The 114,416-nt window shown below is 69.0% G+C and carries 100 protein-coding genes, 1 tRNA gene, 5 pseudogenes and 1 riboswitch (2 of these 107 running past the window's edge); of the genes and pseudogenes, 42 read left to right on the top strand and 64 right to left on the bottom strand.

Translation table 11 applies throughout. The annotated features are described in order from the left end of the window. Positions 1–989: the 5' portion of a steroid 3-ketoacyl-CoA thiolase gene (locus tag OH735_RS33755; RefSeq protein WP_406385440.1), read on the bottom strand. Its footprint begins 172 nt before the window's first position; only the first 989 of its 1,161 coding nucleotides appear in the window; it begins with the start codon at positions 987–989; its stop codon lies off the left edge, out of view. Positions 990–1,213: 224 nt separating this feature from the next. Then, a complete protein-coding gene (locus OH735_RS33750; RefSeq protein ID WP_406385439.1) occupies positions 1,214–1,960 on the bottom strand; it encodes an SDR family NAD(P)-dependent oxidoreductase in 747 nt (248 codons plus the stop codon). Between the two features lie 215 nt (positions 1,961–2,175). On the opposite strand from OH735_RS33750, the gene OH735_RS33745 reads away from it, so the two are divergent. Then, complete coding sequence (locus OH735_RS33745; RefSeq protein WP_406385438.1) at positions 2,176–3,333, top strand: Rieske 2Fe-2S domain-containing protein; 1,158 nt, start codon at positions 2,176–2,178, stop codon at positions 3,331–3,333. Next, a complete protein-coding gene (locus OH735_RS33740) occupies positions 3,333–3,602 on the top strand; it encodes a ferredoxin (RefSeq protein WP_406385437.1) in 270 nt (89 codons plus the stop codon). Before OH735_RS33745 ends, OH735_RS33740 begins: the two co-directional genes overlap by 1 nt. A gap of 99 nt (positions 3,603–3,701) precedes the next feature. On the opposite strand, the gene OH735_RS33735 is transcribed toward OH735_RS33740, so the two are convergent. The 9 genes from OH735_RS33735 to OH735_RS33695 all read right to left on the bottom strand — a co-directional run bounded on the left by OH735_RS33735 (position 3,702) and on the right by OH735_RS33695 (position 12,273). Beyond that, the gene (locus OH735_RS33735) at positions 3,702–4,193 is read right to left on the bottom strand and encodes an FAD-binding protein (protein WP_406385436.1); all 492 of its coding nucleotides are present in this window, start codon (positions 4,191–4,193) and stop codon (positions 3,702–3,704) included. Then, the gene (locus tag OH735_RS33730; RefSeq protein WP_406385435.1) at positions 4,190–4,435 is read right to left on the bottom strand and encodes a hypothetical protein; all 246 of its coding nucleotides are present in this window, start codon (positions 4,433–4,435) and stop codon (positions 4,190–4,192) included. Before OH735_RS33730 ends, OH735_RS33735 begins: the two co-directional genes overlap by 4 nt. Positions 4,436–4,458: 23 nt before the next feature. Further along, positions 4,459–5,388: a VOC family protein gene (locus tag OH735_RS33725; RefSeq protein ID WP_406385434.1), complete on the bottom strand. Its 930-nt coding sequence runs from the start codon at positions 5,386–5,388 to the stop codon at positions 4,459–4,461. Positions 5,389–5,463: 75 nt separating this feature from the next. Beyond that, positions 5,464–6,648, bottom strand: a complete 1,185-nt coding sequence (locus OH735_RS33720; protein WP_406385433.1) for an acyl-CoA dehydrogenase family protein — start codon at positions 6,646–6,648, stop codon at positions 5,464–5,466. Between the two features lie 8 nt (positions 6,649–6,656). Further along, positions 6,657–7,691, bottom strand: a complete 1,035-nt coding sequence (gene dmpG / locus OH735_RS33715; RefSeq protein WP_406385432.1) for a 4-hydroxy-2-oxovalerate aldolase — start codon at positions 7,689–7,691, stop codon at positions 6,657–6,659. 22 nt (positions 7,692–7,713) lie between these two features. Next, positions 7,714–8,664 (bottom strand): acetaldehyde dehydrogenase (acetylating), encoded by a 951-nt coding sequence (locus OH735_RS33710; protein WP_406385431.1) that lies wholly within the window; start codon positions 8,662–8,664, stop codon positions 7,714–7,716. Beyond that, on the bottom strand, positions 8,661–9,695 hold the full coding sequence (locus OH735_RS33705) for a 2Fe-2S iron-sulfur cluster-binding protein (protein WP_406385430.1): 1,035 nt from the start codon (positions 9,693–9,695) through the stop codon (positions 8,661–8,663). The genes OH735_RS33710 and OH735_RS33705 overlap by 4 nt, the downstream gene beginning before the upstream one ends. Continuing rightward, entirely contained in the window at positions 9,692–11,383 is a 1,692-nt protein-coding gene (locus OH735_RS33700; protein WP_406385429.1) for an FAD-binding protein, read from the bottom strand. Before OH735_RS33700 ends, OH735_RS33705 begins: the two co-directional genes overlap by 4 nt. Then, positions 11,380–12,273 (bottom strand): alpha/beta fold hydrolase, encoded by an 894-nt coding sequence (locus OH735_RS33695; protein WP_406385428.1) that lies wholly within the window; start codon positions 12,271–12,273, stop codon positions 11,380–11,382. The genes OH735_RS33700 and OH735_RS33695 overlap by 4 nt, the downstream gene beginning before the upstream one ends. A gap of 223 nt (positions 12,274–12,496) precedes the next feature. Here OH735_RS33695 and OH735_RS33690 point away from each other — a divergent pair, with 223 nt between their 5' ends. Then, complete coding sequence (locus tag OH735_RS33690) at positions 12,497–13,060, top strand: flavin reductase family protein (protein WP_406385427.1); 564 nt, start codon at positions 12,497–12,499, stop codon at positions 13,058–13,060. A gap of 41 nt (positions 13,061–13,101) precedes the next feature. Here the strand turns inward: OH735_RS33690 and OH735_RS33685 are convergent, their stop codons facing one another. Both OH735_RS33685 and OH735_RS33680 read right to left on the bottom strand, forming a co-directional pair. Next, entirely contained in the window at positions 13,102–14,541 is a 1,440-nt protein-coding gene (locus OH735_RS33685) for an NF041680 family putative transposase (RefSeq protein ID WP_406385426.1), read from the bottom strand. 233 nt (positions 14,542–14,774) lie between these two features. After that, positions 14,775–15,665: an IclR family transcriptional regulator gene (locus tag OH735_RS33680; protein ID WP_406385425.1), complete on the bottom strand. Its 891-nt coding sequence runs from the start codon at positions 15,663–15,665 to the stop codon at positions 14,775–14,777. A 173-nt stretch (positions 15,666–15,838) separates the two neighbouring features. Here OH735_RS33680 and OH735_RS33675 point away from each other — a divergent pair. Beyond that, positions 15,839–17,572: pseudogene (locus tag OH735_RS33675) on the top strand (tyrosine-type recombinase/integrase); the annotation flags it as partial. 463 nt (positions 17,573–18,035) lie between these two features. On the opposite strand, the gene def reads toward OH735_RS33675, so the two are convergent. After that, on the bottom strand, positions 18,036–18,695 hold the full coding sequence (gene def / locus OH735_RS33670) for a peptide deformylase (RefSeq protein WP_406379322.1): 660 nt from the start codon (positions 18,693–18,695) through the stop codon (positions 18,036–18,038). A gap of 107 nt (positions 18,696–18,802) precedes the next feature. Here def and OH735_RS33665 point away from each other — a divergent pair, with 107 nt between their 5' ends. Next, entirely contained in the window at positions 18,803–19,366 is a 564-nt protein-coding gene (locus tag OH735_RS33665) for a helix-turn-helix domain-containing protein (protein WP_406379324.1), read from the top strand. Here OH735_RS33665 and OH735_RS33660 read toward each other — a convergent pair. Then, positions 19,335–21,749, bottom strand: coding sequence for a tyrosine-type recombinase/integrase (locus tag OH735_RS33660; RefSeq protein ID WP_406379326.1), 2,415 nt, complete (start codon positions 21,747–21,749; stop codon positions 19,335–19,337). The two genes, OH735_RS33665 and OH735_RS33660, sit on opposite strands and share 32 nt — an antisense overlap. Continuing rightward, positions 21,746–23,002, bottom strand: a complete 1,257-nt coding sequence (locus tag OH735_RS33655) for a tyrosine-type recombinase/integrase (RefSeq protein WP_406379328.1) — start codon at positions 23,000–23,002, stop codon at positions 21,746–21,748. The genes OH735_RS33660 and OH735_RS33655 overlap by 4 nt, the downstream gene beginning before the upstream one ends. Before the next feature lie 181 nt (positions 23,003–23,183). Between OH735_RS33655 and OH735_RS33650 the strand changes: the two genes are divergently transcribed. The 4 genes from OH735_RS33650 to OH735_RS33635 all read left to right on the top strand — a co-directional run bounded on the left by OH735_RS33650 (position 23,184) and on the right by OH735_RS33635 (position 26,824). Next, a complete protein-coding gene (locus OH735_RS33650) occupies positions 23,184–23,396 on the top strand; it encodes a hypothetical protein (RefSeq protein ID WP_406385424.1) in 213 nt (70 codons plus the stop codon). Between the two features lie 85 nt (positions 23,397–23,481). Continuing rightward, positions 23,482–24,111, top strand: a complete 630-nt coding sequence (locus tag OH735_RS33645; RefSeq protein ID WP_406385423.1) for a DinB family protein — start codon at positions 23,482–23,484, stop codon at positions 24,109–24,111. Between the two features lie 668 nt (positions 24,112–24,779). Next, the gene (locus tag OH735_RS33640) at positions 24,780–25,283 is read left to right on the top strand and encodes a tyrosine-type recombinase/integrase (RefSeq protein WP_406385422.1); all 504 of its coding nucleotides are present in this window, start codon (positions 24,780–24,782) and stop codon (positions 25,281–25,283) included. 326 nt (positions 25,284–25,609) lie between these two features. Then, positions 25,610–26,824 carry a tyrosine-type recombinase/integrase gene (locus OH735_RS33635; RefSeq protein ID WP_406385421.1) on the top strand — a complete coding sequence of 405 codons (1,215 nt, stop codon included), beginning with the start codon at positions 25,610–25,612 and terminating at the stop codon, positions 26,822–26,824. A 305-nt stretch (positions 26,825–27,129) separates the two neighbouring features. Here OH735_RS33635 and OH735_RS33630 read toward each other — a convergent pair. Continuing rightward, positions 27,130–27,697, bottom strand: a pseudogene (locus tag OH735_RS33630) (transposase); the annotation flags it as partial. Positions 27,698–27,982: 285 nt separating this feature from the next. Between OH735_RS33630 and OH735_RS33625 the strand changes: the two are divergent. Continuing rightward, the gene (locus OH735_RS33625) at positions 27,983–29,470 is read left to right on the top strand and encodes an IS4 family transposase (RefSeq protein ID WP_406385420.1); all 1,488 of its coding nucleotides are present in this window, start codon (positions 27,983–27,985) and stop codon (positions 29,468–29,470) included. Between the two features lie 96 nt (positions 29,471–29,566). Here OH735_RS33625 and OH735_RS33620 read toward each other — a convergent pair whose 3' ends face one another. Together OH735_RS33620 and OH735_RS33615 are read right to left on the bottom strand one after the other, a co-directional pair. Continuing rightward, positions 29,567–29,722 (bottom strand): hypothetical protein, encoded by a 156-nt coding sequence (locus tag OH735_RS33620; RefSeq protein ID WP_406385419.1) that lies wholly within the window; start codon positions 29,720–29,722, stop codon positions 29,567–29,569. A 187-nt stretch (positions 29,723–29,909) separates the two neighbouring features. Beyond that, positions 29,910–30,551 (bottom strand): hypothetical protein, encoded by a 642-nt coding sequence (locus OH735_RS33615; RefSeq protein ID WP_406385418.1) that lies wholly within the window; start codon positions 30,549–30,551, stop codon positions 29,910–29,912. Between the two features lie 333 nt (positions 30,552–30,884). Between OH735_RS33615 and OH735_RS33610 the strand changes: the two genes are divergently transcribed. The 4 genes from OH735_RS33610 (at position 30,885) to OH735_RS33595 (ending at position 34,019) form a co-directional block, all read left to right on the top strand. Further along, positions 30,885–31,466, top strand: a complete 582-nt coding sequence (locus OH735_RS33610) for a hypothetical protein (protein WP_406385417.1) — start codon at positions 30,885–30,887, stop codon at positions 31,464–31,466. Between the two features lie 128 nt (positions 31,467–31,594). Continuing rightward, the gene (locus OH735_RS33605; protein WP_406385416.1) at positions 31,595–31,720 is read left to right on the top strand and encodes a hypothetical protein; all 126 of its coding nucleotides are present in this window, start codon (positions 31,595–31,597) and stop codon (positions 31,718–31,720) included. Between the two features lie 664 nt (positions 31,721–32,384). Continuing rightward, complete coding sequence (locus OH735_RS33600) at positions 32,385–32,615, top strand: hypothetical protein (protein ID WP_406385415.1); 231 nt, start codon at positions 32,385–32,387, stop codon at positions 32,613–32,615. A gap of 69 nt (positions 32,616–32,684) precedes the next feature. After that, positions 32,685–34,019, top strand: coding sequence for a VanZ family protein (locus OH735_RS33595; protein ID WP_406385414.1), 1,335 nt, complete (start codon positions 32,685–32,687; stop codon positions 34,017–34,019). Between the two features lie 229 nt (positions 34,020–34,248). On the opposite strand, the gene OH735_RS33590 is transcribed toward OH735_RS33595, so the two are convergent. The 3 genes from OH735_RS33590 to OH735_RS33580 form a co-directional block, all read right to left on the bottom strand. Further along, positions 34,249–34,818 (bottom strand): transposase, encoded by a 570-nt coding sequence (locus OH735_RS33590; RefSeq protein WP_406385413.1) that lies wholly within the window; start codon positions 34,816–34,818, stop codon positions 34,249–34,251. Between the two features lie 53 nt (positions 34,819–34,871). Further along, positions 34,872–35,129: a hypothetical protein gene (locus tag OH735_RS33585; RefSeq protein WP_406385412.1), complete on the bottom strand. Its 258-nt coding sequence runs from the start codon at positions 35,127–35,129 to the stop codon at positions 34,872–34,874. Positions 35,130–35,374: 245 nt separating this feature from the next. Further along, positions 35,375–36,289, bottom strand: a complete 915-nt coding sequence (locus OH735_RS33580; protein ID WP_406385411.1) for a reverse transcriptase domain-containing protein — start codon at positions 36,287–36,289, stop codon at positions 35,375–35,377. A 1,392-nt stretch (positions 36,290–37,681) separates the two neighbouring features. Here OH735_RS33580 and ctaD point away from each other — a divergent pair. Continuing rightward, positions 37,682–39,325, top strand: a complete 1,644-nt coding sequence (gene ctaD / locus OH735_RS33575) for a cytochrome c oxidase subunit I (RefSeq protein ID WP_406386858.1) — start codon at positions 37,682–37,684, stop codon at positions 39,323–39,325. After that, the gene (locus OH735_RS33570; RefSeq protein ID WP_406385410.1) at positions 39,322–39,711 is read left to right on the top strand and encodes a cytochrome c oxidase subunit 4; all 390 of its coding nucleotides are present in this window, start codon (positions 39,322–39,324) and stop codon (positions 39,709–39,711) included. The genes ctaD and OH735_RS33570 overlap by 4 nt, the downstream gene beginning before the upstream one ends. Before the next feature lie 67 nt (positions 39,712–39,778). On the opposite strand, the gene OH735_RS33565 is transcribed toward OH735_RS33570, so the two are convergent. Next, entirely contained in the window at positions 39,779–41,419 is a 1,641-nt protein-coding gene (locus OH735_RS33565) for a cytochrome bc complex cytochrome b subunit (RefSeq protein ID WP_406385409.1), read from the bottom strand. 656 nt (positions 41,420–42,075) lie between these two features. On the opposite strand from OH735_RS33565, the pseudogene OH735_RS33560 reads away from it, so the two are divergent. The 3 genes and pseudogenes from OH735_RS33560 to OH735_RS33550 all read left to right on the top strand — a co-directional run. Next, a pseudogene (locus tag OH735_RS33560) lies at positions 42,076–44,679 on the top strand (protein kinase domain-containing protein); the annotation flags it as partial. Positions 44,680–44,851: 172 nt separating this feature from the next. Beyond that, complete coding sequence (locus OH735_RS33555; RefSeq protein ID WP_406385408.1) at positions 44,852–45,190, top strand: hypothetical protein; 339 nt, start codon at positions 44,852–44,854, stop codon at positions 45,188–45,190. 221 nt (positions 45,191–45,411) lie between these two features. Then, positions 45,412–45,792, top strand: a complete 381-nt coding sequence (locus OH735_RS33550) for a hypothetical protein (protein ID WP_406385407.1) — start codon at positions 45,412–45,414, stop codon at positions 45,790–45,792. 46 nt (positions 45,793–45,838) lie between these two features. Here the strand turns inward: OH735_RS33550 and OH735_RS33545 are convergent, their stop codons facing one another. Both OH735_RS33545 and OH735_RS33540 read right to left on the bottom strand, forming a co-directional pair. Next, positions 45,839–46,030, bottom strand: coding sequence for a DUF397 domain-containing protein (locus tag OH735_RS33545; RefSeq protein ID WP_254585222.1), 192 nt, complete (start codon positions 46,028–46,030; stop codon positions 45,839–45,841). Beyond that, positions 46,027–46,908, bottom strand: coding sequence for a Scr1 family TA system antitoxin-like transcriptional regulator (locus tag OH735_RS33540; RefSeq protein ID WP_406385406.1), 882 nt, complete (start codon positions 46,906–46,908; stop codon positions 46,027–46,029). The genes OH735_RS33545 and OH735_RS33540 overlap by 4 nt, the downstream gene beginning before the upstream one ends. A 172-nt stretch (positions 46,909–47,080) precedes the next feature. On the opposite strand from OH735_RS33540, the gene OH735_RS33535 reads away from it, so the two are divergent. After that, positions 47,081–47,533 carry an ATP-binding protein gene (locus OH735_RS33535; protein WP_406385405.1) on the top strand — a complete coding sequence of 151 codons (453 nt, stop codon included), beginning with the start codon at positions 47,081–47,083 and terminating at the stop codon, positions 47,531–47,533. 228 nt (positions 47,534–47,761) lie between these two features. Here OH735_RS33535 and OH735_RS33530 read toward each other — a convergent pair whose 3' ends face one another. Next, on the bottom strand, positions 47,762–48,403 hold the full coding sequence (locus OH735_RS33530) for a DUF6461 domain-containing protein (protein ID WP_406385404.1): 642 nt from the start codon (positions 48,401–48,403) through the stop codon (positions 47,762–47,764). A gap of 24 nt (positions 48,404–48,427) precedes the next feature. Here OH735_RS33530 and OH735_RS33525 point away from each other — a divergent pair, with 24 nt between their 5' ends. Continuing rightward, positions 48,428–49,183, top strand: a complete 756-nt coding sequence (locus OH735_RS33525) for an EcsC family protein (RefSeq protein WP_406385403.1) — start codon at positions 48,428–48,430, stop codon at positions 49,181–49,183. 346 nt (positions 49,184–49,529) lie between these two features. On the opposite strand, the gene OH735_RS33520 is transcribed toward OH735_RS33525, so the two are convergent. Next, complete coding sequence (locus OH735_RS33520; protein WP_406385402.1) at positions 49,530–51,728, bottom strand: S8 family serine peptidase; 2,199 nt, start codon at positions 51,726–51,728, stop codon at positions 49,530–49,532. A gap of 580 nt (positions 51,729–52,308) precedes the next feature. Between OH735_RS33520 and OH735_RS33515 the strand changes: the two genes are divergently transcribed. The 3 genes and pseudogenes from OH735_RS33515 to OH735_RS33505 all read left to right on the top strand — a co-directional run. Then, entirely contained in the window at positions 52,309–54,126 is a 1,818-nt protein-coding gene (locus OH735_RS33515) for an AAA family ATPase (RefSeq protein ID WP_406385401.1), read from the top strand. Beyond that, a complete protein-coding gene (locus OH735_RS33510) occupies positions 54,123–55,376 on the top strand; it encodes an McrC family protein (protein WP_406385400.1) in 1,254 nt (417 codons plus the stop codon). The genes OH735_RS33515 and OH735_RS33510 overlap by 4 nt, the downstream gene beginning before the upstream one ends. Before the next feature lie 30 nt (positions 55,377–55,406). Next, a pseudogene (locus OH735_RS33505) lies at positions 55,407–55,847 on the top strand (DNA helicase UvrD); the annotation flags it as partial. 95 nt (positions 55,848–55,942) lie between these two features. On the opposite strand, the gene OH735_RS33500 reads toward OH735_RS33505, so the two are convergent. The 4 genes from OH735_RS33500 to OH735_RS33485 form a co-directional block, all read right to left on the bottom strand. Further along, positions 55,943–57,598, bottom strand: a complete 1,656-nt coding sequence (locus tag OH735_RS33500) for a class I SAM-dependent DNA methyltransferase (protein WP_406385399.1) — start codon at positions 57,596–57,598, stop codon at positions 55,943–55,945. Between the two features lie 182 nt (positions 57,599–57,780). Next, entirely contained in the window at positions 57,781–58,686 is a 906-nt protein-coding gene (locus OH735_RS33495; RefSeq protein ID WP_406386856.1) for an endonuclease/exonuclease/phosphatase family protein, read from the bottom strand. A gap of 714 nt (positions 58,687–59,400) precedes the next feature. Further along, positions 59,401–60,684, bottom strand: a complete 1,284-nt coding sequence (locus tag OH735_RS33490) for a phosphatase PAP2 family protein (RefSeq protein ID WP_406385398.1) — start codon at positions 60,682–60,684, stop codon at positions 59,401–59,403. A 129-nt stretch (positions 60,685–60,813) separates the two neighbouring features. Further along, positions 60,814–61,062, bottom strand: coding sequence for a hypothetical protein (locus tag OH735_RS33485; protein WP_406385397.1), 249 nt, complete (start codon positions 61,060–61,062; stop codon positions 60,814–60,816). 845 nt (positions 61,063–61,907) lie between these two features. Between OH735_RS33485 and OH735_RS33480 the strand changes: the two genes are divergently transcribed. Together OH735_RS33480 and OH735_RS33475 are read left to right on the top strand one after the other, a co-directional pair. Further along, on the top strand, positions 61,908–62,084 hold the full coding sequence (locus OH735_RS33480) for a hypothetical protein (protein WP_406385396.1): 177 nt from the start codon (positions 61,908–61,910) through the stop codon (positions 62,082–62,084). Continuing rightward, complete coding sequence (locus OH735_RS33475) at positions 62,084–62,689, top strand: tyrosine-type recombinase/integrase (protein WP_406385395.1); 606 nt, start codon at positions 62,084–62,086, stop codon at positions 62,687–62,689. Before OH735_RS33480 ends, OH735_RS33475 begins: the two co-directional genes overlap by 1 nt. Before the next feature lie 88 nt (positions 62,690–62,777). Here the strand turns inward: OH735_RS33475 and OH735_RS33470 are convergent. Further along, positions 62,778–62,851 (bottom strand) — tRNA-Pro (locus OH735_RS33470). Positions 62,852–62,979: 128 nt separating this feature from the next. On the opposite strand from OH735_RS33470, the gene OH735_RS33465 reads away from it, so the two are divergent. The 4 genes from OH735_RS33465 to OH735_RS33450 all read left to right on the top strand — a co-directional run bounded on the left by OH735_RS33465 (position 62,980) and on the right by OH735_RS33450 (position 69,252). After that, positions 62,980–63,681, top strand: a complete 702-nt coding sequence (locus OH735_RS33465; RefSeq protein WP_406385394.1) for a transketolase — start codon at positions 62,980–62,982, stop codon at positions 63,679–63,681. A 36-nt stretch (positions 63,682–63,717) separates the two neighbouring features. After that, positions 63,718–64,620, top strand: a complete 903-nt coding sequence (locus tag OH735_RS33460) for a transketolase family protein (protein ID WP_406385393.1) — start codon at positions 63,718–63,720, stop codon at positions 64,618–64,620. Positions 64,621–64,894: 274 nt separating this feature from the next. Then, the gene (locus tag OH735_RS33455; protein WP_406385392.1) at positions 64,895–68,386 is read left to right on the top strand and encodes a ThuA domain-containing protein; all 3,492 of its coding nucleotides are present in this window, start codon (positions 64,895–64,897) and stop codon (positions 68,384–68,386) included. A 14-nt stretch (positions 68,387–68,400) separates the two neighbouring features. After that, positions 68,401–69,252: a sugar phosphate isomerase/epimerase family protein gene (locus tag OH735_RS33450; protein ID WP_406385391.1), complete on the top strand. Its 852-nt coding sequence runs from the start codon at positions 68,401–68,403 to the stop codon at positions 69,250–69,252. An 80-nt stretch (positions 69,253–69,332) separates the two neighbouring features. Here OH735_RS33450 and OH735_RS33445 read toward each other — a convergent pair whose 3' ends face one another. From OH735_RS33445 to OH735_RS33435, 3 genes are read right to left on the bottom strand one after another with little or no spacing between them, the layout of a single operon-like run. Continuing rightward, positions 69,333–70,163: an ABC transporter ATP-binding protein gene (locus OH735_RS33445; protein ID WP_406385390.1), complete on the bottom strand. Its 831-nt coding sequence runs from the start codon at positions 70,161–70,163 to the stop codon at positions 69,333–69,335. Beyond that, positions 70,160–71,179 (bottom strand): ABC transporter substrate-binding protein, encoded by a 1,020-nt coding sequence (locus OH735_RS33440; protein ID WP_406385389.1) that lies wholly within the window; start codon positions 71,177–71,179, stop codon positions 70,160–70,162. The genes OH735_RS33445 and OH735_RS33440 overlap by 4 nt, the downstream gene beginning before the upstream one ends. Before the next feature lie 48 nt (positions 71,180–71,227). Continuing rightward, positions 71,228–72,091: an ABC transporter permease gene (locus tag OH735_RS33435; protein WP_406385388.1), complete on the bottom strand. Its 864-nt coding sequence runs from the start codon at positions 72,089–72,091 to the stop codon at positions 71,228–71,230. A 260-nt stretch (positions 72,092–72,351) separates the two neighbouring features. Here OH735_RS33435 and OH735_RS33430 point away from each other — a divergent pair, with 260 nt between their 5' ends. Both OH735_RS33430 and OH735_RS33425 read left to right on the top strand, forming a co-directional pair. Continuing rightward, positions 72,352–73,374: a LacI family DNA-binding transcriptional regulator gene (locus tag OH735_RS33430; protein ID WP_406385387.1), complete on the top strand. Its 1,023-nt coding sequence runs from the start codon at positions 72,352–72,354 to the stop codon at positions 73,372–73,374. Between the two features lie 110 nt (positions 73,375–73,484). Continuing rightward, the gene (locus tag OH735_RS33425; protein ID WP_406385386.1) at positions 73,485–73,916 is read left to right on the top strand and encodes a hypothetical protein; all 432 of its coding nucleotides are present in this window, start codon (positions 73,485–73,487) and stop codon (positions 73,914–73,916) included. A gap of 6 nt (positions 73,917–73,922) precedes the next feature. On the opposite strand, the gene OH735_RS33420 is transcribed toward OH735_RS33425, so the two are convergent. The 7 genes from OH735_RS33420 to OH735_RS33390 form a co-directional block, all read right to left on the bottom strand. Continuing rightward, positions 73,923–74,510, bottom strand: a complete 588-nt coding sequence (locus OH735_RS33420) for a GAF domain-containing protein (protein ID WP_406385385.1) — start codon at positions 74,508–74,510, stop codon at positions 73,923–73,925. Continuing rightward, positions 74,507–75,067, bottom strand: a complete 561-nt coding sequence (locus OH735_RS33415; protein ID WP_406385384.1) for a GTP-binding protein — start codon at positions 75,065–75,067, stop codon at positions 74,507–74,509. The genes OH735_RS33420 and OH735_RS33415 overlap by 4 nt, the downstream gene beginning before the upstream one ends. 436 nt (positions 75,068–75,503) lie before the next feature. After that, on the bottom strand, positions 75,504–75,875 hold the full coding sequence (locus OH735_RS33410; protein WP_406385383.1) for a DUF742 domain-containing protein: 372 nt from the start codon (positions 75,873–75,875) through the stop codon (positions 75,504–75,506). Positions 75,876–75,877: 2 nt separating this feature from the next. Further along, positions 75,878–76,312 carry a roadblock/LC7 domain-containing protein gene (locus OH735_RS33405; RefSeq protein WP_406385382.1) on the bottom strand — a complete coding sequence of 145 codons (435 nt, stop codon included), beginning with the start codon at positions 76,310–76,312 and terminating at the stop codon, positions 75,878–75,880. A 7-nt stretch (positions 76,313–76,319) separates the two neighbouring features. Further along, positions 76,320–78,302, bottom strand: a complete 1,983-nt coding sequence (locus tag OH735_RS33400; RefSeq protein WP_406385381.1) for an ATP-binding protein — start codon at positions 78,300–78,302, stop codon at positions 76,320–76,322. A gap of 431 nt (positions 78,303–78,733) precedes the next feature. Continuing rightward, entirely contained in the window at positions 78,734–79,981 is a 1,248-nt protein-coding gene (locus OH735_RS33395) for an MBL fold metallo-hydrolase (protein WP_406385380.1), read from the bottom strand. 100 nt (positions 79,982–80,081) lie between these two features. Continuing rightward, on the bottom strand, positions 80,082–80,522 hold the full coding sequence (locus OH735_RS33390) for a PPOX class F420-dependent oxidoreductase (protein ID WP_406385379.1): 441 nt from the start codon (positions 80,520–80,522) through the stop codon (positions 80,082–80,084). Between the two features lie 161 nt (positions 80,523–80,683). Here OH735_RS33390 and OH735_RS33385 point away from each other — a divergent pair, with 161 nt between their 5' ends. The 3 genes from OH735_RS33385 to OH735_RS33375 all read left to right on the top strand — a co-directional run bounded on the left by OH735_RS33385 (position 80,684) and on the right by OH735_RS33375 (position 82,417). Further along, a complete protein-coding gene (locus tag OH735_RS33385) occupies positions 80,684–81,247 on the top strand; it encodes a carboxymuconolactone decarboxylase family protein (protein WP_406385378.1) in 564 nt (187 codons plus the stop codon). 159 nt (positions 81,248–81,406) lie between these two features. Beyond that, the gene (locus OH735_RS33380; protein ID WP_406385377.1) at positions 81,407–81,613 is read left to right on the top strand and encodes a hypothetical protein; all 207 of its coding nucleotides are present in this window, start codon (positions 81,407–81,409) and stop codon (positions 81,611–81,613) included. 192 nt (positions 81,614–81,805) lie between these two features. Then, positions 81,806–82,417, top strand: coding sequence for a TetR/AcrR family transcriptional regulator (locus OH735_RS33375; RefSeq protein ID WP_406385376.1), 612 nt, complete (start codon positions 81,806–81,808; stop codon positions 82,415–82,417). A gap of 6 nt (positions 82,418–82,423) precedes the next feature. Here OH735_RS33375 and OH735_RS33370 read toward each other — a convergent pair whose 3' ends face one another. Together OH735_RS33370 and OH735_RS33365 are read right to left on the bottom strand one after the other, a co-directional pair. Then, complete coding sequence (locus OH735_RS33370) at positions 82,424–83,425, bottom strand: DUF6745 domain-containing protein (protein ID WP_406385375.1); 1,002 nt, start codon at positions 83,423–83,425, stop codon at positions 82,424–82,426. A gap of 110 nt (positions 83,426–83,535) precedes the next feature. Next, the gene (locus tag OH735_RS33365) at positions 83,536–83,862 is read right to left on the bottom strand and encodes a hypothetical protein (RefSeq protein WP_266904720.1); all 327 of its coding nucleotides are present in this window, start codon (positions 83,860–83,862) and stop codon (positions 83,536–83,538) included. 226 nt (positions 83,863–84,088) lie between these two features. On the opposite strand from OH735_RS33365, the gene OH735_RS33360 reads away from it, so the two are divergent. Genes OH735_RS33360 through OH735_RS33335 form a run of 6 tightly spaced genes read left to right on the top strand, consistent with a single transcriptional unit; the run spans position 84,089 to position 90,259 of the window. After that, positions 84,089–85,045 carry an STM4015 family protein gene (locus OH735_RS33360; protein ID WP_406385374.1) on the top strand — a complete coding sequence of 319 codons (957 nt, stop codon included), beginning with the start codon at positions 84,089–84,091 and terminating at the stop codon, positions 85,043–85,045. Between the two features lie 6 nt (positions 85,046–85,051). Beyond that, complete coding sequence (locus tag OH735_RS33355) at positions 85,052–86,023, top strand: STM4015 family protein (RefSeq protein WP_406385373.1); 972 nt, start codon at positions 85,052–85,054, stop codon at positions 86,021–86,023. Then, positions 86,004–87,158, top strand: a complete 1,155-nt coding sequence (locus OH735_RS33350) for an STM4014 family protein (protein ID WP_406385372.1) — start codon at positions 86,004–86,006, stop codon at positions 87,156–87,158. The genes OH735_RS33355 and OH735_RS33350 overlap by 20 nt, the downstream gene beginning before the upstream one ends. Before the next feature lie 37 nt (positions 87,159–87,195). After that, complete coding sequence (locus OH735_RS33345) at positions 87,196–88,011, top strand: STM4013/SEN3800 family hydrolase (RefSeq protein ID WP_406386855.1); 816 nt, start codon at positions 87,196–87,198, stop codon at positions 88,009–88,011. Beyond that, positions 88,008–89,372 carry an STM4012 family radical SAM protein gene (locus tag OH735_RS33340; protein ID WP_406385371.1) on the top strand — a complete coding sequence of 455 codons (1,365 nt, stop codon included), beginning with the start codon at positions 88,008–88,010 and terminating at the stop codon, positions 89,370–89,372. The genes OH735_RS33345 and OH735_RS33340 overlap by 4 nt, the downstream gene beginning before the upstream one ends. 8 nt (positions 89,373–89,380) lie before the next feature. Continuing rightward, on the top strand, positions 89,381–90,259 hold the full coding sequence (locus OH735_RS33335) for an STM4011 family radical SAM protein (RefSeq protein WP_406385370.1): 879 nt from the start codon (positions 89,381–89,383) through the stop codon (positions 90,257–90,259). Positions 90,260–90,363: 104 nt separating this feature from the next. On the opposite strand, the gene OH735_RS33330 is transcribed toward OH735_RS33335, so the two are convergent. The 3 genes and pseudogenes from OH735_RS33330 to OH735_RS33320 form a co-directional block, all read right to left on the bottom strand. Next, complete coding sequence (locus OH735_RS33330; protein ID WP_406385369.1) at positions 90,364–91,209, bottom strand: SGNH/GDSL hydrolase family protein; 846 nt, start codon at positions 91,207–91,209, stop codon at positions 90,364–90,366. A 189-nt stretch (positions 91,210–91,398) separates the two neighbouring features. After that, a complete protein-coding gene (locus OH735_RS33325) occupies positions 91,399–92,328 on the bottom strand; it encodes a peptidoglycan DD-metalloendopeptidase family protein (RefSeq protein ID WP_406385368.1) in 930 nt (309 codons plus the stop codon). A gap of 5 nt (positions 92,329–92,333) precedes the next feature. Beyond that, positions 92,334–92,488, bottom strand: a riboswitch (cyclic di-AMP (ydaO/yuaA leader). Between the two features lie 293 nt (positions 92,489–92,781). Continuing rightward, positions 92,782–94,882 (bottom strand): annotated as a pseudogene (locus OH735_RS33320) (alpha-galactosidase). Between the two features lie 226 nt (positions 94,883–95,108). Here OH735_RS33320 and OH735_RS33315 point away from each other — a divergent pair. Further along, positions 95,109–95,921, top strand: coding sequence for a tyrosine-protein phosphatase (locus OH735_RS33315; RefSeq protein WP_406385367.1), 813 nt, complete (start codon positions 95,109–95,111; stop codon positions 95,919–95,921). A 23-nt stretch (positions 95,922–95,944) separates the two neighbouring features. Here OH735_RS33315 and OH735_RS33310 read toward each other — a convergent pair whose 3' ends face one another. The 17 genes from OH735_RS33310 to OH735_RS33230 form a co-directional block, all read right to left on the bottom strand. Beyond that, a complete protein-coding gene (locus tag OH735_RS33310) occupies positions 95,945–96,112 on the bottom strand; it encodes a DUF6126 family protein (protein ID WP_406385366.1) in 168 nt (55 codons plus the stop codon). A 31-nt stretch (positions 96,113–96,143) separates the two neighbouring features. Beyond that, entirely contained in the window at positions 96,144–96,752 is a 609-nt protein-coding gene (locus tag OH735_RS33305; RefSeq protein ID WP_406385365.1) for a helix-turn-helix domain-containing protein, read from the bottom strand. Positions 96,753–96,818: 66 nt separating this feature from the next. Further along, positions 96,819–98,216: an aspartate aminotransferase family protein gene (locus OH735_RS33300; RefSeq protein WP_406385364.1), complete on the bottom strand. Its 1,398-nt coding sequence runs from the start codon at positions 98,214–98,216 to the stop codon at positions 96,819–96,821. After that, the gene (dxs, locus tag OH735_RS33295) at positions 98,213–100,114 is read right to left on the bottom strand and encodes a 1-deoxy-D-xylulose-5-phosphate synthase (RefSeq protein ID WP_406385363.1); all 1,902 of its coding nucleotides are present in this window, start codon (positions 100,112–100,114) and stop codon (positions 98,213–98,215) included. The genes OH735_RS33300 and dxs overlap by 4 nt, the downstream gene beginning before the upstream one ends. A 25-nt stretch (positions 100,115–100,139) precedes the next feature. Then, positions 100,140–101,306, bottom strand: coding sequence for a flavodoxin-dependent (E)-4-hydroxy-3-methylbut-2-enyl-diphosphate synthase (gene ispG / locus OH735_RS33290; RefSeq protein WP_406385362.1), 1,167 nt, complete (start codon positions 101,304–101,306; stop codon positions 100,140–100,142). A gap of 4 nt (positions 101,307–101,310) precedes the next feature. Beyond that, a complete protein-coding gene (gene hpnH / locus OH735_RS33285) occupies positions 101,311–102,330 on the bottom strand; it encodes an adenosyl-hopene transferase HpnH (RefSeq protein WP_406385361.1) in 1,020 nt (339 codons plus the stop codon). Between the two features lie 5 nt (positions 102,331–102,335). After that, on the bottom strand, positions 102,336–102,995 hold the full coding sequence (locus OH735_RS33280) for a 1-hydroxy-2-methyl-2-butenyl 4-diphosphate reductase (protein ID WP_406385360.1): 660 nt from the start codon (positions 102,993–102,995) through the stop codon (positions 102,336–102,338). Further along, the gene (shc, locus tag OH735_RS33275; protein ID WP_406385359.1) at positions 102,995–104,995 is read right to left on the bottom strand and encodes a squalene--hopene cyclase; all 2,001 of its coding nucleotides are present in this window, start codon (positions 104,993–104,995) and stop codon (positions 102,995–102,997) included. The genes OH735_RS33280 and shc overlap by 1 nt, the downstream gene beginning before the upstream one ends. A gap of 107 nt (positions 104,996–105,102) precedes the next feature. Beyond that, positions 105,103–106,203 carry a polyprenyl synthetase family protein gene (locus OH735_RS33270; protein ID WP_406385358.1) on the bottom strand — a complete coding sequence of 367 codons (1,101 nt, stop codon included), beginning with the start codon at positions 106,201–106,203 and terminating at the stop codon, positions 105,103–105,105. Then, the gene (gene hpnE, locus OH735_RS33265) at positions 106,200–107,588 is read right to left on the bottom strand and encodes a hydroxysqualene dehydroxylase HpnE (RefSeq protein ID WP_406385357.1); all 1,389 of its coding nucleotides are present in this window, start codon (positions 107,586–107,588) and stop codon (positions 106,200–106,202) included. The genes OH735_RS33270 and hpnE overlap by 4 nt, the downstream gene beginning before the upstream one ends. Before the next feature lie 118 nt (positions 107,589–107,706). Beyond that, positions 107,707–108,627, bottom strand: coding sequence for a presqualene diphosphate synthase HpnD (gene hpnD / locus OH735_RS33260; protein ID WP_406385356.1), 921 nt, complete (start codon positions 108,625–108,627; stop codon positions 107,707–107,709). Positions 108,628–108,656: 29 nt separating this feature from the next. Beyond that, a complete protein-coding gene (gene hpnC, locus OH735_RS33255; protein WP_406385355.1) occupies positions 108,657–109,577 on the bottom strand; it encodes a squalene synthase HpnC in 921 nt (306 codons plus the stop codon). 446 nt (positions 109,578–110,023) lie between these two features. Next, positions 110,024–110,809: an ABC transporter ATP-binding protein gene (locus tag OH735_RS33250; protein WP_406385354.1), complete on the bottom strand. Its 786-nt coding sequence runs from the start codon at positions 110,807–110,809 to the stop codon at positions 110,024–110,026. Then, on the bottom strand, positions 110,802–111,731 hold the full coding sequence (locus OH735_RS33245; protein WP_406385353.1) for an ABC transporter permease: 930 nt from the start codon (positions 111,729–111,731) through the stop codon (positions 110,802–110,804). Before OH735_RS33245 ends, OH735_RS33250 begins: the two co-directional genes overlap by 8 nt. Positions 111,732–111,835: 104 nt before the next feature. Further along, on the bottom strand, positions 111,836–112,708 hold the full coding sequence (locus tag OH735_RS33240) for a glycosyltransferase family 2 protein (RefSeq protein ID WP_406386854.1): 873 nt from the start codon (positions 112,706–112,708) through the stop codon (positions 111,836–111,838). Positions 112,709–112,716: 8 nt separating this feature from the next. Further along, positions 112,717–113,496, bottom strand: coding sequence for a CDP-alcohol phosphatidyltransferase family protein (locus OH735_RS33235; protein ID WP_406385352.1), 780 nt, complete (start codon positions 113,494–113,496; stop codon positions 112,717–112,719). After that, positions 113,474–114,416 carry the 3' portion of an iron-containing alcohol dehydrogenase family protein gene (locus OH735_RS33230; protein ID WP_406385351.1) on the bottom strand. The gene runs 119 nt beyond the window's last position, so the window shows 943 of its 1,062 coding nt (coding positions 120–1,062); the start codon falls outside the window, past its right edge; it ends in the stop codon at positions 113,474–113,476. Before OH735_RS33230 ends, OH735_RS33235 begins: the two co-directional genes overlap by 23 nt.

Genomic DNA, 114,416 nt, shown 5'->3' with positions numbered 1-114,416 from the left:
TTGTCCATGTCGGCACGGTGGACCTGCGCCCACGACAGCACGACGGAGGCGAATGCCTCGTTGATCTCGACCGCGTCGATGTCGGCCAGTGTCATGCCGGCCTTGCGCAGCACGTGGTCGGTCGCCTCGATGGGCCCGTCGAGGTGGTAGTAGGGGTCGGAGCCGACCATGCCGGAGGCGACGATACGGGCCCGCGGGCGCAGTCCCAGGCGGTCGGCGCGCTCGGCGCTCGTCAGGAGTACGGCGGCGGCGCCGTCGCTGATCTGGGAGGAGTTGCCGGCGGTGTGGATGCCGTCGGGCAGCACCGTCTTCAGCTGGGCGAGCCCCTCGGCCGTGGTGTCCCGCAGGCCCTCGTCGCGGGTCACGGCGGCGGTCTTCCCGGTCGGGCCCTCGGGGCCGGACACCGGTGCCTCGACCTCGATGATCTGCCGGTCGAAGCGGCCTTCCGCCCACGCGCGGGCGGCGTTGCGCTGGGAGGCGAGTGCGAGGGCGTCCACGTCGGCCCGTGTGATGCCGCGTTTGCGTGCGATCCGCTCGGCGGCGGTGAACTGGTCCGGCATGTCCAGTGCGAAGTCCTCCGGCACCGGCAGGCCGGTGCCGGGGGTGAGCGCCTGTCCGAGGAAGACCCGGCTCATCGACTCGACGCCGCAGCCGATCCCGACGTCGATCGCACCGGAGGCGATCAGCCCGGCGATCAGGTGCACGGCCTGCTGGGACGAGCCGCAGGCACAGTCGATGGTGGTGCAGGCGGTGGCGTGCGGCAGTCCGGTGTGCAGCCAGGCGTTGCGGGTGACGTTGTTGGACTGCTCGCCGGCCTGGGTGACGCAGCCTCCGATCACCTGGTCCACCGCGTCCGGGGCGATTCCGGCGCGCTCCAGCAGGCCCTTCTGGGCCAGCCCCAGCAGCTCGGCCGGGTGCAGCCCCGACAGCGCTCCGCGGCGCCGCCCGACCGGTGTGCGCGCGGCTTCGACGATGACGGCCTCGGGCATGGTTCTCCGTAGGGTGTGAGGCGGCCCTTGGCGGGCCGGGTCGGTTGGCGGACGGCTGGGGCCTTTCGGTCGCGGCGCCTGCCGCGGCCTCGGGGAGGCTCGCGGGGTTCAGCACCGCACCCAAAAACTAGAATTCGTTCTTGTGCGGTGCAAGACCCAGTCCCACTGAATGGCTGCCCCACTCAATGGCTCCGCGCCGCCGGCCGGCCGGGACGGGCGGCCCCTCAGATGTGTGAGCCTCCGTCGACCCTGATCTCCGCTCCCGTGAGGTAACTCCCGTCCCGCGAGGCCGCGAAGGCGATGACGCCGGCGATCTGCTCCGGGTCGGCGGCGCCCAGCAGCGACCGGATCCGCCCGTAGTAACCGGCGTCCAGTTCCGGCGGCAGGACGTGCGGCCCCACCAGCGGCGTGGCGACCGTGCCGGGTGAGACGGGCACGACGCGGATGCCGCGGTGCACCACCTCGGCGGCCAGGGACAAGGAGAACGCCAGCACCGCGCCCTTCGACGCCGAGTAGGCGCTCATGTACGGGTTCCCGTGCGCGGCCGACGACGAGGCCACGTTGACGATGACGCCCGTCCGGTCGGGCAGATGCCGCAGCGCCTCCCGGCAGAACAGGGCCGTTCCGACGGCGTTGACGGAGAACAGCCGCTGCATGTCGGCGACGGTCAGCCGGTCGATGGGGGTCGTCCGGTGGATGCCCGCCACGTTGATCAGGGCATCGATGCCGCCGAGCTCCTCGGCGGCCGCCCGTACGGCGTCCACGACGGCGCTCTCCTCGGAGATGTCGGCGACATGGGTCACGATCCGCCCGGGCCCAGCGGCCGCCTCGGCGGTCTCCCGCAGGCCCTCGCCCGAGAGGTCGACGGCGAACACGGCCGCCCCCTCGGCCACCAGGCGGATCGCCGTGGCCCGGCCGATACCGGACCCCGCTCCGGTGAGGAGGACATCGACACCTTCGAAACGCTTCATGACGGCCCTTCTTTCGGACGACCCGCAGGCAGGGCGGCGGACGATACCCGGCCCCGGTGACCGGCGTCGGCACCGTCCCGCTGACCGGAACCGCCGTTCACCGGGGACCCGGCGTGTGGCATTCCGGTCAGTGGGACTGCCCAGGTGGGCCGGCAACGCCCCGTCCTACCGTCCGAACACTGGAGACCCTGCGTCCTTGAGGGGATGGGAACAACGTGACCGCAGTCGAGTCAGAACACGACGGAGTCCGCGCCATCGAGGCAGCGGCCGCACCGGCCCGGTTTGCCCGTGGATGGCACTGCCTGGGGCTGTCGGAGAAATTCAAGGACGGCAAGCCCCATTCGGTCCAGACCTTCGGCCAGAAGCTCGTGGTGTTCCGCGGCAGCGACGGCGAGCTCAGTGTCCTCGACGCCTACTGCCGCCACATGGGAGGCGACCTCTCCCAGGGCACCGTCAAGGGCAACGAGGTGGCCTGCCCCTTCCACGACTGGCGCTGGGGCGGGGACGGCCGCTGCAAGCAGATCCCGTACGCCCGGCGCGTGCCGCTCCGGGCCCGTACGGCGGCCTGGCCGACCCTGGACCAGGACGGGATGCTCTTCGTCTGGAACGACCCCGAGGGGAACCCGCCTCCGGCGGACGTCACGATCCCCCGTATCGAGGGGGCGACGAGCGACTCGTGGACCGACTGGATCTGGTACGAGACCGTCGTGGACGCCAATTGCCGCGAAGTCGTCGACAACGTCGTGGACATGGCGCACTTCTTCTATGTGCACTACTCGTTCCCGACGTTCTTCAAGAACGTCTTCGAGGGTCACACCGCCACCCAGTTCATGCGGGGCACGGGCCGCCCGGACGCGCGCCCGCAGGCGCAGAACGGCCAGCCGAAAACGACCGGCAGCACATCGGTGGCGTCCTACCACGGCCCGTCGTTCATGATCGACGACCTCACCTACCACTACGACACGGGCGATGTGCAGTCCGTCCTGATCAACTGTCACTACCCGGTGAGCGCCGACCGCTTCGTCCTGCAGTACGGCATCATCGTCAAGCGCTCGGACAGCCTGGAGGGCACGGAAGCCGACAAGCTGGCCACGAACATGGCCGATTTCATCAAGCTGGGCTTCGAACAGGACATCGCGATCTGGAAGAACAAGACCCGCATCGACAACCCGCTGCTGTGCGAGGAGGACGGGCCGGTCTACCAACTGCGCCGCTGGTACGAGCAGTTCTACGTCGATGTCGCCGACGTCAAGCCGGAGATGGTGGACCGCTTCGAGTTCGAGCTCGACACCACCCGTCCCGTCGAGGCCTGGCAGAAGGAGGTCGAGGCCAACCTCGCCCGCAAGGCCGCGGCCGAGAGCCGGCCCGTCTGATGCCGCGCGAGGACAACCGGCTGACCGACGGCGCGCCCATGCTGCCGCTGTCCTGCCCGCGGTGCGGCAACCAGGTCCGGGTGCGCAAGAGCAGCTGGCAGCAGACGAGCGTGCAGTGGGACGCGCAGGCCATGCTGGGCTGCCCGGAGCGGCAGGCCGGCGGCCCCGGCGAGGGACCGAACGGCGGCGCGTTCGAAGGCTGCCGTTCGCTCGGTGACACGATCCGGGAGGCCGCGCTGAGCGGTGCGATCACCGTGCTCCAGGAGTGAGGGAACGGGTCGCTGCGGTACGACGGTGAAGGGCCGGCCCTCCCGCTCATGTGAGCGGGAGGGCCCGGCCCTTCACCGTCGTACCGTCGTACCGGAGAATTATCCGCGGGCCGCGGCCACCCCGGCCCTGCGGCCGAAGAACGTGCCGTCACCCAGCGACGTACCGCTGATGTATCCCTCGCCATGGATGCCGGACGCCGCCCGGCCGGCCGCGAACAGCCCGGGAACGGCGGTGCCGGAGACGTCCAGCACCGCACCGTCGACGGTCGTGCGTAGCCCGCCGAGGGTGAATCCGGCGACACCCGTCCCGGCGCCCGTGTTCCCGCTCTCCCCGGGGTTGAAGCCGAGGCGGGGGTCGATCGCCGCGAAGGGCCCCTGCAGCGGCCGCAGCCACCGGGCGTCCTTGTGGAAGTACGAGTCCTGGCCCTCCTCGGCGTACCTGTTGTACGTGCCCACCGTCGACTCCAGCGCACCCGCCGGCATCCCGAGCTCCTCCTCCAGCTCGGCCAGGGTCTCCCCGACGAACTGCGGGAGCACACCCCAGCGTTCCGCCTCGGGCACGGACTCGTAGCCCTCCTCGTCGACGATCACCCAGTACGGGCCCGGCTGGCCGGCGTGCCGCCGCCGAGGTAGAGCTCGCCGCCGGACAGGGCCGAGGAGCCGCCCGGCCCGCCGGCCCGTTCCAGTACCAGGACCTCGGCGCCGGCCGAGGCCGCTTCGAAGGCCGCGGCCGCGCCCGCGCAGCCGAAGCCGAAGCCGAGTACGTCGGTCTCGGCGTCGTACCGGGAGACGGACGAGGCGGGGACCTGCGTCACCGGCCGGGAGGCGCTCACCGGCCCGCCTGGCCGGGATGCGCTCACCGGCCCGCCTCGGGCGGGGTGAAGGCCGCGAGCGGCTCCGAACCGGACCAGTCGTGGCCCCAGTAGCTGTCCGCGGTGATCTCCTCGGCGGTGTAGTACGTCTCGTCGACGAGCATGCCCTCGCAGCCGTACTCGATGTCCCAGCCGCCGGGCGCGCGCACGTAGAAGGAGACCATCTTGTCGTTGGTGTGCCGGCCCAGGGTGGAGGAGATCGAGAAGCCGAGCCGCCCGACGCTGTCGAGCGCGCGGCCCACCGCGTCCAGGCTGTCGACCTCGGCCATGAGGTGGACCAGGCCCGGTTCCTGCCCGTGCGGCGCGGGGCAGATGGCCAGACTGTGGTGCCGCTGGTTGACGCCCATGAAGCGCACGCGGCGAGGTTGGGTGTCGGGATCCGTGCCGGCGAGCCTGATCGCTCCGCGCGGCAGGAAACCGAGGACCTCGGTGTAGAAGGAGACGGTCTCCTCCATGCAGGTCGTGGGCAGGACGACATGGCCCATGCCCTGGCCGCCGGTGACGAAGTTCTGGGCGAAGCCGGTGCGCACGGGGCTGTGGTCGAGGATCGGGGCGAAGAAGACCTCGGCGGGGACGCCGGCGGGGTCGTCGAAGGTGATGCCCGCTTCCACCCCGCGTTCGTCGGCCTCCTTCTGCGTCAGCTCCTTGACCGCTCTGCCCGACGCCTCGACGGCTCGCCCGACCGCCCGCAGGGCGAACTGGTCGCGCACCTCCCACCCGACGGCCAGCACCCGGTCGGTGTCACCGGGCAGGACGGCCAGTCGTGCCCGGCGCTCGTCCATCCGCAGGTAGAGACCGTCGGGATCCGGCCCGGACCCTTCGGCGAAACCGAGGCCGTCGACGGTGAGTTCGCGCCAGCGTTCGATGTCGCGCGTCTGGACCCTGAGATAGCCAAGCCCTCGTATCTGCGTCATGTGTTCCTCCCTCATCTGTCGGTCTTTCGGTCTGCCGGTCCTTCGTCGGACGGGCGCTGGTGCCGTGACGGGTCGTCAGATCATCGAGCGCATCGGCCCGTGCGGCGGCTCGATGTCGAGCTGCGTCAGCGCGGCGGCGTGGAAGACCGAACCGGGCACGTGGATGGCGTGGGCGAGGCCGGTGTGGGCATCGCGCCAGAAGCGCTGGATCGGGTTGTCCATCCGCATGGCGTTCCCGCCGGAGCGCGCGACGATCTCGTCGACGGCCCGCACCGCGCGCCACGCCGCCCGGGCCTGGGTACGCCGGCCCACGGCCCTGCGGTCGAAGGTGACCTCCCGGCCGGCCGCCACCATGTCGTGGAGCTGCGAGATGTTGTCCAGCAGCGCCGAGCGCGAGGCCGCGATCTCCGCCGCCGCCTCGCTGACGGCGTAGAGGACGTACGGGTCGTCCTTGACGGCCGTGCCGGTGATCTGGACGCGGTGGCGCTGATAGGCCATGTGGTGGGCCAGCGCCCCCTCGCAGATGCCGATGACGGCCGCGGTGATGCCGAGGGGGAAGGCGGCGGAGAACGGCAGGCGGTAGGTGGGGTTGGTCAGCCCGGCCTCCTTCGCCAGGGTGCCGTCGACCACCTTGGAGTACTCGATGACCCGGTACTCGGGGACGAACGCGTCCTTGACGACGATGTCCTTGCTGCCGGTGCCGCGCAGGCCGACCACGTCCCACGAGTCCTCGACGATCTCGTAGTCCGAGCGCGGCAGGACGACGTGCACCGACCGCGGGGGGTTCAGCCTGTTGCCGTCCTTGTCGGCCAGGAACGCGCCGAGGAAGAGCCAGTCGCAGTGGTCGGTGCCGGAGGAGAACTGCCAGTGGCCGTTGAAGACGTAGCCGCCGTCCACGGGGCGGAGCACGCCCATCGGCGCGTAGGGGGAGCCGATCCAGGTGTCGTTGTCCTCGCCCCACACCTCCGCCTGGACCCGGGGGTCGGCCATCGCCATTTCCCAGGGGTGGACGCCGACGACCCCGGCGACCCAGCCGGTCGCGCCGTCGCAGGCGGCGATCCGCATGATGGTCTCGGCGAACTCGCGTGGGTGCAGTTCCAGGCCGTCGTACGTCTTCGGCTGGAGCATCCGGATCGCACCGGTCTCCCGCAGCACCTTGGCCGTCTGGTCGTCCAGTCGGCCGAGCGACTCGTTCGCCGGTCCCAGCGCGCGGATCTCCTCCGCGCGCTCGGTGATCGCTTCAAGTACCGGATTGGGCATGGCTGTTCTCACTTCCGTGCGGAGGTGTTCTCGGCGAGGGCGACGGCAATCTCGATGAGCTGGTCCTCCTGGCCTCCGACGAGGTTGCGGCGGCCGGCCTCCAGGAGGATCTCGGCGCCGGACACGCCGTACTTCGCGGCCTGGCGGTCGGCGTGCTTGAGGAAGCTGGAGTAGACCCCGGCGTACCCCATGGTCAGCGACATCCGGTCGAGGAGGCACTCGCCGTCCATGACCGGCCGTACGACGTCCTCGGCGGCGTCGATGATCTTCCGGGTGTCGATGCCGGTACGGATGCCGAGCTTCTCCGCGACCGCGGCGAAGGCCTCGACCGGGGTGTTGCCCGCACCCGCGCCGAACCGGCGGGTCGAGCCGTCGATCTGCTGTGCGCCGGCCCGCACGGCGAGCACGGAGTTGGCGACGCCGAGTCCCAGGTTCTCGTGGCCGTGGAAGCCGACCTGCGCGTCGTCGCCGAGTTCGGCGACGAGCGCCGCGATCCGGTCGCTGGTCTGCTCCATGACCAGCGCTCCGGCGGAGTCGACGACGTAGACGCAACTACAGCCGGCGTCGGCCATGATCCGGGCCTGCCGGGCGAGCACCTCCGGGGACTGGCTGTGCGACATCATCAGGAAGCCGACGGTCTCCAGGCCCAGATCGCGGGCCAGCCCGAAGTGCTGGACCGCGATGTCGGCCTCGGTGCAGTGGGTGGCGATCCGGCAGACGGCGGCACCGTTGTCGGCCGCCTCACGGATGTCGTCCTGGACGCCGAGACCGGGCAGCATCAGGAAGGCGATCTTCGCCCGGCGCGCGGTCTGCACGGCCGCCTTGATCAGCTCCTGCTCCGGCGTGTGGCTGAAGCCGTAGTTGAACGACGAGCCGCCGAGGCCGTCGCCGTGGGTCACCTCGATGACCGGGACCCCTGCCTCGTCGAGCGCCCCGACGATCGACCGGACGTGCTCGATGGTGAACTGGTGCTGTTTGGCGTGCGATCCGTCTCTCAGGGACGAGTCGGTGACGCGGATGTCGAGGTCGGCGCTGTAGGGCATGGCTGGTGAACTCCTTGGGTGCTCAGGATCCGGCGCGCTGGGAGACGATCCGCCGGGCGAAGCCCTCACCGACCTCGGTGGCCGCGGCGGTCATGATGTCGAGGTTCCCGGAGTAGGGCGGCAGGAAGTCCCCCGCGCCCTCCACTTCGAGGAACACCGCGACGCGGGCGAGGCCGCCGCTCACCTCGGTCGGCTCGTCGAACTGCGGCTCGGCGCGCAGCCGGTAGCCGGGTACGTACGACGCGACCTGGGCGACGATCTCGTGGATCGACGCGGTGATCGCGGCGCCGTCGGCGTCGGCCGATATGGAACAGAAGACCGTGTCCCGCATCAGCATGGGCGGTTCGGCCGGGTTGAGGATGATGATGGCCTTGCCCTTGGCCGCGCCGCCGATGGTCTCGATGCCCCGGCTGGTGGTGATCGTGAACTCGTCGATGTTGGCCCGGGTCCCCGGGCCGGCGGACGGCGAGGCGACGCTGGCCACGATCTCCGCGTAGGCCACCTCGGTGACCCGGGAGACGGCGTGGACCACGGGGATGGTGGCCTGTCCCCCGCAGGTGATCAGGCTGACGTTGGGCGCGTCCAGGTGCTCGCCCAGGTTGACGGCCGGGACGACGGCGGGGCCCAGCGCGGCGGGCGTCAGATCGACGGCCTGGATGCCGAGTTCGGCGTATTTGGGGGCGTTCGCCTTGTGCACGTACGCCGAGGTGGCCTCGAAGACCAGGTCCGGGCGCTCGTCCTGGGCGAGCAGCCGGTCCACGCCCTCGGCACTGGCGATCAGGCCCTCCTCGGCCGCGCGCTTGAGGCCGGGGCTCTGCGGGTCGATCCCGATCATCCAGCGTGGCTCTATCACTGCGGACCGGAGCAGCTTGTACATCAGGTCGGTTCCGATGTTTCCGGAGCCGACGATCGCGGCGGTCGCCTTGGTCACTGTTCGAACCTCATCCGAATCGAGGGGTTTGGGGGCGATCATCCGTCGTAGGTGACCTTGATGCGTTCACTGACCGGGAGCGCCTGGCAGGAGAGGATGAGTCCGTCGGCGAGGTCCTGCTCGTCGAGGACCTCGTTGCGCTCCATGACCACCTCGCCCTCGGTAACCACACAGGCGCACGCGCTGCAGCTGCCCTCCCGGCAGGAGAACGGCGCGTCCAGTCCTGCCGCGAGGAGCACGTCGAGCAGCTTGCTGCCCTGGGGCCAGGGCACGGTCGTGGTCCGTGCGTCGAGCTCGACCTCTACGGTGCCGGACGGGCCCGTGGGGTCGGCGACGGTCTGCGGGGCGGCGAACGGGTCGTTCGTCAGGGAGGTGAACCGTTCGACGTGCACGCGCCCCGGCGGCACACCGAGGTCGGTGAGCGTCGTGGCGGCGAGGTCCATGAAGGGACCCGGGCCGCAGATGAACGCCTGGCGTCCGGTGTACGGCTCGGCCAGCGCCCGCAGACCGGGGCCCGCGGGCAGGCCCTGGACGGACTCCAGCCAGTGGACGACGGTCAGCCGGTCGCCGTACTCCCTTGCCAGGGTGGCGAGTTCGTCGCGGAAGATGACGGAGTTCTCGTCGCGGTTGGCGTAGATCAGGGTGACTGATCCGCTCCCGCCGTGCAGGCAGGAGGTGAGGATCGACATCACCGGCGTGATCCCGCTGCCCGCGGCGAGGAGCAGGAAGTCCTCGTCCAGCGAGTCCGGGGTGAAGGTGCCCGCGGGGCGCAGCACTTCGAGGGTGTCGCCTTCGACGACGTTGTCGCAGATCCAGTTGGAGCCGTATCCGTTCACCGTGCGTTTGACGGTGACCTTCAGCTTCTCGTCGCGCAGCGGGGAGCTGCACAGCGAGTAGCAGCGGGCGGCCCCGCCCTCGCGGTCGGAGGGCACCTTGACGGTGAGGAACTGGCCGGGCTTGTAGCGGAACTTGTCCTGCGTCCCGTCCGCGGGTTCCAGGACGAGCGAGTGGGCGTCGGACGTCTCGCGGATGACTTCGACGACGCGGACGGTGAGCGGGCGGGGCAGTGTCACGATGCTCTCCCGGTCGTCTCGCCGGCGGCGTGCCGGGCGGCGACGTAGCCGAAGACGATGGACGGGCCGATGGTGGCGCCCGGTCCGGCGTACTCGCCTCCCATCACCGGCGCGGAGGTGTTGCCGGTCGCGTAGAGGCCGCTGATGAGCGAACCGTCCTCCCTCAGGACCCGGCTGTGTTCGTCGCAGACCAGCCCGCCCTTCGTCCCGAGGTCACCGACCTCGATGCGCACGGCGTAGAAGGGCGCCTTGACGATCTCGTCCAGGTTGGGGTTCTTCAGGGTCGGGTCGCCGTAGTAGCGGTCGTAGGCGCTGTCGCCCCGGCCGAACTCGGTGTCCTTGCCGGTGCGCGCGAAGCCGTTGAACCGTTCGACGGTCGCGGTGAGTTCCTCGGGGGGAACGCCGATGGCGACGGCGAGTTCGGCGATGCTGTCCGCCCGGTGTGCCAGGCCGCTCTCGTAGAAGTCCTTGGGGAACGGCATTCCGGGCAGGATCTGCGCGAACGGGTAGCGGGCGCGGGCCTTGGCGTCCATCACGAACCAGGCCGGGACGTGGCCGCCCGCCAACTGGTCGTGGACGAAGTTCACGTACGGGGAGGACTCGTTGGTGAAGCGGCTGCCGTGGGAGTCGACGATCACCGACGGCGGGATGCACCGCTCGGACACCAGGGGGATCGTGGCGCCGGCCGGGTGGCGCACCGAAGGCATCCACCACGCGTCGTCCATGAAGTCCAGCGCGGCGCCGAGCTCCAGCCCGGCGACGATGCCGTCGCCGACGTTCTCCCGCGCGCCGGCGCTGTGGATCTCCCGGCCGCCGGCGGGCAGGTACTTCTCGCGCATCTCCTGGTTGTGGTCGAAGCCACCGGTCGCGAACAGCACACCGCGCCGCGCCCCGATGCGCACCTGCTTGCCGTCGCGCTGCGCGACGATCCCGGTCACCGTGCCGTCGTCGCCGACGACCAGGCCGGTCATCGGGGTCCGCAGCCACACGGGGACCCCGGCGTCCTTCAGGGCCATCCTGAGCCGTGCCACCAGCGCGCGACCGCCGGTGGCCATGTGCCGGCGGCGGACCACGTTGGACGAGACCCGCCAGGCGGCGACGACGGACGCCCAGCGTCCGCGCCAGGTCCGCCTGACCATCGCGAGGTCGCGGTAGTCCTTGGCGGTGATCCACAGACCGAGCGGGCCCTTCATGTTGTTGGGCCGCTGGTGCCGCTCGTCCTCGCCGAGCTTGCGGGTGTCGAAGGGGAGCGCCTCGATGGAGCGGCCCATCGGCCGGCCGCCGTCGTACTCGGGGTGGTAGTCGGCGTATCCCTTGACCCAGAAGAACCGCATCCACCGGCTCTTGCCGAGCAGTTCCATGGCGGCCGGGCCCTGGTCGACGTAGGTGTCGAGGCGGGCGGCCGGGACGCGGCCCTCGGTGAGGCGGTCCAGGTACTGCCGGATCGACGCACGGCTGTCGTTGTGGCCCTTGGCGCGCAGCGTGGGGTTGTTGGGGATCCAGATGCCGCCGCCGGAGATGCCGGTCGTACCGCCGTACATCTTCCCCTTCTCGATCACGACGGTGGACAGGCCGCTGTCCACGGCGGTCAGCGCGGCCGCCATGCCGCCACCGCCGCTGCCGACGACGACGAAGTCGAACTCGTGGTCCCAGGACGTGTCCGCGCCCGCTTTCGCACCGGCGCTCATGCCGCGTCCTTACGGGTCAGGAAGGCGAGCACGGCACTCTCCCAGGCCGCCTTCTGTTCGATCATCACCCAGTGCCCGCAGTTGGGGAACACGTGCAGTTCGACGTCGGGAATGGTCCGCATCGGCACGATGGACATGTCGACCGGGCTGACCCGGTCGTCCCGGCCCCAGGTGATCAGGGTCTTGGCCCGCAGCCCGTGGAGCATCGCCCAGAGCGGGGCCTCCTCGGACCTCGCCGCGGCGGCGGTGGCGGCGAACGCGGCCTTCCCGTACATCCTGCGCGCGGCGGCGAGTGTGTCCGGCTCGGTGGCCTGGGCCCACCGCTCCTCGATCAGTTCCTCGGTGACCATGGCCGGGTCGTACACCATGGAGTACAGCCACTGGACCAGACGTTCACGCGTCGGGTTCTCGGTGAACTCCATCAGCAGGTTGATGCCCTCGCCGGGGCCGGGGCTGTAGAGGTTCCGGCCCATGCCGCCGATCGTCACCAGGCGGCGTACGCGGTCGGGGTTGTCCAACGCGAACCGGGTGCCGACGAAGCCGCCCATGGAGTTGCCGATCACGTCGACCTGGTGGAGCCCGAGGCCGTCGAGGAACCGGCCGACGGCATCGGTGGCGGTGGCCATGGGGTTCCCGTCGGCCGGGTCGCTGACCCCGAACCCGGGGAACTCCAGGACCAGGCAGCGGAAGTGCTCGGAGAACCGGGCCAGATTGCCGCGGAAGTTGCGCCAGCCCGTGACGCCGGGGCCCGAGCCGTGCAACATCAGCAGAGGCGGACCGTCCCCGGCCTCGTGGTAGCGCAGAACGCCGTGATCAGTTGTGAGTTCCCGCAATGTGGAGTCGTGGCTCAGCCCCATCATCATCCCTGCCTTCGACGTCCCTGTGGTCAACGGTTCCTGGAACGTAGCCAGGGCCCCCACAGGGGCGCCTCACTCATCCCGATCAGCGGGACGCGGGTGTTCCGGGCAGCCGGAGCGGTACGGGCCGGCCCTGTGGCCTGTCGTGTTCCACTCATCGGGAGCGCGCGCTCCGGTGCCCGACGCGACGGTCCTACCTTCGGGACGTGCCCCGCCAGGAGCACGTCACAGACCCGGCCCCGTCGAGGTGAATCCGATGTCAGCAGAGTCCTTGACCGCACCCACGACAGGTGAGGTCACGGCGCCCACTCCTCAGGAGATGCGGCGCACCATGGGAGCGTTCGCGACGGGTGTCACCGTCGTCACAGGGATGGACCGGTCGGATCCGGTCGGGTTCGCGTGCCAGTCCTTCGCATCCGTTTCGCTGGAACCGCCCCTCGTCCTGTTCTGCGCCGACCACAAGGGGCGCGCCTGGCCGAGGATCAGGGAGTCGGGCCGGTTCTGCGTCAACGTCCTCGCCGAGGACCAGACCGATGTCTGCGGCCGCTTCGGCTCCAGCAGGGGAAGCAAGTACGACGGGCTGGGCTGGGACCTCTCGCGCTGGGGGACCCCGTCCCTGCGCGGCGTGCTGATGAGGGTCCATGCCGAGGTGTACGACGTGCACGTCGCCGGTGACCACGATGTGGTGATCGGGCGGGTCCTGGAACTGGAGACGATGCCCGAACAACGGCCGATGCTCTTCTTCCGCGGGCGGTTCGGCGTCGAGGACCAGCCGGTCACCATGCCCGACCCCTGGGGCTGGGGCGACCACTGGGGCTGAGAGGCTCTCGGAGGTCATCCGACAGCCTCTGAGCTTTCCGTTTAACCTGCGGCGGTTCGATGTGCGGTGAGGCTCTCGGCGCGTTTCACGGTCTTGCCGACGTCGTGATGGGGTGCGACCTTGCGGTTCTTCGATCCGGAGGGACGCCCGGGGCCGGGTCGGGAGGGTTGCGGAACACTGGCGGGGCGGGTCGTGGTCGCGCGGATGTTGCGGAACCCTCGCCGGACTCGGGCGGGAGTGAGGCGGCGGGGTGGGGCCGGTCGCTCCCAGGGCCTTCGGAGGTCCTCGGCGAGCGCGCGGGCGAGGTGGATCTGGGTGTAGGCGGCGATGATCAGCCAGGTCCACAGGTCGGCGGTCTCGGGGCTGCGGACCTTCGGCCTGGTCCAGCCGAGCGTTTGCTTCATGAGCCGGAAGGTGTGTTCAAGATCGAATCTGCGGAGGAAGGTCCGCCAGATCCGGTCCAGGTGGGCACCGTCGACGCCGGGGGCCGAGGACCACAGCCAGACGGGCTTGGGGTCGCGGTCGCCGGGCAGGTACTCGACCTTCAGGCGGATCAACGTGCCGTGAACGAGGGGGAGTTCACCGTCGTGGTCGAGCCAGGGGCCACGGTGGGTGAGGCGGGGATGCATCCGGTTCCAGGCGGTGGCCTCGGTCTTCCCGTAACGGGTGGTGTCGGTCGTGGTGGTGGTCTCCGGCTCGTGCCAGCTGTCGGGCTTCTTCAGGGTGAAGACCCCGCCGTGCTTGCGGGGCTGTCCGCCCCGTGGACCGGAGCGGCGCTCGCCGGCGTCGCGGAGCATGACGCGGTCCGAGCGCAGGCGCCCGGCCACCTCAACGGGTAGGTCGGCCAGGACATGGGCGAGGCGGGTGACGTCGTAGCCGGAGTCCATGACGATCAGGATGTGCGGATCGCCGGGCTTCCAGTGCCCGGCGCGGACCAGCCGCTCCACGACTTCACGGAGCTGGGCGGCGGTGACCGCGGTCGCGTCGTCGGCCGGTCCGAGCCGGACGGCGTCCAGGACCCGCGTCCACGAGGTGCGGCCCGGCTCCAGGGCGGCGACAAAGGAGTAGGGCCAGCCCGGGATGCGCTGATCCGCACTGCGGCCACGCCCGTAGACGTGGCAGAACAGCCGGTCAGGGCTGGTAGGGGCGTCGGGGCGCAGCCAATTGGAGACGTCCACGGCCAGCGCGATACGCCCCTCCGATGTACGCGGGATCGGCAGGCTGTCCAGGACGCGGCGCAGACGGCGTGGCTCCAGCCAGCCGGAGTTCAGCGCGTCGTACATCGCGCCGTGCCCGCGCCGGTGCTCGGCCGCGAGCGTCAGCTCGACCAGCGACTTCACCGGGCCGTCCGCGCACAGCACCGCGTCGGTCAGCTCGAAGAGCGCGTCCGCGCGGGTGTAGAGGCAGTCGTAGAACTCGATCCGGAAACGGGACAACACGGACAACGGCTCGACGTCGGAGACCTGAACCGGAAGACTCATCACAGCGGCCGTTCTCTCGCGCTCTGTTACTCGACATCTCAAAGCGTGAGGGGCGGCCGCCCCTGCTGTCACGGAAACATCGCATTTCAGCAGGCCACTGCGTCAGCGAGGTTAAACGCCAAGCTGAGGCTGAGGTCCGGTCGTCGAACTGCCGGGCGTCGCACGGCGGACCGCGGTTCGGCGACAGGCCCTGGGCTCCAGGGCCTGTCCGGCTGCGCTCCCCCGGACACGCTCTACAGCCAGCCGCCGCTCTGGCCGGCGACGAGCAGCCGGTCCATGGCCTGCGGAGACCACGTCTGCTCCGGGAAGGCGGGCGCGCGGTGTCCCCGGCCAGGGGTCTCCAGGCAGGGGAACAGTTCCAGCGAGACCTGTCGCGCGGCGTCGACCACCAACGGGGCCACCTTCTCCAGCGGGGTCTGCGCGTCGCCGATCAGCGAGATGGCGGCCACGGGCCCCTCGGGGCCACGGATCGCCGCCGCGGCGCAGGCGATGCCGGGGAAGCACTCGCCCCGCTCGAACGCCAGGCCGCGACGCTGCCGGATCCGGTTGAGCTCCTGGTGCAGGGTGTCCAGGTCGGCGATCGTGCGGTGGGTCAGCCGGGCGATGGCGCCACCCACCCGGGCCTCGACCTCCTCCGGTTCGAGCCAGGCCAGCATCGCCTTGCCCAGTGCCGTCGAGTGGGCCGGCGCACGCCCGCCGACCCGCGAGGGGACCGACGCGGCGAACCGGCCGCCGGCCTTGTCGAGGTAGTGGACGTCGGCGCCGTCGAGCACGGCGAGGTGGACGACCAGCCCGGTGCGGATCTGCACGCTGTGCAGTCTGGGCGCGGCGGCTTCACGGATCTCACTGTTCGTGCCGTCGCCCCCGCCTAGCCCGAGTGCCCGCCGCCCGAGGCCGTAGCCGAACCCTGTGTGCTCGAGCCACTGGAGCCGTACGAGCTGGTCGAGGATCCGGTGGGCCGTGGAACGCGGGAGATGCGTGCTGCGGGCCACGTCCTCCAGGGACAGCCGAGTGGTGCGGCATTCGAATGCGTCCATGATCAACGTCATGCGTTCGACCATCGACGGCGGGAGCTCCCGGCGAGCGGGTATGTCCACGGCAGCAGCGACATCGACAACCGTCATGGCGAACCCTCCAGGTAAACTGAAATGAATTCTTGTTTTCCGGAATGTAACAGCGGTACGAGGTGTGGGGAACCCTCGTACACCTGGAGATCCGCGCCGCGCTGATCGAGCTCCTCGCTCGGGCTCTGCTGGTGCAGCCGACCACTCAGCAGCAGTCCCGGCAGGACCGCGCGATGGGCCGCGTCCTGGACTGGCTCGGCCAGTTCCCCGGGGAGGACTGGCAGGAGCGCTGGCTGCTGAGCGGCTCCGACATCGCCGGGAAGCAGTGGGGTCCGCCGGGGCTGACCCAATCCCAACGATGCCGGCTCACCGCCGGGCTCGGCGCACTGATCGTCCTCCGCGCGGTTCGACCGTGCGACGCCTGGTTGTGCGGCAGCCGCCTGCTCGGTGTCTACGACGCCTACCGGCGCCACAACCAGGCAGAGGCGTTCGCCCGGCTGGAGCGGCAGGCCGAGGGACGGGGTGGCTGCGACGAGCACAGTGCCGAGGCACTCAACCTGCTCACGCGCATGGCCATCGTCACCGGAAAGAACCTGCGTGAACTGGACGTCGAGGACTTCGAGCAGTACACGGCAGCTCGCCGGGCCTCCGGACGCACGGTGGCCTCCCTGCCGATCGCCTACGAGATTCTGCATGCCGTCGGCGGCCTGAAGGACGCACCGCCTACCCTGCGGCAGGCCCGCGCACCGGGTCAGCTCACTCCCGCCGAGCTGGTCGATCGTTACCGGATCGCCGACCGCGAGATCCGCAACGTCCTGGTGCACTATGTCGCCGAGCGGGCAGCGGTCCTCGACTACGGCTCCTTGGTCAACCAGGCCCATATGCTCGCCGGGCTTTTCTGGGCTGACCTGGAACGACACCATCCCGGGATCTCCTCCCTCCACCTGCCCGACGGCGTCGCCCAGGAGTGGAAGCAGCGGGCCCGCCTTCTGCCCGACGGACGCCCCCGCCGCAACAGCCACAACGTGCTGCTGGCTGTCCGCTCTTTCTACCTGGACCTGTTGCAGTGGTCGCTGGAGGAACCGGCCCGCTGGTCCCGCTGGGCGGCACCTTGCCCGATCAGCGAAGCAGATGTCCGCGGCTACCTGAAGGAGACCCGGCACCGCCAGGCCCGGATGCAGCAGCGCACCCGCACCTTGATCCCGGTGGTCCCGCGGCTCGTCGCCGCCGCCGAGGACCGGTTGCGACAGGCCGAGTTCGTCCTGGCCGCCGCCCGGGAGAGCGAGCCCGGCCAGGAGTTCACTGCCGGCGGCCAGCGGTACCGCCGCACCGGCCGGGTGACCAGCCGCTGGCGTCCGACCGCCGTGTTCGTCACCCCGTTCGCCGGGCCGGCCACACGCTTCGACGCCGAGTGCGAGGAGTCCAACGCGTTCTGGACCTGGGCCGTGATCGAGGTGCTGCGGCGGACCGGAGCCCGCATCGAGGAACTGCTGGAACTCACCCATGTGAGCCTTCGGCAATACCGGGCGCCCACCGGCGAGCTGATCCCGTTGTTGCAGATCAGCCCCTCCAAGACCGACCAGGAACGAGTCATCCCCGCCGACCCGGACCTGGTTGCCGTCCTCGCTCGCATCATCCGCCGGATCAAAGACCCTGACGGGAAGGTCCCGTTGCTGAGTCGCTACGACGGCTACGAACGCACCTTCGGCCCGCTACTGCCGCACCTGTTCCAGCGCGTCTCCCAGCACCGTTTGCAGGTGATCTCCCCGAACCGGGTACGGGAGTTGCTCGCGGACCTCGCGGAACGGGCCGACATCGTCGACGTCGACGGCACACGGCTGCGATTCACCCCGCACGACTTCCGGAGGATCTTTTCAACCGAGACCGTCAACGGCGGGCTGCCGATCCACATCGCCGCCAAAGTGCTCGGCCATCTCGATCTCAACACCACTCAGGGATACGTCGCTGTCTATCCCGAGGAGGTCATCCGCCACTACCGACACTTCGTCGACCAGCGCCGAACCACACGTCCCAGCGAAGAGTACCGGGAGCCGACCGCCGCCGAATGGGATGACTTCCGAGACCACTTCAGCCTGCGCAAGGTCGCTCTGGGCACTTGCGACAGGCCCTATGGCACCCCCTGCCAGCACGAGCATGCGTGCTTATCCGAACTAACCCAGCATGAAGACGGGTTGGGGTTCCAGGCCGCGCCCACCACAGAACGTAGTGGTGGACAAGTTGGACGACCGGGCCCTGCCGGGCGTGTCGCGAGTCGAGGAGGATCACCCCTCTTACTTGGCCTGCGCCCCTGCGAGACCCTGGCAAACAGGAAGACGTGGAGGAAGAGCGGACATAGCTCAACGCTCGCTGGAGTAGGCGGGCTCGGCGGTTCGTCAGTCGGCGGCATCACTGAATATGTGGGGAACGGTGTTACTTGCCCAGTTTCTTGGCCAGGGCGGCACGCCGGGCGAACATCTCGTCCTTGGACGCAGCCATCTCGCGGAGGGCTGCCTTTCGTTCCCGCTGGGCAAGCCGGTCCAGATACAGGTGACCATGAAGGTGGTCTGTCTCGTGCTGCAGGCACCGGGCGAAGTACCCTCTGCCCTCGATCACGAGCGGCTTGCCGTTCTTGTCACGGCCTCGCACGACAGCACGGTCGAGGCGGGGCACCACCCGGTAGGGGCCGGGAACGGACAGACAGCCTTCGGGTTCTTCGACCAGCCTGCGCTGCTCGGTCGGCACCTCGTCCAGGACGGGGTTGGCGATGTGCCCGACGTGACGCACCCCCCACTCGTCCGTGATGTCCCACATGAACAACTGCAGGTCCACGTCGACTTGGTTGGCGGCAAGCCCCGCGCCCTCCGCCACCTGGTTCGTAGCGAACATGTCGTCCACCAGCTGCGACAGCTCCGGCGTACCGAACTGCGTGACCTCCCGGCACCGCTGCCGCAGAATCTCTTCCCCGACGACGGTGATGCGGCGCACCGAACCCCGTTCGACCTCCGGCGCGAGCCGCGGATAGGAATCGACGGGTTCACCCAGCACGCGCACCCGGTGGTCCTGCGAGGTGTCACCGAACCCAACAGCCATGAAATATCAACGCCTTCCGCACATGCCTCAGTCGGCCAGGGCTGAGGCCCCGGCCGGCCCGCGGCCCAGCTTGACCGAATGCTTTGCAAAGTAGCACCCTTTGCAAAATGAGCGATGAAAACCGTCAAGCCGCGTCCACGGACCCACTGCCGCATCGCGCCCGGCAGCAACTTCCCGACCATCCCGTGCGCGTCGCCTTGCTGGACCTGCTCGCCGAGGTCGGCACAGCCACGTCGACCCAGGCCGCCGCCCGCCTTGGCCACAGTTCCGGCCTCTGCTCCTTTCATCTGCGCCAACTCGCCCGGCACGGCCTCATTGAAGAAGCGCCACACAACGGCGGCCGGGCACGGCCGTGGCAGCTGCGCTGGGCGTCCTCAGATCAGTCCGACCGGGAAGCGCCGGAAGAGTTCGCCGCGCTCGCGCGTGGACTGGAAGATGAGAGCTATCAACATTGGCTGGCTCACCGAGAGCAGGCGCCGAGCGAGTGGCAGCACGACGAGTCCTTCAGCGCCGTGGTCCACCTCACTCCAGCGGAAATGGCCGAACTCGCCACGTCCATCCGCTGCCTACTGGCCGACTATCGCGAACGGGACCAACGACCCGCCGCGCGCCCGGCAGGCACCGTGGCCGTAGCTGCGGTCACCCGGCTGTTCCCCCTCCTTGGTCGGTGAGCCTGCCGGCAGCCGTGCGGATGTCGGGCATGCCGAGGTGAACGGTGGACGGTTGCGCTGCGCGGTCGCGCATGGCCTCCAGCTTCTGCGCGGCAGCGGCCAGGGTGGTCTCGATCGCGGCGACCTCACCGAGCCAGCCCTGGTCTTTGGCCTCCTGGAGCCGGTCGATGAGGTTGCCGTGGATCTCCTGGAGGCGAGGCATCTGGGCCGGGTCCACGAGAAGTAGGGGACACCTGACACAGGCGTTTTCATGCTGGCAGGGGGTCGCGTAGTCGCGGCCGCAGGTTCCCAGAGCGACCTTGCGGAGTTCGAAGTGCGAGAGGAACTCAGCCCATTCGGTGGCGGTGAGCTCGCGGTACTCCTCGCTGGGCCGCTCGGTTCTGCGGCGGGCGATGAATGCCCGGTGGTGGGAAATCACATCTTCCGGGTAGATCGCGGCATAGCCCATGGTCGTGTCCAGAGCGGCGTGGCCGCAGATCTTCGCGGCGATGTGCGGGGGCAGTCCGGAGCGGATGGCGTCGGTCACGAAGATCCTTCTGAAGTCGTGGGGGCGCCATTCGAGCGGGTCGCCTGCCACGGTGATCTGGGCGGACTGCGAGGTGGCGACCAGGCACTCGCGGATGTAGCTGCGGGTGAGCGGTCGGTCCTCGGTGCCGTACCGGCGTTGGAACAGGAACGGCATGGGCGGGCTCCAGGTCTGCTCGAACACGTCGTATGCCGACACCAAAGGAAGGGCGACGTTCCCAGCCCGGACCCGGAAGATGACCGCGGTCAGTACCTCCGCCAGTTCCGGGGAGACCAGCAGCAGGCGTTCCGCATCGGTCTTGGACGGGGCGACCTGCAGCATCGGCACCACCTCGCCGGTGGTGGGCAGGGCGTAGGCGATGAAGCTGTGGTGGGTGAGCTCCAGCATCTCCTCGATCCGGATACCGGTGTGCCGCAGCACCTCCACCGTTGCCCAGGACCAGAAAGCCGCCTCTTCCTCGTGCGTCAGGTTCCGCCGCCTGTCGGTGGCCACCTCTGTGACGTAGACGCGGCCGGCCTGCCCGGACCGGCAGCGTTCGAACTCCTCCCCGGCAATGAGGAACCGTCCACCGGCCGGTGTCGCGCGAGCTGCGGTGATGCGGGCCTCGGCGTCCTTGCGCTGCTGGTCGACGACGCGAAGCAGGGCAGGCAGCAACGGCAGCTGGGTCCTGGTCCGTTGGTCCATCCGGGACTTCACCCGGGACCTGGACTTCTTCGTCGCGCACTCGCTCGCCTTGATTGGACACGGCGCCACCCAGGGCGCCCACCGAGCCGGATCGTCGGCGGCCCAGCGGGCGATGTCCTGGTAGAACGCCCGGATGAACACCAGCTCGCTGCGGAAGTTCACCCGCGGACGCACCGGGTGGCCCTTATCGTCACGAATGTGGGCCAGACGTTCTTTCCACGCCTGCGCGACCTCAGGTGCCAGTCGCAGCGAGTCGATGCCCGGATGGTGGATCTCCAGGTCGCGCCAGAACAACCGGCACAGGTTGCGGGCGATGGAACGCAGCGAGACGTGGTCGAGCTCGGGAGCCCGCTCGGTGAAGTACTCGACCAGCAGATCACGGACGGCCCGGCACTCGATGCCGTACCCGTCGACGATCTGCTCGACGCTGCGACGGCCCTCGATCCGAAGCACCCGCAGCCGCGGTGGTGCACTGACCGGGAGCACGCCGGTCTCCTTGAGTAGGGCGTAGAACAGCGGCCGGCCCGCGCTGCCGCGGAAGTGGTGTTCCTCCAGCGCGGCTGTCAGCTCGATGCAGTCGCCGACGGTGATGTCGCTGACCAGTCCGCCCTTGCGGATCACGATCCAGGTGAGCTTGTTCAGGGCATCGGACCTGGCTGCGGCTGTCGCGTGTTGAGCCAGTTGGTCGAGCCGCTGGAAGACGTCGGGGTCGCTGGCGGCCCGGGTCTCGGTGAGCATCACTGTCAGGCGTTGCCGCAGCAGCCACAGGTAGCTGGGGCGGATCGCCTGCCCGGCGACCAGGAGCGCCAGCCCCGTGGCCAGTTCATCGCGCAGGTGGCGTTTGGTTGCGCCGCGTCCCTTCAGGGGCAAATCGGTCCACTCGAAGCCGGCGGTGTCCGCTCCGCTGGCCATCCAGCGGTCCTGCCAGGTCTCTCCCGGCTGACCTTCGAGCCAGTCCAGCGCCTTACTCAGGCCCCGCCGCCGTGTCTTGTCACGGGTGAGGCCCGCACTGGGGTCGGTGAACAATCCCAGCAGCCGTTTGGCCAGGCTCTCCCGGCTCTGACGGGTCTGCCACCAGCTCGCTTCGCACACTCGTGGTTCCCACTCCAGAGGCTTGTCCTCCTCCGGCGACTCGACGGGCGTGGGGACAGCGGCCTGCGCGATCGGATTCACCGGCGAGTCCCGTGGGCAGTCGATGTGCCGAACAGTGCTGCCAGCACTTCGGGGCGGTAGCCGGGCGCCGGCGGGGCCGGCGGCTTGGCCAGCTCGGTGCGCTGCCGTTCATGGTGGGCCAGGACGTGAGCGACGACCTCGTCGGGAGTGGGAGCGATATAAATCTCCGTGGTGGTGATGTGGGCATGCCCCAGGACCCATTGCACGTCGGCGAGGGTCAGATTCGGATCGCGGACCATCCTCTTGGCCGCGCTGTGCCTCAGGTCGTGCAGAGTCCAGTTCGCGCCGAGCAGCTGGTTGGCGCGGGTGAAGACCATCCGGGCCGCGTCGTACTCCAGCGGACGAAAGGGCCGACGAAGCGTCCACCACAACGGCTCCGACGGGCCCTTGGGAACCATGCTGCGGAGTTCCTGCTGGTAGAGCCGCAACCACACGAACGCGTCCGCAGAGGCAGGAAGGTGCTGGAGGGTCTGGCTGCCCTTGCGGACCACGCCGATCGTCTGGCCCTCGGGCGCGACCAGGCCCTGCTCGACGCCGAGCAGCTCAGAGGCGCGAGCGCCGGTGGAGATGTAGAACGCGACCAGGGCCCTGTCCCGGTTGCACTTCAACGCGGCGAACAGGTCATTGAATGCCTGGTCAGGAATGATCCGCGGGGTTGGCTTGGGTTCCTTGGGCTGATACGTCCCCCGGCGGGCGGGGCGCCGGAACGGCTGCATCGGATTGTGGTGGGCATTCGGGCTCCCCTCCTCAGCTGCCCCGCCCTGGGGAAACGGGTTGATCAGCGGTCGGCCGTGCGTCTCACGGTGGTACTCGTAGAACGACCGGATCACCGCGCGAGCGTGCCGCCTGGTCCGAGCGGCATAGTTCTCGCCAGGCGCGGCCTTCCCCGTAATCGGGTTCACCGAGCCCGGCGCGGGCGCATCGGGACGGCGCTGCCGCGGCGGTTTCTTCGTGGTCTTCAGCCACAGTGTGAAGTCACGGGCCTCGACCCGGCTCGCGAGATACCAGGGCACCTCCACCGCGCGTAAGAACCGGACCCACGCCAACAGCTCGTACGCGTAGGACCGCAACGACGCCGGACTCGCATCGTCGGCGAGCATGTGATGCAGAAACTCACTGACCGCTGCCACCTCGGTGCCATCGGCGTCCACGAGCCGGAACGGCCGCAGCGGGTCACCGCTCTTCTCGACACGGCCGACCCGCGCCACCGTCAACGCCGCCACATCCCGGACCGTCCTGCTGTGCTCTGGCATCCATACCTCCACGGGGCGTACGTGCTCGACGACACGCGATCAGACCAGATCCGCCCCGACACGCGCAGTTACAACGAGCTCCAGCAGCAGCTACAACCACCTTGCGGTCACTATGCGTTGACCTCAGCACGAGCCCAGGACGCGTCCAACCTAGTTCGGTCAACGGGACGTCCGCTGCCCGATGCTCCGCCTCGACCTTGCCCAGGTCCCTCGACTGCTGGAGATCGAGGGCAACACTCGCGAACGGCTCGAAGAGGCCCATCGGATGCAGTGGCTGGGCGAGGTCGCCGCCCTGAAGGAGAGCTTGCGGCACATCTCCGAGAAGAAGAAGCAGGCCGACCGCCTGCGCTGGCATGCCGAACACGGGGAGGGAGGAACCGGTGCTCTCAGCTGACAGCTGATATCAGGACGCACTTGCCACTCTGAGAGTGCCGGTCACACGTTGAGCCCACCAGCGGCGCGTGACAGGCTCTTGCACCATGATCGATGATTTCGCGAAAGAGTACCTGCACAGCGATCTGCGAGAGATACGCGAGACGATGCTCTGGAAGCTCGACGGGCTCGGCGAGTACGACATCCGCCGGCCCCTGACCTCGACGGGCACCAACCTTCTCGGCCTGGTCAAGCACCTGGCGATGTTGGAGGCCAGGTACTTCGGCGAAGTCTTCGACCGACCGTTCCCCGAGCCTCTGCCCCGGTGGGACGATGCCGGGGAGTGCGGCGCCGACATGTGGGCGACCGAGCACGAGACGCGCGAGGAGATCACCGACCGATACCGTCGCGTCTGGGAGCACGCAGACGCGACGATCACCGCCCTCGCCATCGACGCCCCCGGCTACGTGCCCTGGTGGCCCCGCCCCAACGTGAAGCTGTTCAACATTCTGGTCCACATGCTCACCGAGACCAGCCGGCACGCAGGACACGCCGACATCCTGCGCGAACAGGTCGACGGCTCGACGGGTACAACAGTCCAATACGCGACTCCGCGGCACGACGCGGCTTTCTGGGAAGCCCAGCGCGCGAAGATCGAGCAAGCCGCCAAAGCAGCCGTCACCGAACTCGGCCAGGAACGTCAGCCCTTCACGAAACAGCGAGCTCAACCTCGGTAGTGCAGAGAAGCGTGTTCTCCACGTCCGGGCAGGAAGCCTTCATGCAGGGGCACGTGGACGCCTTCCGGATCCTGGGCGGTTATGTGGGTGACAACTCTTCCGCGATCTCGTGTTCCCGGTCAGGATGGTCGCTCCCGTCGAGGAGCTCGGATGACCTGGCAGCCGGAGTTGGTACGACGTGTCGATGCTGCGGGGAACCCCGCGGCATCGCTGGGCCATGCCCTGGTCGACGACTACCTGGAGTTCGTGGCGGCACGTTGCTGGCCGAACACCCTGCTGGCCACCGCCTACGACCTCAAGGTCTTCTTCTCGGCGGTGCCCAAGGAACCGACCGAGGTCGTCACCTCGGATATCTTCGCGTTCATCACCGCGCAGAAGAAGCCGCGGCGGGGGCCGAAGGTCGTCCGCCTGGAGGATGGTGAAGCGGGGCTCTCGGCCCGGACCATCAAGCGTCGGCTCGCCAGTATCTCCGGGCAGTTCTGCTACCTGATGACCCGCGATGACCTGGCCGTCGAGCGCAACCCGGTGCCGACCGGGCTGGCCACCCGCCGACGCAGCGGCCACCGCGGGGCACCGTTGCTGCGCACGCCCCGCACCTTCCCGCGGGTGCTTGGCCCGGGCGAGGTCGAGGCGGTGCTCGGCGCGCTGAACACCGCGCGCGACGGGCCATGGTGCTTGCAATGCTGCTGGGCGGGCTGCGCCGCTGCGAAGTGCTCGGCCTGCGTCTGGGCGACCTCTCGCCCGGTGAGCGTCGGGTGTTCATCAGCGAGGGCAAGGGCGGTCATCAGCGCCTCATACCGGTCTCCGGGCAGTTCTTCACCGCCGTCGGCGACTATCTGGACCGCGAACGTCCTGTCGTCGACCACGACCGGTTGTTCGTCGTGCTGCGCGGCCCGACCCGCGGCCGGCCACTGTCTGCAGACGGTCTGGACGAGATCCTCGGCGGCGCCCGGAAGCGGACCGGGCTGCCCCGGCTGACCTGCCATCAGCTCCGCCATACCTGCCTGACCCGGCTGCGGGAGTCGGGCATGGCCCTGGAAGCGGTCCAGGCTCAGGCTGGCCACCGCTCCATCGAATCGACCCGGATCTACATCCACCTGGCGAACAGCTGGCTCGTCGAGCAGTACCTGACGGCGAGTGCCGCCATCGACGCCGACACGGCAGACGCCTGATGCGCCGGGCCCGCGCCGCGGCCTTGCCGATCGTGCGCCCGGACCTTGTCGAGTACTACCTCGCCCACCGGGCTGGGCAAGGCATGAACACCGACCACAAGGTCCGCTGAGGAGCTCGCGCCCTGCTCGCCGCAGTGCCCGACCTGGAAAGTTTTTGCCGCCTCCCGCTGGAGCACCAGCTCGCGTTCAACCACGAGACCCACCGATTTATCAGCTGGCTCGCGGTCACCGGACGCATGCAGCCGGGCGCGGACTACCTGGTCGCCCGCCGGCCACGGTTGGGCATCGTGCTGGCCCGGACAGACCCGGAACTGCACCTACGGTTCATGGAGACCGCCCGGACCCTCGGCTTCCGCGACGCGCTGGCCATGTCCCAGTTCAACCTGCTGGGGCACTTCGTGGCGCTGTTCGGTCGGCAACCGCACGAGCTGCAGCAGGCAGACCGGGACGAGGGACGCAGCCTGCTCCTGGAGGCGGCCCGTCGCATTCCCAACCGCGGCGTCAAGGCTCTGTCGACCTCTCTGTTCAATCTTGAGGCGACGCTGTTTCACTGCGGATTGTCCGACGAGCTTCCGCGCCGCCGGCACCCGGACCGGGCCGACATCCGCGCCGCAGAGTGGTCACGCGTCGCGATTGAGATGGCCGCCACGATGCAGCACTACCTGCAGCAAGACAGGACGCTGCTGCCGGGCACCGTGAAGAACGCTGAGTTGACGCTTCGGGAATTCGCTCTGCTGGTGGCTGCCGAGGACACCACCGTGACCTGCGCCGCCGACCTGAAGCGGCGACACGTCGAACGCTACCGACAGTGGCTGCTGCAGTGGCCAGCCGCCCGCGGCGGGCCACTGCACCGGCACACCGTCCGCGACAGGCTCAGCAAACTCCGCGGATTCTTCCGCCGCCTGGACGAGTGGAACGCCGAAGACCGCCCTGACCGCCAGCTGGTGTTCGACAGCGACTTCCCGATCGCGGACGAGCCGCTGCCGCGCTTTCTCGACGACGCTGCGGCCGCCAAATTGCTGGCAGCCGCCCGACGCGATCCCGATCCGTTCGCAAGGCTGGCGATCGAGATCCTTGCCCGCACCGGGATGCGCCGCAGCGAGATGCTGGGTCTCACCATCGACGCGGTGGTGCAGATCGGCTCCGCCTACTGGCTCCGCGTCCCGGTCGGCAAGATGCACACCGACCGATACGTTCCCTTGCACCCACAGCTCAAGACACTTCTGGACGAGTGGCTGTTGCACCGGCCCGAGGGCCTGCGCTCGAACCTGCTGTTCACCGACCACGGCCGCCCGGTCAACGCCTCCCGCACGGCAGGCCACGCCTGCCGCGATCACGCAGGACACCCAGCACCGTTTCGGCGCTCTGCATTTCGCATACCTCCCAGACCCGGGATGTCCGATCACCTGTGCCCCTTCGCCCTGTGGACGGCGTTACCGTCCGCCCCGGCAGGCCGTGACCCCTGCGACTACTACGGGCACTCCGTCGCCCTAGGACTCGCGTCCCGTAGGCGATCCCATGTTCGTCTCCGACGTACGTAACAGCATGATGTAGGCGCCCCACTCATCTCCTTGAACGCTCTGACTGAGCGTCGTGTCGCCGTCCGGAAGGTGCAGCAGCCACACCATCAAGCCACCGCAGACGACGAACCCGGCTTTGGACACCGTGCCGGGAGAGTCTTCGTTGCCTCCACTGGAGATTGGGATTCAGGCAGTTCAGCTTTCGCCTTGTCACGCGGGCCCCCTGACGCGCCGCCCGTAGCGTCCCGGCACGGCCGCCAGTTTCCTGACATGCTCTTGTCCCGTCACCGTTTCCGGATCGGGTAAGTCATCAGGCCCAGGAACCTCCTTCCAAGTTCCTCCCGACTTCGCCGGGGATACGTCGAAGCTCCTCATGGCGCACTGGTGGCCGTAGGTCTTCTTCCAGGTCGGGGCGGCATCCTGCTTGTCGGAGTGCGCGATCACCAGCACCCCGTCCAGGTCGACGGTCACCGCCTGGTCCGCGTCTGGGGCCTTCCGGCCCGCCAACTTCCATACTTTGTCGCGGGTGTCGGCCCGAGCAGCGCGGATCGCTCGAAGGGCGGTGTCGCCGCAGGAGGCGAGGGTGTCGATCAGGCGGGAGACCGTCGGGTCGGAGGCGACCGGCCCGAACACGGCCGGCTCCGCCCGGAGCATGCCCACGTCGGCCAGGCAGTCCCCGCCCATCGCAACCGCCAGGGCAAGGTCCAAAACGACCTTCCCCGGATCGTGGACGGCCCGCGGCTTCCGCCACGGAGCAAGCGCGACGGATATCGCCTGGTCAAGACCCGTTCGGCGGGCCGTCTCCACCAGCAGGACCGAACCGGCCTGCGAGACCACCTGTCGACCGTCCCCCTGGACACGGACACGCGGGTACGACGAGATAGGCTCTCTCACCTGGAAAGTGCTCCTCTCCTTGCAACCAACAGGACCCTCAGCAAGTCCCATCGTTGCAGGTCAAGACAATGCCGGTGAGTTAACGCGTCGGTGCAGGTCAGGCACTTGATGGTGCGGGGTTTGGGTGGGAATATCCCCTGGTGACGTTGCGTAATCCGTCACTTCTGGTGATGTGTCGGCGGAGGCCGGGACACGGCAACGGAGTTCCCGGTAGGACAGAAGATCGACCAAGATCCGACTGTCCGCGAGGGAACTCCGTTGGGTACTCAGTGTGCCATCGTCCGCATGCCGTCTGCCATCACCGAGGGCAGCCAGGCCCCGTTGAACAGGCTGGCGGCCCCCACGGACCGGCGCTTTGGCGAGCACGTCCGTCTCGGCGTGCTGACCGAGGAAATCAGCCCCGAACTGGTTGACGAGGTCGTGGAGTTGACCGGCTGCGGCGAGCGTCGCCGCCGGTTGTTGCCGACCCGGGCGGTGGTCTACTTCGTCCTGGCGTTGTGCCTGTTCAGCAGCTCCGACAGTGCCGGGCCGCCGGGATACCGGTCGGTCCTGCGCACGTTGACGCAGAAGCTGCGGCATCTGCCGGGCCTGCGTGTGCAGCGCTTGCCCACCAGTTCGGCCCTGACACGGGCCCGGCAGCGGCTGGGCGACAAGCCGCTGCAGGCGCTGTTCGAGCGGCGGTGCGGCACGCTGGCCACGACCGTCACTCCGGGCGCGTTCGCCTTCGGGCTGCGGCTGGTCGCCTGGGACGGCACCGCGCTGGACGTCCCCGACACCCCGGCAAACGCCGCCGAGTTCGGCTTCACCGGCAAGGGCGGAGTCAACCAGAGCGGACACCCGCAGGTCCGCCTGATGGCACTGACCGAATGCGGCACCCACGCCCTGGTCGACGCGGCCTTCGACGCCGTGGCCAGGTTCAGCGAGCACAAGCTCGCCCGCCGGCTGCTGGCCTCCCTGCGACCGGACATGCTGCTGCTGGCCGACCGCAACTTCGCCGGACACCAGCTGTGGGGCCTGGCCCGCTCCACCGGCGCCCACCTGGCCTGGCGGATCAAGAAGAACCTGGTCTTCGTGCCGCTGCGGGTACTGTCCGACGGGTCCTACCTGTCCATCATGCGCACGCCCGCCGAGAACATCCGCCACGGTCAGGCCCGCGCAGCCGGACGCACCCTGCCCGAGCCTGCCCAGGGACACCTGGTGCGGATCATCGAGTACACCGTGACCATCCGCCCGCAGGCCGGCCCACCCCGCACCGAGACGTTCCGGCTGGTCACCAGCCTGCTGGACCACCGCCTCGCCCCGGCCCACCAACTGGCGACGGCATATCACCAGCGGTGGGAGATCGAAAACGGATTCGCGGAACTGAAGAACCGCCTGCGCGGCGCCGGATTCATCCTGCGCTCCAAGGCGCCCGAGCTGATCTACCAGGAGATCTACGCCCTCCTCACCGTCCACCAGGCACTGTGCGCACTGCAGACGCGCACGGCAGAACACGGCGGGACCGATCCTGACCGGATCTCCTTCACCGTCACAGTGCAACTCGCCCGGCTGGCCGTCGCCGCCCAGGCCGCAGCCGACGTCACCACACTGGCCGCCGCCCGCCGCGAGGTCACCACAGAGCTCCTGGCCGCCCTCCTCCCGCCCCGACGCAACCGGCAGTGCCAACGCATCAAAAAGCCGTCCAAGAACACCTTCGAGGTCAGAAAGCGGGACCAGCCCCGCACTCCCAGTAACATCCGCTACACACTCAAAGTCACCAAGCACCCCACCTGACCTGCACCAACGCGTTAACTCACCGGCATTGCTGGCCAGAAGCACTTTTCGCTCACCTGACCGCCTGTCGGACGGCCGCTTCATGAAAGCGCGAGGTTAGGGCTCCTCGGCCAGTAGGTACGCCGGCACGAACACGATGCCCACCACGGGGAAGCCGGGGCCGAAGCTGTACACGATGCCTTCCCGTCCCTCGTCGGTGTTGACCTCCACCAGGTGCAACGGGCCTGCCGCAGACTCGTCATGATCAGACATGCGCCCACGGTAGAGGCCCCGCCCTACGATGACCGGCAGATGGGACGGGGCGCGATGACGTAGGCGACCGGCCGCGGCCTACCGGCTCACGCCCTGTCCCATGTGAGTTAGCCGGTCCGCACACACAGACACAATGGACCCCAGGACCAACAGGCAAGGATCTCCGGGTGCCAGGAATACGCAGGGATCACGCGTCGTCAGGGGTGGTGCTTTCGGACTGCGGCCTCATCGCCTGGAATCCCGCCACACGTTCGTCCGATGCGATCTTGCGTCGTTGTGTCTCCGCCTCAAGAGTATCCTTACGTCGCTGAGTGGTGGCCTCGATCTGCGCCTTGGCCACAGTTGCAGCAGCGGTCACGGAAGCTGCCAATGCACCGCTCGCGACGATCTCACTGAACAACTCGGATTCGGACTGGCGCCGGAGGGCCTGGTCGGCGTCCTCGATCGAAGACCGGCGCGCTCTGTCCCGGCGGCGGGCCTGCTCGGCGTCCTCGTCCGAAGTGCGGCGCCGCTGACGACGCTCGCTCCTATCTCCCTCAACTGCCGGAGTCTCATTGAGTGCTTCGGATACCTGGGGAGGAAGTTTCAGCGCGTCAGCGAACTTGCGGGCGATCTCCGCACCTCGTCCGCCCCGCTCGATCAGAGTGTTCAGGCACACTTGTGCGGTGATCAAGTCATAGGTCTCGACTCTTTCTGCTGCCGCTTCCAACCCACGCTTCACGCACTCGCGTTCGACGCCGTCGGGGAGAGCACCGGCCTCGGCCAACGCTAGCGGCAGCTCACGGGCCATGGCGCGTGCCCTCTCGGTGGGGGAGTACTCATCAGTCATGGGGCCAGTTTGCCCCGAACTCGCCCAGTAGAAAGCTGTTCTGAAGAAGGATGCCTGGCTTCGGTCAAGAGCATCGCGAGCGCCTGACTCCACTTCGGCGCAACCTGTCCCAGGACCGAGGTACAGCCCCCGCCGCCGCCGGCCGTGGACACTTGCCACCAGTGCCGGGATCTCCAGACGTGCCTGGTCGTGGAAGGGCCGGACGTGCTGCAGTCCGGGCTCACCGGCACAGTCACCAGCGGTGACATCGCTCGCCGCTACCTGTCCCACCTCATCGACCACGGTCCCGAGCCCTGACCTGTATGGTGCCTCGCCCCTGCCAGGAGGCACCCCGTGGACGTCATCGGCATCGCTGCCGTGCTGAACCGCCCCATGCGGGACCGGAACATCACCTTCACCGACCCGGGCCCCTTCCTCGTCGAGGCCTGCGCCCCGGTCGTCGACTCCATGGGCGTCGGCGGTGGCGTCGTCGACCGGCTCCGGGAGCTCGGCGAACCGGTCCTCGCCTACACGGGAGCAGCGAAGAGCGAGATGCGGACTCGCGACGGCGAATGGGGCTTCAACAACACCCGCTCCGCCGCGTACTGGCGGACGCGGGAGCTCCTCGACCCGGCGTTCAATCCGGAACTGATGCTCCCGCCGGATGACCTGTTGCTCGCCGACCTGACCGCGCCGACCTGGAAGGTGACGACTGGGGTACCGCCGAAGATCCAGATCGAGCCGAAGGACGACCTGATCGCACGCCTCGGCCGCTCCCCAGACCGGGGCGACGCCGTCGTGATGGGTTTGTACGCCGAGTGGCTCGCTTCGACGACCGTGCAGAACCCGGCGAAGGCCAGCACCGGCAGCCAGGCGGCGGCGAACCGGTACGGGCGGACGATCGGCGGAGGGCCGTCCTCCACGCGGGGGAGGTAGGGTCCCCGCGCCGGTCACCGACCGCCCCAGCACCACCTACAGGCCCTCCTCCGCGTGGTCAGAATCGTCACTCTGAAGGGGGTCTGTACGGTCTTCGGTGTAACTCCCGATCACGGAAGTAGCACCTGATGAGCGATGTGACTGCATCGGTTGAGACGGTTGAAGAGGTCCGGCCGGTCGAGCTGTCGGCGGACCTGCTGGACGAGCAGTTGATCGGGCAGTCGACCGGGCCCGCGCGAGCGGGCTGCAGTTGACCGGCAAGGGCGGGCGGCGGTGGTGAACCCGCGGCGCAGCAAGTGTCCGGACCCGGCCCCGGTGAGATCGGCGGCGTCGGCCAGGCGCTCGATCACCTCGGCGGCAGCCTCCGCAGTCATGCGACCGGCCGGGTCACCGATCGGACTGCCATTCCGAGTCATCGGCGAGGCGAGGCGGCTGTGTTAGACGCTTTGAGCGCATGCGCTTCCGGCCATGAAGCTATTCTCATTTTGGACATACATGGCAATTGAAAGCACTTTTCAGGCCTTGATCCATTGCGTTCTTGATTTCGAGTGTGACGCAACATAGCTTGTTGATCACTGGTTGCGATCAGCCGGTTGCAGGGGGCTGGCCCGCGTCAGGCGTTTACGCGCAAGATGCGCTTCCCATTCTTCCTGCTACCCGTGAAAACGGGTTCCGCTATTCCTGGGGAGGGATTCGAAATGAATGTGTTCGCTCACAAGTCGCAGCGCAGCAGTTGCCGGTCTGACGTTGGCCGCAATGGGGGGAACCGGCGCGGCTCAGGCATCGACGTCGGCACCGAGTGGCGACGTGTCGATTCAGGAGACATGCCCGAGCAATGGCCAGATCGGCTACGGCCGCGTGTGTACCACTCTGTCCGGTGGCCGTCTGTTCCATGACAAGACACAGGGCTCTGGTCCGGTGACGGTCAGGACCTGGTACGAGAAGAACGCCGGCGGGAGCAGCATCTCGGCGAAGCTCGGCTTCAACTATGCCGGTACCACCACGTGGGGCTCGACGTTCACCCAGTCGCCGGGCACGACGAAGAGCACCTCGTGGACCCGCTACTGGTCGACGGACTGCTACTCCACCGTTGGGATGATGTCGGTGACCGGCCAGGGAACGTTCCAGACCCCTTCGGGCACCTGCTGAGTTCCGTTCATTGCCCCGTCCCGCACTCATGCGGGGCGGGGCGCTCCTGCGCGAAGGTGTTGCGCCACTATGCTTCAAGCTGTTTTTAATGGTCGAGGCGAATTCGTTCTTATCGCCTTGGCTGCAGTGATGATCGCGGCCCTTATCGGATATCTTGCCGCGAAGAAGTTCCTGGATCGCCCATGGGCGTATGCGGGACTTTCCGCCGCCTTGGCGGCCGAGTTGAGCGTTACCATTTTCTTCCCGTCTCCGGGTCATGTGTCCGGTCAGTGTGTCCTCAATCGGAACTACAGTGAGCCTTTCGCGACAGAGCAGGGCCTGCTGAATGTGGCGATGTTCCTGCCTATTGGGATTTTTGGGGTTCTTGCTCTCCGGCGCGTCTTCCCTGTCTTTCTGGGTGGAGCACTGCTGTCGGTGGCGACCGAGCTCAGCCAGGCGCTCGCCCCGTGGGTGGGGCGGAGCTGCGATAGCAGCGATGTGCTGACGAATACTGTCGGGGCGGGAGCCGGGGCGCTTATCGGCTGGGCGATCGTTCGTGCGGTCCGCGGCGAGGTCCACTCCCTGCGCTCTGCGGGGAAGCCGGCGGCCGTCGTCTTCGCGGTCGGCTTTATCGCCTGCGCCGTGGTGTGGAAGGCCTGGATCACCCCGTTGGTCATGGACTCCACGAGTCTGCAGATCGCGGGAGGGGACGAGAGGACCCAGGCGCAGCAGGTTCTCGCCGCCGCCTTCGACGATCACGTCGACATCAAGAATGTGCAGCTTCAGTCAGGGCAGAACGATGCGCCCGACCTGCTGATGATCGCCTTGGAGTCAGGGTTCGCAGAGTTGAGCTGGCCGGACAAGGAACAGCTCACCGTCAGTCTGGAAAGTACGAGCGAACCCGGTCCTGGCAGCTTTGCGGTGTCAGGAGCTGGGACTGCCCCCGAGACTGCCGACGACGCGCTCCGGATTGCCACGAAGTACGCCAAGGAGCGCTTCCCGTGGGGGCTGGAGGACTCACACGTGAAGTCTTTCCCCGTCGGCGATGATGCGGAGTTCGGCTGGATGGTCAGCTGGCGCAGCCGTATCGACGGCGTCCTCATGCCCATGCGTCTGGATGTGCAGATCAACAGAGCCGGCCGTGTCTCCGCACTGCTGACCCGGCATGCGGAGGACTTCGCCTCGCTCCCCCCGCGCAAGGTGAGCGAGAAGCAAGCCGCAGCCACCGCGTCCGAGTTCGCAGGTGGAGCGAAGACGGCCGCCGGCAACTTGCTGGCCATCCGGCGTGAAGGCGAATGGCGAGCCCAGTGGATCATCCCTGTATCGGCCGGGACTGACTCCTACCCGGTCTACGTCGACGCCGAAACAGGGAAAGTGGATGAAAGGGCATCCCCCGTCCAAGGCCTGCCCACAGCACCCAACTGAGCCGCTATCCCGGCCTGCCGGGCGGAGCGCGCCGCCCGGCAGGCCGGGATAGTGGCGGCCCCGTTAGCCTCGAAATTTCGTGGCTCTCCGTCGGTTTCTTCGGCGGGCCGTCACGGCTGTTCGGGCTGGTAGTGGGCACGCTGATGGCCCGGTTGTCGCGTCGGGTGCGCGCCGGGTTCCACTTTCCCGGGGTGGTGGTGCGGGTCGTCGGGGCGGTCGAAGTGGCTGGTCAGCCGGGGTTCGGGAGGGCTTGGAGCCGGTCGATTGCCCGGGTGATCACGCTGGTCCAGGGCCATCGGGTGGTGAAGCGGAGCCAGTGGCGGCGGCCGGTGTTGATGAGTTGTGCGGCGGCGGAGAACAGGCGGAGCCGGAGTCTTTTGGGCTCCCAGCGGCGGGTGTCGCCGGTCAGGGCGAGCATCGGCATCCAGGCCAGCAGGTCGAGTGCGAGGGAGACGATCTCGAGCCAGATCTGGTTCTGTGCGGTGTCGTGCAGGGGCAGGTTGCGCAGGCCGGTGTCGCGGGCGTGTCGGATCCGGTCTTCGCAGCGGGCCCGCCTGAGGTGGCGGAGTTCGAGGTCGGCGAGTTGGCCGCCCTTGGTGTTGGTCGCGAAGCAGGTGAGGCGCAGTCCGTCGAGGTCGGTGAAGCGCAACTGGGCGCCTGGGTGGTTGAGTCGGCCCGCAGCGCGGTGCCGGTGTTGCCACCGGCCCGTTTCTGCGGGCCGCTCGCCGAACCCGGCGTGCGGTTGGGTAGGCCGCCAGCGAGGTACCTGTTGCCAGGCCCTTTTCCAACGGCCCCCCACCGAACCGGACGTGCGACGTTAATCGCATCCGGCTCTCCAGTGCCTCTTCTTTCTCATGAGTTCTGCCGCGAGGGACGTCCGCTGTAGTGGATTCCTTCGTGGCAGACGCGGCAGACGACCAGGGTTTTCCGACGACGCGCGGCCATCATCTGAACCCAAGCGGGCTTGGCTGCCCGCCCCCGGACGTTCACCGGTTGGCAGCATCGCGGCGAGGGGTTCCCACGTTCCGCACTGGTGCCTGTCGCCGAGCTCGCGCCACCTTCATGCCGGGCCGCCACCTGACCAGGAATACAGGAACCCGTCAGACTCATCCCGGGGCAACAACTGGACCCCGGTTTCGGCAACCACTCATACGCTTACGACACTTCAGCAGTGGTTCACTCGCGTTCGCCTTCTCGGCACACACCTGACGCATCTCGTGCGCCTTTTCCACAGTGCTCATCACCCCGGCTCATTCACCGGAGCAACCTGCGGCGGTTTGAGACCTCCCCCTGCGTGGGCGATCCCGGAGGGCCTACCTCCATCACCAGTGCAGCACCACGTCAAGAGCTTCCGTCTACACCGAAACCTCCTGTTGTGTTCGTGGCGCACGATCGTCGGCGTATCTGATCAATGCCGGGGAACCCTCAACCGACTCGGCGGCGTTCGTGCCGAGCTTGCGGTATCGGACTCCGGCGGCTTGTTCCATTCCGTGCAGAGCGATGTTCAGCAGCAGAGGGCTGACGACGCCCCCTTGTGGGGTGCCTTCCTCTGTCGGGGCGAACCGGCCGCCGTCGACCACTCCGGCCTTCAGCCAGTGCCTGACCAGTTCCCTGGCCGGGAACGTGCCGAGCTGGGCGAGAAGGTGCTCGTGGTCGATGCGGTCGAACGCCGCTTTCAAGTCCGCGTCCAGCACCCACATCCGCTGGGGGTTCTTGCCCTTCAGCGTCAGGTAGATGGCGGATATCGCGTCATGGCAGCCGCGGCCGGGCCGGAAGCCGTACGACTTCGGCTCGAACCGCGCCTCCCACTCGGGTTCCAGCGCGTTGACCACCCGCGCTTGCAGTGCCCGGTCAGCGATGACCGGGATCCCCAGTGGGCGCTTCTTTCCGTCTGCTTTGGGAACGTGCACGCGCTTGACCGGCAGGGGCGTCCAGATTTTCGAGCGGTATTGCGCCCAGTCGGCCAGTTTGGTCTTCGACTGGGGCAACAGCGCCGTTCGCCCGTCCACTCCGGCGGTCTTGCGTCCAGCGTTGATCTCCGCCACGCGCCGCACGCTCAGGAGCGTGTTGGCACGGGAGCGGAGCATCAGTTTCTGCAAGTTGCGAACTCGTTTGAGGTCGCCTTCCCGCGATGCCGTGAAGATTCTCTGTCGCAGACGCCGTACTTCGTCCTCGACGGCACGCCAGTCAATATCGTGCCAGTCGGGGATGTTGTCCTCCGGTCCGTTCGCCATCACGTCCGTGTCGGCTTTCACCTGCGTGTTCGTCATGGCGTCCAACTTGTCCTTCGGTTCCGGTGTCGTTCTCTTCGTCTCTCCACAGGCTCACCTGGCCTCCGTCAGCACCCTTTCGGGTCCGGGCATCCGCCCGTATCCGGCCGGTTATGCGAGACGGTCGGCGGAGAGCCGGTCATGGTGTCTCGTTTTCCCGCTGCCTTTCGGCCGCCGGCATTGGCTTCTGAGGCCATCCTGCGCCCGCTGGAGAATCGGGCCTTCCTTGCGGTCGGCTTGCCGCAGACGCCGTGGCGTCTGCGGACTCCAACGGGATTGTCACGTTCCGCACGAGTGAGGTGCGGCCGGGTCGGGTGCCCCCTATACCCCGAGGACGGCGGTGTTCTCCCGGCCGGACTAGCGTCTTCCGGTCGGCGCCTGCCGCTTCTCAACGGCCAGTCCTTGACCCCGCTGCAACGACCCATCTGCGGGGCTTCCGATGACGAGGCATCACCAGGGGTTCACGTTGTTCACCCTGTCGGCCTTCCCCGTGACCTGTAGCTCCCGGATGGAACGGGAGCCCTTGGGCCTGGAGACCTGAGCTTCGCACCCCGCCCTTACCAGCGACGCACGTCAGGCCGGGGACAGATCCTCAAACACTGATCCGTAACTACACCTTCGGCATCAGCCGACCTCCTTCGATGAAGCTCACTCAACTCGTGCGACTTTCGTGTCGCACCCCCGGCTCTGAGTACTACGACGGCTCCGCCCCATCCCGGCCCGGTCAGCGGTCGGTGCGCTCAGCCACCCGACCGGGCTGGCGGCCCGGCCAGGTGGCAAGACCTGGATGGTTCCCGTGTTCACTGTGATTCGCTCGACGGAGGAGGAGCCCGACTCTGCCCCTGCGGCATCACCACGACTACCCGCAGCATTTCATCGTGGTCTCCCGGCCAGCCGTCCTATCCGACCCAGGAGTTACCCGCCGATATCCGGTGGGTGCGCGCCGCCCCCGGCCCATCTCCACCAGATTTGAGCCGGTGCAAGATGAAGGGACGTAAACACCGGTTCCTCTCGCACTCCTTTCCGTCACGCTTGCCGGACCCGCACCATCTGGCAGTGCTGGCACGTCCCGGCTTTGTCAGGGCTGCTTCCCGCCCTCACCGGCACCACCCGGATCAGACTGCCCTCAGCTCCACCGTCCTGCTGCGACAGGATCAGCGACGAAGGCCTTTCACCTCTGCTGGACGCGGCGGGCCCCTGGGACACCCGATCGGAGCACCGGTGAACTGGTGAAATTCGAGGTGTCACCGCCAGTCGTACGGGCCGTCCACGGTGGCAGGCTCCACCATCGAGTCAACCGGGAGGGACGGAGAACCGATGGCGCAGGACCTGCAGGAAGCCGCGCCGGCCGAGCCAGTGGCCAACAAGCGCATCAATGCCGGTGTGAGACTCATGGGCTGGCTGACGACCACCGATCACAAGGTCATCGGCAATCTCTACATGGTCACCGCGTTCGGGTTCTTCCTGCTGGCCGGAGTGCTGGCCATGCTCATGCGAGCGGAGCTTGCCCGTCCAGGACTGCAGATCGTCAGCGCGGAACAGTACAACCAGTTGTTCACCATCCACGGCACCATCATGATGCTGCTGTTCGCCACGCCGATGTTCGGCGGCTTCGCGAACGCCATCATGCCGCTTCAGATCGGCGCGCCCGACGTCGCATTCCCCCGCCTCAACGCGCTCACCTACTGGCTCTTCCTCTTCGGCGGAATCATCGTGGTGTCCGGATTCGTGGTGCCCGGCGGCGCGGCGCACTTCGGCTGGTTCGCCTACGCACCGCTGAACAGTGCCGTCTTCTCGCCCGGCGCCGGCGGAGACCTCTGGATCATGGGCCTGGTGCTGTCGGGGATCAGTACGACCCTGGCATCGGTCAATTTCATCACTACGATCGTCTGTCTGCGTGCGCCGGGTATGACCATGTTCCGGATGCCGATCTTCACCTGGAACATTCTGTTCACCTCGATCCTCGCGCTGCTCGCTTTTCCGGTGCTCGCCGCCACACTGCTCGCCCTCGAAGCCGACCGGAAGTTCGGGGCCCATGTCTACGACGCCGCGAACGGCGGGGCGCTGCTGTGGCAGCACCTGTTCTGGTTCTTCGGCCATCCCGAGGTCTACATTGTCGCGCTGCCCTTCTTCGGAGTGGTGAGCGAGATCATTCCCGCGTTCAGCCGGAAGCCGATGTTCGGGTATTTCGGAATGGTGATGGCCACGATCAGCATCACCATGCTCTCGGCGGTTGTCTGGGCCCACCACATGTTCGCGACAGGAGCCGTTCTCCTGCCCTTCTTCTCCGCCATGTCGTTCATCATCGCCGTGCCCACCGGTGTCAAGTTCTTCAACTGGATCGGCACCATGTGGCACGGCAATATCTCGTTCGAGACACCCATGCTCTGGGCGATCGGCTTCCTCGTGACCTTTCTCCTCGGCGGCCTCAGTGGAGTGCTGATCGCCTCACCTCCGCTGGACTTCCATCTCACCGATTCATACTTCATCGTCGCCCACCTCCATTACGTGCTCTTCGGAACAGTGGTCTTCGCGATGTTCGGCGGCTTCTACTTCTGGTGGCCCAAGTTGACCGGACGCATGCTGGATGAACGCATCGGACGTATCCACTTCTGGACCTTGTTCATCGGCTTTCAGCTGACCTTCCTGGTCCAGCACTGGCTGGGGGAGGCCGGAATGCCCCGGCGTTACGCCGACTACCTCGCGGCGGACGGCTTCACCTTGCTCAATACGATCTCGTCCGTCGGGTCCTTTCTGCTGGGCCTGTCGACACTGCCGTTCCTGTACAACGTGTGGCGCACCAGCCGTTACGCGCCCAAGGTCGATGTGGACGACCCGTGGGGGTTCGGCCGTTCCCTGGAGTGGGCGACCTCCTGTCCACCCCCGAGGCACAATTTCCGGGCTTTGCCCCGCGTACGTTCCGACTCGCCGGCCTTCGACCTGCGCCGCCCCCTCACGCCGGAGAAGCAGAAGCCGGGCCTCGGCCGAGGCGGGTCCCGCTCCGCATCGGGCGCTGACGAGGAGTCGGGCGAATGAAGACCGAGGCCATTGTCTTCGCCGGAGTCGCGGGGTTCTTCCTCGTGACCGATGTTCTCTACGCCGTGTGGTCCCATGATCCGACAGGCACGGCGGCTCTCACCGTCTCGTTCCTCATGGCGTTGCTGGTCACGTTCTTCTTCGCCACCAACTACCGGAGAAAGGGCCTGCGCCCCGAGGACCGCGGGGACGGGCACATCCATGAGCGGTCAGGTCCGGTGGACTTCTTTCCTCCGCACAGCATCTGGCCGTCACTGACAGCCGCGGGAATGGCCCTGCTCGCCCTCGGTGTGGTGTTCGGTCTGTGGCTGTTCCTGATCGGGCTGGGCTTGGTCCTGGCGGGGGTGTTCGGAATGGTCTTCCAGTACGTGCGTGTCCAGGACTGAGGGCGGTTCTCAGTCCTGGCGTTCGCGGACCGGCTCCGGCGCGCGTGTCCAGGACTGAGGGCGGTTCTCAGTCCTGGCGTTCGCGGACCGGCTCCGGCGGTGTCATCCGCTCCGCGATCCGGGACCGTTGCTCCTCCGTGACGGGCAGTTCCACGAGGTCCCCGTAGTACCAGCCGCTCAGTACGGTCCGAAGCCGTCGCCGACTCGAGATCGGGCCCTTCGCGGGGAGCTCCAGGGGCGTCGGGACATCACGCATCAGGATGCGGTAGCGGGCTGTCGGGCTCAGGCCACGGCGGCTCTCCGAGAGATCACCGTTCACCGACTGTGTCACCTGGCCGGTCTCCTCACCTTCGGTCAGTCGGCGGCGGTCCCGCATCTGAAGGGCGAGGCAGAGGCGTTTGGTCAGCGCGAAGGCCAGGAGTGGGGCGGCGATCAGCGCGGTTCTGAGGATCCAGGTCATGGCCTCGACCGAAACCCTGAATGAGAGGGCGACGACGTCGTCGCCGCCGGCGACCAGGAGAACGGCGTAGAAGACGATGGCCGCCACGCCGAGCCCCGTACGGGTCGGCCGGTTGCGCGGCCGGTCGCACAGATGGTGTTCCCTGCGGTCGCCCGTCACCCATTTCTCGAAAAAGGGATAGAGGAACAGCACTGTGAAGACCACGCCTGGCAGCACGATCGCCGGAATGAACACATTCCACATGATGGTGTGGCCCGCAATATCGGTCTCCCATGGTGGCATCAGCCGGAGCGCGCCCTCCAGGAACCCGACATACCAGTCCGGCTGTGCGTTACCGGAGACCTGGTTGGCGTGGTAGGGGCCGTAGTTCCATACGGGGTTGATCTGGGCGAGCCCGCCCAGCAAGGTCAGCACGCCGAACACCATGAGGAAAAAACCTGTGGTCTTCGCGGTGAAGTGAGGAAACGCCGGTGAGCCGACGGCGTTCTTGTTGGTCTTCCCCCGACCCGCCCAGTGGGTGTGTTTGAGATAGACCACCAGCATGAGATGAGCGGTGATCAGCCCCACGATCAGACCGGGCACGAGCAGGACATGCACGGGGTACAGACGGGGGATCACGGCATCGCCCGGGAACTGTCCGCCGAAAACAAACAGCTCCAGGTACGTTCCGACGACAGGGATCGACCCCACAATGGTGGCCGCCGTCCTCAGGCCCGTACCCGACAGCAGGTCGTCGGGCAGCGAGTAGCCCGCGAATCCTTCGAGGAGCGCAAGGACGAACAGTGTTACGCCCACGATCCAGTTGGCCTCCCGCGGTTTACGGAAGGCACCGGTGAAGAAGATCCGCAGTATATGGACGGCGATCGCGGCGACGAACACCAGTGCCGCCCAGTGGTGGATCTGACGCATCAGCAGGCCTCCGCGCACGTCGAAGCTGATGTCGAGCGTGGTGGTGTAGGCCTGCGTCATCCTCACCCCCTGAAGGGGCACGTAGGAACCGGTGTAGACGCTCTCCGTCATGCTCGGGTCGAAGAACAGGGTGAGGTACACGCCGGTGAGGACCAGGACCACGAACGAGTAGAGGGCGATCTCACCGAGGAGAAAGGACCAGTGGTCGGGAAAGGCCTTGCGCAGCAACTGCCTGGCCAGCTCACTGACGGGCAGGCGCCCATCCACCGCGCCGTAACCACTGACCGCCGCCTTCCCGGCCTGGGTCTTCAGCTGCGCCTTACGTCTCCGCAGGGGCATGCACCACTCTCCCGTCGATCTTCCTTCCCCCCCCGCCCCTTATTGTTACGGTTCGCCCTTTATGGGTAACGCATTACTCGAAGGGACTACGCAGAATCGCGGTATCGGCACCTGATCGGCCGACCTGGCCCTGACGTGCCGGGTGGGGCCGCGCTGGTGCGTCGGCCCCACCCCGCGAGCGATGTGCGGGGCCTCGCCGCCGCAAGGACTGATGCGCGTCGCTGCGTCGCCCTCGACGGTATGACTCCGTCCACCCAACCGGCGGTCTCCACGGACAGTTGGCGGGACCCTGAACGTCGGCGACTTCCTTCTCAACCGGCCGTCTCCGCGCATATCCGGTCCGCGTCAGACACCCTGAGCCACCGCCATCGCGTCATCCTCCGCCGTCGCCACAGGGGCCGGGTCCGGGGCCTCACGCGGCACCAACGGCATCTCGGAAACTGGCCAGTCAACCAAGTCGGCGATCTTTGAACACCGAGCGGGCGGCTCTGCCTCGAACCAACTATGCGATCCACTTCGACCACTCAAGGATTCACAGGAGCCATAACGCGTTGACAACGTATACATGAAGACGCCGCCCTCCTTGAGAGGTGAAGGTGTACACCCCCTGCAAGATGTACCCGTCTTGCACGTGACGGGTGAAACGGGGAGGGCAAGTGGGCCTGGAAACGGTTGACGGACGGTTCCGGATCACGGGGATCGTCGGGCGCGGGAACATGGGCGAGGTGCACCGGGCCGAGGACCTCCGGGCCGCCCCGGACTCCCCGCACCACGAGGTAGCGGTCAAGACCGTGCTGCGCGGCCGGACCGGAGTCGCCGTCGACGCCTCGGGGTCCGGCAAGGAGATCGACCGTTTCCGCCGCGAAGTGCGGATCATGCGCATGCTCTCCCAGGGCCACCCGAACCTCACCCTGCTGATCGACGGTGGCGTTGACCGGGCGCCGGGCGGCAGCGGTCTGCCCTACCTGGCCATGGAACTGCTGGACGGTCATCCGCTCGCGGACCTCATCGACGAGGAGCCCCAGCTCCCGGTCTCCTGGGTAGCCGCCGTCGGGGCGCAGATAGCCGCCGGTCTCGCCGCCGCGCACACAGCCGGGGTCGTCCACCGCGATCTGAAGCCGGCCAATGTGATGCTGACCGGAGACGGCACCGTCAAAGTCCTCGACTTCGGCATGGGCTCGATCGTCGACGATCCCGACCAGACGCGACTGACCAGCACGGGCGTCAGCGTCGGCACGGCCCGCTACATGGCACCCGAGCAGTTCCGGGCCGAACGCGTCTCCGCCCTGGCCGACCTCTACGCACTCGGCTGCATCCTGTACGAACTGCTGATCGGGCAGCCGCCGTTCTCCGCCAGAACCCCCTTCGAGCTCTCCGAGCAGCACCAGCACGAGCGGCCACCGCTGCTGACCCTGGTACGCCCGGACCTGCCCGCCGGGCTGGTCCGACTCGTCGACCGCCTCCTGGAGAAGGACGCCGAACTGCGGCCCGAGAACGCCGCTCTGGTCCGTGACGCGCTGGTCCCGCTCGCGCTCGCGCCGGACGACACCGCCGCCCTGCTGGCTCCGCACTGGCAGGTGATGGACCCGGTGGCGCGGCTGCGTTCTCTGCTTCCCGAGCGCACCCCGGCCGCGCCCGCACCCGTGCCGCGCAGAGAACCGCGCCTGCCCGAGACGATGGACGTCTTCGGTATCCATGCCGACCTGATCAGCGAGTACGAGAGCTTCACCAAGAGTGCGACGGTGGTCCGGGACGCCCGGATCGCAGGCTTCGTCGAGGACGACCTGGCGGCGAAGTCGCAGTGGCCCGACCCGTGGCTCTCGCTGAACCCGTTCTTCGCCGACGGCGGCCAGGTCACCGACCTCGTGCGGGACGGCGTGCTGCACCCCAGGTGTGCGGAGATCTTCCAGGCGGGCAAGAAGGAGAGCTCGCTGCGCCCGGACGGTCGTCCGCTGACCTTCCATCTCCACCAGCGGCAGGCGATCGAGGCCGCGCAGGCGGGCGACTCCTATGTGCTGACCACCGGCACCGGTTCCGGCAAGTCCCTGTCGTACATCGTCCCGATCGTGGACCGCGTCCTGAAGGAACGTCAGACAGCCGGCCCGGACGCGGGGGGCCGAGTACGCGCGATCGTCGTGTACCCGATGAACGCCCTGGCCAACTCGCAGCTGATGGAGCTGGAGAAGTACCTGCGCCACGGTTTCGGGACCGGTCGCGAGTCGGTCACCTTCGCCCGCTACACCGGCCAGGAGTCCGAGGAGCAGCGTCGGGAGCTGCGCAAGAACCCTCCGGACATCCTGCTGACGAACTACGTGATGCTGGAGCTGATGCTGACCCGGCCGGACGACCGGTCGAGCCTGATCCGTATGGCCGACGGGCTGCAGTTCCTCGTCTTCGACGAGTTGCACACCTACCGGGGCAGGCAGGGCGCGGACGTGGCGTTCCTGATCCGCCGGGTCCGTGAGGCCTGCCGGGCCTCGGCGACGCTGCAGTGCATCGGCACCTCGGCGACCATGTCCACCGAGGGCTCGTGGGAGGACCAGCAGCGTGAGGTGGCCAGGGTCGCCGGCCGACTGTTCGGTACGACGGTGCTGCCGAAGCGGGTCATCGGCGAGACCCTCGTCCGGGCGACCCAGGAGGCCCCGGTGACCGTGCCCGCCGAGCGGCTGCGGGTGCCGGCGGCGCCCCGCTCGTACGGGGCGCTGACGAAGGACTCGCTGGCCTGCTGGGTGGAGTCCCGGTTCGGGCTGGAGCGCGAGGAGGGTACGGGGAGGTTCCGCCGCTGTGCCCCGGGCACCGTCGAGGAGGCGGCCGCCGAGCTGTCCGCCCGATCGGGGGTGGCCGAGGAGAGCGTGCGCGAGGCGATCCGCACCACGCTGGAGGCGGGTGCGCAGGCGAAGCATCCGGTGACGGAACGGCCGCTGTTCGCCTTCCGACTGCACCAGTTCCTCTCCAAGGGCGACACCGTCTTCACGACTCTGGAAGATCCGCTCACCCGGCCACTCACCCGCACCTACCAGCTGGAGCAGCCGGGCAGCGACGGCAAGCCGCTGTTCCCGCTGGCGTTCTGCCGTGAGTGCGGCCAGGAGTACCTGACCGTCTGGCGGACCGAGGAGGGCGGCGCGTTCCGGTACGAGCCGCGTCGGGACACCTCCGCCTCCGGGGGCCGCGACGGCGAGGGCTACCTGTACCTGGGCATGCCCGGGGAGGACTACGAGTGGCCGGCCGATCCGCAGAAGGCCGTGGACGACAGGCGGCTCCGCTGTCTGGTCGTCCATGGTCTGCGACTACTCCGTCCGCCAGAAGATCGGCGGCACGCACCTCACCTACGGATATGTCCAACAGATGCCAGTCCCCACCCCCGACCAGCTCGCACCCCACGCGGCGTTCATCACCTCTCGCATCCTCGAACTCACCTACACCGCACACGACATGAGCGCTTTCGCCCGCGACCTCGACGACACGGACGCCCCCTTCCGCTGGGCCCCCGACCGCCGCGTTGTCATCCGCGCTGAGTTGGACGCACTGTTCTTCCACCTCTACGGCATCACCCGCGAGGACACCGCGTACATCCTCGACACCTTCAACGTCACCCGCGACAACGACATCAAAGCGCACGGCGAATACCGCACCAAGAACCTGATCCTCGCCGAGTACGACCGTATGGCCGCCGCCGGCCTGACCCTGGAGACCCCGCTCACCGAGGGCGAGTCCGGCACCTACCGCTCCACCCTCACCCCGCCCCCCGGCCAGGGCCCCCGCCACGACTGACCTGCCCCTGGGGTGGCCCCACCTGGAGGCCACCCCAGGGCATGCCCCACCGCTCAACCAAGGAACCAACGCACGTGGTATGTCGAAGCCAAAGCAGCAACCCCCGTTCGGTCGTCGTCCTGACCTCGGGTACGGACTGGGGTACCCGTGCCGCCGGGCAGCGGCGGAGCAGTGGGGCCGAGTCCCCCATACCCCGGCGGCAGCCCGCGAAGATCAAGGCATTGCAGCAGACCATCGGGTTGGCTCGCATGGCGATCAACAACAAGCGCTGGCATGCGGCGCGTTACGCGCTCAGCCGAACCCGCGCCCTCACCGAAGCCCTCCCCACCAACGTGGCCGTCCAGGAACGCGAGCAGCTCTCGGCGCTCCGCAAGAAGTACGCGGCGCGCAACACGCCGGCCGCAAAGAACGCCAAGCAGGCGAAGGCGACACCAGCCAAGCTTGTGGGCACGAAGAAGGCCGCCCCCAAGAAGTCCACGGCGAAAAACGCCGCCCAGAAGCCGAAACCCGCGCCTGTTCGCGACCTCGGTGACCGTTTCATCAACCGCGCGGCGCTCGGCTACGCCCCCACGGACGAGAACAAGGGCTCCCGAACGCGGTGAGGGCGTGCCGTCCGCCGCTCCAGCGGACGGCACGCCCTCAAGTCACTCAGCGCTCCGACGCGAACCGCACGAACTGCCCCCAGCCTTCGCGGCCGACGGCGAAGGCCGGGCGGGTCACGTCCTTGGAGTCCCTGACGTGGACGGCCTGTTCGGCGATCGCGACCTCCACGCAGTCGTCGCCCTGGGTGCCGCTGTAGCTGGACTTGAACCAGGCGAGTTCCGACGTACCGCTACTCATAGCTCTCCTCGCATTCGCTCCAGCAGGTCCCGGGATTCCCTGGGGTTGAGGGCCTGCGAGCGCAGTGTGTCATAGCGTCGGCAGAGCAGGCTCATCTCTTTCGCGTCGGAGATCAGCCGACCGTTCTGCTGCCCCTCGGAGTACCCGAGCCGCCGCCCCTCCGGAGACTCCAAGATCCGCATGGGCCCGTCCAGGCACCCATGAAACTCCAACTCCAGCGGCACCACTTGCAGCGTCACGTTACGTGGCGCGGTGAGCTCAAGCACATGGTCCAGCATGCTCGCCTGCACTTGCGCCCCACCCAGCCCGCGTCGAAAAACCGACTCCTCCACGATGAAACCGAACGGCACGGTCGGCCTCTCCCGCATCATCGTCTGCCGCTCCATTCGCGCGGTGACCTGAGCCTCCGTCTGCTCGTCGGTCAGCAGCGGGATGCTGTTGTCGAACACTGCCCGCGCATACGCCTCCGGCTGCAACAACCCCGGCACCAGCCGGCACTCGTACGTGCACAGGCTCACCGCCTCCCGCTCCAGCCTCGCCCACCGCCGGAACCACGCCGCGAGCCCCGCCTCGCCGCGGGTGAGATGGCAGGCGGCCTTCCGCAGCACACCGGTGTTGCCGAGCGCTTCCTCCGCACGCTCCACGAACACCCCGTCCGGCATCCGTCGGCCCAACTCCACCGACTCCACCGTGTGTTTGGAGTACTGGACCCGGGCGCCGAGCTCGACCCGGCTGAGACCCGCGTGTTCGCGCAGCGCCTGAACGACCGCGCCGAACGTGCGCAGACTGTCCGACGGATGGGGCTCGCGCTCCCACTCCCCGGCCGGAACTCCCTGTGCGCCGACGCCCCCGGCCGCCTCCCCCACACCGATGCTCATCCGCCCTGCCCCTCTCCGCACCGCACCGCGACGGCTCCTGACACCGCCCCGGGCTCGCAACTCAGCGTGACGGAAGAGACACCGTACCGTCCACTCTTCGTGCCCGTACGCTGACTCCGCGTACGGGGTGCGGCGCTCGACCCCAGGCACCTCCGGCCATCACTCTGACGCCATGAACCACGCGCTGCCCCAAGTCGACCTCCTCTCCCGCACCTTCACGCAGCTGCTGTCGTCCACACGGCGCGGCGCCCGGCTGGCCAGGCTGCTCGCCGGGACCGAGCTGCGGACCTGGGGTGCCACGCATGACCTCACGGAGCGTGCCGAGCTCGTGGTCGCGGAGCTTGCCGCCAACTCCGTCCTCCACGGCCTCGTACCGGGTCGCTGCTTCCGGCTCACGCTCGTCTTCGACCCGGCGGCCGGCCGCCTCCGCGTCGAAGTCACCGACGCCCGCGGGGAGGTGTACCCGCAGCCCCCTCCGGCGGACGCCGAACCCGAGGCGCTGCACTCCGGCGGCCGGGGCCTGCTGCTCGTCGCCGCCCTCACCGACCACTGGGACTGCGTCCCCCACCCACCCTGCGGCAAGACCGTCCGGGCCGAACTCCTCGACACCAGGCCCCGCGCGTGATCACGTCTGGCAGGTCTTGCTTTTAAGTGCGTTGTGGCAAACCGGATCTCGTTCGAGGTGTGGCGTGCCGATCCTTCTGATACCGCAGCGCTGGGAGGCTGGCGGCGCGTGCGATGAAGGCGTACGCGTTGCTTGACGGCATTCTGTTCCCGATCGACCGTATCGACGCAGATCGGCTCCTCAGTGGGGCGTTTGAGGTGCGTTGGTGGCAGAGGTCTTCCTGGGCGGTTACCAGGACGAGGGAGGTGAGATGCGGGTGACTGCGGTGGGAAGCTGTCCGCTCTCGATGAGCTGCCGGGGGAGGGTCAGCCCGAAATGTTCACCAGCGACTGTCAGTACCCGGCGTTTCTGTTCGCGGGGCGACAGTTCCTCATCGTCGCCGAGCAGGTCGTCGAGGGAGTCTTCCGGTGGGATGAGTCCGGCCGCTTCCAGCGCCGGGCGCAGTAGGTCGGGCTGGGCTCCGGCGGGGTCGTAGCCGAACCCCAATTCGAAGTGCAGCTGTACCTCCCCGTCGGCGAGGTACGTGAAGAAGGAGGGCGGATCGTCCGGCCGGGGGTCGAGGATCAGGACTTCGGCGCCGCAGGAGACTGCCGGGTCCAGGGCCCAGCCTTCGCTGCCTCCGCATTCCACGATGAACGACCAGTCATCGCTTCGGCCGACGCGGCCGACGCAGTAGATCTGCGTGAGGTCGACCATGCGGGACGCTTCGTGCATGGTGAGGGCAGGCCCGATCTCGACAGGTTCGTGGTCGGCCATGCGTTCGGCCAGCTGCTCAGGGGTCAGGCCGCGGGCGCAGGTGATGTACAGGTCACCGGCGTTCAGCGTTGAGCTCCACCAGGCATCCGCGATCCAAGCAAGACCATCGGACATTGCTGATCTCCTTCCGTACGCAGCGTGGGGCCGGGTGGGGCCCAGCGAGAACCTGGAGCTGTGCCCCACCCGGCGATCAGCAACTTACGGCTTCGGAACCGTGCAGGTCACGGTCGCTTTGGATGCATCGCAGTGCGCGAACTCGGGAAAGTCCACCCAGTACGGGTCCTTGTCCAGCATCCGGTACTTGGTCGAGAAGCCCGAGCTGAACGCTCCACCGGCGCGTTCGAAGGCGGCGCCATGGGCCTGCTGGCCATGGTCCCCGTCGCCGGTATCCCCGTCGCGATGACCGGGGACATCCTCGTCGTCCAGGTCCTGAGCACGTCGATCGCATCGCGCATCGCATACTCCTACGGCTACGACGCCAAAGACCCCAAGGAGCAGGACTTCATCCAACGCCTGGTACAGAGGTCCTTCATGGCACAGGCGGCCAAAGCCAAGCCGTTGCGTGACGCCGCACAGGCGGCGAACGCGGTCAAGGGACGCGTGAACTGGTCACAGAAGCTCCGCCAGGACCACCGCCTCCTGGCCGCCCTTGAGAAGTTGATGCAGCAGCTCGGCCCGGCCGGCTCCAAGGTGCCAGTTAAAAACGTCGCCAAGGTCGTGCCGTTCGTGGGTGTCCTCATCGGTGCCGGCATGAATTCCGCGGTCCTCGGCAGGGTGGCCGCCGACGCCCAGCGGTACTGCCAGACCCGATTCCTGTGCGAAAAGTACGGGCTGCCGCTGCCGGCCGCACTGGCGACCGACCAGGACGACGACCCTCAGACCGACGCCACGTAAGTGATGGCCGCCGGGCCCACGACGCAGCCTTGGACTGCGTCCCCCACCCGCCCAGCAGAAAGACCGTCCGGGCGGTGTTGACGGCGTCGGTCGAGGCGTGAGGCATACGACGTGGTCCTACCCCCGTCCCGGACGCCGGTCCAGCGGCCTGCTCATCGCCGGTAACGCCAGATCTGCCGCAACCGCAGAACCTTCGGCGCGGCTGAGTCGACGCCCGGTCGCAACAGATGACCACGTGAATCGGTGGGCCGCGACGCCGAGATCGGCGTCGCGGCCCACCCTTCCTTTCTGCCCCTTGACTACGGCTCGACCGTGGTCAAGCCGAGTTGAGTCAACGGGTCACGGCTTACCTCCCGTTGTTCGGCACCGCGTCCATGACGGTCAGCGTCATGCTGTTGTCCTCGTAGGACACCCGGAACAGGTAACCGCCCACGTTCAGGACCCGGTTCTCCGGCAGCGCGTGGAAGGCTCCCTTGATCGAGCTACCGCTCATGATCGTGAACACGGTGCCCGGGGTCAGCTCGCCCCGCACGTCCAGGTCCAGCTCACCGTCCAGCACCAGGTTCCCCGCCGCCCGGACGCTCGTGTAGTCCCGGTCGCCGGAGATCGTGACGGCAACGCGACCCTGCTTGCCGATGGTCGCGTTCCCGCCGACGTTCAGGACATTGCCTGCGGCGCCGGAAGCGCCGGTGATCTGCGCGGCCTCGTCGGCCGTGAGACCGGGCCGCAGCACGCCGTGGCTGACGTTGATGCTGTCACCCACGGTGCCGCTGCCGCCGAGCGTTCCGCCGCGCACGTCGACAGCGCTCGCGTGCGAGCCGACGACCGAGAGTTTGCCGTCGAGGACGGTGCTCGTCCCGTGCCAGGTCTCGCTTCCGGTGAGGAACAGGGTGCCGTCGCCACGCTTCGTGAGGCTGCCCTCGTAGGCGCGGGCCTCGCGGGCCTGCTCACGGCGGACCCCGATGTCGTAGTCCGACTTGTCGGCGTCGCTCGCGCCGGCCGGCAGGCCCTTGGTCCAGCCCTTGGCGGCTTTGGTCGCCGTCCAGGCGGCCGCTTCGGCGGCGTCCTCCTGCTGGCGGGCCCGGATCGCGACGTCCGAGATGTCGTTCGACCACACGTCGTCGCGCCCCTGCGTGTCGACGACGAGCGGCCCCAGGAACTGGCCCGGGCCGTTCATGGCCTCCCGCAGGCTGACCGTGCCCCAGCCGTTGCGGCTGTCCGGCACCTGCACGGTCTGGCCGCCGGTGGGGTTCAGCACGGCGTTGCCCGCCGCGTCACTGATCGTGTTGTTCTGCCGGCCGGTGGTGAACATCGTGTAGAGCGCCTGCTCGTTGGTCATGTATGGGAAGCGCTGCATGATCAACGACAGTGCGGCCGCCGAGTGCGGGCCGGCCATCGACGTCCCCGACGAACTGCCGTAACGGGGCTCGGGAACGCCGTTGACGACCGACACGGTCGTGCTGTTGATGCTGTTGGCCGGCGCCGTCACGCAGGACCACTTCGCGACGCCGCACTGGTTGAACGTCTGCTGGCCGGGGACCAGGACGGAGCCGTCAGCGTTGAACGTGCGCCCCTGGGTGGGGTTGACCCCCGACGTCGTGTACCAACTGCCCTCCAGCTCGGGCATGAAGTAAGGCGCGGCGCCTCGCGGCGACGGGTTCACGTAGCCGCTGTTACCGGCGGTGAACTGGATGACCGTGCCGGTACGCGCGGCCTCGATGGCACCGTTCAGCCAGTGGGCGGAGCTGCCGTTCGCGTCGACGACGCCGTCCGGAGTGGACCAGAGGCGCCATGCCGTGTTCAGACCGAAGCCCGCCGGGCTGCCGGGCGGCGTGTCATACGTGTTGTAGTTTTCCGTGTTGGGCTGGCTACCCCAACTGCTGGTGATGATCCTGATGGGCTCGCCGTTCGCCGTCTTGGCGGAGTTCACGGCCCGGTAGACATTGCCGATGTAGGCGTCGTCCGGCGTCTGCGCGGCGGTCGCGTTCGCCGGCAGGAGACCGTAGAGCACGCCGTCCTTCTTGCCGGTGTTGCCCATGTACACGTTGCTGTTGAACGCGACGCCGTGCATGTTGGCATCCGGCCCGGCCGGTTGCGTCTCGCCGACGCCGTCGCGGCTCGCACCGATGGTCCCGCTGACGTGGGTGCCGTGGCTGTCGTTGAGCGCCGGGTTGTAGAACCCCGGCGTGGGGCCCGTCTGGCCGCCCTGGGCCTCCACTGAGAAGTAGCGGTCCCCGACCGCGTAGTTCGTGTCCAGGCTTCCGTGCTCCCGGACGTGCCCGGCGAAGACGCCCGAGTCGACGACGCCGATGTTCATCTCGGTGCCGGAGTAGCCGGCAGAGTAGGCGAATTCGGCTCCCATCGACACCAGGCCGGCGTCCCGGTTGAACTCAGGGGTACGCCAGCTCGCCGCGTCGCCGAGCCGGCCGGGATCTCCCTCGTAGGTCTTGATCGACGGTGGCAGGGGCACCTGCCCCATCGCCGGCTGCGCGGCGACGCCGAGCACCACTATCGGTATCAGCGCTGCGATCAGCGCCGGCTTCACGCGTTTTATGTTCGACACTCCGAACCCCTCCAAGATCGATTGCGCCGGATGCTATTTCCTGCTTCCGGAGCGGAACAAGGCGTCGGCGGACACGTTTGTATCTACGTTGGAAGGAAGCACCAGAAGCCGGGCAATCCGTGACGTGGCAGCACTGACGGACGTGCCATGGACGGTGCGTGTCAGGCGGGCGACCGGTTACCGGCGCCGTGCCCACCACCGGCGCAGCGCGCAGTCGGCGCCGCTGGCCACGCCTCGCGGGCCGGCTCCGGGCATGACCAGCGGGACAACGGCGCCCCGGTCTCGGCGGGAGAGCAGTCGGGGTGCGCGCGGTGATCGCACAGACGGCAACTTCGCCTCGATTGCGCGGCGTTCGGCCTCAGCCGTCGAATCCCCACTCCGGCGACCAAGCGCCCGTTCCGCCCGGGTAAGCCGATCGGATGCATCCACACCGTAAACCGCATCCGTTTACATCGTCAACAGACAGGTCGCCTATGATCACTGATGGCTAGTAATCAATTGACAACGTCAACAAGTAAGCTGTGCGGTGTCGCGCTCTCACGACCGAACCGGAAGGTCACCCATGCCGCGACATGACCGTCTCCCCGGCACACCCGAGTTCCGCATCATGCTTCCCAAGGACGGCGGTGAGGCGCGCGGATATCTGCTCACCGAGTTCGGCGGCAACGGCACGCACAAGTTCGTCCTGCAGGAGGGTTCGTCGGTGGCCGCCGAAGCCTGGCCCGGGCTCGGCGACCACGCACGCCGGTGCCGTGCGGAGCTGCGCGAGAGCGACGCGCTCGCCGACGCCTCAACGGATCCCGACCGGCCGCAGGCACCGCCGCGATGGGTGGCGAGCCGGGACATCGTGTGCAACTCCTCCTCTGCTGCCGCGGCGCTGGTGTACGGCTACGACGCTTCCGGCCCGGAGTCCTGGCGAACCGCCGAGGGCCACCCGCTCGCCGACTACCTGTCCACCGGCTGGCGCGCCCCGCGCAAGGCGTGGCTGGTGCGTGGCTCCAATGTCTCGGGGCACAACCTGGTGCGGCAACTGTGGCTGGAGGAGGGGATCGTCTCACTCGCGGGCGCGCATCTGCCGCCCTTGGAGGAGAGCGATCCGACGAAGAGCGCACTGCGCCGCTTCGTCGAGGAGGGGTACGAGGGCGCGGCCTCGTACAACCAGAAGCGGGGCCTCGTCGACGAGTTGCATGCCTTCCTGACACAGATGCGCGTCGGCGACATGGTGGCCACCATCGGCGACGGCCGGCTTCACGTCGGACGGATCACCGGGGAGGCCGTGCAGAACGCATCCCCGGGCGGCTTGTCCAATCTGCGGCGAGCCGTTGCCTGGCAGCCCGACAGCCACCCGTACGAGGAACTACCGGAGGAAGTGCAGCAGAAGCTGTCCGTGCAGCATGACGTCGTCGACCTGACCGGTGTCCTGGAAGCGCTGGACGGGCTCACTGGACTCTCCGACCCGACAACAGCCGACGCCCCCGTCCCGCAGGCCGCCGCCGAGCGGCCGGCGCAGCGGGAGTTGGCACTGCCGGACGTCGCCGAGGCCCTCGCGGCCGACCTCCTCGTCCACGACAGGGCCTGGTTGGAGGAGATGCGTGAACTCCTCACGGACGAGAGGCAGTTGGTTTTCTACGGCCCGCCGGGCACGGGCAAGACCTACCTGGCGATGAAACTGGCCGAGTACTTCGGCGGCGGCCCCGAGCAGGTCAAGATCGTGCAGTTCCACCCGTCCTATGCCTACGAGGACTTCTTCGAGGGGTTCCGGCCCGTGGAGGATGCCGAGACACGGGAGGTGGCCTTCCGACTGACGGCGGGCCCGCTCCGGGAGCTCGCCGATCTCGCCTCCCGCGAGGGCAATCGGCACGTCCCGCACTTCCTGATCATCGACGAGATCAACCGTGCCAATCTCGCGAAAGTCTTCGGTGAGCTGTACTTCCTTCTGGAGTACCGGACGAGGTCTGTCCGTCTCACCTACTCCGGGGACGACTTCGCGCTGCCCCCCAACCTCTTCGTGATCGGCACAATGAACACCGCCGACCGGTCGATCGCGTTGGTGGACGCGGCGATGCGGCGCCGTTTCGCGTTCGTGGAACTCTCCCCCCGCGCCGAGCCGACCGCCGGGCTGCTCGCACGCTGGCTGAGGCGCGAGGGCAGGGACATGGAGCCCGCTCACCTTCTCGATGCTCTCAACGCCCGCATCGACGAAGCGGACTTCGCCATCGGTCCCTCGTACCTGATGAAGCCGGGCGTGTACCGCGACGGCGGCCTCGAACGGACCTGGCGCACGAAGATCCTCCCGCTGCTCGAGGAGTACCACTACGGAGAGGGGCTCGACGTCGCCGCCCGCTACGGCCTCGCCTCGCTGCGCGAGCAGCGCCCATGACCGCGCTCGATGTGACGCTGCGCGAGTACGGGCCCCCGGTCTCCGTACCGCTGTCCCTCGATGCCGGGCGGGCCCTCGCCGCCGCCGGCATCCTGCAGAGCACGACCCCGGATCCCGGCCGGGAGGGGCACTGGGTCCTGCGGGCGGGCAGCAAGGTCGGCGCTGTGCGCACCCCTGGGGGTCCGGTCGTACGGATCATGCCCAAGACCCCTGTGAGCCGGCTGTTCTTCCTCCTCGGCTTCAGCCTCGACCCGGCACGCGCCTGGCGCGACAACCGGGAGGGAACCGTCGACACCGGCGCGTACGACGACGTCGTCCCCGCCCTCGCGCACGCCGTGGAGCGGCAGATCGACGCGGCGCTGCGGCAGGGCGTCCTCCAGGGCTACCGGGAAGTGGAGGAGTCCGGGCTGGTCGTGCGCGGGCGGCTGCGCGAGGCCGAGCAGATCCGGCGGCACTTCGGCCGTACACCGCCCGTGGAGATCGCCTACGACGCGTACACCGCCGACACCGCCGAGAACCGCATCCTGCGCGCCGCCGCCGAGCGGTTGCTGCGGCTGCCAGGAGTCCCCGGCCCGGTCCGCAGGCGCCTCGCCCATCAGCGCGTACGTCTCGCCGACGCCCGGCCATTGATACGGGGACAGCAACTGCCGCGTTGGCAGCCGTCGCGCCTGAACTCCCGCTACCAGCCCGCACTGCGGCTCGCCGAGGCCGTCCTGCACGGCTTCTCCCCCGAACACCGGCCGGCCGACGCCGACCCGCTCAGCGTGGACGGCTTCCTGCTCGACATGAACAAGGTGTTCGAGGACTTCGTCACGGTCGCTCTGCGCGAGGCCTTTCGGGAGCACGGCTTGACCGCGCGCCTCCAGGACCCCCACCACCTCGACACCGCGGGCCTTGTACGGATGCGCCCCGACCTCGTCTTACGCACCGGTGACGGCCACACTCCGCTCGCCGTCATCGACGCCAAGTACAAGGTGGAGAAGGCCGACGGACTCCACAACGCCGACCTGTACCAGGCCCTGGCGTACGCCACGGTACTCGGTCTGCGCGAGGCTCACCTCGTCTACGCGGCGGGACGGCGACCGGAGCGCTTCCACGAGGTACGCGGAACGACTGCCGGGCAGGACAGACAAGGAGTGCGGCTGTACCAGCACACCCTCGACCTCTCCCGGGAACCAGAACAGATCCTGTCGGCCCTCCGGGAAATCGCCGGAAGGCTGGCCGGGGCCACACCACATCCGCGATCATGAAACACCGTCAGGCAGGAAGGTAGGGACCTCATGCCCCGGCTCGCCTTCGCCCAGAGTTTCTGGGACGGCTACGACACGTTGGAGAAGCCGGTGAGAGCCGGTGTACGCAAGGCCATGGGGAAATTCCAGGCCCTGAGTGCCGCCGAACTCAACGCGGACAAGGGTCTGCACCTGGAGTCCGTCGGGAACGCCCGTGACCCGCGGATGCGCCTCCTGCCGGAGGATCAGCTGGAGGTGCTGCAGTACCTCGCCGAGGGATTCGGACCGGAAAAGGTCTACCAGGACGTCGTCGCCGTGCGCCGGCCCGCCGACGCGCCCGCCGAGCCGGTCGAGGACCTGGCCACGGTGATCGCCAACACTCCTGCACGCATCCGCCTGGTCACCGGACCGGAGGAGCTGCAGGAGATGCTGGAAAAGCCGTTCGAGGCCTGGCGGGTCTTTCTCCACCCCTCACAGCGTCGCGTGGCGTGGAGCGGAGCTGCGAGCCCGTTCCTGGTCCGCGCCGCCTGACCGGCCACCCGGCGCGGACCAATGCGGGGCCCCCACCGGGGTGCCCCGCACGGTCCTCACTCCCCCGGCGCCAGGGCGCCTGCGGCGAGGCCGTCACGGGCGACCGCGGTGAGCTGTCGGCTCAGCTCGTCGACCTTTCGCATGCCTTCCTCGAATGCGGACAGGGCTCGGAAGGCAGACCCGTACCGACGCTGATCGTCGATGCCCATGCGAGGAATGCGTGAACCCCTGCCGTCGAGCCGGTAGGTCCCGCTGGCACTTGTGGACCGGCGGGCATTGACGGAGCTGCGCAGGAATCCCTGCAGATAGTCCGTGTCCAACTGCTCGCTGGCCGAGACCGGTTCCGGACCGTCGTACGCGACAAGCCCGGCGCGGGCGAGATCCGCAACGCTGGTGGTAGCGCCTTCCAGTGAGCCCGGTCCGCCGCCCGGCGCAAGCTCGGGCAGGAGTGCGGCGAGTCGGCGGATCTGGTCCTCCAGCTCCTTGCGCAGGGTGGTGTACTCACCGGGATAGTCGCGGTGCCGGACCCGCAGATGGCTGCCAGGGGTCAGGTCGACGGTGTCGTCGAGGAGCTCGATCAGCGACACGTCGGCAACCTGGTCGGGGCGTGGTTCCAGGCTCCCGTCGGGACTGTTGTCGGTCAGGTCGACCATGCGCACGGTGCGGTTCGTCTCCGCGCTTCCCGTGTTCTCAGGGCGCTGCAGAGACCACAGATGGACGGGCAGGGCGTGAGAGGTCGCCGTCCCTGGCGGCAGGGCAATCACTTGGCGCAGGATGCCCCGGCGTACGAGTTCTGCTCGGATGCGGCGGCCTGCCTTGCGGTAGGCGACTGAGGCAGGCATGACCATGAGGACCTGGCCGCCGGGCTCGGTGTGCGCATAGGCGTGTTGGAGCCACGCGAGCTCCCCTTCGGCCTTGGAGGGAGTACCGAGCTCCCAGCGGGAGTCGAGCAGCAGTTCCTCCCGTCCCCACTCGGTCACACCGGCCGGTGGGTCGCAGACGACCAGGTCCGCCTTAAAACCCGGCCATCCGTCTGCGCGCAGGGAATCACCCGCCACGATGCACACATCTGATCGGTCCAGGAGGTCGGCGCGGAGCTGAGCGAAGCGGGCACTGTCGGCGTCGATCTCCTGGCCGCGACAACGCGTTCCCGCTTCCACGGCGACGGACAGGAGCAGCACCCCGATTCCGCAGGCGGGATCGAAGACCACAGCGTTGGTCGGCAGTTCGGGAGCAAAGTGGCACACAGCACGCACCACGCGCTCGGAGGTCACCTGGTCCGATCCCGCACGCCGCGCGGAGTCCATAAATCGCTCGGTCAGTCCGTTGACAAGGTCGACGGGCGCCTCAGTCCGGGCAAGCGCCTGTACACGGGTGGAGACATCGCCCGGCAACCCCGACTCATGCGCTCCGGTCAACATCCCAGCCACCTCGGCCAGGCCCACGACCATCTGTTCCCCATACGCGGCCCGCATGGCCTGCCACAGCTCGACCTCGGGTGACACCTCCTGGCCTTTGCGCTGCTTGTCCAGCCATGCCTGAACCTCGGCGAGTGCGTAGAGCGGACTGTTCGCGGCACCTCCCGCCTGCGCGGGGAAGTCGTCGTAGCGCCGACGCCAATTGGAGACAGCAGCCCGAGTAACACCGGCCAACCGAGCAATCTCGGAACCGGTGACGAGGGGGCCGACCGGTGAAGCGGCATTGTCCTTCATACCCCCCAGCGTACACGGACCGCAACCAACCCTCCAGAGAGAAGTGCGTTGACAACATAAACAGCCCTATGTCTCTTGCGCGTACGCCGGCCATGCGCCTCTCCCCACCGCTACGCTCCGTGGATGAGCCGAAGCACGATAGGTGTCACATAGGCAGGCTTGTTGTCACCGAGACCACTCCTTCAGCGCAGTGCGATCCGGGCGGTGACCGGCAAATGGTCGCTGCCGGTGGGGGGCAAGGTGCGGATGTGGCCGACGGTCGCCGAGCGGGCCATGATCTGGTCGATTCGGGCCAGTGGGAAGGCGGCGGGGAAGCTGAAGGCGAAGCCCCGTTCCGCCACGTTCATCCGTGAGGTCAGCGGGGCCAGCCCACGGTCGTCGACCGTGCCGTTGAGGTCGCCCAGCAGGATCACCGTTTTCAGCTTCTCGGCGGCGACGGCCCTGCCCAGCAGGCCAGCGCTTTCGTCGCGCCAGGAGGATGCGAGGCCGCTCGCCCGGACACGTACCGAGGGCAGGTGCGCGACGTACGCCGCGATGTCGCCGTGCGGCGTGTGGACCACGCTCCGCAGCCCGCGACTCCAGGTCTCCGTGATCCCACGGGGTTTGATGTCCACCAGGCGGGCACCCGTGAGCGGATACTTCGACCAGAGTCCGACAGTGCCCCGGACCGTGTGGTACGGGTAGTCCGGGGCGAGAGTCTTCTCGTAGACCGGCAGCGCCGGGGGCACCAGCTCCTCCAGCGCGATGAGATCGGGCTCGGCGTCGGCCAGGGCGCGGGCCGTGCCCGCCGGGTCGGTGTTCTCGTCGCTGACGTTGTGCTGCACCACGACCAGGTCGTGCACGCCGGGCCCCGCCCCGGGCAGGAGCAGCCCGCCGAAGAAGTACGTCCAGGCCGCCACCGGCAGCAGCAAGGCCACCAGCGCGGTGACCGAACGGCGCAGCAGCGCCACGCCGAGCAGCACCACGACCACCAGGCCCAGCCAAGGCAGGAACGCTTCCAGCAAACTGCCCAGGCGCCCCACCGAGTTGGGCACTGCCCGGTGGAACGCCAGCAGCCCGGCCGTCAACACCGCGAACGCGGCGGGCACCCGCCCCCGCGTCCAGACCGACCACCCTGTCCCATCCTCCTTCTCGCCCTTGCCAGGAACCCACTGCCCAGCCCGGCGCCGCGCCCACCGGGGCACTGCTGCCTTCACCGTCGACGTCACACCGCTGTCCGCCCGCTCCATCTGGCTTCCCATCCGCTTGCCCTCGCTCCCCAAGACGAGTCACCAGGTGAATCAGTTTCCGCTTCCCTGTAAGCGCGTGCCGCGTCTTCCCCGTTACCCCCCGCGCGGAGAAGACGAGCCACGCCCTCCCGCGACCGGATGGTGACAAGTAGCGTGCTGATCCGGTGACAACCACCGTGCCTCGCCACCACAGAACGGCAGATCGGTCGCTCTCGTAGGTGACAACTATCGTGCTTCGGCACAGTGGACCACTCATGCGCACCACCCCCTGCCGGCAGACCCGTAGGTAGCCGCATCGGTGGATGCCGACCACTGCGCAGGGCGCCGGCTGCCGCGCGCTGACCTCACACAGGCCGGCAACAGGAGCATCCGGACGGGTCCCCACCACCAGCCCCATGCCCCATGCGTCCGGGCCTACATCGACGGCGACCGTGGCGATGCCGAAGGCAGCGCGGGCGACGCCGACAGCGGACAGTCGCCGACGAGAGCGCTCGGACTGGCCAACCACAGCGCTCAGCCACACTCCCGGCCGCACCCGGGAGGCGCTCAGCCCACGACCCGCTGCCACATGACTCAAACCAGTTCGGGCTGCGGTTCGCGTCGCGGTTCCGGCAGATACGCCGACGCGGCCTTCCGGTCCCACAGCTTGGTGGTCCGTACGTAGCCGTAGACCACTGAGGTCATCGCCAGAATGAGCAGCGGCCCGAACACCCACGGATGTCCGGCCATCTCCACCGACAGATAGCGATACGACGCCAAGAGCCCAGCGAAGACCGCGGCGCCGTAGACGACCAGTTGGATTCCCGACCGGTCCCAGCCGCGGTCGAGCGAGCGCAGCGCCGTCTCGATCGTGAGCGTGAACACCACACCGGCGACGATGTCCGCGCCGTAGTGGTAGCCGAAGCCCATCGTTGCACCGAGCGTGGCGATCAGCCAGAACGCGCCTGCGAATCGCAGAGCCCGCGGGCCCTTGCGGGAATGAATGAAGATCGCGGTAGCCCACGCCGTGTGCAGACTGGGCATGCAATTGCGCGGGGTGATCTCGTCGAAGAGCATCGGGTGCGGGGTACTGACCGGCGGCGGCGTGTCCGGCCACAGGTCGGCCACCGCCCAGTGCCCCCCGTCCGCGCCGTAGGCGAAGATCGGTCCGACCACCGGGAAGATCATGTAGATGCCCGGCCCGAGCAGGCCGATGACCAGAAAGGTACGCACCAGATGATGGCCCGGGAAGCGGCGCTCGACCGCCACGTGGCGCAGCTGGTACAGCGCGACGACGACCGCGGCCACCGCGAGCTGAATGTAGACCCAGTCGAGAACGTGGGCGCCGACCGTGCCGGTAGCCGCGACAATCCGGCCTACCAGCCACGACGGGTTACCCAACGCATGATCGGCGGTTGCCACGTACTGGTCGAGCACCGCCGGGCGGGTCTTCGACGTGATCAGCAGCCAGGTGTAGCCGGTCTTGCGGCCGGCCACCAGCAGCAGGGCCAGTCCGACGCCTTTAAGCAGCAGGACACGGTCCCGGTCGGTGCGGCGCGTGACAGCGATGACGGCACAGGCCAAAGTCACCCACAACGCACCGTTGCCGAACATCATCTCGGCGTCGACCGCCCACCGCACGAGCCAGAAGACGACGTCGATGCCGATCGCGGCGCCGGCCGCGATGAACCGCTGCCGCCAGGTGAGCACCACCATCATCAACGCCATACTGACGTACAACACCGTCCCCGATTTGGGGGCGAATATCACCTCTCGCGCCTGGTCGGTGATCGGCCCCGGCTCGCCGTAGCGACGCGCGGCGACCTCCAGTGCAATAAGGAATCCGAGGGCCGCCACACTCACCGCGACCCACAGCATGACGCGTGGTTGACGCCATGCAGCGAACCTGGTTCTGCCGTCTATTCGCGAAAACATTCGCGTTACCGTAGATATCAATTTTCAGCCGCTTTGTCATATTTCAATGTGCTCGTTGCGAGCTCGAACATGCTAACGGAACGGGTGGGTTTCGCTGATCACAGGTACGCCGAATACAGCGATCAGCTCCCCTTTTCCCGCGGCCACGGCGGACATGAAACGCCGCGCGCCCCGCACGGCCCCGGATTGGGGCGGCGCGGGCGGCTCGGTGGACGGGAGGGCGGGTGTCGGGGCGAGCTCGACGGCGACAGTGACGGTCAAGGGCAGCGCGAGCGACGCCGACAGCGGATAGTCGCCAACGAGATTGCTCAGACTGGCCACTTACAGCGCTCAGCCACACCAGGGGGCCACCGACTCTGCCGGATGCCGCCCACCCACCGCGAACCAGCCCCAACCCGGGCATGCGATCACACTGCGACCACCACGCCCGGACGCACGAAAGGCCGCCTTCCGATTCCCGAGTGGGCGTTTAGGGATGAATTGTGATGCTAAGCCGATGCCGCGGCCAACGATCTTCGGGCTGATTCACACCTTACATGCGCCTTCACGGCCTTCCGGGCGCCGACCTGTGTGCCCGTTTAATCCGCTTCTCGGCACTGGATTCCGTCTGCTTTAGTAATGGGGCGGAAGATTCCCGCCAGTGCGGAGCTTCCAGCATTTCAGGCTGTGCACGTTGGCGATGAATACGGCAAAGCGGGTCGCAATACCCATCATTTATCGAGGTCGCCCGGACCGAGCTCCCCCGGCTGCTCGCCGGGGTCCAGCAGGACCTCGCGGACTTCCTCCTCCTGGTCGCAGCATGGGCCGAGCAGCACGCGCCCCAGTCGGCGCAGGCACTGGTCAGTGCGGTCGACCGGTCGCTCGCAATCACCGCACCACTGCGAAAGCTGAGCTGATGGCGAGCTTCCTGACGCACCGCCGGCTCGTGCTTGACTGCACGCTTCCGGTGCGGCGCCGCCACACGGCACTGCGGGCCTGCCTCACTCCGTACGCCCCATACGGCTTCCGCGCCACGTACCACCACCTGACGGTCAGCGCCGCGATACCACGCGACCTCGACGCCGATCCCGAGTCTCTGGAACGTGCGGTGAACGAGCTCCACGAGGCCCGCCTGCTCCGGCTGGCCGAGGACGCCCGGTACGCCGAGCGGCGGCGACGCGAGAAGCATGCCGGTCAGCGGGGCCCCCGACGCCCGGGCACGTGGTGGCACCGCCACCGGCAGCAGAAGCTGCATCCAGCTCGATCCGCTCGGCCATCCTGCCCTGGCCCTGCCCGAGTTCGTCCGCCGCCAAATCAGCCTGGCGAATGGCGAAACACTGCCCGGCTGCGCGGACTGCGGCTGATGTGCCCGTTCCTGCGCGACAGGACCCGCGTCCTGCATGCGCTCGGCAGGCGGCTGCGGCCCGGTGGCGCGCTTGTGGTCATCACGCCCACGGCCGAGCACACGCCGCCCGAGCGACGGGACATCGCCCTCGACGAGGACGAGATCAGCCTGCTCACCGCGGGCTGGAAAGAGGTGGAGCGATTGGAGGCGGACGAACTCGCCGTTCTGGTCCTGCGCGGCCCGTGCGACACCACAACCACGGCCATGGAGAAGCGGCCGCCCACCCCACACGCCCTGACCGGGGGATGGCGCGAGGTCGTCGTCTTCGCCGCCGCCCTACGGGACGCAACCCACTGGGACGAGGTGGTCACCTCACTCGGCCACGAACACCTGCGCCGCCACGACCTCCGCCACACAGGACTCACCTGGTTCGCCGACGCCGGCGTCCCCGCCCACGTCCTCCGCAAAATCGCCGGACACGGCTCCCTCCTCACCACCCAGCGCTACCTCCACCCCGACATGACCCAGATCGCCAACGCCGGCCACGCCCTCACCACACACCTCAACCCCATCCGCACACCCCTCACCCTCGCCGTCCAGCCGACAGCAGGACGGCGACGCTAGACCCCGTGGTCCCCAACTGGTCCCCAAGAAACACGGAAAGGCGGTACCGGATTTCTCCGATACCGCCTGCGACCTGCGAAAACACAAGTCGGGACGACAGGATTTGAACCTGCGACCCCTTGACCCCCAGTCAAGTGCGCTACCAAGCTGCGCCACGTCCCGATGCCCGTCTGACCTGGGGTTTCCCCTGGCCGAACGCGCATGAGAACAATACCGCACTTGGACGGGCGGTCACGAACACCTTTCCCGCGGCTTGACCTCAACCAAACTTGATGTTCAACGCTGGGGTCATGACGAACACGACAACCCCGCCGGCAGGCGGCTACCGCGACATGAACCGGCTGATGAGCCTGATGACGGGGGACGAGAAGCACGGTCCCGCCGCGACCTCCACACTGGATGCCCTGTGGGTGCTGTACGGCCGGGTGCTGCGGGTGACGCCCGGCACCGTGGACGCGCCGGACCGCGACCGGTTCCTGCTGTCCAAGGGGCACGGGCCGATGGCGTACTACGCCGTCCTGGCCGCGCACGGCTTCTTCGGCGAGGAGCTGCTGTCGGGGTTCGGGGCGTACGACTCCCCGCTCGGGCACCACCCGGACCGGACGTTGGTGCCGGGGGTCGAGATCGGCAGCGGGTCGCTGGGGCACGGGCTGCCGCTGGCCGTGGGGACCGCGCTCGGTCTGCGGGCGCGGGGGCTGACCGACCCGAGGGTATGGGTGCTGATCGGGGATGCCGAGCTGGACGAGGGCAGCAATCACGAGGCGCTCGCCTACGCGGGCCCGGCCGGGCTGGAGCAGCTGCACACCGTGGTGATCGACAACGCGTCGGCATCGCACGGCCGGCCCGGCGGGATCGCGGCCCGGTTCGAGACCGCCGGCTGGTCGGTCGCCTCCGTCGACGGGCGGGACCACGAGGCGTTGTACGCGGCCTTCACGGCGCCGCACGCCGGACGCCCGCGCGCCGTGATCGCGCACGTCGCCCCGAAGCACTGAACCCACGGGCAGAGACAACGAATCGGAGAGGGACACATGGACACGATGCGTGACCGCTTCATCTCGACCACGTCGCAGCTGCTGGACGAGGACCCCCGCCTCGCCCTGGTGCTGGCCGAGATCAGCCGGGACGGTTTCGAACGGGCCGCGCGGGCCCATCCGGACCGGGTCGTCAATGTGGGGATCAGGGAACAACTGCTGATCGGCGCGGGCGCCGGGATGGCGCTCGCCGGACTGCGGCCGATCGTGCACACCTTCGCCAGCTTTCTGGTGGAGCGGCCGTTCGAGCAGGTCAAGCTGGACTTCGGCCATCAGGGGGTGGGCGGGGTGCTGGTGAGCGCCGGAGGCTCGTACGACTGGCCCGCCGGCGGCTTCACCCACATGTCACCGGGCGATGTCGCCCTCATGGACACCCTCGACGATTGGACGATCCATGTACCGGGCCACCCCGACGAGGCCGAGGAGCTGCTGCGGCAGGCCGCGTCCGGGGACGGCCGGGTGTACGTACGACTGTCGCTCCAGTCGAACAGCCAGGGGCGGCCGGTCGGCGCGGGGACCGGGTTCACCGTGGTGCGGGAGGGGAAGGGCGGGGTGGTGATCGCGGTCGGACCGATGCTCGACAACGTCCTCGCGGCGACCGAGGGCCTCGACGTGACCGTGCTGTACGCGACGACGGTGCGCCCGTTCGACGGGGCCGGGCTGCGGCGGGCGGTCGGCGGCAGCGGGGCCGCCGATGCGGTGATCGTCGAGCCCTACCTGGCGGGCACGTCCACGGCCGTCGCCAATGACACGCTCATCGAAGTGCCGCACCGCCTGCTGGGGCTCGGGGTGCGGAGGGCCGAGCTGCGCAAGTACGGGGAGATCGACGAGCACCTCGCCGCCCACGGCCTGGATCCGCGGGGGCTGCGGGAGCGCATCGGCGCGTTCCTCGGCGGCTGAAGCACACGGACGCGTTCCACCGTCGCCGAGCGGAGCGGGAGCCCTCATACGGGGGCAACCGCTCTCCCCCGGCAGTGGCGCGAGAACCCGTGACGTCACAGGCGCAAGGAACACGTGACGTAACAGGAGCCGGGAACACATGACGTCACAGAGAAATCACAGAGTGCGCTCCCGACCCATTGACCCCACCAGAACCTGATCCTACGCTGAACCATGCACTCCAGAAAGCGCTTTCTAAATCCCGCAGTCGGAATCTACCGCACAGGGAGCGCCCATGAGTCATCCGAGCCATCATCCTTCGCACCACCGACCGTTACTCGCCCCTCGGCTTCCGTCGCCGATCATCGCCCTGACCACCCTCCTGGCGTTGATCGTCGGCTTCCTGGTGGCCTCCCCGCCCCGGGCCCACGCCGCCTCCTTCCGGGTCCTCGTCTACTCCGAGGTCACCAACTTCAGACACGACTCGATTCCCGCCGGGATCGAGGCGATCAAGAAACTCGGCGCCGAGAACGGATTCGAGGTCGAGGCGACCGACGACTCCGCCGTCTTCAACGACACCGATCTCGCCCGCTTCCAGGCAGTCGTGTTCAACAACACCAACTCCACCCCGGAGAAAGGTGACTTGCTGAACGCCGACGAACGCGCAGCCCTGCAGAAGTACATCCGCGCGGGAGGCGGCTGGGTCGGTCTGCATGCCGCGTCCGCGAGTGAGCGCGACTGGAACTGGTACGAGGGGCTTGTCGGTGCGATCTTCGACCAGCACCCGGCCGTACAGACCGGCCGGATCAAGGTCCTCGACCACGCGCACCCCTCCACGAAGGGACTTCCGGATCTCTGGGAGCGTACGGAGGAGTGGTACAACTGGCGCACCAACCCGACCTCCAAGGTGCACACCCTCGCGCAGATCAAGGTGCGCGACGGCATCACCGGCCTCAACGAGGGTGTGGACCATCCGTGGTCCTGGTGCCAGAACTACGACGGCGGCCGCTCCTGGTTCACCGCGGGCGGGCACGCGTCCTCGGCGTTCCAGGAGGAAGGCTTCGTCCAGCACCTCCTCGGCGGCATCGTGTGGGCCGCGGGTGCGAAGCCGGGCGACTGCACGGCGACGCGGACCGGTTCGTTCCAGCGGACCGCGCTGGCCACCAGCGATCTCGCCGACCCGTTCGAGCTGGCCGTGGCGCCCGACCGGCGGGTGTTCTTCGCCCAGCGCACCGGAAAGCTGAAGGTCATCGACCAGCGGACGATGAAGGTGTCGACCGCGCTGGACTTCGCGTACACACCGGAGATGACCAGTCAGTCCGACGGGCTGCTCGGCCTCGCCCTCGACCCTGGCTTCGCCGACAACAACTGGCTCTATCTCCTGCACTCCGACAAGACCGAGAAGCAGCTCAATCTCTCCCGGTTCACGGTCACCGGCAACACGGTCGACCCGGCCTCGGAGAAGCGGTTGCTGACCATTGGGACCTGGCGGGGCGAGGGGCGGGCCAATTCCCACATGGCCGGTTCGCTCGCCTTCGACAAGGCCGGCAACCTGTACGCGGCGACCGGTGACAACACCGACCCGTTCGCCTCGGACGGCTTCACCCCGATCGACGAGGGCCCGGGCCGCCGCGCCTGGGACGCCCAGGGCACGGCGGGCAACACGAACGATCTGCGCGGCAAGGTCCTGCGCATCACACCGAAGGACGACGGTACGTACACCGTTCCCGAGGGGAATCTCTTCGCACCCGGTACGGCGAAGACCCGCCCGGAGATCTACGCGATGGGGATGCGCAATCCCTTCCGGATCACCACCGATCCGCTGAGCGGCGCACTGCTGGTCGCCGACTACGGTCCGGACGCCAAGGCGGCGGTCGCCGACCGCGGGCCCGAGGGCACGGTCGAGTACACCCGCATCACGAAGGCGGGGAACTTCGGCTGGCCGTACTGCATCGGCAACAACACCCCGTTCAACGACTACGACTTCACGACGAAGAAGCCGGGGCCGAAGTTCGACTGCGCGGCACTCGTGAACGACTCGCCGAACAACACGGGGTTGCGGGAGCTGCCGCCCGCCCAGCCCGCCACCGTCTGGTACGCGTACTCCGCGTCCGCCGAATTCCCGGAGCTCGGCACGGGAGGCGGCGGCCCGATGAGCGGTCCCGTGTACGACTACGACCCGGACAACACCTACCGCACCAAGTTCCCGGAGTACTTCGAGGGGAAGTGGATCAACTACGAGCTGACCCGCCGCTGGTTCAAGACGTTCTCCTTCCAGCAGAAGGACCAGACGTTCGACAATCCGCGGTTCGCGCCCGTCAAGGCCGGTGAGCTCCAGTCCATCAACACAATCTTCCAGGACATGCAGTGGAACCAGCCGTTCGACGCGGACTTCGGTCCCGACGGGGCGCTGTACGTCATCGACTTCGGGCTCGGCAGCGGTACGGGCCGCGGCGGCAGCAACGAGGGCGCGGGCATCTACCGGATCGACTACGTCGGTGACGGCCGGCTGCCCGACGCGAAGATCACCGCGAGCCGGGACAACGGACCGGCGCCGCTCACCGTCTCGTTCTCCAGCGCCGGCTCCGGCGTGCCCGGCGGTCAACCGGTCACGTACGCCTGGGACTTCGACGGCGACGGCACCACCGACTCGACGGACGCCAACCCCTCGTACACGTATCGCACGAAGGGGCTGGTCACCGCGCGGCTCACGGTCACCGGGCCCGGCGGTCTGACGGCGCAGGCCGTGCAGGACATCACCGTCGGCAACTCCCGCCCGGAGGTCACCATCAAACAGCCGCCGAACGGCGGGATGTTCAGCTTCGGCGACACCATTCCCTTCACCGTGAAGGTCAAGGACAAGGAGGACGGGAAGGGCGGACCGATCGACTGTTCACGGGTGGTCGTGCAGTCGCAGCTCGGTCATGACACACATCTGCACCCGCTCGACAACTACACCGGCTGCGCGGGGGAGATCGTCACGGACACCGGCGACAGCCACGGCCCGGGACAGAACCTTTACTACGGAATCACCGCCCAGTACCAGGACAAGGGTGCCCCGGACGCACCCGCGCTCACCGGTTCCACCTCGCTCACCCTGCGCACCGCCTTCCGCGAGGCCGAGCACTTCACGGCGACCGGCGGCACGCACGGCGGTGCGGTGATCGGGAACCGGGCCGATGCCTCCGGCGGGAAGCGGCTGACCGAGATCGAGGACGGTGACTGGATCGCCTTCGATCCGGTGAACCTGAAGAACATCGACTCGGTGACCGTCGGTGCGGCCTCCGGCGGGATCGGCGGGAGCGTCGAATTCCGGGCCGGGTCGCCGACGGGCCCGCTGCTCGGCAAGGTGACCGTGCCGAACACCGGCGACTGGGGCAAGGTGGTCTCTCCGACGACGGCCCTGACGGATCCCGGCGGCAGCTTCAAGCTGTACGCGGTGTTCAGCAACCCGGAGTGGAGCGGCGACAAGGCCGATCTGTTCGCGGTCGACTGGCTGCACTTCAACGGTCCCGGCGTCGAGAAGCGGCCCGGCACGAAGGTCACGGTGCAGGCCGCTCCGGCGACCGGCTCCGCACCGCTCGCCGTGGCACTGAGCAGTGCGGTCGAGCCGGTGGCCGGACGCACGATCGCCTCGTACCACTGGACCTTCGGCGACAACACCACCGGTGACGGTGCGACGGCCACGCACACCTACGGCCGCGCGGGTGAGTACACCGCGCACCTCACGGTCACCGACGACAAGGGCGACACCAGCACCGGCTCTGTACGCATCGACGTGAGTTGAGAAGGGAGACCCGCATGGACCGCACACGACGCACCTTCCTGGCCACGGCCGTGGGCGCCGCGGCAGCCACAGGGCTCGCCACCGCCTCCGCCACCGGGGCCGAACGCCGCCGGCGCATCCCGCCGTCCGGAATCGGCATGCACCTCTACACCATGCGCACGCCGCTGGCGACAGACTTCAGGGGCACCCTGGAGCGGCTGGCGGAGATCGGCTACGCCACGGTCGGGGTGAGCGGCCGGCACGGTCACAGCGCGGCCGACATCCGGCGGATGCTCGACGAAACGAGGCTGCGGGCCGTCCTCGAACACGTCGGCTACGACACCGTGAGAGGGGCCGGGCTTCCGCAGGCCCTGGAGGACATCCACACGCTGGGCGGCAAATGGATCGTCGTACCCAGTCTGCCGGGTCGACTGCACAGTCCGGCCGGATACCGGGAAGTGGCCCGGGAGTTCAACCGGGTGGGTCTCGCCGCCCGCGAGTCCGGACTGAAGCTGCTCTACCACAATCACGGCCTGGACCATCAAGTGGTCGACGGGGTCAGCCTGTACGACATCCTGCTCGCCGAGACCGACCCGGAACTGGTCGGTTTCGAACTGGATCTGTACTGGGCGGCCAACGGCGGCGCCTCGGCGCCGGGTGAGCTCTTCGTCCGCCATCCGCGGCGCTTCCCCGCGCTCCATGTGAAGGACATGGCGCCGAACGGGGACTTCGCGGATGTCGGTTCGGGGGTGCTGGACTTCCCGGCGATGTTCGACACGGCGCGGCGGGGCGGTGTGAAGCAGTGGCTGGTGGAGCACGACTCACCGGCTGATCCGTTCGCCTCCGCGCTGGCGAGCTATACGTATCTGTCCCGGCTGCGGTACTGACCGGGCGGGTGCGTGGAGCGGCCCCGGGTTGCATCAACCGCAGCCCGGGGCCGTTGCGTTCCCAGCGGCCGGCGGCACCTTCAGTCGTGCGCCGACGCCGCCCCCAGCAGGTCGCGGATACGGGCGGCCGCCTCCCGGAACTCCGGGCGGCCGAGCGTCTCGCCGTACTCCCGTTCCGCGCCCAGCCCCACCTCGATGATCTCGGAGACCGTGCCGGGGCGCGGGCTCATCACCACCACCCGGTCGGCCAGATAGACGGCCTCCGAAATGGAGTGGGTGACCAGCAGGACGGTGGTGCGGGTCTCCCGCCAGATGCGGTTCAGCTCCATGTTCATCTGCTCGCGGGTGAGGGCGTCGAGCGCGCCGAACGGCTCGTCCATCAACAGCACCGGCGGTTCGTGCAGCAGCGCCCGGCACAGTGCCACACGCTGTTGCATTCCGCCGGACAGTTCGTGCGGATACGCGTCCTCGAAGCCGCCCAGTCCCGTCATCCGGATCAGTTCGTCGGCCCGGCCGCGCGCCTGCGCGGGAGGCATCTTCCGGATCTCGGCCTGGAGCAGGATGTTGCGGCGCGCCGAGCGCCACTCCAGGAGGGCGGCGCGCTGGAACACGTAACCGATGTCGTGGCGCACCCCGTTGACCTGCTCGCCACCGAGCCGGACCTCGCCCGCGGACGGCTTCAGCAGTCCCGCGACCAGTTTGAGCAGGGTCGACTTGCCGCATCCGGACGGTCCGACGATGGCCACGAACTCACCGGGAGCCACATCGAGCGACACCTCGCGCAACGCCGTGACATCGCGCTTCTTGCTGCGGAACCGGACCGCCACGTCGGACAGTTCGACCGCTGCTGCCGCCGTGGCGGCGGGGACCGGCGCCCCGGTCCGTGTCGTGTCCTGCTTCGGCATGGTCATCCCTTCAGTGCCGTCTTCTCGTCCCAGTACTCGGCGACGGCCTTCGGCTTGCTCACCATGCCGGCCTCGGCGAAGACGTCGATGGTCTGCTGCCAGTCGGCCTCGTCGTTCACGCCGGGCGCCTTGCCCTGGGTCGAGGTGGTGTGCAGCAGGGTGAGGGTCGTCTTGAACTGCTCGGCCAGGACCGTGGCCGGCGGCAGTTGCTCCGAGGCTCCGTCCATCGCCGCGACCGCCGGTCCGGGGGCCTTCTCGGCTGCCGCCCACGACTCGCTGACCGCCCGCACCATGCGTTCGGCGAGTTCGGACTTCGAGGAGAGGATCTGCTGGCCGGCGAGCAGACCGTTGGAGTAGAAGTTCAGCCCGTTCTCGGAGAAGCGCAGGTACGAGACGGGCTTCTTCGCCTTGTCCTGCATGGTGGGCCCCTGGTCGCTGGCGTAGCCGAGCAGTCCGTCGGTCTTCCCGGAGATCACCGCGGCGATCTTGCCCGCCGGGTCGGTGTTCTGCACCTTGACGTCCGACTCGGCCAGGCCGTTCTTCTTCAGGAAGATCGGGAAGGTCTTGGAGAGCGCGTCCCCCGCGGTCCCCGCGATGGTCTTGCCCTTGAGGTCGGCGGGCGATCGGATGCCCGCGGCGTCGAAGGACTGCACCGACGCCGGGGTGGTCTGGAGGAAGACTCCGAGGCTTTTCACCTGAACGCCCTGGTCGACACCGGCGAGCAGCGCCGGGGTGTCGGCCCAGCCGAAGTCGGTCTGACCCGCCGCGGTGGCCTGCACCGTCTTCTGCGAGCCCTGGCCCGCCTGGATCTTCAGGTCGATGCCGTGCTTCTCGAAGATCTTCTGCTGCTTGCCGTAGTAGAACGGCGCGTGTTCGCCGTACGGATACCAGTTGAGGGTCAGCGTGACCTTGTCCAGCTTCTTGCCCGAGTCGCTCGTGGTGGTCGACGGGTCGTTGCCACCGCAGGCCGTGGCCAGCAGGACGAGAGGTACGACACCGATCAGGAGTCTGCGCGCATACATGGGTTGGGCCTTCCCGCGACGAAGTAACAAGGAGTCGGTCGGACGGAATCAGTACGTGGTGGTGGCGGAGGTGTCCCGGCGGCTGGCGTGCCACGGGAGCAGCAGGATTTCCGCGATCTCGACGGCGACGAAGAGGACGACGCCGATGAGTGACATCACGAGCAGCCCGGCGAAGAGCATCGGGGTGTCGAGGTTGCCGTTGGCCTGGAGGATCACATAGCCCAGGCCCTCGTTGGCGCCGACGAACTCGCCGACGACCGCGCCGGTCACCGCGAGAGTGACGGCGACCTTGAGTCCCGAGAAGAGATGCGGGAGCGAGGCCGGGAAGCGGATCTTGAGAAAGGTCTGCCAGGGCTTGGCGCCCATCGTCGCCGAGAGCTGGAGCATCTCCGGGTCGACCGCCTTGAGGCCCGTGACCATGGAGATCACCACGGGGAAGAAGGCGATGAGCACGGCGATGAGGATCTTCGGTCCGATTCCGAAACCGAGCCAGACGACGAACAGCGGCGCGATCGCGATCTTCGGTACGACCTGGGCGAACAGCAGGATCGGATAGAGCGTGCGCTCGACGGTCGAGGAGTACACCATGACGACCGCCGCGAGGACACCGACGGCCACGGCGATCAGGAAGCCGAGCAGCGTCTCGTACGTGGTCACCCAGGTGTGCTGCCAGAGATAGCCCGCCTTGCCGGTGAGGACGTCGAGGGTCGCCCCGGGCGACGGGACGAGGTAGGGCTTCACCAGCTCCGCCGCCGAGATCACCCACCAGACGGCGAAACAGGCCAGCAGCAGGGCGAGGGGCCGCCAGCTCTGCTCGGCCGCCCGTGCGAACCGCTCCCCCGCCGAGGGCCCGGCCCGCCGGACGACTCCCGCCGTTTCGGGTGGGCTTTTGGCCAACACACTCTGACTCACTGTGAACTCCCTGCACTTCTGGGGCAGTTGTGGAGACCTGTACGATCCTGCGGTGACGAGAAGGCGCTTTCAGAAAGCGCTTTCTGGTAAGGTTTTCGCCACGCTAATGACTGCCTGCACGCAAGGTCAATAGGTCGTCGACAAGTTTCGCGCCTTCCACCACCGCGCCCTTGGGGGTCGACTTGAGTGAATGGGGAACACCGCACCACCCGGAACCGCACCACCGCGGACCGCGCCACGCCCCTCGCGCGGCGGCGCATGTGACGCTCGACGCCGTGGCCCGGGAGGCCGGCGTCTCCCCCGCCACCGCCTCGCGCGCCCTCAATGGCACGGCCAGGGTGCGCGACGATCTGCGCGAGCGGGTACGGGCGGCGGCGGACCGGCTCGGCTACATCCCCAACGCGCACGCACAGGCACTCGCGAACGCCACCAACAACCGTACGGTTGGCGTGATATGTCATGACGTCAGCGATCCCTACTTCGCCGCCGTGTCCAGTGGTGTGATGCGGGCCGCCGCCGAACAGGATCTGCTGGTGATGCTGGCCTCCACGTTCCGGGAGCCCGCCCGGGAGATCGCCTACGTCTCGATGCTGCGGGCCCAGCGCGCCCGGGCGATCCTGCTCATCGGCTCCGGGTTCCAGGACCGGGCGTGGGAGCGGGCCATGGATGCCGAACTGGCGCCGTACGTACGGGGCGGCGGACGGGTCGCGGTCGTCAGCCGGCACCGCAGCCTGCGGGTGGACACCGTACAGCCGGAGAACCGGGCGGGGGCGGCCGCGCTCGCCCGGACGCTGGTGCGGCTCGGGCACCGGACGTTCGCGGTGCTCACCGGGCCGCCCGCGCTGACCACGGTCTCCGACCGGCTCGCGGGCTTCCGGGAAGGGCTCGCGGAGGCGGGGATCGGGCTCGACCGGGTCGTGGAGGGCGCGTTCACCCGCGAGGGCGGGTATGCGGCGGCCCGCAGGCTGCTGGCCTGCGGCCGGCCGCGGCCGACCTGTCTGTTCGCGGTCACCGATGTGATGGCGGTCGGTGCGCTCGCCGCGCTGCGGGAGGAGGGGCTGCGGGTGCCGGAGGACATCTCGCTCGCGGGCTTCGACGACATCCCGCTGGTACGGGAGTTGTCACCGGCGCTCACCACGGTGGCGCTGCCGCTGACCTCGATGGGCGAGGACGTGATCGCGCTGGCGTTGCGGGAGCGGTCCGCGGGGCAGCGGGCCCGGGTCGTGCGGGTGGCGGGCGAGGTGGTGGTGCGGGCGAGCACGGGAACGCCGCCGGTCGGATGACCAGCGGCGTCCGGGGGTGAGGCCGAGGGGCCACCCCGGGGTCTGTCGGCGGATCAGGGCCGGACAGACCCTATGGGTGGACGAGCACCTGGGAGAGTGCCACGCGTCCCGTGCCCGAGGTCACGATCTTCACCGTGCGGGTCCGGCTGTCCAGGTTCAGGACGGTCGGGCGCAGTGCCTTCCCGCTGACGGTCGCTCACGCGGAGACTCCGTTCGCCCAGTCGGGCCCCGACTGGGCACTGGCCCGTACCGCCGACGGTCTGAGCAGCGCCCTGGTCGCGCTGTATGGCTGGGACGGTGGTGCCGGCAGGGCCGCTGTGGCGCGTGACGTCCAGTCCAACGCGTACGGGCCGCGTTCCGCGATTCCGTATCTGCTCAGCCGGCCGCACCCGGGCGGGCGGAGCGTCCATGTCTCGCTGGTCGCTCTGTCCCGGGACACGGTGCATCCGGCGGCGCTGCGCGACTCGGTGCGGGTGCGGGCGGCGTCGGAGGCCGATTCGGTGGTGCTGACGTTCCTGGACGGTACGACCGTCGAGGTCTGACCTCGGTCAGCCGCCGATGCTGTTCCCCTCCCGCCGGTCGATGTGCCCGACCAGTTCCCGCGCCAGGGACTTGATCATGTCGAGCCCCGCCCTGCCCCATGGGCGGGGCACGGTGTCTACCGCGCAGACGGCGCCCAGGGCGATGCCCGTGCGGTCGATGAGGGGCGCGCCGAGATAGGAGCGGATGCCTATGTCGTCGACCACCGGATTCCCGGCGAACCGCGGGTAGTCGCAGACGTCCTCCAGGACGAGCGCCTTGCGTCGTACGACGACGTGCGGGCAGTAGCCGCGGTCGAGGGCCACGTACCGGCCGGCGCGGCCACTGCCCGCGGCCGTGGCGCCCAGGTGGGAGCCCTTGTGCGTGCCGGCCGGGGTGTGCAGTCCGGCGAAGAACTGCCGGTTCCCGTCGATGAAGTTGACCATCGAGAAGGGCACGTCGGTCACTTCGGCGACCCGGTCGGCGAAGGCGTCGAAGTTGTCGAACGAGGCGTCGGCGCGTTCCCCCAGGCCCAGGGTCCGCAGCCGTTGGGTACGGACGAGGGCGTCGCGGTCGACGGGCGTGAGCAGCAGCCGGCCGGCGGCGTGCCGGGTCACGTGTGGGCTCCGAAGGCGGTCAGCGGGGCCGGGGCGGAGGTGACGTTGATCAGGTGCTGGACCAGGGTGACCAGGGCACCGGTGCCTGAGCTGGCGATCCGGGCGTCGCAGAGCACGACGGGCACGTCCGGTCCGAGGTCGAGTGCGGCCCGTACCTCCTCGGGGGCGTAGCGGTAGGCGCCGTCGAACTCGTTCACCGCGACGATGAAACCGATGCCGCGCCGCTCGAAGAAGTCGACGGCGGCGAAGCACTCCGCGAGCCTTCGGGTGTCCGCGATGACGACCGCTCCCAGCGCGCCCTGGGACAGCTCGTCCCACATGAACCAGAAACGTTCCTGGCCAGGGGTGCCGAACAGATAGAGCACATGCTGCTCGTCGAGGGTGATGCGGCCGAAGTCCATCGCCACGGTGGTGGAGGTCTTGGACTCGATGCCGTCGAGGCTGTCGGTCGCGGCGCTGACCTGGGTCAGCAGCTCTTCCGTGCTGAGCGGCGCGATTTCGCTGACCGCGCCGACGAAGGTCGTCTTGCCGACGCCGAACCCGCCTGCCACCAGCACCTTGAGTGCTACGGGAAAGCCTTCGGAGGCGTCGGGCCCGGCGGAGTCGTAGCCGCCGCCGACGTCATGGGAATCGCCGGAGCCGTGGGAACCGCCGCCGTCATAAGAACCGTCCGAGCCGTAGCAATCGTCGGAGGCATAAGAATTGTCGGAACCGTAGGAACTGTCGGAGGCATAGGAACTGTCGGAGCCGTACGCACCGCCGGAGCCGTAGGAACTATCGGAACCGTACGCACCGCCGGAGCTGCCGTGGCCTTCCGGATACCCGTGGCTTCCGGGTCTCCCAGAGCTCCCGTGGTTTCCATGGCCCCCATGGCCTCCATGGCTCCCATGGCTCCCTTCGTCTCCATGGCAACCGTGTTCTCCATGGCTTCCGAGACTTCCGAAGCCTTCGGGGCGTGCGCTGTTCTCGTACGCGGCTGAGCTGCCGAAGCCGTCAGAGCTGTCGTCGTAAGCCATCGAGCACTGCCTCCAGCAGAGATCGGTCGGTGGGCATGTCATGGAAGGCGGGCGGGTGGGCGGTGACTGCTCCGCAGTCCACCAGGTCGGAGACGAGCACCTTGGTGACGACCGCGGGCAGCCGCAGATGGGCGGCGATCTCGGCCACCGAGGTGGGGCCGCCGCACAGCCCCAGCGCGACGGAGTGTTCGGGACCGAGATGGACCTGTGGCTCGGTCCCCGTGGCCATCACCAGGGAGAGCAGATCGAGCACGGCCGTCGGGCGGGTCCGGCCGTTGCTCACGGTGTACGGGCGGATGAGCCGGCCGGCCGCGTCGTCGAGCAACGGCGCGTCCTGCGGAACCGACACCCTCACAGCCCCGTGGTGCTCGGGGCCCCGGCCGCCTGTCTTGCCGGAGTCATCAGGTAGGGCCGGACGCTCTTGACCAGCATCGTCATCTCGTAGCCCAGCACCGCCGCGTCCGCCTCACGGCCGGCGAGGACGGCGAGGCACGTGCCCGAGCCCGCGGTTGAGACGAACAGCAGCGTCGAGTCGAGCTCGACGACCACCTGGCGTACGTCGCCACTTTCACCGAAGCGCGCGCCGGCGCTGCGGCCGAGCGAGTACAGGCCGGCGGCCAGCGCCGCCATGTGGTCGGCGCTGTCGGCGTCCATGCCGTGGAGGGATTTCACCAGCCCGTCGGCGGAGAGAAGGACTGCGCTGCGTGTGTACGGGACGCGCCGGACCAGTCCGCTCAGCAGCCAGTCGAGGTCCGAGACCTGACCGGACGACATATCGGTCGCCATGGTGCATCTACTCCTTGGAGGTGTTCGTTTCGAGGGGGTCGGTGGTCCCCGCCGCGTTCGTGTCCGGGGCCGGGGCCTGGGGGTGCGGGGCGACGGTTGCCGTGAGTCCGCGTACCGGCAGCGGTTCGAGCGGGGCCTGCGGCTGCCGGGGCTGCGGGGCAGGCGCCGGTGCGGGGCTCGGGTCCGCCGCCCGGGCGGTGTCCGCCTCGGATTCGGCACGGGCCTCCGCGAGTTCGATGCCGCGCCGGAAGGCCGCCATGAGTCCCGGGTCGTGCAGGGCCTGTTCGTTCTCGCTGCGTGGGGCCGGTGCCTCCCTGAGCTGTGGGACGAGGTGCTCCTGGTTGGCCCGCCTCGGGAGTTGGGGGCGGCCCATGGTGCCGCGTACCACTCCGGGCTCGGGGTGCGGTGCGTCGCGGTGGAGTGCCTCGGGTGCGTCGTCGGTGCCCCGGATTCCGGGACCGGCCTCGGCCGGGGCGGGGCGGTCGAGGCGCTCCGCGCGCAGCGGGAGCGGTGGGGCTTCGCCCTGGCGTCCTGCCTGCTGGGCCGGTTGATGCAGGCGCAGCGGCTGGCTGGGGACGTAGGCCTGGCGGTTGGTACCCGGCTGCGGACTCGGGGCGGGGCCCCGGTCGGGTCCGGGACCGAGGCCGAGGTCCGGGTTCGGCCTGCGGTGGCTGCCGGTGGCGTCCTCGGCCGGTGGCCGGTGCACGGGACCGGGGGGCGGGACCGGGGCCGCGTAGCCCCCGGCCGGAACATCACCGTCCAGGCCCAGGAGGGACTGCGGGAGGACGAGTACGGCCTGTGTGCCGCCGTAGATGTTGCTCTGGAGCCGGACCGCGATGCCGTGCCGCCGGGCCAGTGACGCGACGACGAACAGGCCGATCCGGCCGTCCTGGAGCAGATGGGCCACGTTGACCTGGTCGGGGTCGGCGAGCAGGGCGTTCATCCGCTGCTGCTCGTTGCCCGGCATGCCGAGGCCCCGGTCCTCGACCTCCAGGGCCAGCCCGGCGGTGACCTGCTGGGCGCGCAGCAGCACTTGGGTGTGCGGGGCCGAGAACACCGTGGCGTTCTCGACCAGTTCGGCCAGCAAATGGATCACATCGGCGACGGCGTGTCCGCGCAGTGTGCCGTCGATCGGCGGTACCAGTTTGACCCGCGGGTACTGCTCGACCTCGGCGATCGCCGAGCGCAGGACCTCGGTCATGGTGACCGGGTTGCTCCACTGCCGCCGGGAGACGGCGCCACCGAGGACGGCGAGATTCTCCGCGTGCCTGCGGATGCGGGTCGCGAGATGGTCGACGTGGAAGAGGCCCTTGAGCAGATCGGGGTCCTCGACCTCGTGCTCCAGCTCGTCGAGCAGCTGGATCTCGCGGTGGACGAGCGACTGGAGCCGGCGGGCGAGGTTGACGAAGACCTCGACCTTCTGGTCCTCGCCGGTGTGGTCGGAGAACCGGGACGCCTGCACGACCGCGGCCACGGCGACTTCCTGCTGGCGGCCGAGTTCCTGCGCAAGCAGTTCGAAGGCGTCGCTGCCGGGAACGGCGGGCTGCGCGGGCCGCCGCGCGGGTACGGGCTCGCCGTTGCGGAGCTGTTCCACCACCCTTTGCAGTTCGGCCTGGCCGTGGGCGCTGGCGCGGCGGAGCGCCAGGCAGCGGCCGAAGACGGTGGTGGCGACGCGGTTGGCCGCGAGATACGCGGCCAGCACGGCGGCGAGGGCCAGCGCACCGGCCCCGCCCAGCCCGATCCACAGTTCGGTGGACGGCCGGGCTCCGGTGGAGCGGAGGGTGAAGACGACCGCTGCGGCTCCGCTCAGCACCGCGGCGACGGCCGGCAGCACCGCGGTGCGCAGGAGTTGGGGCCGTATACGCGCCTCGGTGGACGGTTGGGCGGCGCGCGGCCTGGCCGTGGCCGAGTGGGTACGGGCACCCGGTCGGCCGTGCCGTCCGCCCTCTCGGCGTTCCGGTCGCGCTTCGGGTGCGCGAAGTTGAGACATCAGTGTCCTCGGTACGTGGCGCACCAGGAATCGGCGTTCCTGCGGTGGCACCTACGGTTTGCTCAGGCTCGGTTCATCGGTCCGGCAGGCTCGCAAGACATGAGCCCACCGTTGATCGCCGCGCACACACGGTAGTCGTCCATCACGCAGGTGCGACGGGCAGTTGTCGAACTTGCCCACCATCCGTCCCGCTCCGGTATGAGATCTCGCACAAGAGACCGATTACGCCGCATTGACACCTGGTCGACGGACACCCGAACGGCCTACGGCGGCGACTCCTGGACACAGCGAACGGCTCGGCCCGCCCGGTCGTACCGGACGGGCCGAGCCGTCTGAATGTTTCTCGTATGCCGCGGGTTCCGCGGGCCTGGTTGTGCGCGTGTTCCGCGTGAGTGGTGTGTACGCCGCACCGGGGCACGTCCCGGAGCGCGCTACGCCGTCGGCGCCACCTCGGCGTGATCGGCCTCCGCCTCCGCGTCCTTTGCGGCTGCGCCCACACTGCTCACCGGAGCGACGGAGATGTCCGTGATCCGCGCAGCCGCCACGGGCCGGCGCTCGACCGGCTGCGGAGCCACCGGGCGCCACCACGGCTCGGCGGGGATGGTCTGCGCCGTGGGCTGGAAGGGCTCGCCGGGGCGCGGCAGGGCGACCCGGGCGCCCGCGTCCTCCGCCGCGGCGAGGGTGCCCTCGCCCGGCTCGGCCCATGGGTGCGGGGCAAGGTTGAAGGTGGCCCAGTGGATCGGGAGCATCACGCCGAGCGGGGTGCCGCCCTGGAGGTCCAGATGGGCCCGCATGCCCTCGGCCGGGGTCATGTGTATGTCGGGCCAGTACTCGGAATAAGCCCCGATCTGGATCATCGTCGCGTCGAACGGGCCGTGTTCGGCGCCGATGTCCTGGAAGCCGGGGAAATAGCCGGTGTCGCCGCTGTGGTAGATCCGGTGTTCGGGTCCCGCGACGGCCCAGGACGCCCAGAGCGTGTGCTGCTGGTTGCGCAGGCCGCGGCCGCAGAAGTGCCGGGCCGGGGTGGCGGTGAGGCCGATTCCGGCGATCTTCGTCGTCTCGTTCCAGTCCAGCTCGCGCATCCGGTCGGTGGGCACGCCCCATCGCTCCAGGTGGGCGCCGACGCCGAGCGGTACGGCGAAAGCCGTGTCCGTGCCGGCGAGGGCCTTGATCGTCGGCAGATCGAGGTGGTCGTAATGATCGTGGGAGATCACCACCGCGTCGACGGAACCGAGCGCGGCCAGCGGCAGCGGCACGGGATGCAGCCGCTTGGGCCCGGCGAAGGAGAAGGGCGAACAGCGCTCGCCCCACACGGGGTCGAAGAGCACCCGGCGGCCGTCGATCTCGGCGAGCACACTGGAATGGCCCATCCAGGTGAGCCGCAGCCCGGTGGCGGGCGGCTCGGCGAGGTCGGCGTAGGTGGTCGCGTGCACGGGCACGGTGCCGGCCGGGGCCCTGCGCGCCCGATCGTCCTTGCGGAAGTAGACCTTCGCGAACTCCAGGGTGGATCCGGACGGCCTGGTCCGCGCCCCCACGGGGTTCTGAAAGACGCCGTCGGCGAAGTTGGGGGAGCGGCGGATGCGTTCCATGCGGGCACCGCCCGGATCGGCGCCGAATGCGGCGGGGCGCAGCGATCGCAGCCGGGTGCGGAGCGGAGGGAAGGGGGCAGCGCCGTTCACAGCATCTCCTGAGGGAGTCGGTGTCGTCTCATTATGGGTGGGGGGTACGACAGTGCGAGCGGAACGGCCGACGGGCCGACGGCCGCCGGGCCGTTCCCCTTCAACCACGCGGCTGCCCGTACGCGTGCTCGATGCGCAGTCGCAGCACGACCCGACGGTCGCGGACCATGGCGCTGCGGTAGTCGTCCCAGTCGGGGTGTTCGCCCTGGACGTCGCGGTAGAGCGTGATCAGCTCCTCCACCGTCGCGTCGTGCGGATCGTCGGCGACCGGGGACAGCTCGGCAGAGCCGTCCACGACCGTCCACGCCCAGCGGTCCGCACTGGTGACGTGGTAGCTCGCCCGTGGGTCGCGGCGGAGGTTCTTCGTCTTCGCGCGGTCCTCGGTGATCGAGACGCGGACGATGCGCTCCTCGGGATAGTAGAAGTGGTTGACGTTGGACAACTGGGGTCTGCCGTCGCGCCTGAGCGTCACGAGCACTCCGCCGCTCTCCTCGCCGAGCAGCCCGAGCAGCGCTTCCTGCTGTGCGTCGATTCCCGTCATGCCGGATCCAACGTCCGTGCCCGCCACAGGATTCCGGATCCGGCCGCACTCCCGTGTCACATCCGGGAGGTCCCCATCCGTCACACCCGTGAACGCAGCCCGCCGACGGCGTCCCACGACGCTGCCGGCCGGTATCCGAGCCGTACCGAAGGAGACCGGTCATGACCGCCCGCATCTCGCTCGACCCGCCCCGCAGCCTCCTCTTCCGCGCCGTTTCGTGGTACTCGAACCGTACGTACGGCAAGGTGATCGATCCGCTGCGGGCCACCGCCCACCACACCGGAGTGCTGTGGGCCGGGAGCCGCTTCGAACTGGCGGTGGGTCGCTGGAAGAAGCTGGACCCGCAGCTCAAGGCGCTGGCCGTCATGGCTTCCGCGACCACCATCGGCTGCAGCTGGTGCATGGACTTCGGCTACTGGGAGAACCACCGTCACGGCATGGACCCGCGCAAGCTGCGTGACGTACCGGTGTGGCGCGAGAGCGAGGCGTTCAGCCCGCTGGAGCGTGACGTCATGGCGTACGCGGAGGCGATGAGCCTCACCCCGCCCGAGGTCGGGGACGAGTTGGTGGAGCGGCTGCGCACCACGCTCGGCGAGGCGGCGCTCGTCGAGCTGACGACCATGGTCGCGGTGGAGAACATGCGTTCCCGCACCAATTCCGCCCTCGGTCTGACGAGCCAGGGCTTCAAGGACCGGTGCGAGGTGGAGCGCCCCATGAGCAGCTGACCGATGTGACCGAGCTGGTCGCCTCGGGCCACTCGGACACCGATACGGACTCGCTGCGCATCCTTGTCGGCAGCGCCGCGTCATCGTCGGCGGCCCCCGGAGCCCCGAAGGGCGCGCGGGTCATCGCGGCCTTCCCGGCCACGGAGACCACCGCGCTCAGTGCCGAAGAAGTCGGCCCACACCGTCTGGAACCAGCTCGGCACGGAATCGCGCACGCGCACCGAGGGCATCGGCCAGGTCTGGCTCGACGGCAGATTGCGGGCCACGCTCGACGGCAGCGACTGGAAGCAGGCCGCGGCGGCTCGCGGGCCGGACGGTCGCTGGAAGGTCACCGTGCCGGCCCTCGGACCGCCAAGGTCGATCTGAGGTCCACCGTCACGGACACCTCCGGTGCTTCGCTTACGGAGACCCTGATCGACGCATACAACTCCGGCTGCGCCGACATCTGGTGCTGATGGTGCGGGCCGGTGTCCCGGGCATCGGATGAACAGGGGGCGGGGCCGTACGCGGCTCCGCCCCCGGCCTGCGCGGCCACCGCGCATTCGTTAGGGTGACGCCGTGGCGAGAGTACGGCTGAGCGTGGCGGAACGACGCGAGGAACTTCTGCGCGCTGCCGTCGAGCAGATCGAGGTGCGCGGGGTCGCGGCGGTACGGATCGCGGACGTGGCCTCCGTGCTCGGCGTGAGCAACGCGCTTGTCCTCTACCACTTCTCGACCAAGGAGAAACTGGTCGCGGCCGCCTTCGCGCATGCCGCCGAAGCCGACCTCGCCCACCTGCGCAAGCTGCTGAGCCGCCGCACGAGTGCGGTACGGCGGCTGCGCACCGCCGTCCGCTGGTACGCGCCGACGGGCCGGGCGAAGGGCTGGCGGCTGTGGATCGAGGGCTGGGCGGCCTCGCTGCGCGACCCGGCGCTGCGCAACGTGGCCGGCGATCTCGACCAGCAGTGGAAGGCCGAGCTGGCCGAGGTCATCGAGGAGGGCGCCGCCGCCGGTGAATTCCACTGCGACGACCCGATGTCCGTGGCCTGGCGGCTGACTGCCCTGCTGGACGGCCTGGCCGTGCAGATGACGTCGTACGCGGGCCCGCTCTCCCGGGCCACGATGCTGGCCTGGACCGATGAGGCCCTCGCCCGCGAACTCGGCATCGATCACGCGACGCTGACGGCCTGAAACGCCTCAGGTCTGGCGCAGCGGCGCGTACACCTCTTCCTGGAGTCCGAACGTCCAGGCCACACCCGCCTTCGCGGTCCTCGTGGCGGGCGGCACCCGCAGCCAGTAGGTGCGGTGGGTTCCGTCCGGCTCCGGGGTGGAGTTGACCACCTCGACCATCACCACGTCCTCGTCGCCGTCCAGCGCGATCCGCCACAGGACTCCTGTCTCGTCCCGGTGGACCGGCTCGGCGCCCGACTCGGTGAGGTAACGGTCGTACCCGTAGAACTCCAGCATGACGCGGCGCAGTTCCGCGTTCTCCTCCTCACGTATCCGTTCGGGGGTCAGGGAGTTCAGTTCCGCGAGGAACTCGGCGGGCACGGGCATGCCACGCCAGGCGTGCAGCGCGAAGCCGTCGCGGTAGGCGAGCGCCGGGCCGTCCCCGCGGTCCAGCCGGCCCGCCTCGTCGCGGTGCAGCGCTTCCGGTCGCTCGCTGATCACCACGACACGCTCGTAGGGCCACCACCAGCCCGCGTGCCTGGCCACCTGGGCCAGACCGTCCAGCCGGTCACCCCGGCCGTCGAACGCGGCGAGCCAGGCCGCGTCGTGCTGGCCGAGGACCGCGTCGAGCAACACCAGCCGGACATCTGACTCGTCCTCGGGGCGCTCCGCGAGGTCCGCGACGACACCTGCCCTGATCCGCTCGGCGAGCGCCGCCGTGGTCTCCCAGAGCTGCGCCCCCGTGGCGGACCACAGGGCGGACCAGCCCGCCGGGCCCAACTCGTCGTACATCCTGCGCCGTTCCTCCGCCCAGGGCCGGGTCCGTACCTCGTCACGCACCGAGCGTCCGGCGTCGACGAGTTTCTCCACGGCCTCCACGGCGGCCCTGGGCGAGTCGACCCAGAGGATTCGCTCCGGCTCGGCAAGTCCTGCGCTGCGGTAGGCGAGCCGCAGCCCGTCCTCGGCCGCGGCCCGGTCCGCCGCGCCGGTCGCCGCTGCCACGGCCCGCCATGAGTCCACGTACTGCATCGGTCTTCCCCGTCCCTGAATTCGGTGTTCGTGTGCGGTGTTCGGTGGTCTGCGTTCTGCGTTTCGGTGTTGTGCGTTCACGCGTTGCGGGTCGTGCGCCTCGGCCCGCCTCAGTCCGCCACGATGCGGACCGCCCCCGGCGCGTACTCCCGCTGGCGCACCACGCGGTACCAGCCCTTCGACAGCGGTATCGCCGCGTGCTCCTCGTGCACCACCCGCCCGCCGTCGGGAAGGTGAAGCAGCATCGGCCCGAAGGCTCCCGCCTCGCGCATCAGCCGGCCCGGCCCCTGAACCGCGTGTGCATGTCCGGTGACCTCGCCCAGCGCGAGGATCATGCGCCCCCGGCCGTCCCTCGGTTCGCCCGGCGCGTCCACGAGATGCGCGGGCACCGCCGACTCCTCCAACGACACGATCAGTACATCGCCCTGCCGGTACACAGACGTCTCCCCTCGATGGCCGCACCCGTTGTGCCGGCCACGAGAAAAACGCTAAGGGAGGGGTCTGACAATCGACCGGCGGCGGGCTCCCGGCGGTCGGCTCCCGGCGACCGGCTCCCGCGGGAGCCCGCGGGCACGTCCGGACCGTCCCGGTCGCGTCGTTGTCAGTGCGGCTTGATACACCTTGCAGACATCAGCCGTCCCCCAGTACCAGGAGCTCAGGGTCATGTCCGGTGTGGACCATCTGCACGAGTTGCTCGGCCTTCCCGCGGTCGATTTCCAGCACGCGACGGGTGAAGTGCCCGCACAGGCTGCCGACGCGGTGGCCTGGCGCATCTCGGTCGATCCGTACGACGACGAGTCCGAGACGACCTGGGAGGAGGCGTTCCAGGCGTTCCTCGCGGCGGTCGACCCGGCCGGGGTCCGTGCGCTGATCATCGGTCAGTGGGGCGAAGCGTATGACAAGACCTCGTCCTACCCGATCGACCTGATCATCGGCGCGGCCGATCGGCTCACCTCGCTGGAGGCCGTCTTCGTCGGCGACATGATCCTGGAGCAGAACGAGATCTCCTGGATCGAGCAGTCGGATGTCACGGCGCTGCTGACGGCCTTCCCGGGACTGCTCGAACTGGGTGTGCGCGGCGGCTCGGAGCTGGTCTTCCCGCCGTCGAAGCACGAGCGGCTGCGCTCGCTGACCATCGAGACCGGTGGTCTGCCGGTCGGTGTGATCCGCGGCATTCTGGACAGCGAACTGCCCGCGCTGGAGCGGCTCGATCTCTGGCTCGGCGTCTCCGCTTACGGGGGCGACGCCGATGTGGCGGACCTGGCGCCGCTCCTCTCCGGCTCCCGTTTCCCCCGGCTCACCCACCTCGGCCTGCGCAACAGCGAGCTGCAGAACGAGATCGCGACGGCCGTCGCGGGCGCCCCGGTCGTCGCCCAGCTGCGCGTCCTCGACCTGTCGAACGGCACGCTGGGCGACGAGGGCGGGGCGGCGCTGCTGGACGGCCAGCCGCTCACCCACCTCGAACGGCTCGATCTGCACCACCACTTCATGACCGAGCAGATGGAGCGCCGGATCGCTCGGGCGCTGGAGCCGCACGGCGTGCGGGTCGATGTGTCGCAACGCGAGGAGCCCTGGGGCAACCGCGGCGTCGAAGGCCGCTACACCGCGGTTTCGGAGTGACGGGCGATGACCGACATCGAACACCCCGAGACATTTCACGGTCTTCCCGTCCTGACCCTGCCGGGACCTGACGGTGCTCGCGCCGAGCCCCTCCCTGCCGCCGACTCGGTCGCGTGGCGGCTGGAGAGCGACTGGGACGGCGATCCGACGTTCGCCACGATCTGGCAGCACTTCCTGGACACGGTCGACACCTCGCGTGTCCGGGCCCTGCTGATCGGTCCCTGGTGGCACGGCGACTACGAGTCCATCGCTCCGGTCATCGAGCTGCTGACCGGTCACGCGGACCGCTTCCCGGCCCTGCGGGCACTCTTCCTCGCCGATGTCGTGAGCGAGGAGTGCGAAGTGTCCTGGCTGGTCATGTCCGACATCACCCCGGTGATCGAGTCGTTCGGACAGCTGGAGGAGCTGACGGTACGCGGGGGCGGCGAGCGGATCGAGGGCCGGACGACACTCGATCTGCGGCCGGTGCGGCACACGTCGCTGAAGAAGCTGCGGTTCGAGTCCGGCGGTCTGCCGTCCGGCGTCGTGCGGGCGGTCGGGACTTCGGAGCTGCCCGCGCTGGAATACCTGGAACTCTGGCTCGGCGTCACCGAGTACGGCGGGGACGCGACGGTCGACGACCTCGCTCCGCTGCTGTCCGGTGCGGCGTTCCCCGCACTGCGCCATCTGGGGCTGCAGAACAGCGAGATCCAGGACGAGATCGCGGCCGCGGTGGCCTCCGCACCGGTCGTCGCCCAGTTGGAATCGCTCTCCCTCGCGATGGGGACCCTGAGCGACGAGGGCGCCGAAGCGCTGCTCTCCGGCCAGCCGCTCACCCATCTCACCTCGCTGGATCTGCACCACCACTACATCAGCGACGCGTTGGTGGAGCGTCTGGCGAACCTGCTCGGTTCCGACCGGGTGAACGGTGAGATCGACGAGGTCGAGTACTGGGATCCGGAAGAGGACGACGAGCGCTATGTCGCCGTCAGCGAGTAGTACGGCCGGCCCGGCGCCGCGCTTCGCCGTCGTGGGGGTGCCCGGGAACCGCCGGGTCGCGCTCTTCCAGGACGCCGTGCGCGCCGCCGGGCTGCCCGCGGCGCGTGTCGTGTCCTGGCTGGACGTCCTGCGCGGCGAGGCCGCCTTCCGGCCGGGCCAGACCGTGCGGATGGACTCGCCCGGTGAGGACACCGAGGTGGAGCGGCTGCTCAGGGCGGTCGGCGATCCGACCAGGGTCGAGGGGACCGCCCTGTGGTACGCCCGGTTCACCGAGGCCGTACGGGCGGTGGCGCGGGCGGCCGCCGCTTCCGGTGCCGTCCTGCTGGACGACCCGGGCGATGTCGCGGTGCTCTTCGACAAGCGGCTCTGCCATGCCGTGCTGGACGACGCCGGAGTGCGGGTGCCCGCCTCGCCGACTTCGGGCGCCGCGGCGCCCGTGGTGCGCGGCTGGGCGGACGTACGTGAGCGGATGACGGCCCACGGCATGCCCAGGGCCTTCGTGAAGCTCGCGCACGGCTCGTCCGCCTCGGGGGTCCTGGCCGTCGAGACGGCCGGGCCCGGCCGGGTCAGGGCCACCACATCGGTGGAGCGGGACACGGCCGGCCGGCTCTTCAATTCGTTGCGGGTGCGCCGCTGCACGACGGAGCGGGAGGTCGCGGCGATCGTCGACGCCCTCGCGCCGGACGGGCTGCACATCGAGCGCTGGCTGCCCAAGGCCACCCAGTGCGGCCGGGCAGCGGATCTGCGGGTCGTGGTGGTGGCGGGCCGGGCCACCCATGCCGTCGTGCGCACCAGCCACTCCCCCATGACCAATCTTCACCTCGGCGGCACGCGCGGAGATCTCGACGAGGTCCGTGCCGCCGTCGAGGCCGCGGGCGGCAGCTGGTCCGAGGCCCTGGCCCTGTGCGAACGGGCCGCGGCGTGCTTCCCGGACACACTGTGCGTGGGCGTCGATCTGCTGCCCGCGACCGGCTGGCGGCGCTTCGCCGTCGGCGAGGTCAACGCCTTCGGCGATCTGCTTCCGCGACTGACCGGACTCCCCGACAGCGGCGCCGAGGGCCAGGACACCTACGCGGCGCAGGTCGCCGCCGTACTGAACAGAGCAAGGAACCACCGTGCAACCGCCACTCCCTGACACCGCGCCCGCCCTCGCGGAGGCCCGGAACCCGGACATGAGCGAGATCGTGGGCAGCCACGACCTGCTGCTCGTCACCCTCGACACGCTCCGGTACGACGTGGCGGCGGAGCTCGCCGCGGCCGGTCGCATCCCGCATCTGGCACGCCATCTGCCGGGTGGCGCCTGGGAGAAGCGGCATGCGCCCGGCAGCTTCACGTACGCCTCCCACCAGGCGATCTTCGCGGGATTCCTGCCGACCCCGGCCGGCCCGGGGCCGCACCCCCGGCTGTTCGCGGCACGTTTCGCGGGCAGCGAGTCCACCGCTTCGGGGACCTTCGTCTTCGACACCCCCGATCTGCTGTCCGGACTGGCCGGTGCGGGGTACCGCACGGTGTGCGTCGGCGGTGTCGGTTTCTTCAACCGGCAGGGCCCGCTGGGCTCGGTGCTCCCCGGCATGTTCCAGGAGAGCCACTGGGAACCGGAGTTCGGTGTCGCGTCGCCCACCTCGTTCGAGGCTCAGGTGGCCCGCGCCGAACAGGTCGTCGCCGAACTCCCCGCCGAGCAACGGCTGTTCCTCTTCGTCAATGTGTCCGCCCTGCACCAGCCGAACTGGTTCCACCAACCGGGTGCCACCCGCGAGGCGGGCGATTCCCGCGCCACCCACGCCGCCGCTCTGGAGTACGTCGACGCGCACATCGGCCGGCTCTTCGCCGCCGCGAGCAGCCGTCGCCGCTGTTTCGCCATCGTCTGTTCCGACCACGGAACGGCGTACGGGGACGACGGCTACACCGGTCACCGGCTCGGCCACGAGTCCGTCTGGACCATTCCGTACGCGCACTTCTTCCTGGAACCGGAGGCCACCGCATCATGAGCCGCACCACGACCGTCGCGCGGTCCGCCCGCCCGTACCAGAGCTATGTGTACGCCTATCCGCACAAGACGGCCTACCGGCCGCTCGCCGAGCGGCCGGTGCTGCGCGAGCTGTGGGCGGCCGAGCGCAAGGACGCGCTCTCGCTCTATCTCCACATCCCGTTCTGCGAGGTCCGCTGCGGATTCTGCAATCTGTTCACCCGGATCGGCGCTCCCGACGAGCTGACGACCCGCTATCTCGACGCGCTGGACCGGCAGGCCACCGCCGTCCGCGACGCGCTGGGCGACGCGGAGCCGGTGCGGTTCGCCGCGGCGGCGTTCGGCGGGGGCACTCCCACGTTCCTGACCGCGGCGGAGCTGGAACGGCTCTGCGACATCGCCCAGAAGCGGATGGGCGCCGACCTGCGGGCCGTTCCGCTGTCGGTCGAGACGTCGCCGTCGACCGCGACGGCCGACCGGCTGGCCGTCCTCGCCGGCCGCGGTACGAGCAGGATCAGCATCGGAGTGCAGAGCTTCGTCGAAGCCGAGGCGCGTGCGGCCGTGCGACCGCAGCGGCGCGCCGACGTGGAGGCGGCGCTGGACCGGATACGTGATGCCCGCATCCCGGTCCTCAACATCGACCTGATCTACGGCATCGACGGGCAGACCGAGGAGAGCTGGCGCACCTCGCTGGACGCGGCGCTCGGCTGGCGGCCGGAGGAGCTGTACCTGTACCCGCTGTACGTCCGCCCGTTGACCGGTCTCGGGCGGCTCGGCGCGGACGGCGAGGCGGCGGCCGACGCCGCCTGGGACGAGCAGCGGCTGCGGCTGTACCGCGCCGGCCGCGACCATCTCCTCGCCCACGGCTACGAGCAGGTGTCCATGCGGATGTTCCGCCGCGCGGACGCCCCGCGGACGGACGGCCCCGACGACTACGCCTGCCAGACCGACGGCATGATCGGCCTGGGCTGCGGTGCCCGTTCGTACACCTCGAAGCTGCACTACTCCTTCGACTACGCGGTGGAGATGCGGGAGGTTCGGGCCATCATCGACGGCTACGCCGCCACCGAGGACTTCTCGCGCGCCGAGGTCGGCCGGTACGTCGACGGCGACGAGGCGCGCCGGCGCCACCTCCTGCAGTCCGTCCTCCAGGCCGAGGGGCTGCGGCAGGCGGACTACCGGGAGCGCTTCGGTACCTCCCCGGCCGATGACTTCCCCGCCGAACTGGCCCGGTTCGAGGCGCGCGGCTGGCTCGACGCGACGGCCGGGGCGTCCGGACTGCTGCGGCTCTCCCCCGAGGGCCTGGCCCACTCCGACGCACTGGGCCCGGAACTCTTCTCCCCCGGTGTGCGGGCCGCGATGGCCGCGTACGAACTGAAGTGAGCGCGCCCATGGACCTGACCATCCTCTACCGCGGCCCGCTCGCGTCCTGCGACTACGACTGCCCGTACTGCCCGTTCGCGAAGCGGCGCGACAGCCGGGAGCAATTGCGTGCCGACCGTGCCGCGCTGGAGCGGTTCACCGCGTGGGCCGCGGCGCAGACCGGTGACCGGATCTCGGTCCTGTTCACCCCCTGGGGCGAGGGCCTGGTCCGCTCCTGGTACCGGCGCGCGCTGGTCGAGCTGGCGGGGCTGCCGCACATCGGCCGGGTCGCGATCCAGACGAATCTCAGCGGACGAACGGGCTGGCTGGCGGAGGCGGGTGGGGCGGGCCGCGAGAAGATCGCGCTGTGGTGCACATACCACCCGGGGCAGACGCCCTACGAGCGGTTCCTCGCCAAGTGCAAAGAGCTGACCGCGCTCGGCATTCGCCACAGTGTCGGTGTCGTCGGGCTCGACGGCCATCTCGAAGAGGCCCGGCGGCTGCGAGCGGCGCTGCCCGACGAGGTCTATCTCTGGGTGAACGCCGCGGAGGGGCACACCTATACGGACGAGGAGGCGGAGCGCTGGACGGCCGTGGACCCGCTCTTCCCGTACAGCCGGCATCCGCACCGCTCGGCCGGACTGCCGTGCCGGACGGGCGAGTCGGTCATCTCGGTGGACGGTGACGGCACGGTGCGGCGCTGCCATTTCGTCCCGGCGGAGCTCGGCAACCTCTACGACGGCAGTTACCGGCGTGCGCTCGGCCCGCGCGTCTGCCCGCTGGCCGTCTGCGACTGCCACATCGGCTATGTGCATCTGGAGACGCTGCCGCTGTACGACATCTTCGCGGGCGGCGTGCTGGAGCGGATACCGGCCCGGCCGCTGTCGCCCCTCGCCGGACTGGCCTGATCCGCCGAACCGGCCTGAGACCCCGGGCCCGTCCGGCGGGCGGGAACACCACGGTCGCGGCCGCGGTCGTGAGCCGCCGGACAGACCCGGAAGCGGCGGCAGGTCTAGAGCGGCAGCAGGTCCGGCCGCTTCGCCTCGACATGGTCGCCGGAGGACTCGCCGCGCAGCCGCCGGCCGATCCACGGCACCAGGTACTCGCGCGCCCAGTGGATGTCGTCGCGCCGTACTTCGAGCGTGCCGCGCTGCGGCTGCGGGGGCCATTCCTGGTCGGGGTCGGCCGGCACGTCGAGGCCGAGGACCTGGGCGGCGCGCAACGCGACCCTGGTGTGTCCCTCGGGCGACAGATGGAGCCGGTCGTCGTCCCAGGCGCGCCTGTCCTGGACGGACCGCAGCGACCACAGGTCGAGGACCGGGCAGTCGTAGCGGTCGGCGATGGACCGCACATGGGCGGTGTACGTGGCGATCTTGCCGCGCAGATGGCGCAGCACGGGAACGCCACGGGTGTCGAAGCCGGTGGTGACCATCACGGTGCCGACCGATTCGGTCAGCTCGGCGACCGCGCGCTCGAAGCGCTCGGCCACGTCGTCGGGGTCGGTGCCGGGCCTGATGATGTCGTTGCCGCCCGCGCAGAAGCTCACCAGGTCGGGTGCGAGCTCCTTGGCGCGCGGCACCTGCTCCTCGACGATCTGGTCGAGGAGGCGTCCGCGTACGGCGAGATTGGCGTACGTGAAATTCCCGTGTGCGGAGCCGTCGGTGCTCGATTCCGCGTCGGTGTCCGGGAGCTGGTCCGCGAGAAGTACCGCGAAACGGTCCGCCCAGCCGACGAAGGTCCCGTCCGGACCGGGGTCACCCACTCCCTCGGTGAAGCTGTCGCCAATCGCTGCGTACGACCCGATGACGCCATGCCGGTTGATGACGCCACGTTGATTTTTTCTCGAATCGTCTGCCACAAACGCTTATCCTGCACCGCCGAATGTGACCTACGCGACCGTAATAAGGGGTTGACGGGTGGTGAGATAGACCACCCGGTCAGGTTTTGGTAAAGGAGGAATAAGCAGCAGGGGCGGTGCGCCGCCGCGCACCGCCCCTGCTGTGCAACTCAGGTCATTCCGTGTTGCTCAACTGCCCGTTCGTTCGGCTCAGACGTAGATGCCGTGCGAAGCCAGGAAGGCGATCGGGTCGATGTCCGAGCCGTACGCCGGGCCCGTGCGGACCTCGAAGTGCAGGTGCGGTCCGGTGGCGTTGCCGGTGGCGCCGGAGAGGCCGACCTGCTGACCGGTGCTCAGGGGCTGGCCCGCCGAGACGGAGATCGAGGACAGGTGGCCGTACTGCGAGTAGTGACCGTCGGCGTGCTTGATGACGACCTGGTTGCCGTACGCGCCACCCCAGCCGGCGGTGACGACGGTGCCGGAGGTGATGGCCTTCACGCTGGTGCCGGTGAAGACGGGGAAGTCGATCCCGGTGTGGCTGCCGCTGGACCAGTTGGAGCCGGAGGCGCGGTAGCCGGTGGTGTGGTTGCCGGGGACCGGGTGGGCGTAGCCGGAGCTGTTGCTCTGAGCGGCCGGGGCGGAGGTCTTGGACTCCGTGACCGTCGACACCTTGGCCGGGGCGGACTTCTTCGCGACCGACGAGGGAACCGAGGGGGCCTTCGACGGGAGGCCGGCGCCGGTACCGGCGCCGGTGGGCGCGGAGTCGCCCGACGCCTTGCCGCCGAGCGTCAGCTTCATGCCCGGGAAGATCAGGCCGGGGTCGTCGCCGACGACCTTGCGGTTGTCCTGGTACAGCTTCTGCCAGCCACCGTCGATCTTGTGCTCGGCGGCGATCTTGGACAGCCAGTCGCCGGAGACGACGGTGTACGTCGTGGTGGCGGCCTGCTTCTGCGCGACCGGCTTGGCCGAAGCGGCGTGCGTGGCGGCGGAGACCGACTGCGGGGCGGCGGCCGGGGCGGCGTTGGCACCGGTGGCGCCGAGCAGCGGCAGCGCGATGACGGCGCCGCCGGCGCCTGCGGCGGCGACGCCACGGGCGATGGCGCGGGTCTTCGTACGACGGTGCTTACCCGATATGGGCATGAAGTGGTTCCTCTCCGGCGCCTACGAAGTGAGCTGTCGGGTTCGGGCTGGAGCTGCCCGGCCGCGCTGAGCGCGACTTCACCCCGAGCCGGCCGGATTTCTCCGATCGGCGGCCTACCTGGTTCCCCCGCTCCTGCCACACGATGAGTGGATGCGAATTCCGGTCGGCGGCAGGATTAGGCGGTCCGTCCGGATTGACGGTGACCGTAAGCGAGTCGGGACGGCGAGAACAAGCCAATGGTTCCGTTCCGGAATCCGCGTCAGGAATTCGGTGCGGAATTCCGGTCACACTCCGTGGATTAAGGATCTTGGCATTCCGCGCCGCGCACGGAATGCCCGACCGCCCCGCCAGCACGCACCGTCACGGATATGATTCCGCTCACGAACGGGCAACCATCTGCCGCACACATAGGGCAAGTTCCGCTAAATCAACCCATTCCGGACATGTCATGCTCATCGTTCGCGTCGGAGCCTCAGCACCCGTGCATCGAGGTCCCGCCGAAGCCCGGTCTGCAGCCCCTGATGAAGCAGTGCCGAACCGTGGTGCACCGCCCCCGTGTCCAGGCAGGTGTACGCCGCCGCGGGGTCCAGTCCGCGCAGTCGCAGGGCCGGGGGCCGCTCCCCGTACCGCTGCGCCTCCAGCCACATCAGGACCACGGCCTCGTCCCCGTGGACATACTGGACCGCGCTGAGCCCACCGCGCGGGGCGCGCAGCCGGTACAGCGAGCCGTGCTGCACCACCGGCCGGATCTCCTTGTAGAGATCGACCCAGGCCCGCGCCTCGGCCAGCTCCTCCTCACTCCACTCGGTGAGGTCACCACCGACCCCGAGCACACCGGCCATCGCACTCACGAAACGGAAGCGCAGTGAGCTGACCCGGCCGTTGAGCTGGACGTTGGGGCTGTCGGTGACCCAGGCGGCCATCACCCGGGCCGGATGGATCTGGCCGAAGCCCTCCTGGATGGCGAGACGGTCGAGCGGGTCGGTGTTGTCCGAGGTCCACACCTGGTCCGCACGGGACAGAATCCCCAGATCGATCCGGCCGCCGCCGCCCGAGCAGGACTCGAAGGCGACCGAGGGGTGCGCGGCCCGGAGCCGGTCGATCAGCGCGTACAGGGCGTCGACATGCTCGATCCAGAGCTTCTGCGGATACTCCTCGCCCGGCCGGCCCGCGTCGGTGAAGGAGCGGTTGAAGTCCCATTTCACATAGTCGATAGGCGCGCTGGACAGCAGTGCGTCCAGCTGTTCCCAGAGATATTCGCGCACATCGGCACGGGCCGGATTGAGCACCAGTTGATTACGGAACTCGGTCCGCGCCCGCCCGGGGAAGTGCTGCACCCAGTCGGGGTGCGCACGGTAGAGATCACTGTCGGCATTGACCATTTCCGGCTCGACCCAGATACCGAACTGCATGCCGAGACCGTGCACTTCGTCGGCGAGCGGCCCCAGCCCGCCGGGAAAGCGGTCCGGGTTCGGCGTCCAGTCGCCGAGCCCCGCCCGGTCGCTGGTGCGCTGCCCGAACCACGCGTCGTCCACGACGAACAGCTCGACGCCCATCGTGGCGGCACGCTCGGCGAGGGCGCGCTGCTGCTCCTGCGCGATGTCGAAGCCCATCGCCTCCCAGGACTTGTAGAGCACGGGCCGCAGACTCCCCGCGTCCGGGATCACGTGGGCCAACTGCCAGGCGTGCCAGGCCCGGCTCGCGCCGCCGAACCCCGCCGCGCTCCACAGACCGGCGAAGACGGGTGTGACGTACGACTCCCCCGGCGCGAGCAGCAGCAGCCCCGAGTCGTCGTGCCCGGCGCCGCCGGTGATCTGCACGAGCCCGTCGGGCAGCCGCTGTACGGAGATCCGCCACGACCCGGACCAGCCGAGCGCGCAGCCGTACACCTCGCCGCTCTCCTCGGTCGCCGCGCCGTCCGCGTCGAGTGCGACCCACGGCAGGTACTGGTGCCCGGTGTGGCCGCGCCTGCTGGAGATGACGCTCTCGCCGTACATCAGCTCCGCCCGGGCGAGCCGCGATTCCGCCGCCCAGCGGCCGTGCAGCCGACTCAGCCGCCAGCCGTCGCGGGCGGGCAGCACCCAGGCGGCCGCGTCGGCACGCAGCAGCTCCAGCGGTGGACCGTCCGGCCCGGCGTGGGCGACGGTGGCCAAGCGCTCGATGACGTCGGAAGTGTCCCGCATCCGGTAGTGCAGGGTCAGGGCGAGCCGGTGCACGGAGTCGGTGAAGCCGATGCGGAGTTCGTCCCCGTCCACCGTGGCGTCGGCGAAGGCCCACTCGGTGCCGCGGACCTCCGGGGTCCGTACCGAGAGGGCCGGGCGGACGAACCGGGGGCCGCCCTCGACCGGGTACTCCTCACGGCCGTCGAGCGGGGACTCGAAGCCCCGGGCGGGCTCGCTCCGGCTCCGCGGCCAGCGCCTCCACCGCGGCCAGGGAGATCCGCGGGCCCCAGTGCAGGTGGACCAGCTCGTCCCGCTCGGTGAGCCGCAGTGCGTAGCTGCTGCCCGCCCCGGTGAGCAGCCAGGTCCGGCCCTTGTCGCAAGTCTCGATCACCGCGCCCCCGCAATCCAACAGTTCCGCGCATCATCGACGATTTCCAGGTGGGCGGGCAACGGTCGGGCAAGGAATTCACCGGACGGATTCGCCGCAGGGGCAAGGCGGTTCGCCGGGGTATCGACAGGGAATGACCGAGATGATTGCCTGGGGAATCAATGTCGTATCGTCGCGGGAGTGGCCCAGTCGGCGACTCGCGTCGACGCCAGACACTCCAGGAGAAACTGTGACGCAGCAGTTGCCGCAGACCCCGTCGACGGAACCCGAGCTGGCGGGCGTCCGCAACTTCCGTGATGTGGGCGGCCTGCCCACCGTCGACGGCCGGCGGATGCGGTACGGACGGCTCTTTCGCAGTGGTCACCTCGCGCACGCCACCGCCGAGGACTCCGCCTTTCTCAGCGGTCTCGGTCTGCACACGGTTTTCGACTTCCGCAATGAGGCCGACCACCGGCTCGACGGCCGGGACATCGAGCTGCCCGGCGTGCGGAATGTCAGCATCCCGCTCTCCGACCCCGCCGACGGCGCCGAGTTCTGGCGACTGGTCCGCGACGGCGACCTCGTCCAGCTGCGCTCGATCCTGGCCGACGGCCAGGGAACGGACCGGATGACCGCCTCGTACCGCTCGATCATCCTGGACCGTACCGCCGAGCACAGCCGGGTGCTGCACGCCCTGGCCGAGGACAGCGTTCCGGCGTTGATGCACTGCGCCGCGGGCAAGGACCGGGCCGGTCTGTCGATCGCGGTGTCACTGCTCGCGGTCGGCGTCGAGCGCGACGCCATCGAGGCCGACTACCTGAAGTCCAACGATGCCCACCGCCGCTACAAGGTGCGCCGCAGCGACACCTCGGCGGACGGCATGTCGGCCGAGGTGATGGAGCTGCTCAATCCGCTCTTCGGCGCCCATGCCGACTATCTGGCGGCCGCCTTCGCCACCATCAACGAGACCTGGGGCGACACGGACCGCTATTTCTCCGAGGGGCTGAAGCTCGCTCCCGAGACCCGTGAGCGGCTGCGGGACCGGCTCCTCGACGAGGCGTAGCGCGAACCCCTCGGCGGCGGTGGTCAGCCCTTGCCGGCCACCGCGAAGAGCAGGTAGAGGAAGGCCGCGAGGATGTGTCCGGCGACGAGGTAGGCGAAGAGCCGGATCACCACGCCGCGCGGAAACTTCCGCTCCTGGGCCTCGTAGTTCTTGTTGGACCCGAGCGGGTCGTAGTTCTCTGAATCGGACATGGCAGTCCTCTCTGGCGGCCGGACGGGCCGGTCAGCGACGGTGGATGCCGCTGCCGAGACACAGCTCGGCGGCGGGGCTCTGCAGCAGGGTGTGGACGAAGAGCAGCTCGGCGCCGTCGTGGTCGACGGCCGCGATCCGGTGCGGGGTCAGCGAGTCGAAGTGCGCGCTGTCACCGGGCGCGAGATCGTGCACGGTGTCCCCGAGCGTGACCCGGAGGTGTCCGAGGAGCACGTACAGCCACTCCTCGCCGGGATGGACCCGTACGAGATCGCCCTGTGCGCCGTACGGAACCCGGACGCGCAGCGCCTGCATCGCCCGGCCGGAACCACCGGCCTGCTGGTACATCCAGCCGTCGGCCTCGGCCCCTTCGAACTTCCCGCCGCGGATGATCGCCTCCCGTTCCGGGGGCGTCTCGCCGAGCAGTTCGGAAACCGTCGTACCGTAGATCCTGGCAAGACCGAGGAGCATCGGCAGCGAGGGCTGCCGACGGCCCGTTTCGAGCCGGGAGAGGTGGGCGGGCGACAGCCCCGCCCGCTGAGCGGCGGCCTCCAGGGTGAGACCACGGCTGCGGCGCAGGTCGCGCAGTCGTGGCGCGACCCCGGGCAGCTCGTCGGCCGCCCCACCATCCGGAGTGTTCATGTACCCATTGGGCCAGGAGCTTTCCTCTGAGGCAAATTTATTACCTCAGAGGCAAAGCTCCCGGGATCAGCGGTTGGCGACGGCCTGTTTCACCAGGGTCCTGCCGAAGTCCCACATCAGTCCACCCCCGCTGTGTGCGTCGTCCATCACCTCGGTGAACGCCGTGACGAACCGGTCGACCTCCGGCTCCCCGATCACCAGCGGCGGAATCAGCTTGATCACTTCGAGATGGTCGCCCGAGACCTGCGTGAGGATGCGGTGCTTCTGAAGCAGGGGCACCACCACCATCTGCGCGAAGAGCCCCTTCCGGGCCGCCTGCAGCATGGCCCAGCGGCTGCGCAGCTTCAGTGACGACGGCCGGCCGAACTCGATGCCGATCATCAGCCCGCGGCCGCGCACCTCGTGCAGCAGCTCGTAGCGGTCGACCAGCGCGGCCAGCCGCCCGCGCAGCAGATCGCCGGTGCGGCGCGCGTTCGCGACGATCTCCTCGTCCTCCATCACGGCGAGGACCGCGAGCCCGGCGGCCATCGCCTGGGCGTTGGAGCCGAAGCTCGCGGAGTGGACCAGGACCCGGTCCATCGACGAGTACACCCGTCTGAAGATCCAGCCCTTGCCGAGGGTCGCCCCGACCGGCACATAGCCGCCGGAGAGGGCCTTGGCGACACAGACCAGATCGGGTTCGACCCCCTCCTCGTGCTGGTACGCGTAGAAGTCCCCGGTCCTGCCGAGGCCGGTCTGCACCTCGTCGGCGATGAGGAGCGCCTTGTGCTTGTGCAGCAGCTCCTGCGCGGCCCGCAGGAAGCCGGGCGGCGCGGCGTGGACGCCCTTGCCCTGGATCGGCTCGACGACCAGGGCCGCCACATCTCCGTGCTTCAGCTCACGCCTCAGCGCGTCGAGATCACCGAGTTCGATGGCGGTGTCGGGCAGCAGCGGGGCGAAGCCGTCCCGGAAGCCGCCTTCCCCGTTGACCGAGAGCGAGCCGGTCGTCAGCCCGTGGAAGGCGTGGGTGCAGTAGATGATCCTGGGCCTGCCGGTGGCGTACCGGGCGAACTTCAGCGCGGTCTCGACGGCCTCCGTACCACTGTTGCCGAAGAACACCCGGTCCAGATGCGGGCTGTGGACGAGCAGCTTCTCGGCCAGCAGCCCGGGCAGCGGCTGGCAGTCGAAGCGGGTGAGATCGGCGAGCGAGGCGTCGAGGACGTCGTGCAGGGCCTTGCGTACGACGGGGTGGTGCCGGCCGAGGCCCATCACTCCGAATCCGGCGAGCATGTCGAGGTAGTCGTTGCCTTCCGCGTCCCAGAAATGCGCGCCCTCGGCCCGTTCGTAGATCTTGTCGAAGCCGATGGTGTGCAGCATGCGCGGCAGTTGGTGATTGAGGTGTTTCGTGTGCAGTTCGTAGCGCTCCGCGCCGCGCTCCGCGAGGAGCTGCGCCAGATCGAAGCCCTTGGGCCCGTCGTCCTTCATGCCTCGCTCTCCTCGGTCCTTCTCGCTGCTTCCTTGCCGTCCAGTGCGGCGCTGATCCGCCCGGCGATCTCGACCGGGGTGAGCCCGATGTCGGCCAGCACCTCGCTGCGCTTGCCGTGGGCGAGGAACTGCTCGGGGATGCCGAAGGTGCGCAGCGGTACGTCGACCCCGGCATCCCGCAGCGCCTGCCCGACCGCCGAACCGACGCCCCCGGAACGGCTGTTGTCCTCGACGACGGCGACAAGCCGGTGCCGTTCGGCCAGCGGGGCCAGCTGTTCGTCGACGGGCTTGACCCAGCGCGGGTCGACGACGGTGCAGCCGATACCGCGGCCCGCCAGCAGGTCGGCGGCGCGCAGGCAGACCGGGGCGAGCACCCCGACGGCCACCAGCAGCACATCGGGGTCGTCCGCCCGGTGCAGGACGTCCATGGAGCCGATCCGGTCGATGGCCGGGACCGGCTCGCCCACCGATTCCTTGGGGAACCGGATCACGGTGGGGGCGTCGTCGATGTCGACGGCCTCGCGGAGTTCGGCCCGGAGTTCGTCGGCGTCGCGCGGAGCGGCGATCCGCAGTCCGGGGACGACCTGCAGCAGGGACATGTCCCACATGCCGTTGTGCGAGGGCCCGTCGGGTCCGGTGATCCCGGCCCGGTCGAGGACGAACGTCACCCCGCACTTGTGCAGCGCGACGTCCATCAGCAACTGGTCGAAGGCCCGGTTGAGGAAGGTGGCGTACACGGCGACGACCGGATGCAGTCCGGCGGTGGCGAGTCCCGCCGCACAGACCGCGGCATGCTGCTCGGCGATCCCGACGTCCCAGACCCGGTCGGGGAACGCCTCGGCGAACTTGGTCAGTCCGACGGGGTGCAGCATCGCCGCGGTGATGGCCACGACCTCCGGCCGCTCCGCGCCGATCGCGGCGATCTCGTCCCCGAACACCGAGGTCCAGGAGGGCGCTTCCGTCGGGACGAGCGGTGCGCAGGTCAGCGGGTCCATCGCGCCCACGGTGTGGAAGCGGTCGGCCTCGTCCCGGAGCGCGGGCGGGTAGCCGCGGCCCTTCTCGGTGAGGCAGTGCACCAGCACCGGGCCGTGGAAGCGTTTCGCCCGGTGCAGTGCGGACTCGACGGCCGCGATGTCGTGCCCGTCGACCGGCCCCACGTACTTGAGCCCGAGGTCCTCGAACATGCCCTGCGGGGCGAAGGCGTCCTTGAACCCCTTCTTCGCGCCGTGCAGCGACTCGTACAACGGCTGCCCGATGACGGGCGTCTGCTGGAGCACTTCCTTGCCCCAGGAGAGGAAGCGTTCGTATCCGTCGGTGGTACGGAGCGTGGCGAGGTGGTTGGCGAGGCCGCCTATCGTCGGGCCGTACGAACGCTCGTTGTCGTTGACGACGATGATCAGCGGCCGGTCCCGCGCGGCCGCGATGTTGTTGAGCGCCTCCCAGGCCATGCCGCCGGTGAGGGCGCCGTCGCCGATGACGGCCACCACATGGTCGCTCCGCCCCAGCACCTGGTGGGCCTTGGCCAGGCCGTCGGCCCAGCCGAGGACGGTCGAGGCATGCGAGTTCTCGATGACGTCGTGCTCGGACTCCTCCCGGGAGGGGTAGCCGGACAGGCCCCCCTTGCCGCGGAGCTTGGAGAAGTCCTGCCGACCGGTGAGCAGCTTGTGCACGTAACTCTGGTGCCCGGTGTCCCACAAGATGCGGTCCGCCGGCGAGTCGAAGGCCCGGTGCAGGGCGATGGTGAGCTCCACCACCCCCAGGTTCGGTCCCAGATGACCGCCGGTCCTCGCCACTGCCCGGACGAGGAACTGCCTGATGTCCTCGGTCAGTTCGTCGAGTTGCGCATCGCTCAGCGCCTTGAGATCGTGCGGCCCCCGGATGCTCTCCAGAATCGTCACGCTCGGCCCCCTCTCTGGTTCTGTTTCAGCTCACGGTGACGGCGGGAACCCCCGATGGAGTCCCCGCGCCGTCCATGCCCTCGGCGATCTTCTGGGCTTCTTCGATCAGCGTCTCGACGATCTTCGACTCGGGCACGGTCTTGATGACCTCGCCCTTCACGAAGATCTGCCCCTTGCCATTGCCCGACGCGACACCCAGATCCGCCTCACGCGCCTCACCCGGACCATTGACGACACAGCCCATCACGGCCACCCGCAACGGCACCTCCATGCCCTCAAGACCCGCACTGACCTGATCCGCCAGCTTGTACACATCCACCTGCGCCCGCCCGCACGACGGACACGACACGATCTCCAGCCGACGCTGCTTCAGATTCAACGACTCCAGAATCTGCAGACCGACCTTGACCTCCTCCGCCGGCGGCGCCGACAACGACACCCGGATCGTGTCCCCGATCCCCTCCGACAGCAACGCACCAAAAGCCACAGCCGACTTGATCGTCCCCTGGAAAGCCGGACCCGCCTCCGTCACCCCCAGATGCAACGGATAATCACACCGAGCCGCCAGCTGACGGTACGCATTCACCATCACCACCGGATCGTTGTGCTTCACCGAGATCTTGATCTCCCGGAAGTCATGCTCCTCGAAGAGCGACGCCTCCCACAGCGCCGACTCCACCAACGCCTCCGGAGTCGCCTTCCCGTACTTCTTCAGCAACCGCGCATCCAGCGAACCCGCGTTCACACCGATCCGGATCGGCGTACCCGCATCCTTCGCCGCCCGCGCGATCTCCTTCACCTTGTCGTCGAACTGCTTGATGTTCCCCGGATTCACCCGCACCGCCGCACAGCCCGCATCGATCGCCGCGAACACATACTTCGGCTGGAAATGAATATCCGCGATCACCGGAATCTGCGACTTCTTCGCGATCGTCGCCAACGCATCCGCGTCATCCTGCGTCGGACACGCCACCCGCACGATCTGACAGCCCGACGCCGTCAACTCCGCGATCTGCTGCAACGTCGCACCGATGTCCGACGTACGCGTCGTCGTCATCGACTGCACCGACACCGCCGCATCCCCGCCCACCGCAACCGACCCGACCTGGATGCGCCGCGAGTGGCGGCGCATCGCGAGCGGCCGGGCCGGCAGCTCGGGGAGACCCAGTGCGACCGGCTCTCCAGCGGTCATGACGTCACCGGCTCCCGGAGACGGTCTCGCGCGCGGCGCGCAGGGATTCCTTCAGCGATCCCATGGTGGCGAGGACGGCGGTGGGCTCGTAGCCGCAGTGCGCCATGCAGTTGGCGCAGCGCGGGTCCTTGCCGCGGCCGTACTTGTCCCAGTCGGTCTCCTCGATGAGTTCCCGGTACGTGGGGACGTACCCGTCGCTCATCAGGTAGCAGGGCCGCTGCCAGCCGAAGAGCGAGTAGTTCGGGATCGCCCACGCGGTGCAGGGGAAGTCCGCCTTGCCCTCCAGGAAGTCCAGGAAGAGCGGCGAGTGGTTCAGCCGCCAGCGGGACCGGTTGCCGCCCGCGAACGACTTCTTGAAGAGTTCCCGGGTCTGCTCGACGCCGAGGAAGTGCTCCTGGTCGGGTGCCTTCTCGTACGCGTACGCGGGCGAGATCATCATCTCGTCGACCTTCAGGTCGTCGTTGAGGTAGTTGAGGACCTCGATGACGGTCTGCGGGGTGTCGGTGTTGAAGAAGGTGGAATTCGTGGTGACCCGGAAGCCGCGTCGCTTGGCCTCCTTGATCGCCGCCACCGCCTCGTCGAACACGCCCTCCTTGGCAACGGATTCATCGTGCCGTTCCCGCAGCCCGTCGATGTGCACGGCAAAGGCGAAGTACGGCGAGGGCTTGAATTTCTCGATCTTCTTCCGCAGCAGCATCGCATTGGTGCAGAGGAAGACATACTTCTTCTTCGCCACCAACTGCCGTACGATTTCGTCGATCTGCGGGTGCATCAGGGGTTCGCCACCCGCGATGGAAACCATCGGGGCGCCCGATTCCAGTACCGCGCCGACAGCCTGGGCAACTGGCATGCGCTGCTTGAGAACTCCGGCCGGATGCTGGATCTTCCCGCAGCCCTCACACGCCAGATTGCAGGCGAACAAAGGCTCCAGCTCGACAATGAGCGGGAACTTGTCCCGCTTGCGGAGCTTCTGTTCAATGAGGTACGTCGCAACCTTGATGGTCTGACGGAGCGGCATGGCCATCTAGCTCACCTCCTGGGGAGCAGCAGAGATCGGTGCCATTCATAGAAAGCCGGTAGGACGGCACGGAGAACACGGAAAGCCGATATTCCACCGCGTATCGTCCCGATGCGGACGAGCTCGTGCTCCGGAGCGTCCACGACCACCCGTACGGCGGCAACCGGGCGCGGCCCGGACCGCAGGGCGGCGCGAAGGGTGGCGGCGGACTCCATGTCCACCGCGATCGCTCCGGTGGCCCGTAGCTCGGCCCGCTCATGTCCGCGTACGACATGGGCGGAGCCGGTCAGCGGACCGGTGTGGACGGTGCGGCCGGGCACCGTCCGGGCAAGGGCCTCGGCGAGCAGGTCCGTGCCGGTACAGGCCGTCGGATCCCCGGCTCCCCGGGTCTCGTCGGCAACCACCAGGTCCCCGGGGTGCATGCCGGGTGACAGCCCGGCGCAGAAACCCGAGGCGAGGACGGCCGTGCCGGGTGCCCGGTCCTGACCGAGCGCCTGTGCCACGGCCGCCTCGGCGGCCCTGGGGCCCATGCCCGTACGCAGTACGGTCACCGGGCCCGGAGCCGCGCCGGCCCTGCCTCTGCCGCTGCGCAGCGCGAACAGCTCGATGCCGAGCGCACAGGCGATCAGCAGCGGCGCCGCGGGGCCGGCCTGCCCCGGACCATCACCCATCAGGCCCCCTTGCGGGTGGCCGTGCGGTCGGCGAAGGGTTCGCCGTGCACGTAGCGCCCGAGTGCGGTGAGCGGGAAGACCTGCCGGTAGAGGTGGTAGTTGATGGAGAAGTCCCAGGGGAAGCCGGTGCCGGTGAAGTACGGCTCGTCCCAGGAGCCGTCGGCCTGCTGGGTCTCGGTGAGCCAGCGCACGCCCCGCTGCACTGCCACGCTGTCCCGCCGCCCCGCGGCGAGCAGCGCGAGCAGTGCCCACGCGGTCTGGGAGGCGGTCGAGGCGCCCTGCCCGATCCACTTCTCCTCGTGGTACGAGCGCAGGTCCTCGCCCCAGCCGCCGTCGTCGTTCTGTACGGACTCCAGCCAGCCGACCGCCCGGCGGATTGCCGGATGCGTGCCGGGCAGCCCGGCGGCCACCAGTGCCGGCACCACCGACCCCGTCCCGTATACATAGTTGACGCCCCAGCGGCCGAACCAGCCGCCGTTTTGGTCCTGTTCGGCCAGCAGCCACTCGATCCCGCGCCGGGTGGCGGGGTGCGCGGACCGTCCCTCGACGGCGAGCATCTCCACCACGTGCCCGGTGACGTCCGCGGACGGCGGGTCGATGACCTCGCCGAAGTCGGAGAAGGGCAGCCGGTTGGGGAAGGGACTGGTGTTGTCCGCGTCGAAGGCACCCCAGGCGCCGTTGCGGGACTGCATGCCGAGGTTCCAGCGCACTCCGCGCTTGATCGCGGCCTCGACCCGTGCCCTGTCGGGGTGATGGACCCGACGCAGCGCGAGGACCACCTCCGCGGTGTCGTCGATGTCGGGGTAGTTGTCGTTGTGGAACTCGAACGCCCAGCCCCCCGGGGCGAGTCGAGGGCGGCGTACGGACCAGTCGCCGGGCCGGACGATCTCCTCGCCGAGCATCCAGTCCGCGGCCTTCACGAGTGCCGGGTGGTCGGGGCGGACCCCGGCGTCGGCGAGGGCGATGGTGGCGAGGCAGGTGTCCCAGACCGGGGACTGGCAGGCCTCGATCATCCGGGCGCCGTCCTCGCGCCAGACGGCGAACCGGTCGAGCGATTCGAGTCCGGCCCGCATCACCGGGTGGTCCAGGTCGTAGCCGAGCAGGTGCAGCGCGATGACGGAGTACACGGCGGGCGGCTGGATGCCGCCCCAGCAGCCGTCGTTCTCCTGGCGTTCGATGATCCAGCGGGCCGCGGCGTTCATGGCGGACCTGCGCAGCTTGCGCGGTGCGATCCGGTGGTAGAGGTGCAGCGCCTTGTCGAGTCGCTGGAAGACACCGTCCCAGCTCACCGCCGGAGCGGTGCGTCCGGGCGGGTTCGGATGATGCGGATCAGTGTGCAGCTCGTCGAGTGCGAAGGGGGCCGGGCGCACCGGCCGCTTCGCCGAGACGATGGTGAGCGGCACGATGGTCTGGCGGGCCCAGCAGCCGAAGTCATAGATGTTGAGGGGAGCCCATTTGGGAAAGAACATCAGCTCGGGCGGCATCTGAGGCAGGTCTTCCCACTTCCACCAGCCGAAGAGGGCGAGCCAGATCCGGGTGAAGACGCGGCTCGCCGCGATTCCGCCCTGTTCCTTGATCCATCCCGAGGCCCGGGCCATGTGCGGTTCGTCCGGCCGGTCCCCGGCCAGCCGCAGTGCCACGTACGCCTCGATGGTGGTGGAGAGTTCGCCGGGGCCGCCGTGGAAGGTGGCCCAGGTGCCGTCGCCGAGCTGTTCGCCGCGGATGAAGCGGCCCGCCGCCTGGACGACTGCCTGGTCCTGGATGCTCAGGAATTGACGGAGCATCAGGTCTTCGGCGTCCATGGTGACGTTGGTGGCGAGGTCGCCCTTCCACCAGCCCTGCTCGTCCTGCCTGCCGAGGAGATGCTCCACCGAGCGTTCCGCGGCCCGCCGCGCGGCGGCCTGTACGTCGTCCGCGGCGATGGTTGTGTCGGTCGGAATGCTGGCCGAGGCTGCGCGGGGGTTCACAGCCCCGGTGCTTCCGTCGGTCGTCGCTGTCATGGCTTCCCCTTCGTGCAGTTTGGTCCTCTGCTGTGCTGGGGTCTCCGTCGGCCGGCGCCCGGACGGGCACCGGTCGGCGACTGCGAGTCATATGGAGCAGATAGTGATCATCTCTTTCGTACGACGACGAAGTCAGCGAGCGCCGTGAGCTGCGCCCGCACAGTGGGCGGCATGTCGACGCGGTGCAGTGCCTCGATGGCGACCGCATGCTGTCGACGGGCCTCCTGGGCGGTCCATTCACGGCCGCCCGCCTCCTCGATGAGCGCCGCGCGGGCGGCGAACTCCTCTTCGGAGAAGCTGTCGAAATCACTGCTCTTGGCGTCGGCGGCGAGCAGTTCGCCCAGGCGCTCCGAGGCGGGTCCGCCCGCGGCGAGCGCGGCGACGACCGGCAGCGACTTCTTGCGCTGGCGCAGATCGCTCCAGGTCTGCTTGCCGGTGGACTCGGGGTCGCCCCAGATGCCGAGCAGATCGTCGACGGCCTGGAAGGCGAGGCCGAGGTGGTGACCGTACGCCTCCAGGATGTCGGCGGTGCGGTCGTCGGCGCCGCCGAGGACCGCACCGATGGAGCAGGCGCAGGCGAGCAGGGCGCCGGTCTTGTTGCCCTCCATCTCCAGGCACTCCTCGACGGTGACCCGCTCACGGTGCTCGTAGGAGATGTCCTGGGCCTGACCGTCGATGAGCTTGCGGGTGGCGACGGTCAGCCGGCGGGCCGCCCGGCCCGCCTCGACGGTGCCGAGCTCCAGCAGGATCTCGTTGGCGAGCGCGAAGAGCGCGTCGCCGACGAGGATCGCCTGGGCGGGGCCGTGCACCTTCCAGACGGTGTCGCGGTGGCGGCGCTGTTCGTCGCCGTCCATCAGGTCGTCGTGCAGCAGCGAGAAGTTGTGCACGAGTTCGACGGCCACGGCGCCGGGGACGCCTGCCTCGGCGGTGGCGCCGGCCGCCTCCGCGGACAGCAGGGCGAGCGCCGGGCGGACGGCCTTGCCGCCGTCGCCCTCGGAGGGCCGTCCCTGGGCGTCGATCCAGCCGAAGTGGTAGGCGGCGACGGTGTCCATGGGCGGTGCGAGCCGGTCAACGGCGGCCCGGAGCACCGGCGTGGAAAGGGCCCGTCCGCGCTCCAGAAGCGCGGTGACATCCGTGTCGGCCACGGTGTCGAAAGCCGGGTTCGCCGGGGTCACTGACTCTCCTCTTGTTCCGGTGGTACTGCTCATGCCGCCTCCTGCAGCGGATGTTCATGGGAGCGGCCGAGTGCCCGGAGCGCGGCGTCCGCCGCGCTGAACCCGCTGCGGACGGCGCCCTCCATCGTCGCGGGCCAGCCGGTGGCCGTCCACGCGCCGGCCAGGCTGAGGCCGGGGACACGGGTACCGGCTCCGGGCCGCAGTCGGCCGACGCCGGGGGCGGGGGCGAAGGTCGCCGTGCGCTCCCGGGTGACGAAGAAGTCTCTGATCCCGGCCCCGCGGGCAGCCGGCAGGAGCCGCTCCAGCTCGGGCAGGTAGCGCCTTCGCAGCTCGGCGACGGGGAGGTCGATCTCCTCGTCCGCGGCGGACTGGGACACCGCGACGTACTGCCCGGGGCCGGTGAGGCCCGAGGCGTCCGTACGGTCGAAGACCCACTGGACCGGGGAGCCGAGCGCGGCGAAGAACGGGCGGCGCAGCACCTTGCGGTCGTAGACGACGTGCACGTTGAGGATCGGCGAGGTGCCGATGTCGAGCAGCCGTTCGGGCGCGTCGAGCGCCCCCGTGGGCAGCAGGTCGTGGGTCTCGCGCTGGGGGACGGCGAGGACGACGGTGTCCGCCTCGATCCGTTCGCCGCCGGCCTCGACGGCCCAACGGCCATCCTCCGTACGGGTGACGGAGGACGCTCTGGTGCGCAGCTCGGTGCGTACCCCGGCGGAGTCGAGTGCCTTGCGGGCCAGGGTGTCGTGGATTTCGCCCAGCGGCACGCTCGCCCAGCCGATGTCGGCGGCGCCGGGCTCGGAGAGGAGTCCGGTCTTGAACACCTTCGCGGCGAGGGCCAGCGAGGAGTTCGGCGCGGTGGCGTTGAGCGTGGCGACGCCGACCAGGTCCCAGAGGGCCTCGATGGTGCGCGGCGACTGGCCGTGCCGGGTGAGCCAGCTGCCGAAGTCGACGGCGTCCAGCTCGGGGTCGTCCGGGTCCAGGCGGCCCAGCGCCAGTGCGGCACGTCCGACGCTCGCCCGTTCGGCGAGCGAGAGATGCGGGTAGCCGACGAGTCCGGCGGCGAGGTGGAACGGCACCGGCAGCGCGTTGCGGCGCAGCCGTCCCAGCCGGGGACCCGCGGGGCGCCCGACATCGAGAACGGGCACGTCCAAACGGTTTTGCAGGGGCGCCAGGCGGGCTCCGTCGACGCGGTCGAGGAACCAGCGGTAGGCGGTGCAGCAGCGCAGGTAGACGTGCTGTCCGTTGTCGACCGTCAGATCGCCGCGCCGGAAGGAGAAGACGAGTCCGCCGAGCCGGGGCCGCCCTTCGAGCAGGGTCACGTCAAGCCTGGCGTCGGCGAGCCGCAGGGCCGCGGTGATGCCGGCGATTCCGCCGCCGATCACGACCGCGTGGGAGGGACGCGGGGCGTCGTTCGTCATGCGCCCTCCTTTCGCCGGGTCACTTCAGTCAGGGACGCGTCAGTACACCAGAGGGTTGACCACCGATGGAAGTGCGTTTCCATGCCGCACATGGTGCGCGAGATGTCCATGGGGCGCATCAGACACGCCCCCGGGCCGTCCGCCGGGAGACGTAGCGCGCGTCGAGACCCGAGAGTCCGCGCACCGCGACGTACGCCTTCTCGTGGCCCGGCAGCGAGACCCGGCCGCGCAGCACCGCCTCGGGGTCGCGCTCGATCCGGTCCAGCAGCCGGCGGTAGATGCCCGCCATGGCCGCGACACAGGCGCCGCTGCGCCGGTCCAGCATCGGCAGCAGCCGGTAACCCTCGGCGAACAGGGTGCGGGCGCGCCGTACCTCGAAGTGGACCAGGCCCGCGAAGTCCGCGCCGGGCGGCGGAGTGGCCCGGTGGAACCCGGCCGAGCAGCCGAACTTGGCGAGGTCGTCGGCGGGCAGATACGTACGCCCGTTGCCGGCGTCCTCGCGGACGTCGCGCAGGATGTTGGTCAGCTGGAGCGCGAGGCCGAGCGTGTCGGCGTACTCCGCTGCCCGGTCGGCGCCCGGAGCGCCCGGTTCCGTACCGAAGACGCCCAGGCTGAGGCGGCCGATGGCGCCTGCGACGCAGCGGCAGTAGACCTTGAGGTCGTCCCAGGTCTCGTACGTCGCGCCGCGCACATCCATCAGCACGCCGTCGATGAGTTCGTCGAGCCCGCCGAGCGGGAGCGGGAATCTGCGCGCGGCGTCGGCGAGCGCGACGGCCACCGGGTCGGTGTCGTCGTCGTCGATCGCGCCGTCGCGGATCCGGTCCAGGACGGTGCGGGTGCTCTCCAGGCGGGTCCGCTTGATCTCCGGCTCCAGCTCGCCGTCACCGATGTCGTCGACGCGACGGGAGAAGGCGTACAGCGCCGACATGGCCTGTCGCTTCTCGGCCGGCAGCAGCCTGATGCCGTACGCGAAGTTACGCGCCTGCTGTCCGGTGACCGCCTCGCAGTAACTGTATGCGGCCTGTACCGGTGCCGACATGTACGTCGTCTGTCCCTCCACGGTCCGGCTCACCCCTCTCTACGCGCTCTTCGCAAGACAACTCCCACCTCGCGCAGCAGGCTGGGCTTGGTGGGCTTGGGCGGTCCGGGCAGTACGTCGAACCCGGCGGCCGCGATCGCGGTGAGGGCGGCACGCCCCCCTCCCACGAATCCGGCGAGAAGCAGCTTGAGCCTGCCGTGGACGCTACCCACCAGGGGGGTGCCTTCATTCAGCAGTTCCCGAGCGCGTTCTGCTTCGTACGCAACCAGTGAACGCACCGATGCGCCCCCGGAGGGGGCGATCAGATCGGTTTCGCGGACATGGAACCGGGCCATGTCGTCCGCGGGCAGGTAGATCCGGCCCGCTGCGAGGTCCTCGGCGACGTCCTGGAGGTGCTCGACGATCTGCAGGGCCGTGCAGACGGCGTCGGAGCGGCGGATGCGTTCGGGGCTGGCGGTTCCGGTGATCTGCAGGACCAGCCGGCCCACGGGATTGGCGGAGAGCTCGCAGTAAGCGGCGAGCTCCTCGTACGTCCCGTAGCGGCGGACCTTCTGGTCCTGCCGGTTCGCCTCGATGAGGCCGAGGAAGGGTTCGGGGGTGAGCGAGCAGCGCCGCACGGTGGGGCGCAGCGCGCGGAGCAGGGGGTGGTGCGGGCCCTCGCCCGCGGTGTCGAAGACCCGGTGCAGATCGGCCTCGAAGGCATCGAGCATGGCGAGTCGGTCGTCGGTCTGCTCGGGGTCGAGGCCGAGGTGGCGGGCGTCCGCGCCGCCGGGGGCGAGGTCGCCGTCGCCGATGTCGTCGACGAGACGGGCGTAGCCGTAGACGGCCATCAGGTCGTCGCGCCAGGCGCGCGGCAGGAAGAAGGGGGCTACCGGGAAATTCTCGTCAGCGGCCTTGTCGAGGGTGCTGGGCGCGGCGGCATCGCGGTGCGCCTGCCGGGGAGGGGTCACCACCGACCGCCCGGCGCTGGGACGGCGTGAGCACCTCGGAGCTGGAGATCTTCCGTCATAGCCGTCACACCTCCCGTTCTACACTGCTGACCCAAAACATCCCATTCCGGACACGCCGCCCGCTCCACCGAGTGCGGAACACGCCGCCGGGCCGTGTGGCCAGGCGGTATCGCCCCACTTGCAACGAATCAACACCGGTACAGCTTACGTTGTACAACGCTCATCGATACGTCGGGGTGTTGCGCGCAGCGGAACAACGCGCTCCGCCCCGCCAACCTTCCCCGTGCGCAAGGAAATTGACGTCATCCGCCGGGAGGAGATCTTGTCCGGGGCGTACCGCCGGGCGTGCAGGCCGCCGCACGGGATCCTCGGCCCGGACACCGGCGCGGCCTCCGCCGGAACTCTCCAGCTGAGGCCGCGTCGGTGCCACGGGACCGAAATGCCTGCTATTTACCGGTCTCGCGCTCGTACGCCTTGAGGACCTCGTCCGTCGGGCCGTCCATCAGCAGCTCGCCCTTTTCCAGCCAGAGCACCCGGTCGCAGGTGTCCCGGATGGACTTGTTGCTGTGGCTGACCAAGAAGACCGTGCCCGCCTCCTTGCGGAGTTCCCTGATGCGCTTCTCGGAGCGGATCTGGAACTTGCGGTCACCGGTGGCCAGCGCCTCGTCGATCATGAGGACGTCGTGGTTCTTCGCGGCGGCGATGGAGAAACGCAGCCGGGCGGCCATGCCGGAGGAGTACGTCCGCATCGGCAGGGTGATGAAGTCGCCCTTCTCGTTGATGCCGGAGAAGTCGACGATCCCCTGGTAGCGCTCGCGGATCTCCTCGCGCGACATGCCCATCGCGAGGCCGCCGAGCACAACGTTGCGCTCGCCGGTCAGATCGCTCATCAGCGCCGCGTTCACCCCGAGCAGCGACGGCTGGCCGTCCGTGTACACCTTGCCGTGCTCGGTCGGCAGCAGTCCGGCGATGGCCCGCAGCAGGGTCGACTTGCCGGAGCCGTTCGTCCCGATGAGGCCGATGGCCTCGCCTCGGTAGGCGGTGAAGGAGACGCCGCGGACGGCGTGCACCTTCCGTACGCCGCGCGCCTCGCCGTTGCCGCGGCGCAGTATCCGGCTCAGCGCCGCGGTGGCGCTGCCCTTGCCTCCGCCGGCACCGTTGACCCGGTACACGATGTGCACGTCGTCGGCGATGACGGTGGGGACGCGCCCTGAAGTCTTGTCGTCAGCCACGGCCGTACCGTTCCTCTGCCTTCCAGAAGTACACGAAGCCCACCAGGCCGACGAGGACCGCCCAGGCGAGCGCCACGATCCAGACGTGCGCCGGCAGGTTGCCCGAGCCGTAGCCGTCGATCAGCGCGAAGCGGATCAGGTCCATGTAGACGGCCGCCGGGTTGTACTGCAGCACATCGGCGATCCAGGCCGGCTTGTCCTTGAGCATCACCGGGATGGAGAACATGACGCCCGACGCGTACATCCAGGTCCGCATGACGAACGGCATGAGCTGGGCGAGGTCGGGGGTCTTGCTGCCCAGCCTGGCCATGATCAGCGCCAGGCCGGTGTTGAAGAAGAACTGCATGGCCAGCGCCGGAATGATCAGCAGCCACGAGAGACTCGGGTAGCTGCCGAAGCCGACGGCCACGGCCGCGAGCACGATCATCGAGTACATCAGCTGCTGGAGCTGCTGCAGCGAGAACGAGACGGGCAGCGAGGCGCGCGGGAAGTGCAGCGCCCGGACCAGCCCCAGGTTGCCGGAGATGGCCCGCACCCCCGCCATCACCGAGCTCTGGGTGAAGGTGAAGACGAAGACGCCGGTCACCAGGAACGGGATGAAGACCTCCTGGGTCATTCCCCTCCTGGTACCCAGGATCATCCCGAAGATCAGGTAATAGACCAGAGCATTGAGCAACGGCGTGGCCACCTGCCACAGCTGTCCGAGCTTCGCCTGGCTGTACTGGGCGGTCAGCTTCGCCCTGGAGAACGCCATGATGAAGTGGCGGCGGCCCCAGAGCTGCCGGATGTACTCGAAGAGCCCTGGCCGGGCGCCGCTCACCGTCAGGCCGTACTTTACGGCCAGCTCGGCCGAGCTCAGGCCGTCGTCGGCGGATGGTGGGGTGCTCAGTGCGACCGCACCATCGTGGGTTGTGTCACTCACCAGATGAAACTCTCGTATTCATGCGCAGCCAGTCGCGGGCGCGGCTCGGAGCGGACAGGTCCCGAAGGAAGGACGTACGTCCCATGCTCTCAGAGGAGAGCCTCTCAGATCACGGGAGGTCGGCCGAGTCTGGTCAGCCGCCAGACCGTGCGCCACCTCATCGGACGGCGGGTGCCGCAGGGCGTGGACCAGCCTTCCCGGAAGCCGCCGAACCATGCCTTCAGGGCCGGGCCGGAGGGCTTGCGGAGCAGGGTCAGCAGCAGCCACACGCCGAGGTAGACGGGGACCAGCGGGGCGGGCAGGTTGCGCCGGGCCAGCCACACCCGGTTGCGGGCCACCATGCGGTGGTACACCGCGTGCCGGGACGGCGCCGTGGTCGGGTGGTTGAGGACCATGTCCGCGCGGTAGTCGATCATCCAGCCGGCGTCCAGTGCCCGCCAGGCGAGGTCGGTCTCCTCGTGCGCGTAGAAGAACTGGCCCGGCAGCGGCCCGACGTCGACGATGACCTTGGTGCGTACGGCGTTGGCGCCGCCGAGGAAGGTCGTCACCCGCGAGGAGCGCATCGGGTCGGAGGCCCGCAGCCGCGGCACGTGGCGGCGCTGCGTGACACCGGTGTCGGGGTCGGCGATGCGGAAGCTGATGATGCCGAGCTCGGAGTCGGCGTCGAAGGCCTGTCGGCAAAGCTCGGCGGTGTCGGTGAGCGGCAGCAGTCCGTCGTCGTCGAGGAAGAGCAGGGCGTCCACATCGGCGCCGGACGGGCCGAAGGCCTCGATCCCGACGTTGCGGCCGCCGGGGATGCCCAGGTTCTCGGGCAATTCGACGGTGCGTACGCCCGCGGGGACGTCCGGTACGGGAGCGCCGTTGCCGACGACCACCACCTCGATCCGGTCGCCGTCCTGCTTGGCGACCGAATCGAGGAGGGCACGCAGCTCCGCGGGGCGGTTGCCCATCGTGATGACGACCACGCCGAGCTTCATCGGATTGCTCACTTCAGCCTGCTCGACGCCAGGATCGACACGAGGTGCAGCAAGGTCTGCAGCAGGGCGATGCCGGCCAGTACCGCGACCATGAGACGGCTGAAGAACAGATCGTCCCTGACCGCGTCGAGGACCGCCGCCACCAGGATCACCAGCGACGCCTCGATGCCGAGGATCAGCCGGTGGAACTTGAGCGCACCGGCGGCCCGGCGGGCGAGCGCCATGCCGGACGAGCGCGGCTCGGAGGCCGCCTCCTTGACCGGCGGCAGACCGCCCTGGTGGCGTGCGACGCCGACGAGGTCGGTCTCGGCCTTGATCAGAATGGCGCCGAGGGCCGCCAGAGTGCCCAGGAAGGCCCACAGCCAGTCGATCCGTCCGGAGCCCCACGGATCGGCGGCGCGCAGGCCGAAGCCGACCAGCACGGCGGCGTCGCAGAGATACGCGGCGACGCGGTCCATGTAGACCCCGGCCAGTGAGAACTGCTTCTTCCAGCGGGCCACCTCGCCGTCGACACAGTCGAACAGCAGGTAGAGCTGGACCATGAGGACGCCGAGCAGCGCTCCGGGAATGCCGGGAACGAGCAGCGCCGGCGCGGCGAGCGCGCCCGCGACGGTCATCACGTAGGTCAGCTGGTTGGGCGTGATCCTGGTGTTCACCAGGTGCCGGTCCACGCACAGGGAGATCTCGCGCATGTAGAGCCGACCCGCCCAGTGTTCGCCGCTGCGCCGGTCCTTCACACCCGGCGGGTGCACGACGGGACGGAGTTCAGCTATGGATGGCTTTTGCATAGTCGGCGTACGCGTCCCTGATCTGGTCGGTGGACAGGTTGAGGTGTTCCAAGATCGTGAAGCGTCCCGGGCGGGTCTGCGGGGCGTAGTCGACGGCCTGGACGAACTCGTCGACGGTGAAGCCGATCTCTTCGGGCAGGACGGGCAGCTCGTGGCGGCGCAGGGTGGCCGCCATGAGCAGCGACTCCGCGCGCGCACCGCGCAGATACATGGCGAAGCAGGCGCCGAGGCCGACCTGTTCGCCGTGGCTCGCCGCACGCTTGGGGTACAGCAGGTCGAAGGCGTGGTTGATCTCGTGGCAGGCGCCCGATGCGGGCCGGGAGTCCCCGGCGACCGACATGGAGATGCCGGTCAGCACGAGGCCCTCGGCCAGCACCTTGAGGAAGGCGTCGTCACCGATCCCGCCGGGGTGGCGCAGCACGGCCTCGCCGGCCTGCCGGGCCATCGCCGCGGCGAGTCCGTCGATCTCCTCGCCCCTGACCTCGTGGGCGAGTTCCCAGTCGGCCACGCAGGAGACGTTGGATATCGCGTCGCCGATGCCGGAGCGCACGAAACGGGCCGGCGCCTCGTGGACGACGTCGAGGTCGATGACGACGGCGATCGGGGTGGGGACGCCGTAGGAGCCCCGGCCGTTGTCGTTGTCCAGGGTCGCGACGGGCGAGCAGAGACCGTCGTGCGCGAGGTTCGTCGCCACCGCGACCATGGGCAGGCCGACGCGTGCCGCGGCGTACTTCGCCACGTCGACGATCTTGCCGCCACCGAGGCCGACCACCGCGTCGTAGCGGTTGCCCCTGATGTCGTCGGCGAGCTTGACGGCCGAGTCGAGGGTGCCGTCGGTGACCGGGTACCAGTGGGCGCCCGGCAGCGCAGGGGCCAGCCGCTCGCGCAGGACCCGCCCCGAACCGTCGCTGATCGCGACG

It is taken from the genome of Streptomyces sp. NBC_01618 (assembly GCF_045209435.1).
Lineage (GTDB): Bacteria > Actinomycetota > Actinomycetes > Streptomycetales > Streptomycetaceae > Streptomyces.
The sequence above is the reverse complement of the archived record's forward strand: the minus strand, read 5'-3'. Positions and strand labels throughout refer to the sequence as shown.

What these genes read in the sequence shown, in the direction of transcription:
- OH735_RS33725 (WP_406385434.1), bottom strand. Translation starts at nt 5,388, where the DNA reads ATGACGCAGATACGAGGGCTTGGCTATCTCAGGGTCCAGACGCGCGAC.
- OH735_RS33480 (WP_406385396.1), top strand. Translation starts at nt 61,908, where the DNA reads ATGCCGGTCAGCGGGGCCCCCGACGCCCGGGCACGTGGTGGCACCGCC.
- ispG (WP_406385362.1), bottom strand. Translation starts at nt 101,306, where the DNA reads ATGACCGCTGGAGAGCCGGTCGCACTGGGTCTCCCCGAGCTGCCGGCC.
- hpnH (WP_406385361.1), bottom strand. Translation starts at nt 102,330, where the DNA reads ATGGCCATGCCGCTCCGTCAGACCATCAAGGTTGCGACGTACCTCATT.
- OH735_RS33555 (WP_406385408.1), top strand. Translation starts at nt 44,852, where the DNA reads ATGAGCGCTTTCGCCCGCGACCTCGACGACACGGACGCCCCCTTCCGC.
- OH735_RS33440 (WP_406385389.1), bottom strand. Translation starts at nt 71,179, where the DNA reads ATGTATGCGCGCAGACTCCTGATCGGTGTCGTACCTCTCGTCCTGCTG.
- def (WP_406379322.1), bottom strand. Translation starts at nt 18,695, where the DNA reads ATGGCTGTTGGGTTCGGTGACACCTCGCAGGACCACCGGGTGCGCGTG.
- OH735_RS33750 (WP_406385439.1), bottom strand. Translation starts at nt 1,960, where the DNA reads ATGAAGCGTTTCGAAGGTGTCGATGTCCTCCTCACCGGAGCGGGGTCC.
- OH735_RS33350 (WP_406385372.1), top strand. Translation starts at nt 86,004, where the DNA reads ATGTCGCCGTCAGCGAGTAGTACGGCCGGCCCGGCGCCGCGCTTCGCC.
- OH735_RS33650 (WP_406385424.1), top strand. Translation starts at nt 23,184, where the DNA reads ATGCTCCGCCTCGACCTTGCCCAGGTCCCTCGACTGCTGGAGATCGAG.
- OH735_RS33445 (WP_406385390.1), bottom strand. Translation starts at nt 70,163, where the DNA reads ATGACCATGCCGAAGCAGGACACGACACGGACCGGGGCGCCGGTCCCC.
- OH735_RS33490 (WP_406385398.1), bottom strand. Translation starts at nt 60,684, where the DNA reads ATGCTGTGGGTCGCGGTGAGTGTGGCGGCCCTCGGATTCCTTATTGCA.
- dmpG (WP_406385432.1), bottom strand. Translation starts at nt 7,691, where the DNA reads ATGCCCTACAGCGCCGACCTCGACATCCGCGTCACCGACTCGTCCCTG.
- OH735_RS33325 (WP_406385368.1), bottom strand. Translation starts at nt 92,328, where the DNA reads ATGCCCATATCGGGTAAGCACCGTCGTACGAAGACCCGCGCCATCGCC.
- hpnD (WP_406385356.1), bottom strand. Translation starts at nt 108,627, where the DNA reads ATGTCGGCACCGGTACAGGCCGCATACAGTTACTGCGAGGCGGTCACC.
- OH735_RS33385 (WP_406385378.1), top strand. Translation starts at nt 80,684, where the DNA reads ATGACCGCCCGCATCTCGCTCGACCCGCCCCGCAGCCTCCTCTTCCGC.
- OH735_RS33400 (WP_406385381.1), bottom strand. Translation starts at nt 78,302, where the DNA reads ATGTCTCAACTTCGCGCACCCGAAGCGCGACCGGAACGCCGAGAGGGC.
- OH735_RS33585 (WP_406385412.1), bottom strand. Translation starts at nt 35,129, where the DNA reads ATGAGTCTGACGGGTTCCTGTATTCCTGGTCAGGTGGCGGCCCGGCAT.
- OH735_RS33300 (WP_406385364.1), bottom strand. Translation starts at nt 98,216, where the DNA reads ATGAAGGACGACGGGCCCAAGGGCTTCGATCTGGCGCAGCTCCTCGCG.
- OH735_RS33390 (WP_406385379.1), bottom strand. Translation starts at nt 80,522, where the DNA reads ATGACGGGAATCGACGCACAGCAGGAAGCGCTGCTCGGGCTGCTCGGC.
- OH735_RS33540 (WP_406385406.1), bottom strand. Translation starts at nt 46,908, where the DNA reads ATGAGCATCGGTGTGGGGGAGGCGGCCGGGGGCGTCGGCGCACAGGGA.
- OH735_RS33405 (WP_406385382.1), bottom strand. Translation starts at nt 76,312, where the DNA reads ATGGCGACCGATATGTCGTCCGGTCAGGTCTCGGACCTCGACTGGCTG.
- OH735_RS33370 (WP_406385375.1), bottom strand. Translation starts at nt 83,425, where the DNA reads ATGCAGTACGTGGACTCATGGCGGGCCGTGGCAGCGGCGACCGGCGCG.
- ctaD (WP_406386858.1), top strand. Translation starts at nt 37,682, where the DNA reads ATGGGCTGGCTGACGACCACCGATCACAAGGTCATCGGCAATCTCTAC.
- OH735_RS33655 (WP_406379328.1), bottom strand. Translation starts at nt 23,002, where the DNA reads ATGCCAGAGCACAGCAGGACGGTCCGGGATGTGGCGGCGTTGACGGTG.
- OH735_RS33355 (WP_406385373.1), top strand. Translation starts at nt 85,052, where the DNA reads ATGACCGACATCGAACACCCCGAGACATTTCACGGTCTTCCCGTCCTG.
- OH735_RS33665 (WP_406379324.1), top strand. Translation starts at nt 18,803, where the DNA reads ATGAGCGATGAAAACCGTCAAGCCGCGTCCACGGACCCACTGCCGCAT.
- OH735_RS33710 (WP_406385431.1), bottom strand. Translation starts at nt 8,664, where the DNA reads ATGATCGCCCCCAAACCCCTCGATTCGGATGAGGTTCGAACAGTGACC.
- OH735_RS33580 (WP_406385411.1), bottom strand. Translation starts at nt 36,289, where the DNA reads ATGACGAACACGCAGGTGAAAGCCGACACGGACGTGATGGCGAACGGA.
- OH735_RS33500 (WP_406385399.1), bottom strand. Translation starts at nt 57,598, where the DNA reads ATGAAGGACAATGCCGCTTCACCGGTCGGCCCCCTCGTCACCGGTTCC.
- OH735_RS33640 (WP_406385422.1), top strand. Translation starts at nt 24,780, where the DNA reads ATGGTGCTTGCAATGCTGCTGGGCGGGCTGCGCCGCTGCGAAGTGCTC.
- OH735_RS33460 (WP_406385393.1), top strand. Translation starts at nt 63,718, where the DNA reads ATGGACACGATGCGTGACCGCTTCATCTCGACCACGTCGCAGCTGCTG.
- OH735_RS33305 (WP_406385365.1), bottom strand. Translation starts at nt 96,752, where the DNA reads ATGAACACTCCGGATGGTGGGGCGGCCGACGAGCTGCCCGGGGTCGCG.
- OH735_RS33605 (WP_406385416.1), top strand. Translation starts at nt 31,595, where the DNA reads ATGAGCGATGTGACTGCATCGGTTGAGACGGTTGAAGAGGTCCGGCCG.
- OH735_RS33280 (WP_406385360.1), bottom strand. Translation starts at nt 102,995, where the DNA reads ATGGGTGATGGTCCGGGGCAGGCCGGCCCCGCGGCGCCGCTGCTGATC.
- OH735_RS33455 (WP_406385392.1), top strand. Translation starts at nt 64,895, where the DNA reads ATGAGTCATCCGAGCCATCATCCTTCGCACCACCGACCGTTACTCGCC.
- OH735_RS33545 (WP_254585222.1), bottom strand. Translation starts at nt 46,030, where the DNA reads ATGAGTAGCGGTACGTCGGAACTCGCCTGGTTCAAGTCCAGCTACAGC.
- OH735_RS33740 (WP_406385437.1), top strand. Translation starts at nt 3,333, where the DNA reads ATGCCGCGCGAGGACAACCGGCTGACCGACGGCGCGCCCATGCTGCCG.
- OH735_RS33345 (WP_406386855.1), top strand. Translation starts at nt 87,196, where the DNA reads ATGAGCGAGATCGTGGGCAGCCACGACCTGCTGCTCGTCACCCTCGAC.
- OH735_RS33340 (WP_406385371.1), top strand. Translation starts at nt 88,008, where the DNA reads ATGAGCCGCACCACGACCGTCGCGCGGTCCGCCCGCCCGTACCAGAGC.
- OH735_RS33515 (WP_406385401.1), top strand. Translation starts at nt 52,309, where the DNA reads ATGCCGCGACATGACCGTCTCCCCGGCACACCCGAGTTCCGCATCATG.
- OH735_RS33465 (WP_406385394.1), top strand. Translation starts at nt 62,980, where the DNA reads ATGACGAACACGACAACCCCGCCGGCAGGCGGCTACCGCGACATGAAC.
- OH735_RS33270 (WP_406385358.1), bottom strand. Translation starts at nt 106,203, where the DNA reads ATGAGCAGTACCACCGGAACAAGAGGAGAGTCAGTGACCCCGGCGAAC.
- OH735_RS33700 (WP_406385429.1), bottom strand. Translation starts at nt 11,383, where the DNA reads ATGAGCGCCGGTGCGAAAGCGGGCGCGGACACGTCCTGGGACCACGAG.
- OH735_RS33635 (WP_406385421.1), top strand. Translation starts at nt 25,610, where the DNA reads ATGGAGACCGCCCGGACCCTCGGCTTCCGCGACGCGCTGGCCATGTCC.
- OH735_RS33510 (WP_406385400.1), top strand. Translation starts at nt 54,123, where the DNA reads ATGACCGCGCTCGATGTGACGCTGCGCGAGTACGGGCCCCCGGTCTCC.
- OH735_RS33570 (WP_406385410.1), top strand. Translation starts at nt 39,322, where the DNA reads ATGAAGACCGAGGCCATTGTCTTCGCCGGAGTCGCGGGGTTCTTCCTC.
- OH735_RS33475 (WP_406385395.1), top strand. Translation starts at nt 62,084, where the DNA reads ATGTGCCCGTTCCTGCGCGACAGGACCCGCGTCCTGCATGCGCTCGGC.
- OH735_RS33450 (WP_406385391.1), top strand. Translation starts at nt 68,401, where the DNA reads ATGGACCGCACACGACGCACCTTCCTGGCCACGGCCGTGGGCGCCGCG.
- OH735_RS33685 (WP_406385426.1), bottom strand. Translation starts at nt 14,541, where the DNA reads ATGAGTCTTCCGGTTCAGGTCTCCGACGTCGAGCCGTTGTCCGTGTTG.
- OH735_RS33680 (WP_406385425.1), bottom strand. Translation starts at nt 15,665, where the DNA reads ATGACGGTTGTCGATGTCGCTGCTGCCGTGGACATACCCGCTCGCCGG.
- OH735_RS33335 (WP_406385370.1), top strand. Translation starts at nt 89,381, where the DNA reads ATGGACCTGACCATCCTCTACCGCGGCCCGCTCGCGTCCTGCGACTAC.
- OH735_RS33620 (WP_406385419.1), bottom strand. Translation starts at nt 29,722, where the DNA reads ATGTCTGATCATGACGAGTCTGCGGCAGGCCCGTTGCACCTGGTGGAG.
- OH735_RS33720 (WP_406385433.1), bottom strand. Translation starts at nt 6,648, where the DNA reads ATGCCCAATCCGGTACTTGAAGCGATCACCGAGCGCGCGGAGGAGATC.
- OH735_RS33530 (WP_406385404.1), bottom strand. Translation starts at nt 48,403, where the DNA reads ATGTCCGATGGTCTTGCTTGGATCGCGGATGCCTGGTGGAGCTCAACG.
- OH735_RS33595 (WP_406385414.1), top strand. Translation starts at nt 32,685, where the DNA reads ATGCTTCAAGCTGTTTTTAATGGTCGAGGCGAATTCGTTCTTATCGCC.
- OH735_RS33235 (WP_406385352.1), bottom strand. Translation starts at nt 113,496, where the DNA reads ATGCAAAAGCCATCCATAGCTGAACTCCGTCCCGTCGTGCACCCGCCG.
- OH735_RS33690 (WP_406385427.1), top strand. Translation starts at nt 12,497, where the DNA reads ATGTCAGCAGAGTCCTTGACCGCACCCACGACAGGTGAGGTCACGGCG.
- OH735_RS33565 (WP_406385409.1), bottom strand. Translation starts at nt 41,419, where the DNA reads ATGCCCCTGCGGAGACGTAAGGCGCAGCTGAAGACCCAGGCCGGGAAG.
- OH735_RS33310 (WP_406385366.1), bottom strand. Translation starts at nt 96,112, where the DNA reads ATGTCCGATTCAGAGAACTACGACCCGCTCGGGTCCAACAAGAACTAC.
- OH735_RS33645 (WP_406385423.1), top strand. Translation starts at nt 23,482, where the DNA reads ATGATCGATGATTTCGCGAAAGAGTACCTGCACAGCGATCTGCGAGAG.
- OH735_RS33240 (WP_406386854.1), bottom strand. Translation starts at nt 112,708, where the DNA reads ATGAAGCTCGGCGTGGTCGTCATCACGATGGGCAACCGCCCCGCGGAG.
- OH735_RS33535 (WP_406385405.1), top strand. Translation starts at nt 47,081, where the DNA reads ATGAACCACGCGCTGCCCCAAGTCGACCTCCTCTCCCGCACCTTCACG.
- OH735_RS33625 (WP_406385420.1), top strand. Translation starts at nt 27,983, where the DNA reads ATGCCGTCTGCCATCACCGAGGGCAGCCAGGCCCCGTTGAACAGGCTG.
- OH735_RS33360 (WP_406385374.1), top strand. Translation starts at nt 84,089, where the DNA reads ATGTCCGGTGTGGACCATCTGCACGAGTTGCTCGGCCTTCCCGCGGTC.
- hpnE (WP_406385357.1), bottom strand. Translation starts at nt 107,588, where the DNA reads ATGACGAACGACGCCCCGCGTCCCTCCCACGCGGTCGTGATCGGCGGC.
- OH735_RS33615 (WP_406385418.1), bottom strand. Translation starts at nt 30,551, where the DNA reads ATGACTGATGAGTACTCCCCCACCGAGAGGGCACGCGCCATGGCCCGT.
- shc (WP_406385359.1), bottom strand. Translation starts at nt 104,995, where the DNA reads ATGACAGCGACGACCGACGGAAGCACCGGGGCTGTGAACCCCCGCGCA.